Source organism: Candidatus Ichthyocystis hellenicum, assembly GCF_001460935.1.
In the GTDB taxonomy this organism is placed as follows: Bacteria; Pseudomonadota; Gammaproteobacteria; order Burkholderiales; family 2013Ark19i; genus Ichthyocystis; species Ichthyocystis hellenicum.
Window position 1 is genome coordinate 1255825 of the sequence record NZ_LN906597.1, and the last position, 115343, is coordinate 1371167.

A 115343-nucleotide genomic window follows, 5' to 3' on the forward strand; every position below is an offset into this window, starting at 1 on the left:
TTTACTCGTTTCAATTGATGGTATGCTATCAATTTCACTTGATTCACTTTGACAATCAAGTAATTCTTCTAATTTGGTATTATCATTAGTGATACTGTCTATAAAGTTAGACAATGATTCATACGAATCATTAGAATTATCCATCAGAACATTTTCTATTATGTTATCTACGTCATCGTTATAGTTTAAAAGTTGACAATTGTGTGGCAACTGACTATCAGTATCGGTATCAACATGGCTTAATTTATCAATGTTGCTTGTAGTATGACAGTTATTTATTGTGTATGAATGCATATACTTGTTGCCTGTATAATTTTACATGAATGGTATGTGCCTGGTATTACAGCGGTATTATTTTACACTAGAATTGTATTAGTAGATGTTCAATTTTGTTGGTAAATCTTGTATGCTTATTTTATTAAATGATGATGATGAAATTTTTTCTTTATGCTACTAGTTTTAACTAGATTGAAATTTTATTTAAACTATATTAGTCAATCACTAAAACACATATTGTTATGATATATGGAGTAGTGATTTTTATAAAGTTAATTGTTTATGATTAGGTTATGTCTATTATTTAACAACATTCATTAACGTCCTATATTCTTGATCGTACGTATGATATCATCATCAATAAATATTTTGTCAGATAAATTTATATTATGATTTTCAGTTATTACATTTATTTTAGTTGGGAGCGCCCATGGTGTGTTCTATAATGTGTTTCAGTCATGTCTGATATTAGGTGGTCAATAATTGATTTTATCGTATGTTCATTCGGTAATAGTGCTTTCTCTCCAACAAGTATAGGTGAGTTTTTTGTTATATGCGCTAATTTATTTTCTCTTTCTCTAAGTAATATAATGTCAAAACTTGAACGTTCGTTTGTTGCTGTTTCTTTAGTGATATCATTGTAAATATCTAAAGCGTTTCTCATAAATGATCTGGTAACAGCTATATCATGGAATGGAGTGAATGCCCATTCAGAGATATCAGCCAATTTAAACTCACCAATTGTCGATATAATTTTATGAGGCAAATCAAGTATAGTATCTATTATTAAGCCTTTTAATTTTCGTAAGATTTTTTCTTCACCCGCACTATCTATTTCTATGCCTATATCTAAAGTATTATTTGGTTTTAACACATTAACAAAACTCATATGTGATTCTTTACTTATATCATCTACAATTTTTTTGCTATATTCATGCAGCTTGCGAAAGAAAACGTAATTATTAATACATCTGCACTTAATATTTGAAATAGACAGACCAGGAATTACTAATGTGTCAGAGGTGCGCATAATATCATCAATGCATTGATAAGTTTTATCAATAACATATTCTTTTACTTTTGAATAGACAGAGGAAAGATCAACACAAGATTGATTGCAGTTACTGTGTTCAGGGATTTCAGTCCTGAATTTTTTTGATACGTAGTTAATAAATTCATCATCATCGTCAATAGTTATTTTTTCAATAGCATGTATGTATATACTTTTTCTTATTATCTGGCATTCTGTGAAATCTTGATATGTACAATCAGCGCTACTTTGAGAATTAGTTGGACCATATGTATTTTTTTCTGTAACTGATTTCGGATGTCTATTAGTACATAGAAGGTTTATATCTGATGCTAAATAATTAGCCATTAAAATTTTTGTGTTTTTATTTGGAAGAATCATTTTCCCTTCATGCGCTACTACCAGAGATTCTTCTATAGCTGATTTTAACCTTTTTTGCACAGTGATGTCATCTTTTTCTAGCGGTTTACTCTCAGACATTATTTTGAAATCCACGCTCATTTCTTCAATGTTCATCATAAACGATCTGGTGACATATGCGCCATGTAGGGGCGAAAAAATATGTTCAGCCATATCTTTTTCTTCAATTTTTTCCACTGCAGATTTTATGCTCTCTGGTAATTTGATTATATTATGTATTACTAATTCTGCAACTAATTCGGAAAATGCTTCTCTTCTTCTGGGAGTTGTTTTGGGATACAAAAGTCTTCCCTCAAAATTTATTGATTGTTGAACGATAGGTAAGAAAAATTTATGTTCAATTTTACCAACATTTCTTGCTATTACATTGCATAATTTTTGCATCCTATCAAAGAAATTATTATTTGATATATATGCATTATGCACACATGAAATTGTCATCCCTTTTTCTATTGATACATCTTCTATGCTTGAAATATACCTTATATGTGGGGAAAGTTTATTTGATATGTATCTAATAACGTTTGAGTAAGTCTTAGAAAGACCAATATGTGATCCAGGAAAATAACCTGAAGTAATATCGAACTCTCGTAATACTTTTATCTCAAATGAATTTTTATTGCAAATATTTATTTTTTCAATAGCATATTCATATATGCTCAAGGTCGATTTTCCAAAATCTATAGAATTTAATGGACGGTATCTTTTTTCTAGTATGGATGCATGTTCTTTCATTACGTGATCTGCATAGATTTCTGAGCCATAGTTTTCATAACAACTAGATAGCTGGATATTTTCTGACACTTCGCTTGTGATTACATTTGTGTCTTCAATAAGTGGTTTGTGTTTCGAACTATGAATATTAGGATTGATATCAAGTAATAAACTCTCAGTCATTGATGTTACTGTAGAGTAATTAGGTAAAAATGCTTCATTTTCATGTAGCATAACAGATTCTCTAACTGCCTCTTCTATTTTTGCTTTTATTGAAGGATCATTATTTTCATTTATTGGGTTATCTGAGCAAATTTTTACTACTTTTCTTATAAGCAATTTATCAAAGTATACTCCGTGAAGTAATGTAAACGCCCCCTCTAAAACATCATTTTGGGTGAAATTTTCCAGTATAGATTTAATGATAACTGGCAACTCTCCAATATTTCTTCTCATTAAGAGTCTTAAAAACTTTGAAAGATTTAATCTTGTATCATCGTCAGTATTTTGTTCTAAGTTAATACTTAGACTATACTCTGCAGAAAAAGTAAAACTTTTTTGAACTAAATTTAAAATATCCCTATCCAGTGTTAGATTAATACTTTCTTTGATCTCTTCGCAGCTATTACATAGTTCATTAACAAATAAAATTTGATCAGATATACACTTGTTTTTTATATCCCATAAAGTCATTCCTGGAGTTATAATTATATGATCTATATGCTCCATTTGTTTTTTTGTATTAATGCATTTATTAATTTTATCAACAATGTATTGGATTATATTTGAATAAGTTACATCAAGTTTAATCTCTGACTTTGGAATTCCCATAACTATGTTGTTTTTCTTAAGCAGGTTGTATATTTTATCTTTAAGTCTACCAAATTCTTCACTACCAATGTAAATTTTTCCAATGGCGTATCTGTATATGCTCGGTATTACATTTGCAGAAAATATATCAAATTTATCGTATGATTTTGACACCACATTTAATTCTTTTGGCAGTATATGTGCTTCAATATCTGATGTGATAGGACGTAGTATATTGCTTGGATCTGTATCCATATATTCTATGAAATTAACAGGTATTGGTTGATTAGGAATTGACGGTATATATTCCCCTTTTGTTACATCCTCATGTAATGTCCGTAATCTACGTGTTTGATTAAACTGACTGCTAGTAACCTTCATATCTGATATTAAGTTACCAACCATTTTATTTATTTCATCATTATTTGTTGGTGAAGTAATATCTTCTCTGACTAATATTACAGAATTTCTAAATAATTCTTCTAGTTTTTTTCTTAGCTCTTTATCTACTTTCTGGTATCTTTCTATTGTAGTTTCTGTGAGTTCCGAAGTATCAGTTGATGTCATATCAGTGCAGGTACGTATTACACTTCTTATAAATGATCTACTAACTTCTGTGCAATGAATTCTAACAAAGATACCTCTATGGATATCAGCTGTGGTAAATTCTGTGTTTATCATTTTTCTTATATTGTTTGGTAACTCAGTAACAGTTGTTTTTATTAATTTTTTTAATGAGTCGTGAATATTATTTCTGCTGTCATCGCTCATTTTATCTGTGTCAACGTCTAGGGTTCTTCCGCTACCAATGCCGATTCTACTTTTAATTAATTTTAACAGTGTTTCAGGTGGATCATTATCTATATCTAGGATAACTTTATTGCAGCATTCTTCTAATTTTTCAAAAGCTACTGTGTTCGATACATATTTTTCTCTAATTATAGATATTGGCATTTGGGCATTTATAATTACATCTTTATCTCTGATGTCATCCACATATGGATGCAGTTTATCCATAATATAGTTCTTTATTGTTGAGTAAGTGCCGATGAGTAGATTTGCACGTTTTTTACTTATTCTAACATTATGATGAATCTCAAGTGCTGATAATAGGTCATTCCTAAACGAATGATTTTTATCTACTACAATTTTTTTGATAGCATATTCGTACATGGTATAATTGTACTCATTGCAGTACAGGTTTCTGCGATTGTGTGATACTGAAAGTTGCATTAGTCTCCGTGTTTTTATGTAATCACCTGTTTCATGACTACTTGTTGTTAACTCAGTAACATTATTTTGTTCGTTTATGGGCAAGGGATCCGACTTAAAGAGTTTATTTTGGCAAATTTGTTCATTATCTTTTTCATCATTATGATGAAGTCTTTTCATAGTCATAGAACTAGACTTACTTCGTTTTTTGTTATGATTTTCAGCGCAAGAAACATTATTTATATCTGATAACAAATGATTGAGCATTGACGTTACTATGTGTTCATTTGGTAAGAATATATTCGTATCACTAAGTATAACCGATTTTTGCAGTATTTCTCTTAATTCTTTTTCTATAAGTGATGGTTCATCAGCATTTATAGACCATTCTTGCATTACTGAATTGCTATTCTTGCAAGTTCTAACTAAATTTTTTACAAATGATTTATCAATGTATAATCCGTGAATTTTAACAAAAGCACCCATAAGAATATCAATTGAATCAAATCTCTCTATTGCAAGTTTAATTTTATCAGGCAAGTGATTAATAGTGTCTATTATTAATTTTTTTAATGATACGCAGATTCTATTCTTTTTATCTGGAGTAATTCCCTGTGATTCCTCCTTTAAATAATTTAATGAAATAAACTCAATGCTGTTTTTTACCATATAGATTAATTCTTCGGGATCAATTTTTATTACATCTTCCAAAATTTGTTTGCAAAATTTATCTAATTCACAAAAGAAAAAATTATTTGATGTGTATTTATTTTTGATGTCTGATGCAGACATTCCAGGGAATATAACTACTTCTTTTGTACGTAAATGTTTTTCAATAAATGGACTAAAAACTCGCTCAATATATTGGCGTACACTTGAATAATTATTAGAGATAGCTATACACAATTGTTTAGTATTACTGCTTTTAATTTCATTATTAAATTCTTTTAACATTGACTGCGAAAAATGTTTTTCCTCATCAATTTCAATTTCTCTAATAGCTATTTCATATAAACTTGTAGTTAACTTAGTAGAATATATATCTACGTAGCTATATGTGTTTGTTACTATTTTCAATCCTTCTGGTATTACATGTTTATCTTCGATACCTTCAAAAGTAGTTTCTCTATTGCTGCTGGATGGTTGAATTAGATTTTCTTCTAGCACTTTCCTTGTGTAATGTTCATGTTCAGGTACAGATGCCAATTCACAAAATTCTTTATCGTTTCTTTGTTGTTCAGTGTTTTTTTGATCTTCGATATAAGCACATGTCTGATATTTTTCAGTTGACCTGATGTCTTCCATCAGATAATTGTTAATACTTTGTAGACTACATGACTGAATGCTAACAGACGTAGGTTGTTGTTCAGGTAAACATATATTTTTACCGTTTCCAGTTTCAGTATTTATAACTGATTGCAGCTCACTTTTCTCCTCATCATTATCATTATCGAGAATGAAATTATGAAAACTTTCTTCTGATATTGATATATCAACATCTCCAAGTTCCAGTTCTTCAAGTTCCAGTTCTTCAAGTTCCAGTTCTCCAAGTCCCAGTTCTCCAAGTCCCAGTTCTCCAAGTCCCAGTTCTCCAAGTTCCAGTTCTCCAAGTTCCAGTTCTCCAAGTACTAGTTCTCCAAGTTCACTAAGCGCTATATCACCTATTAAACTACTTGTTTGACTCTCAGTTTCACTACTAACTGACTCAACATTGTCTATACTAGTATTTGGTAGATTAGGGTACATGCTGGCTGATTTTTGATGATTGTTAACTGATTAAAAAAAGAAATATTACTGCTACACTGGTTAAATCATACACATTAACTGTATGAATGAAAATTAAATTTTTTGTAGTAAGGATATTATTTTTTATCAAATTAATTGCATTGATTGAATTAATATAATGGTATTAATATAAATTCTTTATACTAATTCTTCATTGTAGATAGTGCATTTTTCAATGTAATTACAATGTGACCTTGTGTGAATATTAATAGCTATTTTTTCTAGTATCATGGTTAAAAAAAGGAGGCTTTAATAGATATACGCAAACATGAGATTGTAACTTTTTCAAAAATAATATACAACGCGCGGTGCGTGACTTTAAGTAATGGCTAATGGAGCTTGTTTAGTACTGATTATACCGGTACATGTTATTATACTCCCAAGTAAGTGGCAGGATTTCTTTGGTGTTGTTTTCATTCGCTTGTCAATGCCCCCAAGGTACTTGTAATGAGTAAGAAGTTATTATTAAGTGAAGTATCGCATAATTTATGCGCTGATTACTTTTCCATCCCTTCTTGAGAATATTTATTGTACATTTCAGTCATATCTAACACCATGCCATTAAGAATTAATTCTATGGTATACCCGTCGGGTAATAGTGCCGTTTCTTTAACTAGAACTGGCGAATTTCTTATTATACATCCTAATCTATCATTTTGTTCCCTAATTATGTCGTCAAATTTTAGATGTTGGTTAGTTCTAATTTCTCTAACGATTTCTTCATAGATCTCAATTACATTTCTGATAAATGATTTAGTTACTTTTATGCCATGGTATTGAGTGAATACCGCTTCAGAGATATCAGATGGCCCGAGTCTGTCAATTGTGGCTATAATTTTATGAGGAAGATCAAGCATAATGTCTATTATAAAACATTTTAGTTTTTGTAAAATTTTTATTTCTCCCTCACTATCAACGTTGATACCAATCTCTATCTTATTATTTGGTTTTAATATATTAATAAAATTTTCACATGGTGCTTTGCTTATATCGCTTGCAATTTCTTTGCAGTATTCATGTAGATTGCAAAAGAAAATGTAATTATTGATACATTTTCGCTTAATATCTGAAATTGACATACTGGGGGTTATTGATATATCACAGACACGCATAATGCTATCAATATGTTGGCTGGTTTTTTCATAAATAAGATCTATTATTTTTGAATAGACTGTCGAGAGATTGATGCGTGATTGACTACAGTCATCTTGTTCGACGACTTCATTTTTAAACTCTGTTGTTATATAGCTAAGAAGTGATGTATCTTCTTCAATGTTAATTTTTTCTGTGGCCCATTCATAGATACTTCTTGTCATCATTGGAGATTTTAAATCTTGATATACATGATTACTATTTTGTGCGCTAGTTGAGCTATTTGTAGCTTCTTCGATCCAGGGTCCATGACAGGTACTATCATTAATTAAACTTTTACGTATATCTAGTATTAAATGATTAGCCATTAACATTTTAGTATTCTTATTTGGGAAAAATATTATTTCTTTATGCACTACTGTCAAAGATTTATCTACTGCTGATTTTAATTTTTTTTCTATAAGGTCTAGTTTTAGTTGGTTTCTTTCTGACATTAATTTGCAAGCGATGCTTATTTTTTCAATTTTTCTTGCAAATAATTTAGGGATATATGCTCCATGTAATTGTGCAAAAACATTACTGATGATATGAGCACCTGTAAGATTTGTTATTTCGTCTTTCATGATTTGTGGTAAATTCTTTATATTATATGACATAAAATCTATAAGAATACTGGCAAATTTGTTTTTTCTTTTCTCACTTCCGGTAGTTATTTTTGTATACAATCTTCTGCCGTTGAAATTTATTGAACTTGGAATTATGGGAAAAATGAGCTCATGGTTGGTTTTTCTCAATTCTTTTTCAACTATACTGCATGATTTTTGTATCTTCTCGAAGAAAGCATCATTTGATATATATGCATTATGTATTTCTGATACAGACATTCCTGGTTTTATTGACACGTCTTCTATGCTTGATATATACATTATATATGGATAAACTTTGTCTGCAATATAATCAATTACTTTTGAATAAGTAGTGGAAAGCCTCATATTTGTATTATCAGGAATTTCATTGATGCCGAATTCCTGTAACATTGATTCCTCAAACGCTCTTTTATTACGAAGTTCCATTTTTTTAACAGCGTATCCATATATGCTCAATGTTAACCCACCCATATTCATAAGATTTGATATACGATATGAGTCTTCCATTACATGATCCTTGCAAACTTCTGCTTCAATCTCATTACTACATGAAGCCGTATTTTCTGGTACTTCCTCTGTGGTTTCATCTTCATTGATCGGGATACGTTTCGTGTCAATATTATCAGTAGTAATATCTGATAATAAATTATCGGTCAGTGATGCTACAGTAGACTCATTTGGTAAAAACGTTCTACCTTCGTGCAGTATAGTAGATTCTCTAACTGCTTCTTCTATTTTTATTTTTATATCACAATAATTTTTTGTATCTCTTCCTATTGGACCGTTTGAGCAAATTTTTGCTACTTTTCTTATAAGTGATTTTTCAACGGTTACATCATGAAGTGTCGTGAACATTCCTTCAGAAATATCATGTTGATTGAAATTGTTTTCTAGCAGAGACTTAATATTAATGCATAAGGTGTCAGTATTATTTTTTATTAATGACCTCACCCATTTTGAAATTTTACCTCTTGTGCAGTTATCAGCTTCTTCTAAATTTATTTCTATATCTCCTGTAGCAATATCAAGCTGTTTTTGAATTAGACTCAAAACCTTTTTATCCACTGTTTGATCAATATCTCTTTTAATTTTTTTGCAGTACTCATGTAATTCATTAAGTAAAAATTTATTCAATAGACATTTATTTACTATGTCTGTGAGATTCATTCCTGGACTTATAATGGATAGTTCTATTTCTTTAATTTTAATAGCTTCTGAACAAATTTTATGGACAATATATTGTTTTATATTTAAAATTGTTGTGTCGATTTTAATGTCTGAGGCTGTAATTCCTCTAATTACTTTTCTTCTAAGTAAGCTGCATATTCTATTTCTAAGTCTATCTGAGTCTATGCTATCCATACTGACTTTTTTAATGAGATATCCGTATACGCTCATGCTCATATTTTCAGAAAATATGTCTATCCTATTATATGATTTTGATACTAAATTTAATTCTTCAGGCATTTCAGGATGATGCTGATCAATTTGAAGTGGTGCAGGGCTAATAGCAGATCCCAGATTGGGAGATGCTTCACTATAATTGCTTTTCTCTACATCCATATCTTCTATATAACTTTCACTCATATCACTAAATGTTGATTCCTGTCTTGTAGTTGTATGTGATCTATTTGTTTCAATAATATTACTAATAGTTGACATATCTGATATTAAATTATTAACTAAGCGATTAACCTTATTAGGTTCTGGTGGAACAATTTTTTCTTTAATTAATACCACAGAATTTTTGAATAATTTTACTAAATTTTCTTTTAGTTTTTCTGATTCTATTTTTAGATGACGATCATCTGTAATTTTTTTATTATCAATTTGATGTTTTTCGTAAGTATGTATTACATTTCTTATAAACGATCTAGTAACATGTGAATTATGGATTTTAACAAAGATAGCTTTATGGATATCGTTTTGTGTGAGTTCTGTTTCTATCATATCTTTTACTTTATTTGGTAAATTACTAACTACTGTTTTTATCAAAGTTTTTAATAAGTCGGTAATTATACCCCTACCTTTTTCATCTAGTATTGCTGATTTAGTATTTATAAATGTTCCCGTACCAACGCGGATGTGGTCTTGAATTAAGCCTAATAATGTTTCAGATTGATCTTCATTTACCGTTTGTTCAATTTTTTTACAGTATTCCCTTAATTTTTCAAAAATGGCTGAGTTTGATACATGAAGTTTGCGTATCTCAGATACTGATTTACCGGCAGTTACAGCTATATCTTCAGCTCTAATGTTTTTTATATATGGAGAAAATTTATTAAAAATATATTCATTTATCGTAGAGTAAGTTCTACTTAATCTACTACATGATCTTTTATCTACTCTAACATTATTAGCTTTTCCGAGTTCTGACAGCAGGGTATTCCTGAAATAGTTGTTTTTATCTAATGGTATTTTTTTTATAGCGTACTCATATAGGGTATAGTTGTATTCATCGCAGTATAGATTTCTACGATTAGTTATCAAGGATGTACTAACATTTGGTTCGTGGGTTACGGGTAAATAAACCATTTTTCTTTTGTGAATTATTTCATCATTTTCTTCATCTTTTTGATGTTGTCTTTTTGTAGGACGACAAGAATATTGTTTCTTAGTTTCATTTCCAATTTTACTGCTAGTGGTACTAGCACGAAAAATGCTACTTATATCTGATAATAAGTTATTAATCATCGTTACTATTATAGATTCATCTGGTGAAAATATGTTTGTATCACGAAGTATAACTGATGTTTTTAATTCTTCTCTTAATTTATTTTTTATAAGTTTTATTTTATCATTTTCTAAAATTTTATCTTCTATCATTAATTCGTCATATTTGCAAATTTTTACTAAATTTCTTACAAATGATTTATTAATATATACGCCATGGATTTTAACGAAAGCATCTTTAAGGATATCAATTAAATCAGATTGCTCTATTGCGAATTTAATTTTGGGGGGCAAATTAAGAATAGTTTCTGTTATTAATTTTTTCAATAATAGAGCGATTTTATTTTCTTTATCTGAAGTAATTCCATGTGCGCCTTCCTTTAAACAATTTGATGAAATAAAATCAATATCATTTTTTGCTAGATACATTAATTTTTCATGGTCAGTACTTTGTATATTTTCCTCAATTTTTTTGCACAATTTTTCTAATTCACCAAAGAAAAAATAATTTGATACATATTCATCTTTGATATTTAACACGGACATTTCTGGTGTTATAACTACATCTTTGGCATGCAAAATGTTATTAATGTGTGTGTGTAAATTTGATGAAATGTACTTACGTATTTCTGAGTAAATGTTAGAGATAGCTATACATGCTTGTTCTATATAATTGCTTTTAATTTCGTTGTTAAATTCTTCTAATATTTGACGCATAAATAATTTTTCTTCATCAACTTCAATTTCTTCAATAACTTTTTCATATAAACTTGGTGTTAATTTACTAGAATATATGCTTACGTTATTACATCTATTTGTTGTTATGTTTGATTCTTCTGTTATTGCCTGCTCTTCTACGGTGCTTTCAAAAGTACTTACTTTATTTGTAGGTGAGATTATATTTTTTCCTAATGGTTTTATGTAGTCATTTTGCTGATCGTATTCAGGTACAGATATTGACGGTAAAAGTTCTAAAAATTCTTTTTCTTTGCTTTGTTTATCAGTATTTTTTTGACCGTCGATAAAAACGAATTCTGAATTATTTGATTCCTGGTTTTTTTCAGTTGATGTAGATGCTTGTTCGGATAAACAACTATTAATAAAATGTCTATAATCACTCGATGATTGACCCGGTTCATTTGATACTTCATCCTCTTCAGTTATATCAGTTATAGTTGAGGGGTTGGGCGTATATTCCTGTTGATTATTGTTGTAATAGGGATGATTAACTGAATAATGAGTTGTCAATGTTACTTCTGGATTGATATGTGTAATACTTTTCGTCAGATCTTTACTGATATCTTGACTGAGATTTTGTAGTCCATATAATTGAGTACCAGCAGACGTGGGTTGTTGTTCAGATAAAGGGGTACTTTTACCGATTTCAATTTCAGTATTTGTAACTGATATATCATCTACATCTACATCTACATCTACATCTACATCTACTTGCTCTCCTATATCTAGGTTGTCCCCTATATCATCTCCTGGTTCTTCTATATCCAGTTCTTCTGGATCTTGTTCTAGATCTCCTAGATTTCCCAGATCTCTTAGTTCTTGTTCTAGATTTCCTAATTTTTGTTCCAGATCTCCTAGTTTTTGTTCCAGATCTAGATTTCCCAGATCTCCTAGTTCTAGATCTCCTAGTTCTAGATCTCCTAGTTCTAGATCTCCTAGTTCTAGATCTCCTAGTTCTAGATCTCCTAGTTCTAGATCTCCTAGTTCCGCATTTACCGATGAACTACTTGTTTGCTCAGTTTCGTTATTAGTTGATTCAGCGGCATTGTCTGCAATGATGATGCTATTATTTAGGTGTGGATACATGTCGATTTGTTTTTGATTAATCGATGAGCAATTAGAAAGTTTTAGCCTCGTTTGCTGCGATCATATACAGAAAATATATGAACTAATATCAATTTTTTGGGGCTAAGAATATTATTTTTTATCAAACTAATTGTATTTCATTGAATAAATGTAATGGTATCAATATCTTATGGTAATTATTCGTTATAATCAGTGTATTTTTGAGAGAAGTGCAATTTTACAATATTGGTTTTTAAGACTAATTAACATTAGTTATTAGTTGCTAATGGTTTATTAATTATTAAAATAATTAGGAAATTTTTTTAAAAATGTAAGTTATTAATAAGGTCTATATAAACATAAAATTACGTATTTTTAAAAAATAATAAAGTAATACAATGTATATTAATTACTTTAAATAATAAAATGATTTATCATTCAATGTACAGATGCACTGTCCACACACCAACGCATCATGGTAACTGGTGTTGTTTTTTCTGTATTATATCGCAGACTATATATTTGTTATAAAACATACCGTGTCTTATCCTTTAATAATCTCCTATTAATGGGAGATATGGATATATCTATCATTATTTTCATATTTGCTAAGTTTGACAAAATTCTTTCAATAAATGACCAATGATTGATTTTATCGTAGATTCGCTCGGTGAAAATACCATTTCCCCGATTAGTATTACTGATTTTTTCATCATTTCTTCTAATCTCTTTTTTTCATGAAAATTATCAATAGATCTTGGTTTTTTTATCTTGAAGTCATAACTGCCATTACAAATATCTAGAGCATTTCTCATAAATGATTTGGTTACATATACATCATTAAATGGTATAAATATAAGTCTCGAGATATCCGTTGCTTTAAGTTTATCAATTACGAATATAATCTTCTGTGGCAAATTATAAATAGTGTCTACTATCAAGCATCTCAGCTCTTGCAAAATTTTATCTCTTTTGTTGTGGGCAACATTGCCTACATTGATTACAGGAGTATCATTTGAGCTTAATATAGGTAGAAAACTTTCATGCGGTATCTCATTTATATCTATTGCCAGATCTTTACATTGTTCATATAGTTTGTAAAAAAATAATGCATTCGATATTGATTTGCGCTTTATCTCGGTAATAGACATGCCAGGATCTATTAATATATCCGAAATGAGTATGGTGCTATTAATGAGTGAATGAACTTTATCTGAGATATATTTTCTTATATTCGAATAGATCATGGAAAGATTAATACATGATTTATCAAAATCATTACTTTCAATATCATCCTTTAGCTCTTTTAAGATGCAGTTTACAAATATTCTGTCCTCGTCAATTCTAATTTCTTCAATAGCAGATTCATATATGTGCTTTCTTAGTACTAGGGGATCTCTGTAATCTTGTGATGCCTCATTTACACTAGTTTTTTTGTAATTTGATTTCAATGTCTCATTTTCTACAAATAGTTTAGATCGTATGTCACTATGACCTTTAACTATGTCTGATAGTAAGTAATCAACCATTGATGTTACTGTGCTTTCATTAGGTGAAAGCACTACTCCTCCGTATAATATAACAGATTCTTTTACTATTTCTTCTAATTTAATTTTTATGAGTGGTTTATCTATTACGTTAAATTTGTTTTCCACCATCATTTTATCTATTATATAGATGTCCTTCACATTTCTTATTAGTGATCCTGGAACGTATGCCCCATATAGCTTTATAAACATGCATTCCGAAATATGATCTTCGTTAAACTTTTCTATTATGGACTTAATGCTATCAGATAAGTTGTTAAGGGCATCTATTATTAAAGTTTTAAATAGTGAGTTTATTTTAATCCGCGTACTTGTATCAATGTTGTCTGTAGAAGTAAACAAATTTTTTTCTGAACCAAAGTTTATTGTTCTTTGAAGCATAGGCAAGAAATTTTTACCCTTGATTTCACTCAGATTTTTTGCAATTTCTTTACAACATTTATGTAATGTATCAAAAAAATATTCATTTGATATACAATTATTTTTGATATCTGATATAGACATTCCTGGTGTTATACGTATATCTTTGATGCGTAAAATATAATCAATAAGGGGGTGAACTTTATCTGAGATGTATTTTTTCATCCTTGAATAGGTATGAGAAATATCCATAAGAGAGGCATTAAAACCTCTATTTTTAATTCTGTTTTTTAACAACTCTAATACTTTACTCCTAAGTAATTTTTCTTTATCGATATCAATTTTACCAATAATATATTCATATGTGTTTTTACTAAATTCCATGTAATGCATATTATTATAAGTATATATATTTGATACTATTTTTAATCCTTTTGGCATTACACTATTTTCAGGCATGGATTTATCCTGATTGGTTGCAGATATTTCTCCACAATGTTTATTTTTGTAATTACTTTGTTTAAATTTTTTCTTGTCTTTACCATATAATCTACTTGACTTGTAGGATGTGGGTATTTTTTTGTTTGTGAGGGTGTCTTGCGTAATGGGGAATACGCTATCCGTATTTAAATTAGGTCCGTAATTAATGTCTAATAGCAAATGATTGGATATTAGATTTACTGTAGATTTATTTGGTGATAATACTTTTCCCTCATGTAGTACGCAATATTTCTTAAATAATTTTTTTAACTTTTTTTTCACGTCTTGATCAGTAATTCCTAAGTGTTCTTTTTTCATCATTAATTCATCGTAAGCGAAAATGTCCACTACATTTCTTATGAATGATTTTGAAATGTATGCGCCATGTATCTCAATAAAAATGCTAGACAAAATGTTATGTGAGTCAAAATTTTTTATTGTTAATTTAATATTTTTAGACAAATTATTCGTATAGCCTATTATTAAGTTCTTTAATAACGCTGCTATCTTTTCTAATATGCTTATATCGACCTCTTCTGTATTAATATCTATATACTTACTGTTAGTAAAATAAATTCGTCCTTGAATGATAGGTAAAAATTCTTCATAATGAGCTTTTTCTATGTCTTTTTCAATTTCTTTGATGTGTTCTGACAGTCTGTCAAAGAAAATTTTGTTTGATATGTATCTATCTTTAATATCTGTAATAGACATTCCGGGGGTTATTAATATATCTGCAATGCGTACAACATTGTTAATGTGAGGAGAAATTTTATCTAAAATGTATTTCATTACTTTTGAGTAAATTATATTAGTGTTAACACGTGATTTATACGAATTTTTAATTTTAATTTCATATCCAAGTTCCATTAATATAGTATCTCTGAGGATTTCCTTTTCGTAGATATCAATTTTTTTAATAGCATTTTCATATATGCTTGTGGTTAATTCAGTGGAATATATATCTACGTACTTATATGAGCATGATGCTAGTTTTATTCCATCAGGAAGTACGTGTTTTGATAATATTTTCGAATGACATTTACGATTTTTAGAGGGATATTTCTTTTTGGTGTTGACTTTATTTTCAGATAAATACGGATTGGACTTCATTACAGGTTTTTTTTCAAAATAACATTTATTGCTAATGATTTCCTCAAGGTCTTTCGTATCTTTAATTTCAGCAGATCTTTGTTCAGTGATAAGAAAAGTAGGTGCCTGTAAAGAAAAAGTTGAATTATCATTTTTAACTACTGTAGTAGTTCTATCAGATGATGTTGTGCGGTGCAATGTACCTGTTATGCTTAGTTTTGGTTCATTTGATGTTGTAATTACGTCATCCAATGAACTTTTTAGTGGGATATCATTATAATTATCTGAAAAATGTGCTGTTGATGATCCTGAATTATTATGCAGCATGTCTTCCAGTAAATCATTTGATATAACTTCTTCTACTATTTCCATATGTACTTCTGGGATATCTAGCGGATATTGGTCTGTACGATTAGTTCCAATAGGAGCGTGAGCGCTATCAAGGCCATAGAAGGGTGGTTCAGGTGAACATTTGTGCATCATATCAGCTAACAAGTCATTTAATATAACTTCTTCTACCATGTCCATATCTATGTCCGATCCATATAATGATTGGACTGAACTGTTACTATTGTTATTAGACTCACCTAAATAACAGACAGGTGATGAATTTGATGGTCCCTTGTTTGGCATGCTCTCCAATAAATCACTTAATATGACTTCTTCCACCATTTCTAGATCTACAGTAGAAGCATAAAATGAATATTCTTTTGATCTATCATTATTTTCTGAAAAATAAGTTAATGACGTTCCTGAGTTATTAGAAATTGTATTTTCTAGTAAATCTTTTAGTACAACTTCCTCTACCATGTCTAAGTCTGTAGTAGAACTATCAAGAGAATATTCTTCTGATTTATAATTATTTTCTGAAAAAATGGTAGATGTGTCTGAATTGTTAATTGTAGTGTTTTCTAGTAAATCTTTTAGTACAACTTCTTCTACCATGTCTAGGTCTACATTATGACTATCAAGTGAATATTCTACTGATTTATAATTATTTTCTGAAAAACTGGTAGATGTGTCTGAACTATTAATTGTAGTGTTTCCTAGTAAATCGTTTAATATTACTTCCTCTACTATCTCCATATCTACAGCATAGTGATCGAAATAATGCTTCTCCGTTACATCATTATTACTGGAAAGGTTATAAAAAGAGTAAGGTGCCGTTATATCTGAGTTGCTAAAGGTTAAATTCTCTTCTACGCTTTTTAGATTGTTTACAATCTGACTATAATTTAGAGGTTGATTATCAGACAATACATGATTTATAGTGGCGTAAGAGTTGGTAATTTCAAAATTGCTTGATTCACCAACATTACATGTATCGTGGTAGTTGTTCGAAGGTTGTAAGTACATATGCTTTCTCGTGTGTAACGTAATTAAATCTGACAGTTATTGCTTCCGCATAATTTCACACCGGAATTATACTAGTATGTGTTAAATTTTTCTTTAAAATAATATTAATATTATTTTTTATTAAAAACACACGTAGTGGTATTTTGGAGAGTCGCAATTCTACTTTATGACTTATGCTTATAACTTATCACTGATTGATTCGTACATAGTTTATTCAGGTTTTGTTATAATTTAATCATCGAAGTTTTTGGGTATTTTGGAGTTAGATTTATAAATGTTGCTCATATCTGATAACAAATTGTCAAAAACTAACCTGGCAGTGTATTTATTTGGTAAAAGTGCTATCTCTCCAATTAATACAGTTGATTTTTTAACTATCTCTTTTAGTCTTCCTTTTTCAATTAAGTAATCAACAAATTTTATAGATTCATTTTCCATCTTTTCCTTATCAATCGCATTATAAATATCCATTATATTTCTTAAAAAGGATTTGGTTATACGCACATTATGAAATGGCTTAAATAATCCATCAGAAATATCAGTTATATCTGATCTATCAATTGCAAGTATTATTTTCTGTGGCAAACAAAGTATAGTATCTACTATTAAGTATTTTAATAATTGTGAAATTTTATTTTTTCCATCGTAATCAATAGTTTTCCCAATCATGGTAATGTCACTTGAATCAAAAATATGGAAAAAATGTTCATTTGGCATATCATTTATATCTTTTACGATATTATTGCATTGTTGGTATAGCTTGTCGAAAAAAATAAAATTAGACATGCATGTATGTTTGATATATGAAATAGACATTCCAGGTGATATTAATATGTCTGCATCCCGTATAATATTATCAAGGTATGGATGAATTTTATCTAATATATAGTTTCTAACATTTGAATAAGTTACAGAAATATTAATGCTTGATTGGTCAATGTTAAATTTCCTTAATATTTCATCCATAAATACTTTTTTCTCATCTATATTAATCTTTCTAATGGCAAGTTCATATATGTTTTCCCCTGGGGCTAGATGCTCCAGGCAATTTCTAGGCTTACTATTGTCAATTGTTGATTCATTATTTAATTTCAGCGGTCCATTTTCAGTAAATGATTTATAATATGAACTGTAGATGTCCTTGGTTATATCTAACAGCAAATAATTTGCCATCATTATGGCTGTATATTTGTTGGGTAAAAACAATTTTTCCTCATAAAGGATAAACGATTTATCAACTAACTCTTCCAATTTCGTAATTATATCTGATTTGCTTATTTTTAGAGATTTGTTTTCTACCATTAACTTATCTGCAGTACGGATATCAATTACATTTCTTATAAATGATTTAGTTACCAATATACCGTGGATGTTTACAAACATATATTTTGAAATGTCACCTTGTCCTAATTTCTCTATTACGGATTTTATGCTATTTGGCAAATTACGTATGGTGTCTATTATTAAAATTTTTAATAATTTCGTAAGTCTTTCTTTCTTACTTATAGCAAGTCTAGTCATATCAATAAATAAACTATTATGCTGATCAATATCAACCTTGCGTTGAGCTATGCATAAAAAATCTTTATGAGGAACTACCTCTAAGTCTTTTTCAATTTCTTTGCAGCATTTAAATAATTTATCAAAAAAAGCATGATTTGATATACACTCACGATGAATATCTGAAATAGACATTCCAGGGGTTAGATTTATATTTTCGGTTCGTATAATGCAATTAATGCATGGAGAAATTTTATTTGAGATATACTTACGTATGTTTGAACAGGTTCGAGTAATGTCAATGTGTGATTTATTAAGTCCTTTACGCTTAAATTTATCACCTAATTCTTCTAGCATCGCTTGCTCAAATAGTTTTTTTTCATCAACATCTATTTTTTCTATAGCATATTCATATATACTAGTTCTCAATTCTGCATAACATATGTTGCTGCATTTATATGTTATTGGCATTATTTTCAATTCTTCCGGTAATATATATCTTGTGCAGTTTTGGGGTGTGGAATTATGTTGTTTTACTGTTTTGGGATTAACTACATTCTCGGCAAGAGAATTGCTTTTTGTTGTAAAGGTGTTGGAGTTGCTGTAGATATCTAAGAGTAAATTGTTAATGATTAATGATACCGTAGATTTATTTGGTGATAGTACCATTTTGTTATTAACTAGTATGACTGAGTTTTGCAAAGATTTTTCTAGTTTTTCCTTTATGTATGGATCTTCAATATTTATAGATTTGTTTTTCATTGGTGATTTATCATTGTTATAAATTTCCACTACAGTTCTCATAAAAGATTTAGTGACATATGCTCCATGTAATTGCGTAAACAGGCCCTTCAAAACATCAATTGTGGAGAAATTTTCTATCACGCATTTAATTTTCTGTGGCAAGTTGATGATGTTGTCTACTATCATGCTTTTTATTATCGATGAAAGTTTATTTTTTCTACCGGTGTCAATTTCTTCTATGTTAGCATCCAGGTTCTGTCCCGCACTGAAATTTATATGATTTTGGATGATATGTAAAAATTCCTCTTGTTGGGTTGCACGTATTTTTCTTGAAGTTTTTTTGCAGCATTCTCGTAGTTTATCGAAAAAGGTTTTATTTGATATGCATTTAACATATATGCCTAAAATAGACATCCCTGGTGTTATGCATATATCAGCAGTGCGTATGATTTCATTGATGTATGGAGAGATTTTATCTATAATATATTTGCGTATGTTTGAATAGGTCTTAGAGATATTAATACGTGATTTAGTTAATCCACTAGTTTTGATTTCATTATTAAATTCTTTTAGTATGGTGTTCTTAAGCATGTTCTCTTCATCGACGTCAATTTTTTCAATGGCAATCTCATAAATACTAGTAACTAATTTTGTGTTGAATATATTGGCGTAATTATACAGGTCTGACACTACCGCTAGTTGTTCTGGTATTACATGCTGCTCCACACAGTCTTTAGAATTAATTTGTTGTTCGTTGGATGAGATATCAAATTTGCTAGTCAAATGGGATTGTTTTGTAACAAGTGTACTTATTTGTTCAATATATTTTTTATCTTCAGTTAGCATTATCTTCGGATTGATAAATTTTATTTGGTTCTCATTTTTACTTTCAGTAAGTAATTTCCATTTAATATGGAGAGGGACATCAATCATATCTAGTAGTAAATGTCCGGACATTAATGATACCATGGATCTATTTGGCGAAAATAAATTTCCGTTAAGGATGACAGTAGATCTCCGTAATAGTTCTTTTAGTTTTATTTTTATAAATGAATTGTCAATTTCTAAATATTTGATTTCTGGAATTAATATTTCAGAGACGTAAATGTTTGCCACATCTCTTATGAATGATTTGGTGACGTATGCTCCATGTAATTGAACAAACATACTCTTATAAATATCGTTTAAGTTAAATTTTTCTATTACGGACTTAATGTTTTTAGGCAAGCTACAAATAGTTTTTATTATCGAATATTTTATTAACAAAGAAATTTTATTTTTTGTATAGTCATCTGCCTGTTCTATATCTGTGTATAGATATTTGTCTGGGTGAAGATGGACACACTTTTGAATTAGGGTCAAAAAAAATCTGTGATGTACTTTATCTGTTTTTTTTGCAATCTCCTTGCATTTTTTACGTAGTTTTTCAAAAAAAATTTTATTTGATATGCATTTTTTGTATACGTCTGATAAAGTCATTCCGGGGATTAGAGATATATCTGCAGTGCATAGAATTTTATTGATGTTAGGGCAAATTTTATTTGCAATGTACCTGCGTATGTTTAGATAAGTGCGACTTATATTTATAAATGAGCTAGAGTAACAGTTAATTTCATTGCTGAATCTTATTAATATTGCTTTTCTAATCAATTTTTTCTCATCAACATTAATTTTTTTGAGGGCATTTTCGTATATGCTTGACAATGATTTTGTATCAAACATATTGCTGCGACCATAAAATCCTGTCACCAATTTTAATTTTTCTGGCACTGTGTATTTTTTACATCTTTGAAAATCACCTTTATTTCTGATAGCTGGATGATTGAGTTTCTTCTTAGTATTTGGATTTGTAGGTGCAGCATTAATTTTCGCGGATGTTGTTTTTAAGTATTCTTTATCGAAACTGCTTTGATTACTATTTTTTTTGCTATCATGACGCAGTTGCTTTGCCTCAAGAGATGAGTTTGTGATTTTTATTTCGTTTTCAGTAATTGTGTATCTTGTATAAATATTATCTATGTCTAGCAGCAAATGATTAACCATTAGTGATGCTGTAGGTTCATCGAGTGAAATTGTATTTCCTTCAAGGTATATAACAGAAGTAAGTAATTCTTTTTCTATTTTGCTTTTTGTAAGTGACTTATCCATTTCTGTAAATTTTGTCTCTATCATTAATTCATCAAAGCTATAAGAATTTGCTAAATTTCTCACGAATGATTTGGAAATATATGCTCCGTGAATTTTAACAAATGTACCCCTTAAGATATCAATAGGTTCAAATTTTTCTATTGCGGACTTAATTTTAAGTGGCAAATCATTTATGGTATCTATTACTAATCTTTTTAATGATACAGAAATTTTATTTTTTTTGTCTTTGTTAATTCTATATACGAAATTTTTTAAGGATTTCAACGAAACAAAATTAATATAGCTTTGAATTAGTGGCAAAAATTCCTCATGTTGAGTTTTGCGTATTTTTTCTGTAATTTCTTTGCAGTTCAAACTTAAATTATCGAAGAAAAACTCATTTGATATACACTTATCTTTGATATTTGATATAGACATCCCAGGGGTTATGGCTATATCTTTTGTGCATATAGCGTTGTTAATGTATAGAGATAATTTTTCCATAATGTATTTACGTATATTTGAATAAGTGCTAGAAATATTAATACATGATTGGTCAAAATAGTTGCTTTCAATTTTATTACTAAATTCTTCCAATATTGCATACATAAATAATTTTTTCTCATCGATGTGTATTTTTTTTATGGCTCTTTCATATATGCTTGTAGTTAATTTATTAGAGCATATGTCTTCGTATCCATACTTCTTTGTTACTGAATTTAAATTTTCTGGTGTTATGTGTTTTGCTCTATTTCCTGATTTACAATATTTTTCTGCGTCTCTATTTTGTTCAAATGTTTTAATATTTCCAGTGTTAGCATGTGGTTGTTCTACAATAGGACATGTAGATGGTTGCGTATGCGTTAACAGAGTTTCACTATTATTTTCAGTTACTGTGCTTGTTTCAACTGATGAAATTTCATGCGAAATGCCTAGTTTTATCTCACTCGGTTCTGTTTGGTCTTCAAATAAATCCTCCGCCATAATATCACTATTGATTATATTATCTGGGAAGTCACCTAGTGATATATCTAAGCTATCTAAATCAATTAAAAGAGCATTTTCTATTAAATTATCTGTAATCTGATCGTACTTCAAAAACTGACTATCAGATGATACATGATCTATGCTGCTATTACTATCACCATGATCATTGTTTGATTCGCAAGTGTTGTTTGTATCAGAATTGCTGCTTAGATGATATAAAAACATATATTTCATACCTAGCCAAATTGAATATAAATGGGTAAAACTCATTTCGTATCCCAGTCAGATATTACAACAAAAGCATATGAACCTATGGTCAATTTTTCTTGGGAGGATATAATTTTTTTTATTGAAAAATAGTTTTAAGCGACCAATCAATGATGTTAGTAACAAATTTTTATGTTAATTTGTTATGATAGATTGAGTATTACCTGGCCCATTTTTAATATCCAATTTACTGTCTGATACTTGTCATATTAGCCGTCTTGGTATATTGCCTAAACTCAAGAAATTATAATATATAATACATGCGGTTCATTAATTACATAATAATATTTATTAATAAATAATTAAATCGCGGATGTATTGATTGAATTAAATGTATGTAATATGTTATTGGGAATCCATTATTTAAAGTTCTTGTAGTTTTCTGTGAATAGGTATAGCTATCCTTTGTGGTTATCGATTTAATAAAAGTTAATTCAAACAAAGTTTGTGTATTTTGCTAAAAATTTTAATTAATCAACAACAATGTATTAAAAAATTAATTTTTTTGTAATTAGAAACTTTTGTTAGATTTTTGGTTTAAAATATGAGCTCATCTCCTAATTTATTTTTTAAGTTAGTAATAGACCTACTTGCTTTGATCCTTAATTCCAAGAGATATGCTACACATTAAAAACTCTGTCTCTGTAAAAATTATTTGTAATAACATAAAACGAGATCTCATTTAATATTTTGAATTAATATTTCTATATTATCGAGATAATTTAGTTAAACTAAGTCAATCCCGCGTTTAGTGCCATTGGTATATATCCTACAGATGTTACGATATTAGATTTTGCAACTTCCCGCCAAAGTAATACTGATTGTTATTGCTACACATTTCATTTCACAGGTAAATTTTCCTCTGTTTAATTCAGCATCAGGTATTTTGGGGGCACTAATATGTAAGTGTTTTTTAGATATGTTTCTCAAGCTTTTGATATATTTATTCGAGTGGTTAATAGTCTATTAGGAAAGTCGTAATTAAATATTTATTGCTATTATTTCTTAGTCGTGAGTCACGTAATTTCATCGTTGGAGATTAGGTCAAAATCCGGGTTTAGATATACAGTTACTAGCTATTTTATAATTATGTGCTTGAAGTATTTGGTGATTTTTAACTCAAAATAGTTTGATCTTTGAGAGTGACTTGACTCCATTTGTTTGTATAGGAGAGAATGTCGTCCGGTTTTGGCATGACGGCAAGAGTTATTATTGCAAACAACAGGTATTTTGACAGGTGTTTTTGCTCTTATTGATATTTACAGTTTCAAATATGGTAGTTTTTTTATGTATATTGAACTGGTGGTGCTGAAGATAATTGATTGATTTAGATTATTTTTTATTGTTTTTGGTCGATGTGTTTCGTCCTGGCAGCCCGAAATTTTTTCTCTTTTCGTTTTGCCATTATCTGCTGACTGCTGCTGCTCGTTTCTTAACTGTTGGGGCCGGTATTTCGAGAGAGGTGTTTATGGTGGGCTTTTGTTCTCTGGAGGGAACTGGTTTTTTTATCAGAATTTTTAGATAATCTGAGTAATTAGGCCTTATCTTGGCGGTAATTGTTTTTTTTCATATTTTTGTTTCTTTATCCTTAGTAGTATTGGTTGTGCTCCAACTAGAAAAAGGTGCTGGTGTCGTTGCTGCCTTTGGTTGTGTTTGCCGTGGGTATGGTACCATGCTAGGGGGAACTGGGTTTTATAAGCATCTTCTTGGTAGTAAGATTGGTGTTGATGTTATAATTTTTTTCCTTCTTTGAGCTTTGAATTTAGTGCAAATCGATTGTTGCCATAATAAGGAGTAACTTGATTAAATCCTTGGGGCTGTTTCTGTTAGGGTGTCAGTTTTTTCCTTTGCTAAATATTTGGGTTTGTTAACCAAAAGAAGGTCAGTGACAATTTAGTTTCCCTCTAAGGGTAAGTTATTAAGGAGTGATTTAGGTTAGCTTTTGCCGACGTGGTGAAATTGGTAGACACGCCATCTTGAGGGGGTGGTGGAGAAATCCTTATGAGTTCGACTCTCATCGTCGGCACCATTTTGTTCCTATACGGGGGAGTGTCATGTTTGGCGATTACTTTTTGCTTCTGGTTTTTATAGGCTTTGGGTTTCTTGTTGGAATTGTTCCGACCATGATATCAAGGTTTTTTATTTCCAAAAATGCTCCTTACAAAGAGAAACTGGAATCGTATGAGTGTGGATTTGATCCGCTTAGTAGCGATACCAAGGATAGGTTTGATGTTAAATTCTATTTGATTTCAGTAATTTTTATTATCTTTGACCTCGAACTTGCTTTTCTTTTTCCATGGGCGGTTGCCTTTAGCTCTTTGCCAATAAAATCTATAATTGGAGTTTTTATATTTTTAGCCGAATTTTTAGTAGTTTATGCCTATATCTGGAAGCGTGGCGCCTTGGAATGGGAATAGGATCGGAGTATTATGGAACCTGTTGAGGGGGAGTTGTCTTCGCGTGGCTTTGTTACTACCACAGTTCAGGAATTAATGAACTGGATGAGGGCTGGGTCAATTTGGCCAATGACTTTTGGTCTGGCTTGTTGTGCGGTAGAGATGATGCATGCTGGTGCTGCACGATATGATCTAGATCAATTTGGTGTAATATTTAGACCATCTCCACGTCAGTCTGATTTGATGATAGTTGCCGGAACTTTGTGTAATAAAATGGCGCCTGCTTTGCGTAGGGTTTATGACCAAATGCCTGAGCCTAGGTGGGTTATATCTATGGGATCTTGTGCAAATGGCGGTGGTTATTACCACTACTCTTACTCTGTGGTCCGTGGTTGTGATCGTGTTGTTCCTGTAGATGTCTATGTTCCTGGGTGCCCTCCTACGGCAGAGGCGCTGATTTACGGTATTTTGCAGCTTCAACGGAAGATACGTGATTTTGATTATATTATTCGTTAATATGGGTCCGGTTTTATGTTTACTATCGATTCACTGAAGGCGTTATTATCAGAATCTCTTCCAGACCAAATTCAAGGTATTGTTGCTGATCGTGGAGAATTAACACTAGTAGTTTCTTGTGATGATTATCACAGTGTTTGTGAGTGGCTACACAAAAATGAGTTTTGTTCATTTGATACCATGATTGATTTGTGTGGCGTTGATTATTCGTGTTTTTCTACCAAGATGCCAAAACGGTTTGCTGTTGTTTTGCATTTGTTGTCAGTGGCTGAGAATTGTAGGTTGCGAGTTCGTACTTTTTGTGCAGATGATAGTAGGCCGTTGCTTTCTTCTGTAACCGATGTTTGGCCTTGTGCAAATTGGTTTGAGAGAGAGGCTTTCGATTTATTTGGTGTGATTTTTACTGGACATCCTGATTTGCGAAGGATATTGACTGATTACGGCTTTGTTGGTCATCCGTTTCGCAAAGATTTTCCTGTTTCTGGTTACCTTGAGATTTCTTATGATGACAGCTCGAAGAGGTTGTCCTACCTGCCAGTAAGTATTGAGCCAAGAATAAATGTTCCTTATATAATTCGTGAGGATAATTATGGTGGGTTAGGTGGTATAGATAATGGCTGATATAAAAAATTACAGTATAAATTTTGGTCCCCAACATCCAGCCGCTCATGGTGTTCTACGTTTGGTGCTGGAATTGGATGGAGAGGTTGTACAGAGGGCTGACCCTCATATCGGTTTTTTGCACAGAGCAACTGAAAAGTTGATTGAAACCCGTACGTATCTGCAGTCGTTGCCTTACATGGATCGTTTGGACTATGTCTCTATGATGTCTAATGAGCATGCTTATTGTCTCGCTGTTGAAAAGCTTTTAGGTATTATAGTTCCTATTCGTGCTCAATATATACGTGTACTTTTTTCTGAAATTACTCGTATTCTAAATCATTTGCTGTGGTTGGGATGTCACGCTCTTGATATAGGAGCTATGACGGTATTTATTTATTGCTTTCGTGAACGAGAAGATTTATTCGATATGTACGAGGCAGTTTCTGGTGCGCGTATGCATGCAGCCTATTTTAGACCTGGGGGTGTTTATCGAGATCTTCCGGATAGTATGCCTAAGTACCAGCCGTCTCGTTTTAGATCTAAGAAAGAGATTAGGCTGATGAATGAGTCTCGCGAGGGTTCTCTGCTGGATTTTATTGATCACTTCTCTAGTCGCTTTGATGGTTGTGTGGATGATTATGAAACTCTCTTAACTGATAACAGGATTTGGAAACAGAGAACGGTTAATATTGGCGTAGTATCTGCAGAACGTGCCAAGGATCTTGGTTTTACTGGTCCAATGTTGCGAGGGTCTGGAGTAATTTGGGATCTGAGAAAAACTCAGCCTTACGAGGTGTACCACCTTTTGGATTTTGATATACCAGTTGGTCGTACTGGTGATTGTTACGATCGTTATTTGGTTCGCATAGAGGAAATGCGTCAATCTAATCGGATAATTAAACAATGCGTGTCTTGGTTGCGTGACCATAAAAATGGGATGGTTATAACTGATAATCACAAGGTTGCGCCACCTACACGTTCAAAAATGAAGATGAATATGGAGGAAATGATTCATCATTTTAAGCTTTTTACTGAAGGTATGTACGTTCCTCCTGGTGAAGTTTATGCTGCCGTAGAGCATCCTAAGGGTGAGTTTGGGATTTATTTGATTTCTGATGGGGCGAATAAGCCATATAGAATAAAGATTCGTGCTCCTGGGTTTGCTCATTTGCAGGCCTTTGACGAAATGTCTAGGGGCCACATGATTGCCGATGTAGTCGCCATTATTGGCAGTCAAGATATTGTTTTTGGTGAAATTGATCGTTAGGTTGGCTATGTTATCTGCTGAGAGTTTGAGTCAAATTGATCGAGAAGTTTCCAAGTATCCGAGTGGATGTCAACTTTCTGCCGTTATGGCTGCTCTGCGCATTGCGCAGGAAGAAAAAGGTTGGTTGAGTTCTGATTTGATAGAGTATGTAGCAAAATATCTTAAAATATCTGCAATTTCAGCCCTAGAGGTTGCTACTTTCTACAATATGTACAATTTAAAGCCTACAGGATGCAATAAGCTCACTATTTGTACTAACTTACCGTGCTCTCTTCGTGGTTCCACCAAAATTGCGACATATTTGAAGCATAAACTTGGAATTTCTTTTGGTGAAACTACACCTGATGGTAAGTTTACCTTAGTTGAAGGTGAGTGTTTTGGTGCTTGCCAAGAGGCTCCTGTTATCTTGCACAATAATCATAAAATGATGTGTCGTATGGAAAAAGAAAAATTAGATGAATGGCTGGAGGAGTTGAGCCGATGAGTGCCGGTGTATGCCTTCATGGCCTAAATTTTGATGATCCTTTTGATTGGCGTCTGCCGGCTTATGAGTTGAGGTCAGGTTATTCGGCTTGGCGTCGCATATTGACGGAAAAAATACCACCTGATGTTATTGTTGATCACATAAAAAAATCTTCTCTTCGTGGTCGAGGTGGAGCTGGTTTTCCTACTGGTTTAAAGTGGAGTTTTATTCCTCGTCAAAAATCTGGGCAAAAGTATATTTGTTGTAATTCAGATGAGGGTGAGCCTGGAACTTTTAAGGATAGGGATTTGCTTCGTTATAATCCTCATGCTGTTATAGAAGGTATGGCAATTGCTGGATATGTTTGTGGGGCTACCGTAGGGTACAATTACATACACGGCGAAATTTATGAGATTTATAAGCAGTTTGAGGAGGCTATTCAGGAAGCATATGATTATTCCTTGTTGGGGAGTAATATTTTAGGATCTGGCATCAATTTTGATTTATTTGCCCATTGTGGCTATGGAGCCTATATTTGTGGTGAGGAAACGGCTCTTCTGGAATCTATAGAGGGTAAGAAAGGACAGCCACGTTTTAAGCCTCCTTTTCCTGCAAATTTTGGGCTATATGGTTGTCCCACATTGATTAACAATACTGAGACTTTTGCTTCTGTTCCTTGGATTATTAATCATGGTCCCGATGAATTTTTGTCTCTTGGAGTACCTAATAATGGCGGTACAAAAATTTTTTCCGTCAGCGGTCATGTGAATCGTCCTGGAAACTACGAGGTTTCATTGGGTACCCCTTTCCCTGTTTTGCTTGAAATGGCTGGTGGAGTAACTGCTGGAAGAAAGTTGAAGGCGGTTATTCCTGGTGGGTCGTCGGCTCCTGTTCTGCCTCGTGATCTTGTGATGGATTGCACTATGGATTACGATTGCCTTGCTAAAGCTGGTTCAATGTTAGGTTCTGGTGCTGTTATTGTTATGGATGATTCTGCATGTATGGTAAAGGCGTTGGAGAGATTATCCTACTTTTACTATGAAGAGTCCTGTGGTCAGTGTACTCCTTGTCGTGAAGGAACGGGGTGGCTGTATCGTGTTATTCATCGTATAGAGAATGGTTTAGGCAGGAACGGTGATTTGGATTTACTGGATAGAGTTGCCTCTCAAATATCTGGCCATACTATTTGTGCTTTGGGGGATGCCGCTGCTTTTCCTGTTAGGAGCTTTATTAAGCATTTTCGATCAGAGTTCGAATATCACATAACTCATAAGGATTGTTTGGTGACCAATGATTGCTATTGAAAGATAGGTATATGGGGCTTATTTCTATGGAAGTCAACGGCCAAACGGTTGATGTTCCTGAAGGAAGTACGATAATGGATGCGGCACGTAAGTTGGGTATATTCGTGCCTCATTTTTGTTATCACAAAAAGTTGAGTATTGCAGCAAATTGCCGTATGTGTTTGGTCGACGTTGAAAAAGCACCTAAACCTCTTCCTGCTTGTGCAACTCCTGTTTCTACCGGGATGAAGGTTATGACTCATTCTGCTAGGGCTGTTGATGCACAAAAAAGTGTTATGGAATTTTTACTGATTAATCACCCCTTGGACTGTCCTATTTGTGACCAAGGAGGGGAATGTCAGTTGCAGGATTTAGCTGTTGGCTATGGATCGTCTCAGTCAGTGTATAGTGAAGAAAAACGTGTGGTTTCCAACAAAAACTTGGGATCATTGATTTCTACTGAGATGACAAGATGTATCCATTGTACTCGTTGCGTTCGTTTTGGTGAGGAAGTTGCTGGACTGAGGGAGTTAGGTGTCATTGGTCGTGGTGAGCACGCCGAAATTACAACATTTCTGTCCCGTGCGGTCTCTTCTGAAATATCAGGAAATGTTATTGATCTTTGTCCGGTAGGAGCTTTAACTTCTAAACCCTTTCGATATTCCAATCGTACCTGGGAGTTGTCTCGTCGTCGGTCTTTCAGTCCTCACGATAGTTTGGGATCAAATCTTATTGTTCAGGTTAAGTTGAAAAAAGTTTGCCGCGTCCTTCCTTTAGAGAATGAAAAGATCAATCAATGCTGGATCTCTGATCGTGATCGCTTTTCATACCTAGGTATAGGTGCAGATCGTTTGCAAATGCCAAGGATCAAGAGTGACGATGAGTGGAAGACGATATCATGGGATGAGGCTTTTGATCAACTTTCGCTGGTTTTAAGCTTGTACTGCCCTGATGATATGGCTGGGTGGGCTCATCCGTCTTCAACTTTGGAAGAGCTGTATCTTTTTCAGAAATTGCTCAGATCTCTAGGGGTTAAAAATGTTGAGTCACGTTTGAATTATGGTGACTATAGGAAGTCATTCAAGGAATCATCTGCTCCGTACTTGGGGATGACCATATCCGAGCTGCTGTCTGCTCCCAATGTTTTTATAATTGGTAGTTTCATTCGTCATGAGCAGCCTTTGCTGGCGGCGGGATTGCGTGTGAACGTAAGAAATTCTCTTACCACAGTTCATCGTTTGCATGTAACTAAAGAAGATTGGTTGATGCCGCTTGGAATAGATATTATTGTTTCTCCCGATGAGATATCACTGGCTTTGGTATCAATTCTCTCATTCATTGTTCGCGATAAAGGTTGTGATTTTCCGACTGAATTGCAAAATTTATTTGATAAGACTGACAGCAGGTATGATTCTGTGGCCAGGAAGATGTTGGATACTAGTTCATTATCAATAGTTTTAGGTTCGTATATTGACTCTCATCCCGATTCGGCTCTTATTCACTGTTTGGTTTCTCATATTGCTCGTTATTTAGGGGCTACTTTTGGACTATTTGGTGAAGGGGCAAACTATGTCGGCGCTTATGTTTCAGGTGCTATTTCTCATTCATCTCCTTTATTGAAAAATCATCGTTTGCTAATGCTGCTAAATGTGGAACCGAATGAGGATTTTACTGAGAAGAGTGGTTTTGGTAGGTACTTTGACAAAGCAGAGTACGTTGTTTGCTTTTCTCCTTTTGAGTCTGCTGGAGTATCTGCTAACCTCCATTTGCCAATTGCTTCTGCATATGAAACAGATGGTACCTACATTAATATGGAGGGTGTTTGGAACAGCTTCTATGCTGCGGCACAACCTAGTGGAGAGGTTAAACCTGCCTGGAAAATTTTGCGTCAGTTGGGATACCGTTTGTGCGGTGATGGTTTCTCTTATGCGAGTTGCACTGAAATTAGGCAGGAAGTAATGGACCTTTGGAATAGTAAGGGGGGGGAGATGTCAAATGATCTCTTACAAACCTCTTCTTTCACTGATTTTTTTAAGTTTCCTGTTGATTCGAATGGTTTGAAGTGCATTGCTTACAGACATGCTTATAGAATTGACTCAGTTGTGCGCAGATCTGATCCTTTGCAAAAATCACCTATGATGTGGACCAACGTTACTGCTCGTGTTTCACCGCAGACTGCACAGCGCTTTTCTATGACGAATTCCTCTTTATTCCGTTTTCGGCAAGGGGATTATTATTTTGAAGCAAAGATATATGTTGATTGTGGTGTTTTGGATGATACTGTTCTTATAGAAGACATTGGTTTGTCTTCTTTGTATGAGACCGTTTACGTGGAAGAAAATTTATGTTCCTAGTAGAATGGATAAAGGGTTTAGTGGTATCTAATTTGGGAGCCGATGTTTGGAGCTACTTTTCTACTTTTTTCATGATTGTAGTATTGGTTGTAGGGTTGTTGTTGTCAGTTGCTTATTTGACTTATTTTGAACGCAAAATAATCGGTGCCATGCAATGTAGGTTGGGTCCCAATAGGGTGGGGCCGTTGGGTTTGCTGCAGCCTATTGCTGATGTGGTTAAGCTTCTAGGCAAGGAAGTTTTGACACCATCAAATGTTGATTTGTTCGTTTTTAGAGTAGCTCCTGTCATTGCTATTATGGCTTCAATAGGTGCTTGGGGGGCGTTGCCGTTTGGTGAAGACCTTTATTTTACCAATTTGAATGCCGGTTTGCTGTACGTTTTGGCAATTACTTCTTTTGGAGTTTATGGAATTATACTAGCAGGATGGTCTTCAAATTCACGCTATGCTTTTTTGGGAGCTATTCGTTCTGCTGCTCAAGTTATTTCTTATGAAATAGCTTTAGGTTTTTCTTTGGTCTGTGTTCTATTGGTTTCTGGAAGTCTTAATTTTCGTCAAATTGTTTCTTCCCAGATGATGGGTTGGGGGCACGATCATGGTATGAATTTTTTAAGCTGGAACTGGATTTCACTCTTTCCTGTTTTCTTGATTAGTTTGATTTCAGGCATCGCCGAGACTAATCGCCACCCATTTGATGTTGCTGAAGGTGAGTCAGAGTTAGTTGCTGGATTTCATGTTGAGTATTCGGGTATGCCTTTTGCCGTATTTTTTCTGGCTGAGTATGCTAATATGATTTTGGTGGCTACTATCATTTCCATAATGTTTTTGGGGGGGTGGGATAGTCCCCTATCATTCCTACATTTTATTCCCGGTGTAGTTTGGATGATGTTAAAAGTAGTTCTAGTATTATTCGTTTTCATTTGGGTTAGGGCGACTCTTCCTCGTTATCGGTATGATCAAATAATGCAGCTCGGATGGAAGGTTTTTTTACCAATTACCGTGGTCTGCGTTATAATTATAGCCTGTTGGATACTGTCACCTCTCAACATTTTTCATTTTTCTGATATACAGGCCTCACATTCCAACTTTTCTTCTGGGGTTTGGTGATGATAAAAAAAGTCTTGGAATTTTTTCGCTCGCTTCTTATTTTTGAGATAGTACATGGTTTGGCGTTGACGCTGAAGTACATGTTTAGGCCTAAGGTTACACTTAGGTTTCCAGAAGAAAAAACTCCTAAAAGCCCCCGTTTTCGTGGTCTTCATGCATTGCGTAGATATCCAAACGGTGAAGAACGCTGTATAGCTTGCAAATTGTGTGAATCGGTTTGTCCTGCTTTGGCGATTACAATTGAGTCTGAACAGCGTGATGATGGTACGAGAAGAACTACGCGTTATGATATAGATTTGAGTAAATGTATATTCTGTGGATTTTGCGAAGAATCTTGCCCGGTTGATTCTATAGTTGAAACTAGTATCCATGAATATCATGCAGAATCACATACAGATCTTCTGATGACTAAACCGATGCTTTTAGCCATTGGTGATAGGTACGAGGAAATGATTGCAAAAGAACGGTCCTTAGATTCCTCTTATCGGTGATGAAATGAATACAAATCTTACTTTTCTGTTTTTTATTTTTTTTTCCTTGTCTTTAATTTTATTTTCGTCTGGGGTTGTTTTTCTTAAAAACCCAGTTCATTCTGCAATTTCCTTGATTGCTTCGTTTGTCTCTGCTGCTTGTATATGGCTCTTGTTAAGAGCCGAATTTTTAGCTTTCATGTTGATTTTGGTTTACGTTGGTGCCGTGATGGTACTCCTCCTTTTTGTAGTTATGATGATTAGCCGTGCTGAAGGTTTTGCTCTAACAGTGAAGCGTAGAGACCGTTCTTGGCTATTTGGTATGTTTGTTTCTCTTCTTCTAGCATCAGAATTATTATCTGCTCTGATAAATTCAAATTTTGCTATAAGCGTGTATGCGCAGTCGTTCCCATCTCAGATGTCGAGCGTGAAGAATTTGGGTGTTGTGTTGTTTACAAGGTACTTTTATCCTTTTGAGTTGGCGTCTATTTTGCTATTTTTGGGAGCTCTGAGTGCCGTAGTTTTGGCTCAGGGAACATCTGCTTCAAGTAATCTCAAACGTCAAATCAAGGAAGAACAACTATCTGTATCAGCAAAAGATAGAGTCGAGGTTGTTTCTGTACCTACGGTTTCTCCTACTTCAGGTAATTGTTCATAATGGCTATATCTTCTGATTACTTGTCCTTTGCTCATATATCACTTGTGGTATCTGCCTTGGTTTTTGCTATAGGCTTGGTTGGCGTGGTAATTAAACGTAACAACCTTATTTCTATGCTAATGTCTATTGAGCTAATGCTACTTTCGGTTAATACCAACTTCATTGCTTTTTCAGCAGAGCAGGACAATCCATTCGGTTGGTCTTTTGTGTTCTTTATCTTAACTGTTGCTGCCGTTGAGTCAGCAACCGGTTTGGCCATAGTAATTCTGGTGTTTCGTAAATACAAATCCGTTTTGATTGAAAAACTAACCGGTTTGAAGGATTGAGTATTATGACTTCTTCGCAGCTGTGTTTTTCTGGCATAGCTTTGTCTCCGCTTTTAGGGTCGATATTAGCTTTTTTTCCCGGCAAGCATTGCGGGCGCACCTTTGCCCATACAGTTACTATTTTGGGGGTTTTTGTTTCTCTCGTATTTGCTGTTCTTATATCACCACAAGTATTAAGTGGTAATACTTTCCATGGAATTGTTTACACTTGGTTTTTCAATGGGATTAACCATTTTTATGTTTCTTTTTTTGTTGATCAGCTCGCACTAGTAATGATTTTTGTTGTAACCGTGGTTTCTCTTATGGTTCATGTGTACTCAGTGGGGTACATGAAAGATGATCCAGGATATCAACGTTTCTTTTCTTATATCTCTTTATTTACTTTTTTTATGCTGGTTTTGGTGGTTTCTGATAACCTTCTGCAGCTATTTTTTGGGTGGGAGGGAGTAGGTTTAGTTTCATACTTGTTGATTGGGTTTTGGTATGGCAAACGTAGTTCTGTTAGAGCAAGTTTAAAAGCATTTATTGTTAATAGGGTAGGTGATGTCGGATTTGTTTTTGGCATGGTGATTTTGTTTTACCTATCTAAAACTATGGACATTTTTACTATTGTTAAAGTTATCCCTGCCAGTCTACAGCTTTTCCCTTCTTATTTGCCAATGGTTACGTTGGCTTGTTTTTCTCTGTTTGTGGGAGCGATGTCTAAATCAGCGCAGTTTCCCCTGCATATTTGGTTGCCTGACTCCATGGAGGGACCAACTCCTATTTCTGCGTTAATACATGCTGCTACTATGGTGACTGCAGGTGTATTCATGGTCGTTCGTTTGATGCCAGTGTTTAAGTTATCTGCTTCCGTGCTTTCATTTATTTTAGTGATATCCGGCATTACTTCATTTTTTCTTGGACTGGTAGCCGTAGTGCAAAACGATATTAAGAGAATAATTGCCTACTCTACTATTTCTCAGTTGGGTTACATGTGTGTTGCAATTGGCTTAAATGCTCCGTCATTTGCTATTTTCCATTTAGTTACTCATGCTTTTTTTAAAGCATTGCTTTTTTTGTCAGCAGGTTCAGTTATCGTTTCTATGCATCATGAGCAGGATATTCGTAAAATGGGTGGGTTGTTCCGGCACATGCCAATTACCTGGATAACATCGTTTATAGGATCCATGGCTCTTGTTGGTTTTCCGTTTACTTCAGGTTTTTATTCTAAGCATATGATTATTGATGCCGCTCATATTTCTTCGGGAAATGCTGCAATCTTTGCTTATTATGCAACCATGGGGGGGGTATTTGTTACTGCTTGTTATACATTTCGCCTCTTTTTTACTGTTTTTCATGGAAAGGAACGTTTCCATGATTTAGGTCATTGCAGCAGTGTTGCCCAAAATAGTCGGTGCCGCTTTCCACTTGAGTCTCCTGTATCTATTCTTGTTCCACTGGTAGTGTTGGCTGCTTTCTCGCTATTTTCTGGGTACCATTTTATATACTCCATGGCTTCAGGGGGAAGCATGAGCCATATTGCAGGGAAAATTTCTCCTATCTCTCAAATTATATTTAATGAAATAAAAGATCAGGGTGGTATATTCGCATTTACTATTCACTCATTTACTACTTCTTCATTTTTACTACTGATTCTGGGTGGAGTTGTTGGGTGGCAAGCAAGTTTCGATTCTCCTATTATGAAAATTGTGAGAAATTTAAATTATCTATCGCCAGTTTATAATATCTTAGATAGAAAATACTACCTAGATGAGCTCGCCGATGGTGTTTCTGCTTTATCTTTACGTAAGTACCGTTTTGCTTCATGGATTGATAATAATATTATAGACCGCTTGGTAAATAGTGTTTCCAGCGGAATTAAGGATTTGTCAGAATCTTGGAGGATTATGCAGACGGGTATGATTGATAATTACGCTATGTTTATGTTCTTCGGTGTAGTCGCGCTTCTATTTTTTCCTATGGCTTCATCATTTTACTCGTGATCGTTGGGATAAGGTATCCATGACTCATTCTATACCCATTTTAACCTTAGTTGTCTGGTTGCCAATAATTTGGTCAGTTGTTCTTCTGTTGCCAATGTTTTCAGAAGATTTTGTTCGGGGTTTGGGGCTGATAGGATCTGTCGTTTTTTTTATTTTAACTTGCTATGTTTACCTGAAGTTCGACACGGATTCTTCATCATATCAATTTTCAGAGCATCATTCTTGGATTCCAGCTATCGGTGCCTCTTATTCATTGGCCATTGACGGTATCTCTTTGCTGTTCTTGATTTTGAATAACTTTTTACTAATTCTTGTAGTTTTGGCGTCACATAATTCTGTAAGGAAAAATATAAAGTCCTACTTGTTTTGCTTCTTTATGATGTCAGGACTAATTAATGGTGCTTTTTCGGCAATGGATGGACTTCTGTTTTATGTTTTTTTCGAGGCCTCTTTGGTGCCCTTATACCTGGTTATAGGTATCTGGGGTGGAGATGGGCGTGTTTACGCTGCATTCAAGTTTTTCATTTACACAGTGGTTGCTTCATTATTGTTTTTAGTGGGATTATTGGTTCTATCTCACCTTGCCAACGGTAGTTTTTACATTCCTGATTGGCATCGCTTGGTTTTGCCGCTTAATGTGCAGATATTGTTGTTTGTTCTTTTCATATTTGCTTTTGCTGTTAAAATTCCCATGTTCCCGTTTCACACTTGGTTGCCCAATGCACATGTTGAAGCCCCTACCGGTGGTTCTGTAATATTAGCTGCTATGGCGCTTAAGCTGGGGGCCTATGGTTTGTTGAGGTTTTCTCTTCCTATTCTTCCAGATGCGTCGCGTCTTATGGCTCCGCTTATGTTTGTTGCTTCTTCGGTGGCTGTAATTTACATAGGATCAGTTGCGATAGCTCAAAGTGATATGAAGAAGCTCATAGCGTACTCATCAATTTCACATATGGGATTTGTAACTTTCGGTATTTTTTCAAATACACTAAACGGGTTTATGGGAGCTTTGTTCCAGATGGTTTCTCATGGTTTGGTTTCCTCTGGGTTATTCTTCTGCGTTGGTGTTTTGTACGATCGTGTACATAGTCGTAAAATGGCAGACTATGGCGGGGTTATTAACATAATTCCCTACTTTTCCGCCTTGTTTGTCGTTTTTGCCATGGCTAATTGCGGACTTCCTGGTACTTCTGGTTTTGTTGGGGAGTTGTTGGTATTTATTTCGGCAATTTCACATGGGTTATGGTGGGTTTTATTGTTGGGGCTGTCGCTGGTTCTATCTGCAGTTTACAATTTATGGATGATTAAGCGAGTTATAATGGGACCTGTCTCTAACGATGCCGTAAAATTGTTGCTACCGATTAATGCTTATGAATCATTTATTCTTGTGTTTTTAGCTTTTTTGGTGGTGTTTTTTGGGTTGTTTCCTGCACCAATTAACAACGTTTTGCTGCATTCAGTTCAGCACATGGTTAGACCCGTAGTTTGATCTAGGATATTTATTGACTATGCACATACTGGAGTCGTCTGCGTTTAGCTTCTGGGGAATTTTGCCGGAATTTTCTATTTTGGTTACTGACTTAGTTTTGTTGGTATTAGCTGTGTTTTTTCGCCGTTTTCCTAATGCACTGTCTAAATTATCTTACTACATGTGTTTGTCTGTATCTTTTTTTGCTCTTTGTTTGTTTGTTTACAGATTTCCAGATCCAAGATATTACTTCTGGGATTCTTTTTATGTCAATGATTCTATAGTTAGAACTTGCGATGCATTGGCTTGTATAATGTACTTGTTTGCTCTTCCCTATTCTAGGTCCCTTCTGGGGGAATTGCCTAACAAGAGCGATTTCTACCCGTTGTCTTTGATGATACTTTTGGGTTGCTTAGTAATGTCTTCTGCTAACCATTGGCTGTCATTGTACTTAGGACTGGAAATTACTTCGATTGCTCTATACACAGTTGTTACTTTCGACAGAGATAGACCAACAGCTAACGAAGCTGCAGTGAAATACTTTATACTCGGTGCTGTTGCATCTGCAATTTTTTTGTTCGGTACTTCTTACGCATATGGGGTTATAGGAAATTCTTACATACATAATTCACACATAGTTGTGGATTCTTTGTTCTTTAACTACTCACTGCTGTCTTCTAGCGTATTGCTTATGTTTGCATCTTCATGCTTCAAATTGGGTATTTTCCCTTTTCATGCTTGGGTGTCTGATGTTTACGCAGGGGCTACTGAAGCTTCTTTGCCTTTCCTGACTGCTCTTGCAAAAGTTGGGTCAGCTATTTTTGCTGTTAAAATTCTTTTCCATGGATTTTCTGTTTTGCATGTGGTTTGGCATCCTGTATTGCCAGCTATTGCCTTGATAACAATACTGTTTGGTAACGTGGTTGCTATTGCGCAGAAGAATATCAAAAAAATGTTGGCTTTTTCTAGTGTTTCTCAAATGGGATTTGTCTTGCTGTCATTTTTTTCTGCTTATGCAACATCTGCTTACGATCGTAATATTAATCTGAACTTTTACTCGTCTTTTTTGTTTTTTATTTTTTCTTACTCTATATCTGTTTTGGCTGCTATAGCGTTTTGTACGCTCGTTAGGAAAAATGATCATCCCATAGTGAACATTTCTGATTTATCAGGTATTTTTTATAAAAATCCTCTTTTGGCGAGTATGGCTTGCATGGTTTTTTTATCTTTGGCGGGTATTCCTCCGTTGTTGGGATTTTGGGCGAAGTTTTTTGTTATTAATAGACTTGTAGCAGCTGATCATCTACTTATAGCAGTGATGTCTGTTTTATTCTCTGCTGTGGGAATATTTTACTATCTACGTGTTATTAAAGTTATGTTCTTTGATGATGTTCAACCTGATGATAGTTGGCACATGGTTTCTTCTTCTAACTGTTTGTGGATTATTAATTGTTTGATACTGCTATTTGTTGGTGCTTTCTCACACCCATTAATGAATAGTATCACTGACGCAGTTTATTCTACTGGACTTTAGCTGCGAATGGAGCTTGCATACATCTCGATCATTTTTTTGGCAACCTTTCTTGCTAACTTGCCTTTTTTCCTAGATTCTTTTTTAATTTTTTTTAGATGCCGCGTTAAAAAATTATACCTTATATTAATTGAGCTCTTTCTCTTCTACTTGCTGGTTTTGATGTTTTCACTGCTTTGTGAGTATCGTTTTTCCTCTATATATCATAAAAATTGGGTTTTTTACGTTGTAACTTTGTGTGGTTTTGCTGTGCTATCCTATCCTGGATTTGTGTTGCGTTACTTGCTAAAAAGGAAAAAGTACCATGAGCAAGATTTATGACCCTCCAGGAAGTAATCATGATGTTTGTGAAGGTGATGAACGTTTGGTCGAGGAGGTGTGTGATTCTCGATTTCTGTTTACTATGGGCGCACTCTCTCTTAAGGAAGATACAGTAGTTCTGTCGGATAGATCTTTAGCCCATAGACGTTATTTTTCTCATCCTGGTGCCGTAGTTATAGCTGGGGTGATGAATGACCAATATTTGTTTATTCGCCAGTACAGATGTGCTTGTAGCCAGATTTTTTGGGAATTTCCCGCTGGTAAGATTGATCCATATGAAGAGCCACTGGAAGCAGCAAAAAGGGAATTTGTTGAAGAGGGGGGAGTTAAGGCAAAGAAATGGGAGTTTATGGGGTGTTTTTATCCTTGTATAGGTTATTCTAGCGAAAAGATGTATCTTTATTATGCATCCGAACTCGAAATGGTAGGGCAGGATCCAGATGATGGAGAATTTGTGAACTGCTTTTTTTTGGGTTTCGACAAAATACGGGAAATGCTTACGCATGGAAGTATTACTGATGCAAAAACTCTGGCTGCACTAACCATTCTTACAACCCATGGATTGTTCTCCTTTTCTTGAATAAATCTTTTGTTATTCTACACAAATATATGACTATAAAAAACTTCCCGATCTAAGTCGGGAATTATATGCAGGTTCAGTTTTGTTTATTATTGTAGTGTTCAGTCTTGCTTAATTACTGTAGAAGCGGTCTGCTTTCTTCATTGGAGCTCTTATTGTTGTTACCACCTCCGTCTGTGTTGTTGCTTCTGCAACCTGCAAATGAATATGCAGCTGATAACAACTGAACGACCCCTACAAATACGGCAGCACCTACACCCATGACTGTTCTTAACTCGGTTTTATCAGACGAAATTTCAAAAAATTTCGACGACGAGTTTGAGCAAAGACCTCCCAGTGAAGATTCCGGTTCAGGATTGGATAAAATACAAGTTGCCCCAAGTACACCAACTGCCGTAGTTATCATGCCGGCTACGAGAAAGTAAGCACCAGCAAGAGGCTTAAGGCATTTGTTAGTAAATGGATCGTCTGCATCTACATACTCTTCCATATATTTAGCATACTGAGCTTCCACAAGCTGATCATTATATTCAGACAAAGCTTCTCGGCTTGTAGATGGATTAGCTTCTATATCAATACCAAATTCGGCATTAGATGAAACATTAGTCTCATATTTATCACTCTTATCTTTAAATTTTTTGTCAAGTACCGATATCATTTTAGTAATGGCAGTAGATACCTCTACCATTTTCCTAAGTCCTTGCTCGTACTCCTTAAATTTTTCTTCTGCAAAAGATATTTCGTTAATGGCACCAGGATCACAGTCAGGCAGTGGGATTTTACTAGGTAAATCTTTTTGATCCAAATGATTATTTTTAGCTAAGCGTTTAGTACCAGCACCAGAATATTCCGGCGGTGCTTCAGTAGCTACAGACGACTGAAGTGATTGGCAAGAATCATTACTACCATTTCCGGATTCACCAATTAATGTCTCAGCTAAGATTGAACCTGATTTCGGACTACAAGACTGAAGGGGTGGACAAGAGTCAGTACTACTATTATGAGCAACCGATGTTTCACTTAAAACTGAACTTGATTCCGAACCATGAGAATGAAGGGAGAGACAAGAGTCGCTTTTAGACATTGCTGTGCTACTACTGCTGCTAGGGTCACAGTTGCTTTCTTCAGAACTTAACATATCAACTAAAACAGAACCTTCGCATTCAGACGTATAGGGATTACCATTATTTGCTTCAGGTGCCTGTGTAGTTATAGTGCCTTTGCTAATGTTGTCCATAACTTATATCCTCCGAGAGAAATATCTATACCTACAAACATATAATGTTAGAACGATAATTTTGTAGAGTACATGTTTATGATATTAGATTTAAATTTGATAAAAACTCTATCCAGTATCTAGTAAGTGATTTTAAAGTTTTACGCACAAGCCGCAATTCTGCATTTATATGAGTAACTTTAATAGGTACTATGTAACATTAAATCTCAATATATACAATATATATCTCATTATTTTGTTTTTTACAAATATGACATATAGTTACAGTTATGACATATAGTTACAGTTAATAAAAATATTTTATTTATGAATAAATAATGCAATACACATAAAATGTACTGTATATCGCCAATTCATATAGGGTATATTACGTCCGAAATGGGGTGTCATGTTTAACGTAAAGAACAGGCTTTACCTAAGAAGCATAAGATCCAATGACGTGATTTTTATTTATATATTTTTTTGCACTTATCCTTGTACTTTTTAAAACATAAATTTTTGTACAACTTTATCGATGATGTTATTAAATTTGACCTAAGTTTGTCTAATATTTCATACTTGATACTTTCACTCGCAACTTCAATCCTATCTTCATGCATAACCATGACAGTGCCACGCATACTCTCTTTAAGAGCAGTAGCTTCTTCCCTTACTAATTTTCTTAAATAACTGAAAGGGGATGATGAACTACCATAAACTGTGTAGTTGCTAATAATTTTATATAGCTGCTTTGATATATCAATAGCTTTTCCATCATCAGTTCTTCCATTAGCAAACTCATCGATTATTCCCGAGGAAATTTTATCTATCAACTCACTTAATAAAGGATCATTAATTACCTTATCTTTTACACAATCAAATACTGATTTTGCTTTTAGTAATGATGCATTATCAACATATATATTGTAAAACTGAGAGAAATGTTCTTCCACAATCTTGTACGGGGGAAATGATTTGATTATATCCGAAATTTTTTCCGGAATACTTGAAATGTTATTAACCAATAGCTTAGCTATATCTTCATTAAAATAAATCTTATCGTTTTTTTTGTTCATGATTATTTTTCCGTGTCTTTCTTTATCCGTTTCTAAACCTACGGAGTACTGTATAAGATTACATAATACCCCTTCACCGCATTTTTCAATGCTATCGATAACCTTATTGCAAAATTTACGCAATCTAAAAAATAATTCTTTATCTGATGTGTATTCATACACTAACTTGTCTAAGGTTATATCACGACCTAGTTCTATTTTTTTATTTGTTTTATCATAAAATTCTTTTTTCAGGAAAGGATTAAATATTTCCAAAATATAATTCTTAATGCGAATATATGTTCTAGAAAGATTAAATTTAATTCCTATTCCTTCATTAATATATTCTCCGAGCGATGGTGATTGTTTCATTTTATGTGTGAAAGATCTTTCAAATTCTTCCTTATCAATATCAATCATTTGTATTGCAAGTTCATATATATTTAAAGATGTTATGAAATTTGGATTCCAGTTTGAGGTCATTTTTACAATGAATTTAGACTTTTTGGGTAATGTTACACTTGTTGACTTATCAGATGCATTATCTTTTTTAAAACTTCTATATAAATTACAGTTAATTATCGGCGAGATGGATGTAGATTCGCTTTCAGTATATGGGTTAATTTTTTCATGTAATTTAGCAGGAATATCGTATACATCTGACAGTATGTATTTGGACAGTAGCTCCGCTATAGAAGTGCTAGGAAAAAATAGCTTCTCATCATGAAGTATAGGTGATGTTTTTACTGCATTTGATAATATCGTAATTAAATTATTAATTGAACTTAAATTATCTTTAAACTCATTACTTGGTAGCATATTGTGATTAAAAAATGAGTTTACATTTCTTATTAAGGATTTTGATACAAGTACTCCATGTATATCTGAAAACAGACCTTCTATGATCTCATTTTTGCTAAAGTTTTTAATTTCATGGATGATGCTATTTGGTAAGTTAGATATTATCTCTATAATAAATTCTTTGATTTTTGAGCAAAGTGTTTTTTTTACGCTCCTTACGTCTAAATTCCCATCCGCTCCGAAATTAATGCGGCTATTAAACATTTTTAGAAAAGTATTATCTTTTGCTGCATAAATTTTTTTAGCAATTTCTTTGCAATTTTCTCTTAGCTTTTCAAAGAAAGAACTATTAGATAAGCAACTATATCTCATATCTAAAATAGACATATCATAAGTTATTAATACATCTGTAGTAGTTATAATATTGTTAATACATGGATGAATTATACCCAGAATGTACTTATGAATATTTGAATATGTCAATGAAAGATCAATTGATGATTTCTTAAACCCCTTACGCGTAATATGAGAGTCTATCTCTCTTAATACAGTGTTTATAAATAACCCATTAGTATCGATATTAATTTTCTTGATGGCATTGATGTATATACTTGAAGTAAAATCGGTGGAACGCAAATTAATCTTACAGTATTCCTTTAATTGCAATTTTTCCAATATAGTCCATTTTTTTATTTCCTCAGAAGCAGTACGTTTAGAACCAATAGATTGGTATAGGATTGAGTTATTTGATACATAATCACGACTAACTTCACCTTCTTTAACTTCTTTACCTATCCTAAGAGTCGATGTGTTTTTAGAAAAAAGTTTAAGCTTTTTGCGAAGTTTGGCAGGCAAAGCATATATATCTGATAATAAGTATTTAGATAACTGCTCTACTATAGGATCATCTGGTAGAGTGGTCTCCCCATCATGAAAGATATATGATGTCCTTACTATATTTCCTAATTTCTCTAGTAGGTTATTAAATAAACATACATTGCCTTCATCTGGAGCAATTCCATACCTGTTGCAATCGAAGAAGCAAATTATATTGTTTATTAACGATCTTGATATAAGTGCTCCATGAACATTAGAAAATGCGCCATCTAAAATATCACTTTTATCAAATTTCTCAATCTTACTAACAATACTACTTGGTAATCCTGATACTGTATCTAAAATTAACTTTTTTACCATTGAGGTAAATCTATTTTTTTTGGGGGTAAGCCTGCGCCTCTTATTAGTTATACCTAAACACTCGGTATAATAAAAGTCGACATAACTTTGAAATATATACGATAAAGAATTATTTGGTATTGAGAGAACTTCCTTTTCTATTTTTTTGCAAATCTCACCTAATTTCTCAAAAAATACGGGATTTGATATGTAACTATGCCGTAAGTCAGAAATAGACATCCCTGAAGTCATTTGTATATCTGTAACTATAGCAATATCATTAAGATACGGAGAAAATTTACCTAAAACATATTTACGTACGTTTGAGTAAGTTGCACAAAGATCAATGCAAGCAGTATACGGTTTAATAAATCCTCTGATTCTAAGATCTTCATCCAGTTCTTCTAGGACACTGTTACTAAACAATCCGCTACCATCGATATCGATTTTTTTAATGGCATTTCTATATATGCTTGAATTATATTCTGTGCAATAAAAATTATCTCTGCGGTATACTCTTAGTACTAACTTTTTTTTATTTGCACATTCTTCTTGTTTCTTACTCTCATTAATTGAGTAATATCGTACCGATTGCTCTGTGCTTTTTGTAGCTGATTCTTTTGCATTTTGTTCAGTAAAAGTTGAGTCTTGAATTATGCTTTCTGAACTGGGGGCTGCTGTGGGTTGATCCGTGGGTTGATTATATCTAATGAATTGATTTTTTAGAGCACTGGATGAAGATGGTCGTTCGACATCATACAATTTATGATAGTATTCTGCAGTTGTTCCTTCATTATTAACAATTTGATTCATGCTTTCTGAATTAAGCTCTGCTGTGGGTTGATTATATCTAATGAATTGATTTTTTAGAGCACTGGATGAAGACGGTCGTTCGACATCATACAATTTATGATAGTATTCTACAGTTGTTCCTTCATTATTAACAATTTGATTTATGCTTTCTGAGCTAGGAGCTGCTGTAGTTTTATTATATCCAATGAATTGATTTTTTAGAGCACTCGATGTAGATGGCTGTTCAATATTATACAATGCAGAAGAGTATTCTGCTCTTCTTTCTTCATTACCAATAATTTGGTTCATGCTATCTGAATTAAGTGCTGCTGTAGTTTGATTATATCCAATTGTATGTGGTAGCTCAGAGTAGTTAGAACTATTAGCAATTGAAGTTACTAAATTGGATTCATCTAAATTGCTAGATTCAAATGCTTCGGAATATAACAATTCTTCTCTGTAACTATAACCTTGTCGTCTTTCGTTACAAACAGGCAGTTTCAAAAAATTATTGAAGGAATTATCTTTTAGTAAAATATCCACATAATAACCTAAATTGTGATTTGGGTTACTTGTATGTAGATCTTGAGAAGTTTCTTGTTCGGAATTACCAATGTCCGTGTTGTTACTTGTGACATCATTTACAGCACAATCGCTACCCGAATTATATAGATACATATATAAAAACCTAAACCAATGTAATTATGCTTACTAGAAGTGTAATTATACACCTATATGACATATATGAAATATCTAGTATTAAATTTTAATTGATAATTATATTCTAGTTCATTAGTTGAAGGATCGTCTAAGTTTTAATTTGTACTTTTTAGAAATAAAATTGGAGACGCACTAATTAATTTAGTGTTCCTGTGTAAATTATATTTTGAAGTGCTACCTTATGCATAACCTAAAATACATCTTCATTCCGTATTTTATAAATCTTCAAGTTAGGAATCAGAATTTTAATTATAATCAGAGTTACTACTTGTAAATTAATTTTTATTCAAGTTATAAAAGTAATTTATATTTATTATAAAATATCTACGCATAGAACAATCTACGAATGGACAATAATAGAGCATATAACAATATAAAATATGAATTTTTTATAGTATTTTGTATGTGCTCTTACTGAATTTACGTTATTTGCTTCGATGATAATGGGGTGCTTCAAGATGTTATGCTAAGTTTTCTATAAATCTTAGAAGGAATGTCATAGATATCAAATAGTAAGTATCTGGATATCATTATTGTTGCACACTCATCCGGAAAGAATAACTGTCCTTCATGTAATATAAATGATGTTTTTACCGTGCTGACTAAATCGCTAAATAATCTACGGAGTAACTTTAGATTAATTTTAAAGTGATTATCTGAAGGTTTTTGGGAAATTAGTTTTCTTATGAACGATTTAGTCATAAATACACCATGCACTTCTGAAAACAAACCCCTTGCAATTCTGCTTTGTTTAAAATTACCAATTTCTTTAGTAATGCTATTAGGTAGATTAGATATGGTGTTTATAATCAGTAACTTTACTTCAGAGCAAAAAATGTTTCTCTTATGTACTATGTTTAGTTTTCCTTCTGAGCCAAATCTAATATAACTTTGAACCATACTTAAAAAATTATCCTCGGAAATTGTGCGTATAGACTTTACAACTTCCTCACACTTTTCATGCAGTTTATAAAAAAAAATGGTATTTGATGTGCATTTATGACCCATATCCGAAACAGACATTCCCGGAGTTATTAATATATCCGCTGTGGGGATTATATCATTAATATAGGGAGATATTTTTTCCAAAACATATTTGCGGACATTTGAATAAGTTAACGAAAGGTTGATTGATGATTTCTTAAAACACCTGCTTGAAATATGCGCATCCAATTTTTCTAATACCACCTTTTTAAAGAATCCATTACTATCAATATCAATTTTTCTAATGGCATCTTCATATATGCTTGAAGTAAGTTCTTTAGAACTCAAATTACTTTTATGATAAGACTTTATATTCAATTCTTTCAACGTTATAAATTGGTTTAACTTATAATCATTTTTTGTTGACGATGTTATTGTATCTTGTTCATTATTAAAATTATCTATAGTTTCTACTTCTGTATCCATCATATCAGACTTAGGCCTGCTTATTTTGTTTGCTAAATCTAACTTTGTTAATTCCACCCCTTTTTCAAGAAAAGTGTTAGTTATAAAGTCCCTCATCGTGGTGTTATCATAATATATATTTTCAATCGGTTCTTTATGTATTATTCTGCTCTCAGAATGTGGATTGAGTTTTTTGTGCAGCTTAACAGGAATACAATATATATCCGATAATAGGTATTTAGATAATTGTTCCACAGTAGACTCAGCAGGTAAAAATACCCCATTGTCGAATATACAGTGTGTTTTTACTATATTCCCCAACCTTTCAAGTAAGCCATTGAGCAAATTTAAATTATCTTCTAACTCATTATCTGCAATTTTACTTCTGCTATAATTGAAGAGGTGATATAGATCTTTTATCAACGATTTAGATAACATTACACCATGAACGTCTAAGAATAAACTATCTACAATTTCATTTTTACTAAATTTATTAATTGCACAAATAATACTGTTTGGCAAATTAGATATCGTGTCTATAATCAATAATTTTAGTATGGGGAGAAATCTATCTTTTTTGGGACAAAATTTAACCTTCTTATGAAACGAATTCGAATGAAAGTTAATGCAGCTCTGAAACAAGTCTGACAATGAATTACATGGGATTAGATTTATATCTTCCAATATTTTCTTGCAGTTTTCATGCAATTTTTCAAAGAAATGATTATTTGATATGCAATTAAATCTTAAATCTGAAATTGACATTCCTGGGGTTATTGATATGTCTCCAGTAGAAGTAATGTTATCTATGAACGGAGAAACCTTACCTAAGACGTACCTGCGTACGTTAGAATGAGTTTTAGAAAAGTTGGCAGATGATCTTACAATGTTCCCATTTTTAAAATAATTGCCTGCTTTTTCTAGTACAGCATTCTTAAATAACCCATTACTATCAATATCAATTTTATTGATGGCATCTTTATATATACTTAAATTGAACTCTGTAGAGCATAAACTACTTGAGCGGTATACCTTTAGTTTTGTTTTTTTTGTCATCATAGATGTTTTTGATTCCTCAGGAGAGGATACATCACAATAATCTCCTGTACTACCAACGCTTTCAAGGTCAATCAATTCTTGACTGGAGGTTGTTGACTCTAGGTCATCTTCAGTTAATGGACGTTTTATAGCACGATATCTATGCCGTTGATCCGTATTAGGTTTTATACTAGTTGTTTCTAGATTAGATCCATCGAGCTCAGATAAATTAAATGAGTCAAGAACTAATAACTCTTTTTCTTTGTAATTATCGCTTTGGTATGAGTTATTAACATCATCGATGTTTGACTGATCAAATGGCAATTTATCTTTTTGTAAGATATTTTCATGAAAATCTAAATCTTGAGAATTGATCTCACAGCTATCCAGATAATTTTCTAACTCAGAAGCATTGTCTATATTTTCTTTTTCACTGACTTTGCTTACAGCAAAATCACCTAAATGACATGTGTACATGTATTAAAACCTAAGTAACAAAAATGAATAACCCTGCTCACTGTGGCAACAATTGTACACCTATCTCAACTATAGTAAAAATAAATTTTCTTTTTCTTTAATTATTAAATTATTCTGATGATAATAAAGTAAAGATCTATTTATCATGTTGATGATAAATAATAATTTTTTATATTTAAATGTGTATAGTGTTTTGTGCCCCATATTTAGTTCCTATTTTTAATTTGTACTTCCACAGCATGATTATGGGCACATAATCATGCTGTGACTTCTTTCTTTAGTCATTTATTTCTTTGCTGATTTTTTATATAAATATATATACATATTTGAAGAAGTAACATTAATAATCTTATTTATTAATGTAATTATAATTATTTATTAAACACCATAGACCATAGGATTTTAATTATTTTGGTATAACTCGTCATGAGTAGGAATAATTATGAAGTAAAATTTTCTTGTAATAATCGAAATCACGACAATTATCTATGCATTGGTATTTATAATACAAACTATCAGTAATTCTGTAACTAATTTTGTTTTTGGTGCTTTTGTTTTCATAAATATTAATCACAGTAAAAATGAATTTCTTTAAATTATGCTATCACAAGGGATGTGCTTAGTTCTTATTTTTGATTTATATGCTTTCGTACATATTTCCCTGTATGTTTTTATAGACATTACAATTAAATCTGATTCTAGTTTTTCTAATATTCTACATCTTGTTTTTTCATCTGCAATCTCAATTTTATTATTATACATAACCATAATATAGTTACCAATATTATTTCTAATATTAGTGAATTCATCTCTTACTATTTTTCTTATATAATTGCATGCGGATAGCCCTTCACAAATTGTATGACTATTAATAATCTTATTCGTATTTTTTCCATAATCAAATTTGTCAATCATATCTACTGATATTTCATCTATTAATCTACTTAACATAGGATCATTAATTATTTTCTCATGTGTAAAATCAAATATCGGTTTTATTTTTGTCAATGATTCGTTATCAACATACATGTCGTGAAAATGAGATAAATATTCTCCTACAAGTTTATGGGGCGGTAATAATTTGATCGCATTCACAATTGTATCTGGAATTGCTGAGATATTTATAGTTAACAGTTTTTCTACATCCTCATGAAATTTTACTTTCCTATTCCTTTTTATTGCTATTCTCTGGGGTACTTCTGTTTCCAAATTTATATAACATTGTACCATATCAGTTATTGATCCATCAGTACAATTCTTAATGCTGTCTATTAATTTGATGCAAAATTTGCGCAATTTAGTAAAGAATACTTCATTCGATATATAGGCGTACTCTAATTTATCCAAAGTCATACCTGGTTGTAATTTTTCTTCTACTTTTGTTTCTTTTTTAATTTTTTTTAAAAATGGATAAAATAGGTCTAAAATATAATTTTTGATATGACCATATGTTGCAGAAATATCAATATTAACAATTACTTTTTCATTAATGCATTTTTTTATTGAAGGAATATTTTTAATTTTATTTGTCAAAGAATTCTCAAAATCTCCTTTATCAATATTAATCATTGAAATGGCCAATTCATATATATTTAAGGATGTTATGAAAGATGGATTCCATCTTGAATTTTTTGAGGGGATTAGTGTTGGTTTTTCTATAGTTTTTGATTCTATATTTTCATAATCATCGTTTGCTTTTTCTTTTATTAATTTTATTTCTAAACTAATATCTTCATTTAATGTCAGAGGGTTTAATATATTTTTTTCGGATAATTTCAGTTTTCTATGAAATTTAGCAGAAATACCATATACGTCTGCTAACAAGTATCTAGATAGAGATTCTGCTGTGGTTGCATTTGGAAATAATAATTCTCCTTCAGATAATATTAATGATTTTTTTACTAGATATACTAATTTTGTAAGTAAATTATTAAGCAAGTATAAATTATCGTCAAAATTGTAATCTGGGAGTTTATTATTGTTGGGAAGTTTATTTTTATTGAAATTAAAAAGATAATTTATGTTTCTTATTAATGATTTAGACACAAACACACCGTGAGTTTCTGAAAATAAACCCCTTATAATTTCACCTTTTTCAAAATTTTTAATTTCATCAATAATATTATTAGGTAAATTAAGTAATGTTTCCATTATTAATGTTTTTACTTTTGAGCAAAATTTATTTTTTTTGCTAACAATATTTAAGCTACCGTATGAACCAAAGTTAACACTGCTTTGAATAATATTTGAGAAAACATCATCAGGTGTCATAAGTACATCTTTTACAACTTTTTTGCAATTTTCTTGTAGTTTTTCAAAGAAAATGTTATTTGACATACAATTATGTTTCATATCTGACACAGACATTCCTAAAGTTATTAATACATCTGATGTGTATATAATGTTATTAATGTGTGGAGAAATCATATCTAAAACATATTTACGAACATTTAAATAAGTTGGCGAAAGGTTGATATATGATTTTGTAAAACCCTTGTTTGCGATATAAGGACCTATCTCCTCTAATATACTATTTTTAAATGATTCATTACTATCAATATCAATCTTTTTAATAGCATATTCGTATATGCTTAACGTAAATTCCGTAGAACGTAGATTCTTCCTATGGTACGGTTTTAGACCAAATTTTTCTATTTTTATGTCTATTGTTTCGGAAGAGGTTCTTCTTGGTTTACTTGTCAGATAAGATTTTGGTGATGGCAATTCTTCTTTCACATAAATATCGGTTAAGACCTTTTTATAATTCGTACTCAATTTAGCATGGTTAATCAATTGATGTGGTTTTGATATATTTTTATAAGATAATTTTAGTTTTTTATGAAATTTGGATGATACACCATAAATGTCTGATAATATGTATTTAGATAATTTTTCTACCGTATGTTTGTTTGGCAAGAACACTCCGTCTTGAAATATACAAGATGATCTTACTAAATTTCCTATTTTTCCAAGTAACCTATTGAATAAATTTAAGTTATCATCAGATCCCCCATTAACGAATTTATTTTTGTTAGAATTGAAAAGCAAGTTAATGTCTCTTATTAGTGATTTTGATACAAATACACCATGCATGTCTAAAAATAAACCTTGAACAATTTGAACTTTATTAAATTTTTTAATTTCATGAACGATGCTATCTGGTAAATCAGATATTGTGTTTATTATCAACTCTTTTAATTTTATAATTAATCTGTCCTTCTTTACGAAAAACTTGGACTTCTTGTAAATAGAATTTAAATTATCGTTGTGATAAAAGCTAATATAACTTTGAATCAGGTATGACAAAGATTTGTCAGGAGTAGCTTGTATGTTTTCTACAATTTCCCTGCATTTTTCCCTAAGTTTTTCAAAAAAAATATTATTTGATGTGCAGCTAAATATTAAATCTGAAATAGACATTCCTGGTCTTATTAATACATCTGAAGTAGCAGTGATATCATTTAGGCATGTAAACATTTTCTCTAAAACATATTTACGTACCTTAGCATAAGTCGTATAAAGGCTAACTGATGATTTTATAAAATTGCTACTTCTAGTAACATATATTTCTTCCAATACTCTATTCTTAAATAATCCGGTACCGTCAATTCCAATTTTTTTTATGGCATCTCTGTACACACTTATAGTAGGTTCTGTATGGTATAGATTATTCCTATGATAAGGCCTGAGACTTACTTTTTTTTTCATTACATTTGGTGCTGGTCTCTCAGGGGGAGAGGGTTGTTCACTAATTGGTAAATTTTGTACTGACGGTTCAATATCTTTCATAGTTTTCTTTGTTTTTATTATTTGTTCTGTAAAATTCAAAGATGGTGCAGTACATAATTCTTCATTATCAATGCTTTGTTTGAGATATATTCTTTTTGGTTCCGGTGATGATAATAGAGGTTCATTTTCAATTAATAGTCGTTTTACAGTACAAGATGTTGTAGTCTTATTAATATAAGGGTAAGGAGAAAAATTAACTGTAGTATCCAAGTTAGGTTCATCTAGTTTAGTCAATTTAAATATGTCAGGAAGTAATAATTTTTCTTCATAGTTGTTCTCCTGATACAACTCTTCATGAGTATGGAAGTTTAAAAAATTTGTCGGTGATTCATCTTTTGGTGCAATATCTGAAAAAGAAGCTAACCCACGATCGTTATTTACATATGATTTTTTACAGTAGGAATGATCAGTAACACTTTCAGTGTTATCTTTTTTAATATTTTTCTCTTCACCTAGGTTATTTGCAGTAAAATTATTTTTTGAACAGTATGGAAGCATATATTAAATCCTATATGACAATCGCTTGTTTGATGAATGATTGTACACCTATCTTAATTATCATCATATATTTTTATTTTCCAGTTTTGATTTATATGCCTTAATGCATGATTTGGTATATGTACTTACAGTTGCCCTAACTAAGTCAGATTCAATCCTATTTAATATCTCGTTTTTTATCTCTTGATTTGCCGTTTCAATTTTATGATTATGCATAATCATAATAGGATATTTTAAATTTTCTTTAATGGTAGAGAATTCCTTTTTTGCCAATTTTCTTACATAACTGTACGTGGAAAGTTTTCCATGAACTTTATGTTTATTAACAATAGGGTATGGGTGTTTTATCATATTTTTTCTATCTATGTCTCCAAATTTAACAATCATATCTGAGGAAATACTGTCTTTTAATTTTCTTAATAAATTATCATTAACTACCTTTTTTTTTGCAATATCAAACATAGATTTTGCTTCTAGTAAAAATGAGTTTTCAATATATATATCATAAAAATAATAAAAGTAGCTCTCTACAAATTTGGATTTAGGCATCAATTTAATTATGTTTACAATCGTTTTAGGGAGATTTGATATGTTGCTAATTAATAATTTTGCTATGTTATCATGGAAACTCATCCTTCTTTTTTTTCTCATAACAATTGTTTTCGGTATTTCAGTTTCTAAATGTACAAAACATTGCATAATATCAGTAAATGTACCAATACTACATTTTTCTATATTTCTGATTACTTTAGTGCAAAACTTATTAAGTCTATTAAAAAATTTTTCATTTGATATATATGCATATTCCAATTCATCGATGCTCATTCCATGATAGAGGCTTATTTTTATCTTTGTTTCTTTTTCAATTTCCTTCAAAAATTGGTAAAAGATTTCCAAAATATAATTTTTGACTCGGGTATAAGTTATTGAAAGATCAATGTCCTTTTTCCTTTTTTTAGTAAAATAATCTTTCATTGATGGAAAGTGTTTAACTTCTTCGATGAAGCAATTTTCAAAATCTTTTTTGTCAATATCAATCATTGATATAGCTATTTCGTAGATATTTATAGGGTTTATAATGCAAGAGTTCCACTTATAATTTGTTTTTGGAATGAGTATATTTTTTTTTATTAATTGCGATTCTATGTTTGTATGATTGTCAGGTAGGTAATCTTTTGTATAATTTTTCCTCAGCGTGGATCTATTAATCAATTTACTAGGGTCAATTTTTTTCCAAATTACAATCGGAACACCATACATATCTGACAATAAGTATTTAGAAATCAGTTCAGTCGTAGGTTCATCTGGGGAAAATGATTTTTCCTCATGTAATATAGATGCATTTTTTGCTTGGATTATCAATTTTTGAAGTAAGTTTTTAAGAAAAGACAAATTATTATGCACTTTGCCGTTTGGGATTTTATTAAAATAAAAATTTGAATTTATATTCCTTATCAATGTTTTAGATAATAATATGCCGTGTATACATGAGAATAATCCTCTCACAATTTCAATTTTTTTGAATTTTTTAATTTCATGAATAATATTATTGGGTAAATTGGATATTGTTTCCATGATTAATGATTTTATTCCTGAGCAAAATTTATTTTTTCTGTTAGTAATTCTTAAGCGTTCAGCTGTTCCAAACCAAACGTAGTTTTGAATTAAATTTAAGAAATAATCATCAGAAATTATCTGTATATTTTTTACAATTTTTCCACATTCTTCACGTAATTTTTCAAAGAAGATGTTATTTGATACGCAATTATGACTCATTTCAGAGATGGACATGCCTGGAGTTATTAGTACATCTGCTGCAGTAATAATATCGCTAATATAGGGTGAAACTTTATCTAAAATATACTTTTTAACATTTGAATAAGTTAGGGAAAGGTTAATCGAAGATTTTGTAAGACCTCTGCTCATAATATAATCGCTCAAGCTCTCTGATACAATGTTCATAAATTGACCATCGTTGTCAATATCTATTTTTCTGATGGCATCTTCATATATGTTTGATATAAACTCTGCAGAGCACAAGCTAACCCTACGATAACGGCCTAGATTGAATTTTTTCACCATTTTTGTTTTTGTACCTATTGCATCCGATGGGATAGTGTTTGTTTTTTCTGCCAGATCTAATTTTGGCATTTGCATTTCTTCTTCCATAGAAGTATTAACTACATCTTTTTCATAATTGTTATGCGGACTAATATCATTACTTGATCCTTGAGTTTTTAATATATTTGTGGTGTGTAGTTCGAGTTTTTTACGAAACTTGGAGGATATATCATACATATCTGACAGCAGATATTTAGATAAGTGTTCTACTGTGGAGTCATCGGGCAAAAAAACCCCTTTATTAAATATACAAGATGGCCTAACTAAATTTACTATTTTTTCAAGAAAATCATTAAATAAACTTAAATAATCGCTACCCTTATTATTTATAATTTTTTTTTTATTGGAATTAAAAAATAAGCTTAGATTTCTTATTAATGATTTGGGTAGAAGTACACCATGCATGTCTGAAAATAAGCCGTTTACAATATCGTCTTGATTAAATTTGTTAATTTCACAAATAATTCTATTTGGTAAATTAGATATAGTGTCTATGATTAATTCCCTCAATTTTGAGATAAGTTTGTTTTTGTTCGGAAAAAATCTAAATTTAATCTTCTTATTAGTCGAATTTAAAGAATCATTAGAATAGAAATTAATATTCCACTGAAATATACGTAATAAAGAATCATCCGTAGCTTTTTTTATATTTTCTACAATTTTTTCGCAACTCTCTTGTAGATTTTTAAAGAAATGGTGATTTGCTATGCAGGCTGATTTTAAATCAGAAATAGACATTCCAGGAGTTATTGATATATTTGTGGCAGTTATATCCTTATTAAGTAACGGAGAAATTTTTTCTAAAGTGTATCTACGAACATTTAAATAAGTTGAAGAAAGGTCAATATATGCCTCTTCTATGGATGTTTTGTTTTTGATATAACTCCCCATTTCTTCTAATACACTATTCTTAAATGATCCATCATCATCTATGTCAATTTTCTTAATGGCATTTCTGTATATGCTTGAATTGAATTCTTTGCAACACAAACTGCTGCGACGATATGATCTTAGTGATAGTTTTTTTTTAATTACTGATGGTTCTGGTGTTTTGTGGGTATTTGAATGTTTTTGTTCTGTTTGTTTAATATTTTTAGACTTATAAATATCAGTATTTACTAATTGTTCTGTCGAAGTTATCGACGGTACATTACAATCTTTTTCGTTATTAATACGTTGCTTAATATTACAACGATATAATTTTACATGTAATTCTTTTTTATTTTTCTGTTGTCTTAACAGATCACAATTATTTTCTTGATGTTGAATTGTTTGTTCAATATCTTCCGATATTGAAAGATCTACAGTTTGTTCTGTAAGGGTTAGAGATGCTGCATTTTTGTTTTTTTCGCTATCTATTATTTGTTTAGGATTGCAGCGTGATAATTTTATGCATATTTCTTTTTCAATCACAGATCCTTCCAGTGTGCCGTAATTTCCAGAAGTTGAATTATTTGCTGTTTTTTTCGCATGAGTTAGAGACGATGCATTGTGAGTTTTTTCATCATCCGTGATTTGTTTAAGGGCTATTTTTTGGGGATTTTCTACTATTGATGATAATTCATATTCAATAAATGGACTCTTCACATCAGGAGATGTAGGTTGTTTATTAGTATCAAAACTATCAATTGTATTTGATGCTTTATACTCGTCTGATTTAGTTAATTTAAATATATCTGGGATTAGTAGTTTTTCTTCACAATTTCCCTCTTGATACAACTTGCTGTTAGTATGAATATTTAAAAAACCACTCGATGATTTATATTTTGGCATAACTTCTACGCAGGGATCATAATTATTGGTCGCATTTTTGCCTATATAAGATATCTTCTCAGCTGTATTGTCATCAATATCAATTTTAGTATTTTCATTTTTGTAAGTTGTGCCCTCAGTAATATTATAGCTAGAACAATATTGATACATATAGTAAGATTCCAAAAAATATTCCATAGAAATAGGGGCTGTGTGCTGATGCAAACTATATCTTGTTATACATCTACGCAAATCAAGGCAAATTTTACACCTATGTGAGTTATAGTAATGTGAGTTATAGTATATAGTAGAAGTGAATTTTTTTAAATTGCGTCACTGATGACAAAGTCACTGATGACAAAAAATGACATTGCAATAATTACTGGACATAATCGCAATGATTTTTAATTGTGTATGATTTTATGGGTGTTGCAATTAACATTGATTAGTATTTTCGTAGTGCTTAATTAACTATTTTTTCAGTCCTAGTTTTATCATTACTTTAATTGGTACAGTTTATCTAAACATGAGGTTAAATTAAGAGGGAAGGTTATACATATCTGATAATAAGTATCTAGATAGTAATTCCGCTGTAAATTTACCCGGAAAAAACAAATTTTCTTCATGTAACATAGGGGATGCCTTTACATTACTTAGTAATATTGGGAACAAATTATTTATTAAATTTAAATTATATTCAAAATTGTTATTTGAGATTATATTAGAGTTGGCAAATAATATTGCCTTCCTTATCAAGGATTTGGTTACATACACACCATGTATATTAGAAAATAAACCGCTTATGATCTCATTTTGTTTAAACTTTTTAAGTTTATGAATAATGATGTTTGGTAAATTGGATACCGTATCCATAATTAATAATTTAATTTTATAGCAAAGTTTGCATCTCTTTTTAAGACTTATTTTTAAACGTTCAGTTGAGCTAAAAAAAATGTAGCTTTGAATAATATTTAAGAAATAACCATCTGGAATTACACGTATATTTTCTACAATTTCTTCGCATTTTTCAGTTAATTTTTCAAAAAAAGCGTTATTTAATATGCAATTAGATATCAAATTTGGAATGGGCACCACAGAAGTTATTGGTATATCTGTAGAGGTGATAATATTGGCAATATATGGAGATATTTTATCTAAAACATATTTCCTAATATTTGAATAAGTTTGGTGAAGGTCAAGACATGACTTCGTAAGTCCCCTGGTCATAATACACGTAATTAATTCTTCAAATACACTACTTCTGAACAATCCATTTTTATCAATATCAATTTTTTTGATGGCCTCCTCATATATGTTTGATGTAAACTTTTGTGAATGTAGTTTAGTTCTAAAGTATGGTTTCAAATTAAATTCTCTTATTAACACACATTGTTCTAATTTTTGAGGTTTTGATCTATCTTGAGTAAAAGGTTTAAGCTTTTTATGAAATTTTGACGATATACCATACATATCTGATAATATATATTTAGATAACTTATCTGTCGTGTATTCACCTGGGTAAAAAATAACTTCTTTATGAAATATACATGATACTCTTACTAGATTTGCTATTTTTCCAAGTAAGTCATTTAATAAATTTAAATTTTTACCAAGTTCTTCGTTTATAAATTTGTTTTCATTGGAATTAAGAAATAAGTTTATCTTCTTTATAAATGAATTGGATATTAGTATCCCATGCACGTTAGAAAAAAAAGCATTCACAATAACGTCTTGATCAATATTTTTGATTACATAAGTAATACTGTCTGGTAAGTTATATATCGTATCTGCAATTAACTCTTTTAATTTAGGTAAAAATTTGTCTTTTTTGGGAAAAAGTGTAATCTTGTGATTTGTTGAATTAAAAGGTGTATCAAGACTGAAAACAATGCGATATTGAAATACATGCGGTATGTTGCTGTCTGGGCTTGCTTGTATATTTTTTGCAATTTTTTCGCAATTCTCTCGCAGTTTTTTAAAAAAATGTTGATTTGATATGCAACTTAATCTTAAATCTGAAATAGACATTCCCGGAGTTGTTAATATATCTGTGTTAATTATGTCATCATTAAGTATTGGGGCAAGATTAACTAAAGCATATTTGCGCACATTACAATAAGTTTGAGATAGATCTGGAGAGTATTTTGCGAAGTCTATTATTTCGAGAGCTTTACCTATTTCTTCTAATACGAAGTTTTTAAATAATTTTTTATCATCAATATCAATTTTTTTAATGGCATCTATGTATATATTTGAATTGATTTTTACGCGATGTAGATTATTGGGACGGTATATTTTTAATCTTAGTTCCTTTTTTGCTACTGGCGGCATCGGTATTTTAGGAGTAGTTGAATGTGAATGATTTCGTGTTGTTTGTTCGATGCGTTTCAGATTTGGGGTTGTTATTATTTTTTCTGTAAAACAAGTAGATGGCGACATGAAATTATTTTCAGTATCATTTATTTTTTTAGGGGCTATTATTTTGTGGTTTGGTAGTGCTGAGAGTGAGTCATCTGGTTTAGTTAATTTAAATATATCAGGAAGTAGTAATTTTTCTTCATAGTTATCGATTTGACATAATTCACCATGATCACGAAAATTTAAGAAATTGCAGAATGATTCACATTTTGGTGGAACGCTTATGCGATGATCAAGACATGGATTCTCATTTGCGCATAGGACTCCTTGATCTTGACAAGACCCGCACTCAGCAGCACTGTGATCATCAACGTTATCTACAGTAAAATTACTGTTCGAATTATATGGATGCATATAATGCCTAAAGGAGAACAAGTTTCTCATAACAAAACATTGTACACTGATATTAATTTTAGTAAAAATAAATTTTTTGAAATCATATAGCCAACTACAGAATTTGACATGCTAATATTTTAGTTCTTAAATATTTCAGCTGTACTATATTGTAAATGTTTCTTTTATTTTTCTAATTAACAAGTTTTGCTCTGTTGCTATTAAGTTTAATCTCTCCATTATTTTTATCCGCATCACCCTTGTTTTTTTAAACGCATGTGATACTACATCATATTAAATATATATTGCCACCGTAATTTTAATTGTGAATGGAATGATGACTTTAGTTCAAAATTTGATCTGCTAAATAATCATTGATTGGATATACAAAGGCATATCAATTCATGTATAATTGTGCTGTAAGTAAGTTTTATTTTTGCTTCTTTTTCAACAAATGGCAGGATGTAACGTCTGTACCACGAGATGGTTAATGCAGGCCTTTATTTTTTACTGAAAATTACTTTCACTTTACTGTAGTAAAGTGAATTTTGATCTCTTGTATAATTAATATTAAAAACTGTCAATTGTGCTTGATGGGTTAGATTACTCTAATTCATTAGATTTAAATACATAGTAATAATCTTGATTATTACTTGCTTGTAGATATTCATAAAATACCTATTAGCTGCATTAATATGGTTTCCGCTAATCTTAGTGTGCTATGGAGTTTTATTTAAATATAAAAAAAATTCTAATTCTTATTTCCCATTTTTGACTTATATGATTTAAAACATAAATTGTTGTATGATTTTATAGTTATTTCAATTAGGTTTGACCCAAGTTTATTCAGTAAATCATTCCTTGCTTTTTTATCAGCGGTTTCGATTTTATCATTACGCATAATCATAATTGGATCAGCTAGTTTATCTTTAAGGGCAAGTAATTCTACTCTTACTAATTTTCTTATATACTTGTAGGTAGATAATTTTTCACAAACTATGTAGCTATTAATGATTCCACGCATACTATTTGCTCCTACACTATTTTTTTTGCCAATTTCATTAATCATATCTAGGGAAATTTTATTTACTAATTCTATTAATAAATGGTCATTAGCTATTTTTTTAGGGACGTAATCAAATAGTGATTTAGCTTTCAGTAATGATTCATTATCAACATAAATATCATAAAAATGGGAGAAACATCCTTCTACAAGCTTAGATCCTGGTATTAATTTAATCGCATTTACAATTAGTTCCGGTGCATTTGAAATGTTTATAATTAATAAATTTTTTATTTCATTAATAAATACAATTCGTCTTTTTTTTCTCATTTCCATTACTTTGGGTATGTCTGTTTCTAAATGAATATAGTACTGCATAAGTTCAATCAATGTATCGTCACTGCCGTTTTTAATACGATTTGTAACTTCAGTGCAAAATTTACGCAGTTTATAGAAAAATTTTTCGTTTGATATATAAGCTAATCTTAATTCATCTACAGTCATACCATGAGTAGGTTTTACTTTTTCTTTTATTTCTTCTTCAGTTTCTTTCAGGAAAAGGTGAAACGTTCCCAAAATATAGTTTTTAATACGATCATATGTTACAGAAAGGTCTATATTAATTTTTCCTTTTTTGCTAATATGTTCTTTTACTAAATTATAATTCTTGATTTTATCTATGAAATAACTTTCAAAATTTCCTTTATCAATATTAATCATTGACAAGGCCAATTCATATATATTTAAAGATGTTATAAGGGCAGGGCTCCACTTAGATTTCTTTTGTGGAATAAGCATTGTTTTTCTTAATAATGATGATTTCATGCCATTGTAAGCGTTGGTTACACTACCTTTTTCATAATCACTAACTAGTATGTCATCCTTAATGTTTTTCTGTGGTTTGAGTTTTGTATTAAATTTAAATGGGATCTCATACATATCTAGTAATAAGTATTTAGATAGTAGTTTTGCTGTATATTCGCCTGGATAAAATATTTGTCCCTTATGTAACATAGGTGATGTTTTTACTTGATTTAATAATTTTGTAAGTAAATTATTTAGTAAATCTATATTAGCAATTGGATCATTATTAGGAAGTTTGTTAGAATTAAAAAACAAGTTTAGGTTCTTTATGAACGATTTGAGTACATATATGCCGTGTATTTTTAAAAATAAGCCATTTATGAGTTCACTTTGTTTGAACTTTTTAAGTTCATTAATAATTTTGTTTGGCAAATTATATATTGTGTCCATAATTAATAATTTTACTTCTGAGCAAAATTTTTTTCTTTTGTTTCTTTTACGAGCAACTGCTAAGCGTTCATTTGCACTAAAATAAATATTGCTTTGGATTATATTTAAGAAATAATCATCCGGAATTACATTTATACTTTCTATAATTTTTTTACATCTCTTACTTAGCCTTTCAAAAAAAATATTATTTGATAAGCAGTTATTTTTTATGTCTGATAAATGTAATCCAGGAGTTATACATATACATGTAGTAGTCATGATGTCACTAATATAAGGAGAAACTTTATTCAAAAGATATTTGCTAATGTTAGAATAAGTTTGAGAGAGGTTAAGAGATGATTTTGTAAGCCCCCTTATTGTAATGTACCTACCTATTTTCTCCAATACACTATTCTTAAATATTTCATTACTATCAATATCTATTTTTTTAATTGCATCTTCATATATGCTTGATCTAAACTCTGTAGAGCATAAGTTTATTCTACGATACGGTTTTATATTAAATTCTTTTGTTATTGAGTATTGCTCTGGCTTACTAGCATTTTTTATGTCTGATGTTGTTGCAGTTTGTTCGTTATTATAACTGTTGCTAATTTCTGTTTTTTCATTTTTTATATCAATTATTTCTGATGGTGTAGTACATGTTTCACTTATTGGGTGTGACTCGGGTATTTGTGGTTCTTTTTTCATCGGCGTATCAGCTATTGGACATTTTGTATAATTGTGATCTAATCTAATGCTATCCATTAATTCTTGATATTTTGACATATCTTTAGCAGGCAGTTTAAGTTTTTTATGAAATTTGGAAGATATACCATACATGTCTGACAATAGGTATTTAGATAACTGCTCTGTCGTGGATTCGTTTGGTGAAAAAACTCCTTCATGAAATATACAAGATTCTCTCACTATATTTCCTATTTTTTCAAGTAAGTCGTTTAATGAATTTAAATTATCATAAAATCTTTCGTTTACAAATTTATTTTTATTATAATTAAAGAATATGCTTAAATTTTTTATCGATGATTTTGCTACCAGTACACCATGAATGTTTGAAAACAAAGCATTCACAATATTGTTTTGGTCAAATTTTTCAATTTCACAAATAATACTGTTTGGCAATTTAGATATAGTATCTATAATTAATTCCTTCAATTTTGAGAGATTTTTATATTTTGGGGCATGTAACTTAATCTTAGTTGAATTTGAAGAATTGTTAAGATGGAAAATAATATGCCATTGAAACACATGGGATAAATAATTATCCGGAGTTAACTGTAAGTCTTTTACGATTTTTTCACAATTCTCTCGTAGTTTTTTAAAAAAACTATTATTTGATATACAATTAGATCTTAAATCTGAAAGAGACATTCCAGGAGTTATAGTTATATCTAAATCAATTGTATCTTCATTGAGTAATGAAGAAATCTTCTCTAATGCATATTTACGTATGTTTGAATAAGTTGGGGAAAGGTCAATAGACGATTTTAATAAACGTCTTCTTTTAATAATTTTTACCATTTTTTCTAATACACTGTCCTTAAATAGTCCGTTACTATCAATATCTATTTTTTTAATAGCATCTCTATATATTATTCTTGAGTTTATTTTTGTATGCCACAAACTGCTGCGAGTATATGAGTTTAGGTTTATATTTTTTTTAATTTCATTTTTATTATCTATGCTTTGTTTAAGGTTTACTCTTTTTGTGGTCGATTCTATTGAGGGTGGATCATCTTCAACCAATGCGCGTTTTATTGCGCGATATGTAGATGGTTTCGTGGTTTCAAAAGTGTCTATTGGATTGGATAAATTAGATTTATCTAATCTAGTCAATTTAAATATATCAGGAGGAAGTAATTTTTCTTGATAAGTGTCATCTTGACATAATTCACCTTTGTTTATATAACCGAAGCCTTGATCATTAGTTGTGTTTTGGATTTTACAAGAAACCTTTTCTTCGGTAATGGTTTTATCGTCCTCATCTTTTATGCTTTTTCTTGCAGGAGTGTTACTTACAGTAAAATCGTTTCTTAAATGACGTGAGCACATACATTATAACCTAAAATTTAATTTATTTTATATGAATAAAAATTGTACACCGATATCAATTTTAGTAGGAATAATTTTTTGAATTATGTTGCTTTGAATGTATTAAATTATGTTAATAATAATTTTTTAGATCCTACTTTTGATTTATATTTTTTAATGCATAACCTATTGTATGATATTATTGCTGCTTCAATTAGGTCTGATCCAAGTTTATTAAATATCTCATTCCTTGTTTTTTGATCTGCGGTTTCAATTTTGTTGTTTCGTATAATTAAAATAGGGTCACTTATCCTGTTTTTAAGAGTAGGAAATTCTTTTTCTACCAATTTCTTTATATAGTTGTATATAGGTAATTTTTTACAAATTGAATTCATATTTATAATCTTTCTTATTTTTATTAGATTTTGTTTTCTAATTTTATCAATCCTATTTAAGGAAATTTTATCTACTGATTTACTTAACAAGGGGTCGTTAATCACCTTTAGGGGTATAGCATCAAACATTAGTTTAGTTTTTAGTAGCGATTCATTGTCAACATACATATCATGAAAATTAGAGAAACATCCATTTATGATATTAGCATGAGGTACTAATTTGATTGATTCTGCAATTATTTTTGGCATATTTGAAATGTTTGTAATTAATAGGTTTTCTAGTTCATTAAGAAATAAATTTTTTCTTTCTTTATTCATCCGTATTTTTTTTGATATTTCTGTTCCTAAACTTACACAATACTGTATCAGATCTGTTAATGTGGTATTACTGCGATTTTTAATGCTAATGATGACTTTAGTGCAAAATTTATGCAGTTTATCTAAAAAATCTTCATTTGATACGTAGGATAATATTAATTCATCTATGGTCATGCCGTCAGTTGGTTTTATTTTTGCTCTTGTTTCTTCTTCAATCTCTTTTAGGAAAGGGGAAAATGTTTCCAAAATATAATTTTTAACATTGTTATACGTTATAGAAAGATCAATGTTAATTTTTCCTTTTTTGTTAAGGTGTCTTATTACTAACGGATAGTTATTTGCTTTATCTATGAAGGAACATTCAAAATCACCTTTGTCAATATTGATTCTCGATAAAGCTAACTTGTATAGAGAGATGGTCGATATAAGATCATGGCTCCACTTCAATTTTTTTTGTGTTTTTGTAATAAGTATTGATTTTTTTAATAATGATATTTTCATATTATCATGAATATTGGTTTCAGAACTTTTTTCATAATTACTTTCTGATATGCCATCTTTAGTATGTTTATTAAGAGTAAGTTCTTTATAAATTTTGGCAGGGCACATATCTGATAAAATGTATTTAGATAATAATTTTGCTGTAAGTTCTCCTGGAAGGAATATCTTTCCCTCATGTAATACCGGGTGAGATTCTACTTCTATAAATATCTTTGTAAGTAAATTTTTGATTAAGTTTAAATTAGATATAAATTTATCATTTGGTAGCTTGTTAGAATTAAAAATTAGTTCGAGTTTTCTTATTAATGATTTTTGTAAATATACATTATGTATATTTACAAATAATCCATCAGCGATCTCATTTGGATTAAATTTTTTGAGCTCATGAGTAATATTATTCGGTAAATTAGATATTGTTTCTGTAATTAGCCGTTTTATCGCTGAGCATAATTTATTTTTCTTGTGAGTAATTAGTAAACGTTCAGGTGAGTCCAAATAAATATGACTTTGAATAATTCTTGAAAAACAATTATTAGGAACTAAATTTATATTTTTTACAGCTTCTTCACAGCTTTTACTTAATTTTTCAAAGAAAATGCTATTTGATATGAAACTTGATCGTAAATCTGAAATAGACATCCCAGGAGTTATCAATATATCCAAATCAACTGAATTATCTTCAAATAATGAAGATAATTTATCTAATATATACTTGCGTATGTTTGAATAAGTTGGAGAAAGGTTAATATACGATTTTAATAAATTTATTCTTTCATTAATTTTAATCATTTTACTAATTTTTTTTAATACGCTGCTCTTAAATAATCCATTGTTATCTATACCTATTTTTTTAATGGCATCTATGTATACTATTCTTGAGTTGGTTTTTGTCTGCCATAAATTGATGTGATGCTGACGATAAGATTTTAGGATTATATTTCTTTTAATCGTGTTTTTGTTGATAGATATTTTCTTAGGTTCTACTATTACTGGTTCTGGTGTTATTGATAGCCGCTTATTGTCAGTGAACGTACTTTTTGCAGTAATATGTTCTGTGGAAGTTAAAGATGATGAGTTGAAAGTTTTTTCTGCACACATGATTTCTCTGATATCGCAAAGACATAATTTTATACGTATTTCTTTTTTAATTATCGGCCACCCTGGTACTTTAGAGGTATCTAAATGTTTTTTTGTTTGTTCAATATTTTTCAAATTTGAAGCTGTTGTCATTTTTTCTGTAAAATCCAGTGATGCTGTGTAATTTTTTTCGTTACTCACAATTTGTTTAAGGCATATTACTTTGGGTCTTGGTTCTGTTGATAGGGATTCATCTTCAATGAATTGGTATTTTAAGGCGCGAGATGTAGATGGTTGATCAGTATCAGAACTGTAAAGTTTAGATGATAAATTGGATTCACCTAGTTGAGTCAATTTAAATATATCAGGAGGCAATAAATCTTCTTCATGATTATTCTCTTGGTATGATGTGTCATGAGTACAAAAAATTAAAAGGCGAGGGGGGATCTCATCTTTTGGTATAGTACCTACACAATGATTAAATCCATAATTGCTACTTGTGTGCAGGTTTTCATAACATATATGTTCAGTAGTACTATCATGAGTATCATTTTTAATATTTTTATTATCATTAATGTTACTACTCGTAAAATTATTGCTCGAATTATATGGACGCATATGATAACAACTAAACTAAAATTTGCTTTAAGTTAATAATTATTGTACATTGGTTATCTTCTAATTATGTAATCATAATTTTTATTTCCCACTTTTGATTTGTTTTTTTTAACGAATAGCCTATTGTATGATGTACGATATTACAGTTGTATCAATTAGGTCTGATCCAAGTTTATCAAATATCTCATCCCTTGTTTTTTGATCTGCGGTTTCAATTTTATTGTTTCGTATAGTTAAAATAGGATCACTTAGCTTATTTTTAAGGGTAGGGAATTCTTTTTCTACCAATTTCTTTATATAGCTGTATATAGATAATTTGCCACAAATTAAATTTCTATTTATGATCCTTCTACTTCTTATTTTTATTAAATTTTGTTTTCTAATTTTATCAGTTTTATCTAAGGAGATTTTATCTACTGATTCACTCAACAAGGGATCGTTAATTACTTTTAGGATGATAGTATCAAATATTAGTTTGGCCTTTAGTAGCGATTCGTTGTCAACATACATATCATAAAAATTAGAGAAACATCCATTGATAATATCGGTATTAGGTACTAATTTGATCGATTCTACAATTGTTTTTGGTACATTTGAAATGTTTGTAATTAATAGGTTTTTCATTTCATTAAGAAATGAATTTTTTCTTTCTTTATTCATAATTATAATTATTTTTTTTGATGTTTCTGTTCCCAAAGGTATACGTAACTGTATTAGATCTATTAATGTACTATTGCTACAGTTTTTAATGCTAATGATAACTTTATTACAAAATTCACGCAATTTATCTAAAAACTCTTCATTTGATGCATAGGATAACCTTAATTCATCTATGGTCATGCCATTAGTTAGTTTTATTTTTGATCTTGTTTCTTCTTCAATCTCTTTCAGAAAAGGGGAAAATGTTTCCAAAATATAGTTTTTAACATGGTTACACGTTATAGAAATATCAATATCAATTTTTTCTTTTTCACTACTAAGATGTTTTGTTACAGACCGATAGTGCTTTGCTTTATCTATTAAGGAACACTCAAGATCACTTTTGTCAATATCAATTCCTGATAAAGCTAATTTGTATATATAGAGAGGGGATACAGGATCATTGTCCCACTTCAATTTTTTTTGTGGAATAAGTAGTGGTTTTTTTAATAATGATATTTTCATATTATCATTATTATTAGTTGCAGAACTTTTTTCATAGTTACTTTCTGATATGAAATCTTTAGTATGTTTATGAAGGGTAAGTTTTTTATGAATTTTGGCAGATACGCTGTACATATCTGATAAAAGGTATTTAGATAGTAATTTTGCTGTGTGTTTTCCTGGAAAGAATGTCTTTTCCTCGTGTAATACCGAGTGAGATTCTACTTCTATAAATATCTTTGTAAGTAAATTATTGAGAAAATTTAAATTAGATATAAATTTATCATTTGGTAGCTTATTGGAATTAAAAATTAGTTCTAGTTTTCTTATTAATGATTTTTGTAAATGTACATTGTGTATATTTACAAATAATCCGGTGATGATCTCATTGGGATTAAGTTTTTTTAGTTCATGAATAATATTATCAGGTAAATTAGATATTGTTTCTGTAATTAGCAGTTTTATCGCTGAGCATAATTTGTTTTTCTGCTTGTGACTAATGAATAAAAGTTCAGGTGGGTTGAAATAAATAGGGCTCTGAATAATGCTTAAGAAATAATTACTGGGAACTAACTTTATATTTTTTACAATTTCTTCACAGTTTCTACTTAATTTTTCAAAGAAAAGTCTATTTGATACGCAATTATATGCTAAATCTGATAAAAACATCCCGGGATTTATCAATACATTCGTAGTGGTTATGGCATCACTAATGTATGGGGAAATTTTATCCAAAACATATTTGCGCACATTTGAATAAGTTGTGGAGAGGTTAATGGATGACTTTGTGAGTCCCCTATTTGTAATACGATCTCCTAATTCTTCTAATACGCTATTCTTAAACTGGCAATTATTATCTATACTAATTTTTTTAATGGCATATTCATATATATTTGATGTATTTTCTGAAGAAGGTAAGTTAGTTTTACGATACGGTTTTTTTAGACTAAATTCTTTTGTCATTGTTTTTTTTTTTGACGGATCAGTGTTTCTTGTACCGGATGTTGTAACATCTTTTGTACAATTGCTCTTCAATTTAATATTGTCAATTGACCTTCGAGGTTTTGGTATATTTTGACCGAATAACTTAAGTTTTTTATGAAACTTGGAAGATACACCATACATGTCTGCAAATATGTACCTAGATAGTTGTTCTACTGTTGGTTCATCTGGTAAAAAAACTCCGTCATGAAATATACAAGATTTTTTTACTATATTTGCTATTTTTTCTAGTAAATTATTGAACAAATTTAAATTATCATCAAATCTTTTATTTGCAAATTCAAATTCATGTCTATTGGACGCGAATAATAAGCTCATATTTTTTATCAATGATTTCGATGCTAATACACCATGTACATCTGAAAATAAAGAATTAACAATATTTTTTTGATCGATCTTATCAATTTCACAAGCGATGCTGTTGGGTAAATTGGATACCGTATCTATAATTAACTCTTTTAGATCTGGGATAAATTTATCCTTTTTAGTTTTAGAATAAAACCCAATCTTTATGTTAGTAGAATTTTTAGGATCATTTATATTAAAAATGGCAGTACTTTGAAATATACTTGACAAATTATTATTCGGTGTTACTCGTATATCTTTTTTAATTTTTTTACAATACTCTCGTAATTTTTTAAAAAACATACTATTTGATATGCAAATTGCTCGTAGATCTGAAATAGACATTCCAGGACTTATCAATATACCAGAATCAACCGTATCATCTTCAAATAATGAAGACATATTATTTAAGATATACTTGCGTATGTTTGAATAAGTTTGAGAAAGGTTAATGGACGATTTTAATAAATTTCTTCTTTCAATAATTTTACCCATTTTTTTTAATACTATTCTCCTAAATGATCCGTTGTTATCTATACCTATTTTTTTAATGGCATCTATGTATACTATTCTTGAGTTGGATTTTATATGCCACAAATTAGTGTTATGATAAGACCTTAGCCTTATATTCTTTTTAATCGCATTTTTATTGATTGATATTTTTTCAGGTTCTACTCTTCTTGGGTTTTGTGTTATTGATAGTGGCTCATTGTAGGTGAATGTGTTTTTTGCAGTAATATGTTCTGTGGAAGTTAAAGGTAAGGCGTTGCAAGTTTTTTCTGCACACATGATTTCTCTGTTATCACAACGATATAACTTTACACGTATCTCTTTTTTAATTATTTGCCACTCTGGTATTTTATATTTAGGTAAATATTTTTTTGCTTGTCCTATATTTTTCAAATTTGAAGCTGTTATTATCTCTTCTGTATTTTTTTTTAAGTCTATTCTTTTTGGGTTTGGTTCTACTAATATGGATTCATCTTCAATGTATTGACGTTTTAACGCCCTGGATGTATATGGTTGTTTAGATGATAAATTAGGTTCAGCTAATTGAGTCAATTTAAATATATCAGGAGGCAACAAATCTCCTTCATGATTATTCTCTTGGTATGATGTGTCATGAGCACAAAAATTTAAAATGTGAGGGTTATCATCTTTTGGTATAACTCCTATACAACGATTAAACCTATAATTATTACTTTTGTGCAAGTTTTCATAACACACATGTTCGATAGTGTTGTGGTAAGTATCATTTTTAATATCATCAATGTTACTACTGGTAAAATTATTGCTCAAATTATATAAGTACATATGATAAAACCTAGATGATAATTCACTTTAAGTTAGCCTCCAATTGTATACTGGTATTCGTTTTAGCGGAAATAAATTCTATGGAGTTGATTGCGGATAATTATGTAATCATAATTTTTTATTTCCCACTTTTGATTTGTGTTTTTTAACGAATAGCCTATTGTATGATATTACAGTCGTTTCAATTAGGTCTGATCCAAGTTTATCAAATATATCATCCCTTGTTTCTTGATCTGCGGTTTCAATTTTATTGCTTCGTATAGTTAAAATAGGATCACTTAGCTTATCTTTAAGGGTAGGAAACTCTTTTTCTACCAATTTCTTTACATAGCTGTATGTAGATAACTTACCACAAATTAAATTGCTATTTACAATCTTTTTCCTGCTTATTATATTTTGTTTTCTAATTTTATCTAAGGAGATTTTATCTACTGATTCACTCAACAAGGGATCATTAATTACTTTTAGGATGATAGTATCAAATATTAGTTTGGCCTTTAGCAGCGATTCGTTGTCAACATACATATCATAAAAATTAGAGAAACATCCATTGATAATATCGGTATTAGGTACTAATTTGATCGATTCTGCAATTGTTTTTGGTACATTTGAAATGTTTGTAATTAATAGGTTTTTTATTTCCTTAAGAAATGAATTTTTTCTTTCTTTATTCATCATTATTTTTTTTGATATTTCTATTCCAAAAGGTACACGTAACTGTATTATATCTATTAATGTATTATTGCTGCCGTTTTTAATGCTAATGATAACTTTATTACAAAATTCACGCAATTTATCTAAAAACTCTTCATTTGATGCGTAGGATAACCTTAATTCATCTATGGTCATGCCATTAGTTAGTTTTATTTTTGATCTTGTTTTTTCTTCAATCTCTTTCAAAAAAGGGGAAAATGTTTCCAAAATATAATTTTTAACATTGTTATACGTTATAGAAAGATCAATATCTATTTTTTCTTTTCTACTAAGATGTTTTATTACAAACGGATAGTGCTTTGTTTTATCTATGAAGGAAGATTTAAAATTACTTTTGTCAATATCAATTCCTGATAAAGCTAATTTGTATATATATAGAGGTGATACAGGATTAAGGTCCCACTTCAATTTTTTTTGTGGAATAAGTAGTGGTTTTTTTAATAATGATAGTTTCACATTGTCATGAATATTAGTTTCAGAACTTTTTTTATAATTACTTTCTGACATATTATCTTTAATGTTTTTATTAATGGTAAGTTCTTTGTGAATTTTGGTAGGTATGTTGTACATATCTGATAAAAGGTATTTAGATAGTAATTTTGCTGTATGTTCTCCTGGAAATAATGTCTTTCCAGAATGCAATACCGATTGAGATTCTACTTCTATAAATATCTTTGTAAGTAAATTATTGATGAAATTTAAATTAGATATAAATTTATTATCTGGTAGTTTGTTAGAATTAAAAATTAGTTCTAGTTTTCTTATTAATGATTTTTGTAAATGTATATTGTGTATATTTACAAATAATCCATCATAGATCTCATTTGGATTAAATTTTTTGAGCTCATGGATAATATTATTCGGCAAATTAGATATTGTTTCTATAATTAGCAATTTTATTGCTGAGCATAATTTATTTTTCTTGCTAATAATTATTAAACGTTCAGTTGAGGTCAAATAAATACAACTTTGAATAATGCTTGAGAAATAATTACTAGGAACTAACTTTATATTTTTTACAGCTTCTTCACAATTTTTACTTAATTTTTCAAAGAAAATATTATTAGATGCGCAATTATATGCTAGGTCTGATAAAGACATTCCTGGAGTTATCAATACATCAGTAGTGGTTATGGCATCACTAATGTATAGGGAAATTTTATCCAAAACATATTTGCGCACATTCGAATATGTTTTGGAAAGGTTAATGGATGAACTTGTGAATCCCCTAATTGTAATATAATCTCCTAATTCTTCTAATACACTATCCTTAAACCGGGAATTATTATCTATACTAATTTTTTTAATGGCATACTCATATATATTTGATGTATTATCTGCAGAAAGTAAGTTAGCTTTACGATACGGTTTTATACAAAATTCTTTTGTCATTGTTTTTGGTTCTGATGGATAAGTGTTTCTTGTAATTGATTTTCGAGGTTTTTGTGTATTTTGAGCGGGCAATTTAAGTTTTTTATGAAACTTGGAAGATACGCCATACATGTCTGACAACAGGTACTTAGATAGTTGTTCTGCCGTAGATTTATCTGGTAAAAAAACCCCATCATGAAATATACAAAATTTTCTCACTATATTTGCTATTTTTTCTAGTAACTTATTGAATGAATTTAAATTATCATCAAATCTTTTATTTGCAAATTCAAATTCATGTCTATTGGACGCAAATAATAAGTTCATATTTTTTATTAATGATTTCGATACTAATACACCATGTACATCTGAAAATAAAGAATTAACAATTATTTTTGGATCGATCTTTTCAATTTCGGAAATGATACTATTGGGTAAATTAGATATCGTATCTATGATTAACCTTTTTGTATCTGGCATAAATAGATCCTTTTTATAATAAACTCTAACTTTGATATTAGTAGGATTTATATAATCATTTAGATTGAAAGTGGCACTACTTTGAAATATACGTGGCAAATTATTATTCGATGTTAGTTGTATATCCTGTTTAATTTTTTTACAATGCTCTCGTAATTTTTTAAAAAACATATTATTTGATAGGCAGCTTGATCGTAAATCTGAAATAGACATTCCTGGAGTTATCAATATACCTGAATCAATTGTATCATCTTCAAATAATGAAGATATTTTATCTAAGACATACTTTCGTATATTTGAATAAGTCTGAGAAAGGTCAATAGATGATTTTAATAAATTTCTTCTTTCAATAATTTCACTCATTTTTTCTAATACACAATTCTTAAATGATCCGTTGTTATCTATACCTATTTTTTTAATGGCATCTATGTATACTATTCTTGAGTTAGATTTCGCATGCCACAAATTGATGTGATGATGCTGATAATATTTTAGGATTATATTTTTTTTAACCGCATTTATGTTGATTGATATTTTTTCAGGTCCTACTCTTATCAGGTTTTGTGTTATTGACTGTGGTTCATTGTCGATTAATGTGTTTTTTGCAGCGATATGTTCTGTGGGACTTAAAGGCAAGGCGTTGAAAGTTTTTTCTGCACACATGATTTCTCTGGCATCACAACGATATAACTCTATACGTATCTCTTTTTTAATTATCTGCCACTCTGGTATTTTAGATTTAGATAAATATTTTTTTGTTTGTCCTATATTTTTCAAATTTGAAGCTGTTATTATCTCTTTTGTATTTTTTTTAAGATCTATTCTTTTGGGGTTTGGTTCTATTAATATTGATTCATCTTTGATGCATTGGCGTTTTAAAGCACTAGATGTACGGGTTTGATCATTATCAAACCTGTAAATTTTAGACGATAAATTAGGTTTACCTAATTGAGTTAATTTAAATATATCAGGAGGCAATAAATATTCTTCATGATTATTCTCTTGGTATGATGTGTCATGAGTATAAAAACTTAAAGGGTGGGTGTGTTCATCTTTTGGTATAATACCTACACTATGATTAAATCCGTAACCGTAATTGTTACTTTTGTGCGTGTTTTCATAACATACATGTTCAGTAGTATTATCACAGGTATCGTTTTTAATATTTTTATTATCATCAATGCTACTACCCGTAAAATCATTGCTCAAATTATATAAGTACATATGATAAAACCTAAACGAGGATTTACTTTAATTTAGCAATCATTGTACACTCGTCCTAGTTTTAGTGAAAATAAATTATAGGTGGGCATTCCTGATAATGATACTTGATATAGCAATGTATCCATTACTAATCGATTTTATCAAATATCTCATTCCTTGTTTTTTGATCTGCGGTTTCAATTTTGTTGTTTCGTATAATTAAAATGGTGCCACTTAGTTTATCTTTAAAGGTAGGAAATTCTTTTTTTACCAATTTGCTTATATAGCTGTATGTAGACAATTTGCCACAAATTGAATTTCTATTTATTATGATCCTTCTTATCCTATTTTGTTTTCTAATTTTATCTATCCTATCTAAAAAACTTTATCTACTGATTTACTCAACACGGGGTCATTAATCACTTTTTGGGGTAGGGTATCAAATATTAGTTTAGTTTTTAGTAGCGATGCATTGTCAATATATATATCATGAAAATTAGAGAAACATCCATTGATAATACTATTATGAGGTGCTAATTTAATTGATTCTGCAATTGTTTCTGGCATATTTGAAATGTTTCTAATTAATAGGTTTTATATTTCATTAAGAAATCAATTTTTTCTTTCTTTATTCATACGTATTTTTTGATGTTTCTCTTCCTAAAGGTATACGTAACCGTATCAGATCTTCTAATGTAGTACTGACTTGTATATGTTTGAATAAGTTTGAGAGAGGTTAATAGACGGTTTTAATAAATTTCTTCTTTCGATAATTTTACCCATTTTTTTTAATACTATTCTCTTAAATAATCCGTTGTTATCTATAACTGTTTTTTTGATGACATCTATGTATACTATTCTTGAGTTATAGATTTCGTATGCCACAATGATGTGATGATGCTGATAATATTTTAGGATTATATTTTTTTAAGATCTATTCTTTTGGGGTTTGGCTCTATTAATATGGATTCATCTTCAATGTATTGGTGTTTTAAAGCACTATATAGAGGGTTGATCAGTATCAAAGCTGTACATTTTAGATAATAAATTATATTTACCTAGTTGAGTCAATTTAAATATGTCAGGAGGCAATAATTATTACTTTTGTGAAGATATTAATAACATATATGTTCAGTAGTATTATGATAAGTATCATTTTTAATATCATCAATGTTAGCACTTGTAAAATTATTTCTTAAATGAATTTTGTCTAAACTAAATTCTATGGGGTTGCTTGCTGATGATAAAAATTGACAATAATAAATATTGATTACGAATAATTATTTAATTTTTGATTTGTGTTTTTTAACGAATAACCTATTGTATGATATTACAATTGTTTCAACTAGGTCTGATCCAAGTTTATCAAATATCTCATCCCTTGTTTTTTGATCTGCGGTTTCAATTTTATTGTTTCGTATAGTTAAAATATGATCACTTAGACTATCTTTAAGAGTAGGTAATTCTTGTTTTACTAATTTTTTTACATAGTTGTATGTAGATAATTTACCACAAATTAAATTGCTATTTATAATACTTCTCCTTCTTATTCTTATTATATTTTGTTTTCTAATTTTATCAATTATATCTAAGGATATTTTATCTACTGATTCACTCAACAAAGGGTCATTAATCACTTTTAGGGGTATAGTATCAAATATTAGTTTAGCCTTTAGTAGCGATTCATTGTCAACATACATATCATAAAAATTAGAGAAAAATCCATTGATAATATCGGCATGAGGTAGTAATTTAATCGATTCTGAAAGTACTTCTGGAATATTTGAAATGTTTGTAATTAACAGTTTTTTTATTTCATTAAGAAATGAATTTTTTCTTCCTTTCTTCATCCGTATTTTTTTTGATATTTCTGTTCCTAAAGGTACATTTGACTGTATCAGATCTGTTAATATAGTATTTCTAGGGTTCTTGATGCTAATGATAACTTTATTACAAAATTCACGCAATTTATCTAAAAACTCTTCATTTGATGCGTAGGATAACCTTAACTCATCTATGGTCATGCCATTAGTTAGTTTTATTTTTGATCTTGTTTCTTCTTCAATTTCTTTCAGAAAAGGGGAAAATGTTTCCAAAATATAATTTTTAACATTGGTATACGTTATAGAAAGATCAATATCGATTTTTTCTTTTTCACTAAGATGTTTTATCACAGACCAATAGTGCTTTGATTTATCTATGAAGGAGGATTTAAAATTACTTTTGTCAATATCAATTCCTGATAAAGCTAATTTGTATATATAGAGAGGTGATACGGGATTATGGTTCCACTTCAATTTTTTTTGTGGAATAAGTAGTGAGTGGTTTTTTAATAATGATATTTTCATATTATCATGAATATTAATCTCAGAACTTTTTTCATAATTACTTTCTGATGTGCCATCTTTGGTATGTTCATGAAGGCTAAGTTTTTTATGAATTTTGGTAGATATGTTGTACATATCTGATAAAATGTATTTAGATAGTAATTTTGCTGTATGTTCTCCTGGAAATAATGTCTTTCCAGAATGCAATACCGGGTGAGATTCTACTTCTATAAATATCTTTGTAAGTAAATTATTGAGAAAATTTAAATTAGATATAAATTTATCATCTGGTAGCTTGTTAGAATTAAAAATTAGTTCTATTTTTCTTATTAATGATTTTTGTAAATACACATTATGTATATTTACAAATAATCCATCTGTGATCTCATGGGGATTAAATTTTTTGATCTCATGGATAATATTATTCGGCAAATTAGATATTGTTTCTGTAATTAGCAATTTTGTTGATGAGCATAATTTATTTTTTTTGTTAGTAATTACTAATCGTTCAGGTGAGTCAAAATAAATACAACTTTGAATAATGCTTGAGAAATAATTGCTAGGAATTAACTTTATATTTTTTACAGTTTCTTCGCAATTTTTACTTAGTTTTTCAAAGAAAAGGCTATTTGATACGCAACTGTATACTAAGTCCGATAAAGACATACCGGGAACTATCAATACATCAGTAGTGGTTATGGCATCACTAATATACGGGGAAATTTTATCCAAAACATATTTGCGTACATTTGAATAGGTTTTGGAGAGGTTAATGGATGATTTTGTGAATCCCCTAATTGTAATATAAGCTACTAATTCTTCTAATACACTATCCTTAAACTGGAAATTATTATCTATACTAATTTTTTTAATGGCACATTCGTATATATTTGATGTATTGCCTGCAGAAAGTATGTTAGTTTTACGATACGGTTTTATACCAAATTCTTTTATCATTTTTTTTTGTTCTGATGGATCAGTGTTTCTTGTAAGGGATGTTGTTACATCTTTTGTGCTATTGCTCTTAAAGTTAATATTATCAATTGACCCTATAGGTTTTTGTATATTTTGAGCGGGCAATTTAAGTTTTTTATGAAACTTGGAAGATACGCCATACATGTCTGACAACAGGTACTTAGATAGTTGTTCTACCGTAGATTCATCTGGCAAAAAAACCCCGTCATGAAATATGCAAAATTTTCTTACTATATTTGCTATTTTTCCTAGTAACTTATTGAACGAATTTAAATTATCATCAAATCTTTTATTTGCAAATTCAAATGCGTGTCTATTAGACGCAAATAATAGTTTCATATTTTTTATCAATGATTTTGATACTAATACACCATGTACGCCTGAAAATAAAGAATTAACAATGTTTTTTGGGTCAATTTTTTCAATTTCGTAAATGATGCTGTTGGGTAAATTAGATACCGTATCTATGATTAATTCTTCTAGATCAGGGATAAATCTATGCTTTGGGGGCTTAAATTTAATCTTTGGTTTAGTTGAATTTAAGTAACAACTATTGTTTAGAATAATATAACTTTGAAATATACGTGACAAATTATTATTAGGGGTTACTCGTATATCCTTTTTAACTTTTTTGCAATGCTCTCGTAATTTTTTAAAAAACATATTATTTGATACGCAACTTGATCGTAGATCTGAAATAGACATTCCTGGAGTTATCAATATACCTGTATCAATTGTATCATCTTCAAATAATGAAGATGTCTTATATAAAACATATTTGCGTATGTTTGAATAAGTTTGAGAAAGGTCAATATGGTATTTTAATAAATTTCTTCTTTCAATAATTTTACCCATTTTTTTTAATACGCTTCTCTTAAATAATCCGTCATTATCTATACCTATTTTTTTAATGGCATCTATGTATAATATTCTTGAGTTAGATTTTGTATGCCACAAATTAGTGTTATGATACGATGTTATTATTGTATTATTTTCAATCGCATTTTTGTTGATTGATACTTTTTCAGGTTCTACTCCTCTTAGGTTTTGTGCTATTGACTGCGGTTCATTGTCGGTTAATGTGTTTTTTGCAGTAGTATGTTCTGTGGAAGTTGAAGGCAAGGCGTTGCAAGTTTTTTCTGCACACATGATTTCTCTAACATTACAACGATATAACTTTGTACGTATCTCTTTTTTAATTATCGGCCACTCTAGTGTTTTAGATTTAGGTAAATATTTTTTTGTTTGTCCTATATTTTTCAAATTTGAAGCTGTTATTATCTCTCCTGTATTTTTTTTAAGGTCTGGTCTTTTTGGATTTTGGTCTATTAATATGGATTCACATTCAATGTATTGACGTTTTAAGGTATTAAATTCTTCATATGGTTGTTTAGATGATAGATTAGGTTCATCTAATTGAGTCAATTTAAATATATCAGGAGGCAATAAATCTTCTTCATGATTATTCCCTTGGTATGATGTGTCATGAGTACAAAAACTTAAAGGGTAGGTGTGATCATCTTTTGGTACAACACCTACACTATGACTAAGTTCATAATTGTTACTTTTGTTAAGATCTTCGTAACATACATGTTCAGTAGTGTTATCATACGTATCGTTTTTAATATTTTTATTGTCATCGATGTTACTACTCGTAAAATCATTGCTCAAATTATATAGATACATATGATAAAACCTAAACGAGGATTTACTTTGATTTAGCAGTCATTGTACACTCCTCCTAGTCTTAGTGAAAATAAATTAGAGGGGCATACCTGATAATGATACTTGATATAGCAATTATCCATTACTAATGGTTATGTAATCTAAGGCATTTATTTAAATATATAAAGTTACGCTAATCATGATTTTTTAGTTCTCACTTTTGATTTGTATTTTTTAACGAATAACCTATTGTATGATATTACAGCTGTTTCAATTAGGTCTGATTCAAGTTTATCAAATATCTCGTCCCTTATTTTTTGATCTGCAGTTTCAATTTTATTGTTTCGTATGATAAAAATATGATCACTCAGCTTATCTTTAAGGATAGGAAATTCTTTTTCTACCAATTTATTTAGATATCTGTGCATAGGTAATTCACCACAAATTAAATTGCTATTTATAATCCTTATCCTTCTCTTTTTTATCATTATTCTATTTCGTTTCATAGTTTTATCAATCTTATCTAATGATTCACTCAACAAAGGGTCATTAATCACTTTTAGGGTTATAGTATCAAATATTATTTTAGCCTTTAGTAGCGATTTATTGTCAACATACATATCATAAAAATTAGAGAAATATCCATTGATAATATCAGCATGAGGTACTAATTTGATCGATTCTGCAATTGTTTTTGGTACATTTGAAATGTTTGTAATTAATAGTTTTTCCATTTCATTAAGAAATGAATTTTTTCTTTCTTTGTTCATCATTATTTTTTTTGATATTTCTATTCCCAAAGGTATACGTAACTGTATTAGATCTATTAATGCATTATTGCTACCGTCTTTAATGCCAATGATAACCTTATTGCAAAATTCACGCAATTTATCTAAAAACTCTTGATTTGATGCATAGGATAATACTAACTCATCTATGGTCATGCCATTAGTTAGTTTTATTTTTGTTCTTGTTTCTTCTTCAATCTCTTTCAGAAAAGGGGAAAATTTTTTCAAAATATAATTTTTAACATTGGTATACGTTATAGAAAGATCAATATCTATTTTTTCTTTTCTACTAAGATATTTTGCTATAGACCGATAGTGCTTTGATTTATCTATGAAGGAACATTCAAAATCACTTTTATCAATATCAATTCTTGATAAAGCTAATTTGTATATAGAGATGGGCGATATAGGATCATGGTCCCACTTCAATTTTTTTTGTTGAGGAATAAGTAGTGGGTTATTTAACGATGATATTTTCATATTGTAACAAACATTAGTTTCAGAACTTTTTTCATAATTACTTTCTGACATATTATCTTTAATGTGTTTGTTCAGGGTAAGTTTTTTGTGAATTTTGGTAGGTATGCTGTACATATCTGATAAAAGGTATTTAGATAGTAGTTTTGCTGTATGTTCTCCTGGAAAGAATATCTTTCCCTCATGTAATACCGGGTGAGATTCTACTTCTATAAATATCTTTGTAAGTAAATTGTTGAGTAAGTTTAAATTAGATATAAATTTATTATCTGATAATTTGTTAGAATTAAAAATTAGTTCGAGTTTTCTTATTAATGATTTTTGTAAATGTACATTATGTATATTTACAAATAATCCATCTGTGATCTCATTGTGATTAAATTTTTTGATTTCATGGATAATATTATTCGGCAAATTAGATATTGTTTCTGTAATTAGCAGTTTTATCGCTGAGCATAATTTATTTTTCTTTCTAGTACTTATTAAACGTTCAGGTGAGTTAAAATAAATATGACTCTGAATAATGCCTGAGAAATAATTACTAGGAACTAACTTTATATTTTTTACAGCTTCTTCACAGCTTTTACTTAATTTTTCAAAGAAAATACTATTTGATGCGAAATTATATGCTAAATCTGATAAAGATATTCCCGGAGTTATCAATACATCAGTAGTGGTTATGGCATCACTAATGTATGGGGAAATTTTATCCAAAACATATTTGCGCACATTTGAATAAGTTGTGGATAGGTTAATGGATGACTTTGTGAGCCCCCTAGTTGTAATATAAGCTCCTAATTCTTCTAATACATTATCCTTAAACCGGAAATTATTATCTATACTAATTTTTTTAATGGCACATTCGTATATATTTGATGTATTACCTGCAGAAAGTAAGTTAGTTTTACGATACGGTTTTTTTAGACCGAATTCTTTTGTCATCGTTTCTTGTTTTGATTGGTCAGTGTCTCTTGTAATGGGTGTTGTCATGTCTTTTGTATAATTGCTCTTCAAGTTAACATTGTCAATTGATCCTTGAGGTTTTTGTATGTTTTGATTTAGTAAATTAAGTTTTTTATGAAACTTGGAAGATACACCATACATGTCTGACAACAGGTACTTAGATAGTTGTTCTACTGTAGATTCATCTGGTAAAAAAAAACCGTCATGAAATATACAAAATTTTCTTACTATATTTGCTATTTTTCCTAGTAGCTTATTGAACGAATTTAAATTATCATAAGATCTTTTATTTGCAAATTCAAATTCGTGTCTATTGGACGTAAATAATAGTTTAATATTTTTTATCAATGATTTTGATACTAACACACCATGTACACCTGAAAATAAAGAATTAACAATGTTTTTTGGGTCAATTTTTTCAATTTCGTAAATGATGCTGTTGGGTAAATTAGATACCGTATCTATGATTAATTCTTTCAGATCGGGGATAAATCTATCCTTTTTTGGCTGAAATCTAATCTTGGGTTCAGTTGAATTTAAGTAACCACTATTATTTAAAATAATATTACTTTGAAATATACGTGACAAATTATTATTAGGGGTTACTCGTATATCCTTTTTAATTTTTCCGCAATGCTCTCGTAGTTTTTTTAAAAAAATACTATTTGATATGAAACTTGATCGTAGATCTGAAATAGACATTCCTGGAGTTATCAATATGCCTGTATCAATTGTATCATCTTCAAATAATGAAGATATCTTATATAAGACATATTTGCGTATGTTTGAATAAGTTTGAGAAAGGTCAATATGCGATTTTAATAAATTTCTTTCTTCAATAATTTTACCCATTTTTTTTAATACGCTTCTCTTAAATAATCCGTCATTATCTATGCCTATTTTTTTAATGGCATCTATGTATACTATTCTTGAGTTAGATTTTGTATGCCACAAATTATTGATACGATAAGATGTTAGTCTTATATTTTTTTTAACCTCATTTTTGTTGATTGATATTTTTTTAAGGTCTATTCTTTTTGGATTTGGTTTTATTAATATAGATTCCTCTTCAATGTATTGACGTTTTAAAGCACTAGATGTAGATGGTTGATTAGTATCGAAACTGTAAATTTTAGATGATAAATTAAGCTCACCTAATTGAGTCAATTTAAATATATCAGGAGGCAATAAATCTTCTTCATGATTATTATCTTGGTATGATGTGTCATGAGTACAAAAACTTAAAGGGTAGGCGTGATCATCTTTTGGTACAACACCTACACTATGACTAAATTCATAATTGTTACTTTTGTGCAGATCTTCGTAACATACATGTTCAGTAGTGTTATCATAAGTATCATTTTTAATATTTTTATTGTCATCGATGTTACTATTCGTAAAATCATTGCTCAAATTATATAGATGCATATAATAAAACCTAAACGAGGATCTACTTTGATTTAGCAATCATTGTACACTCCTCCTAGTCTTAGTGAAAATAAATTATATGGTGGCATACCTGATAATGATACTTGATATAGAAATGTATCCATTACTAATGATTATGTGATCTGAGATTTTATTTAAAAATATAAAGTTATGATAATCATAATTTTATATTTGCCGATTTTGATTTGTATTTTTTAATGAACAACTTATTGTATGATATTATGGCAGTTTCAATTAGGTCTGATCCGAGTTTGTAAAATATCTCATTCCTTGTTTTTCGATCTGCGGGTTCAATTTTATTGTTTCGTATAATTAAAATAGTGCCACTTAGTTTATCTTTAAGGGTAGGAAGTTCTTTTTCTTCCAATTTTGTTATATAGCTGTATGTAGACAATTTTCCACAAATTGAATTTCTATTTATTATGATCCTTCTTATTCTATTTTGTTTTCTAATTTTATCTGCTGATTTATTCAACACGTGGTCGTTAATCACTTTTAGGATTATAGTATCAAATATTAGTTTAGTTTTTAGTAGCGATGCATTGTCAATATACATATCATGAAAATTAGAGAAACATCCATTGATAATACTAGTATGAGGTGATAATTTGATCGATTCTGCAATTGCTTCTGGCATATTTGAAATGTTTGTAATTAATAGATTTTCTACTTCATTAAGGCTTGGTTCTATTAATATGGATTCATCTTCAATGTATTGGCGTTTTAAATCATTAGATGTAGATGGTTGATCAGTACAAAACTGTATATATTATATAATAAATTAAATTTACCTAGTTGAGTCAATTTAAATATGTCAGAAGGCAATAATTATTACTTTTGTGCAGGTCTTCATAACATACATGTTCAGTAGTGTTATTATAAGTACCATTTTTAATATTTTTATTGTTATCGATGTCATTACTTGTAAAATCATTTCTTAAATTATATAGATAAATATGATAAAACCTAAACGAGGATTTACTTTGATTTAGCAATCATTGTGCACTCTTCCTAGTCTTAGTGAAAATAAATTATAGGGGGCATACCTGATAATGATACTTGATATATCAATTATCCATTACTAATGGTTATGTGATCTGATGTTTTATTTAAAAATATAAAGTTATGATAATCATAATTTTTTATTTGCCACTTTTGATTTGTATTTTTTAATGAACAACTTATTGTATGATATTATGGTGGTTTCAATTAGGTCTGATCCGAGTTTATCAAGTATCTCATTCCTTGTTTTTTGATCTGCGGTTTCAATTTTGTTGTTTCGTATAATTAAAATAGTGCCACTTAGTTTATCTTTAATGGTAGGAAATTCTTTTTCTACCAATTTGGTTATATAGCTGTATGTAGACAATTTTCCACAAATTGAATTTCTATTTATCATGATCCTTCTTATTCTATTTTGTTTTCTAATTTTATCAATCATATCTAAGGAAATTTTATCTACTGATTTACTCAACACGGGGTCGTTAATCACTTTTTGGGGTATAGTATCAAATATTAGTTTAGTTTTTAGTAGCGATGAATTGTCAATATACATATCATGAAAATTAGAGAAACATCCATTGATAATACTAGTATGAGGTGCTAATTTGATCGATTCTGCAATTGCTTTTGGCATATTTGAAATGTTTGTAATTAATAGGTTTTCTATTTCATTAAGAAATGAATTTTTTCTCTCTTTGTTCATACGTATTTTTTTTGATGTTTCTATTCCTAAAGGTACACGTAACTGTATCAGATCTTCTAATGTAGTACTGCTATGATTATTGATACTATTTATCACCTTAGTACAAAATTCACGCAATTTATCTAAAAACTCTTCATTTGATGCGTAAGCTAACCTTAATTCATCTATAGTCATGCCATTAGTTGGTTTTATTTTTTCTCTTGTTTCTTCTTCAATCTCTTTCAGAAAAGGGGAAAATTTTTCCAAAATATAGTTTTTAACATTGTTATACGTTATAGAAAGATCAATATTAATTTTTTCTCTTTTGCTAAGGTATTTTATTACTAACGGATAGTTCTTAGATTTATCTATGAAGGAACATTCAAAATTATTTTTATCAATGTCAATTCTTGATAAAGCTAATTTGTATACATATAAAGGTGATATAGAATCGGGGTTCCAGTTCAATTTTTTTGGTGGAATAACTATTGATTTTTTTAATAATGATGACCCCATATTATCACGAATATTGATAGATATGCCATAAAGGTCTGATAAAAGGTATTTAGACAATAGTTTTGCTGTAGATTCTCCTGGGAAAAAGGTTTTTCCTGCATGTAATAAGGGGTGTGTTTTTACCTCTCCCAACAGTTTTTTAAGTAATTTATTGACTAAATTTAAATTAGGCTTAAATTTATTACCTGCTCGTTTGTTAGAATTAAAAATTAGTTCTAGTTTTCTTATTAATGATTTTTGTAAATATACGTTATGTATGTTTACAAATAATCCATCAGCGATCTCATTTGGATTAAATTTTTTGAGCTCATGGATAATATTATTCGGCAAATTAGATATTGTTTCTGTAATTAGCAGTTTTATCGCTGAGCATAATTTATTTTTCTTGTGAGTAATTAGTAAACGTTCATGTGAGTCCAAATAAATGTGACTTTGAATTATTCTTAAGAAATAATTATCAGGAACTAAATTTATATTTTTTACAGCTTCTTCACAATTTTTACTTAATTTTTCAAAGAAAAGATTATTTAATACGCAATTATATGCTAAGTCTGATAAAGACATCCCGGGAGTTATCAATATATCTGTAGTGGTTATGGCATCACTAATGTATGGGGAAATTTTATTTAAAATATATTTGCGCACATTTGAATAAGTTGTGGAGATATTAATGGATGACTTTGTGAATCCCCTGCTTGTAATATAAGCGCTTAATTCCTCTAATACGATATTCTTAAATAGGTAATTATTATCTATACTAATTTTTTTAATGGCATCTTCATATATATTTGATGTATTCTCTGCAGAAATTAAGTTAGTTTTACGATACGGTTTTAGACCTAATTCTTTTATCATTGTTTTTTGTTCTGATGGATCAATATTTATTGTAACGGATGTTGTCATATTTTTTGTATAATTACTCTTCAAGTTAACATTGTCAATTGAGTCTAGAGGTTTTGGTATGTTTTGGGCTGGTAATTTAAGTTTTTTATGAAACTTGGAAGATATGCCATACATGTCTGACAATAGGTACTTAGATAGTTTTTCTACCGTAGATTCATCTGGCAAAAAAACTCCATCATGAAATATACAAAATTTTCTTACTATATTTGCTATTTTTTCTAGTAACTTATTGAATGAATTTAAATTATCATCAAATCTTTTATTTGCAAATACAAATTCATGTCTGTTGGATGTAAATAATAAGTTCATATTTTTTATTAACGATTTCGATGCTAATACACCATGCACATCCGAAAATAAAGAATTAATAATGCTTTTGGGATCGATCTTTTCAATTTCGGAAATGATGTTGTTGGGTAAATTAGATGTTGTATCTATGATTAACTCTTTTAGATCTGGGATAAATCTATCTTTTTTAGAATAAAATTTAACTTTGATATTAGTCGGATTTGTGGTGCTATTTAGATTGAAAATGGCACCACTTTGAAATATACGTGACAAATTATTATTAGGGGTTAGTCGTATATCCTTTTTAATTTTTTCACAATACTTCCGTAATTTTTTAAAAAACATATCATTTGATATGCAACTTGATCTTAGATCTGAAATAGACATTCCAGGAGTTATCAATATACCAGAATCAACTGTACCATCTTCAAGTAATGAAGATATCTTATCTAAGACATATTTGCGTATGTTTGAATAAGTTGGAGAAAGGTTAATAGATGATTTTAATAAATTTCTTCTTTCAACAGTTTTACCTATTTTTTCTAATACGCGTCTCTTAAATAATTCATTGTTATCTATGACTATTTTTTTAATGGCATCTATGTATACTATTCTTGAGTTGGTTTTTGTATACCACAAATTGATGTGATGATGCTGATAAGGCTTTAGGATTATATTTTTTTTGATTGATATTTTTTTAGGTTCTACTATTCCTAGTTCTGGTGTTATTGATAGCGTTTTATTGTCAGTGAGTGTACTTTTTTCGGCTACATATTCTGTAGATAAAGATGATGTGTTGCAAGTTCTTTCTACACACATGATTTCTCTGGTATTGCAACTATTTGATTCTGTAGGTATTTCTTTTTTAATTATAGGCTGCTTGGGTATTTTAGATTTATCTAAATGTTTTTTTGTTTGTTCAATATGTTTCAAATTTGAAGCTGTTGTTATTTTTTCTGTAAAAGCTAGTGATGCTATGTAATTTTTTTCACTGCCCATGATTTGTTTAAGGCATATTACTTTGGATATTGGTTCTATTAATATGGATTCATCTCCAATGTATTGACGTTTTAAAGCACTAGATGTGGATGGTTGATCAGTATTAGATTCATTTAATTGAGGCAATTTAAATATATCAGGAGGAGATAAATCTTCTTCATTAGTATTATCTTGGTATGGTGTGTCATGAGTACAAAAATTTAAAATGTGTGTGTGGGGATCATCTTTTGCTATAACACCTACACAATGGTTAAATCCATACTCTCTACTTGTGCGCAGGTCTTCAACATACACATGATCAGTCGTGTTATCATGTGTATCGTTTCTAACATTTTTGTTATCACCAATGTTACTTTCTGTAAGATTATTGCTTGAATGATATGGATACATTAATAAAACCTAAATGACGATTTACTTTAAGTTAGCATCTATTTTACCTTGGTCATGATTTTAAGTGGAAATAAATTCTGCGTAGTTGATTCCTTATGATAAAACTTGACAATAACATATAGTTATTGCAATTAATTCTAATTTAATCAATCCTATCTAAGTAAATTTTATCTATTTATTTACTCAACAAGTGGTCGTTAATCACTTTTAGTGGGATAGTATCTAATATTAGTTTAGCACTTTAGTAGTGCTGTATTGTTCTTAAATAATTAGTTGTTATCTATGACTATTATTAGGTTTTATGTTATTGATAGTGGTTCATTGTCTGTGAATGCCATTTTTGCAGTAATATGAATGGATTAGCGTTTTAACACACTAGATGCACAAGGTATTTTAGATGATAGATTATGCTCATATAATTGAGGCAATCTAAATATATCATGAGTACAAAAAATTAAAAATAGGGTAGATAGCTCATCTTTTGGTATAACTCCTACACAATGGTTGAGGCTATAATTGTTACTTGTGTTCTAGTTTTAATTATATGCATAATCAGTAGTGTTATCATGAGTATCATCATGTTACTCCTCGTATGATATAGGCACTTTTGCTTAAACACATAAAGTTATGATAATCATAATTTTTTAGTACAAACTTTTGATTTGTATTTCTTAACGAATAATTTGTTGTATGATATTACAGCTGTTTCAATTAGGTCTGATTCAAGTTTATAAAATATCTCATCCCTTGTTTTTTGATCTGCGATTTCAATTTTATTGTTTCGCATAGTTAAAATGGGACCACTTATATTATCTTTAAGGGTAGGAAATTCTTTTTCTACCAATTTCTTTATATAGTTGTATATAGGTAACTTGCCACAAATTAAATTGCTATTTATAATCCTCCTCCTTCTCTTTCTTATTCTTATCATATTTTGTTTTCTAATTCTATCAATCATATCTAAGGAGATTTTATCTACTGATTCACTTAACAAGGGGTCGTTAATCACTTTTAGGGATACGGTATCAAATATTAGTTTAGCCTTTAGTAGCGATTTATTGTCGACATAGATATCATAAAAATTAGAGAAACATCCATTTATAATATCGGCATGAGGTACTAATTTGATCGATTCTGCAATTGTTGTTTTGGGTATATTTGAAATGTTTGTAATTAACAGTTTTTTCATTTCATTAAGAAACAAGTTTTTTCTTTCTCTAGTCATTCGTATTAGTTTTGATATTTCTGCTCCTAAAGGTACACAGTACTGTATTAGATCTACTAATGTACTATTGCTGCAATTTTCAATGCTAATGATAACTTTATTACAAAATTTACGCAATTTATCTAAAAACTCTTCATTTGATGCGTAGGATAACCTTAATTCATCTATGGTCATGCCATTAGTTAGTTTTATTTTTGATCTTGTTTCTTCTTCAATCTCTTTCAGAAAAGGGGAAAATGTTTCCAAAATATAATTTTTATATTATCACACAATTTTATCGATACCATTATTGGTACTTTTTGTGTTCTACTTATTTTATTTTTCATATGTAGAAATAGATCAATTATCAGATTCATAAAATTGTTGTGTGCTAGAATTGCGCGGTTGTTACGATTATTAGATGCTGATCGAGGTGTTGATTTATAAAACAATTCATGTTTTATATCTACGGCTAATTGTCTGAAAGGGAGCGTTAATGCGTGGCGTTGTGTCTCATTGTCATTCGAGTTTACATCTAGAAGATGAGTTAGAGATTGTAGATGAATCTGATCTTTCTGATTCAATGAATGTTGTTCCAAGTTCTAATAGAGAAAGGTCATCTGTATTACCATCTCCAGTAAGTTTTTTTAATTTCAGTCTTTATTATAGGAAATTTGTTTCAACTTTGATGTTTTTTTATTTCTATCTAATCTCACTTACTAATGGAAGCATTGATAGCTACATAGAGGATAATAAAGTTAGTATGTGTGCTCTTGATGCTGCTGACAGAGTGCTTTCCGAGGATTACAGGGGTATAGGGTATGGGTATAATAGATATCATTCTTTAGGGATATTATCATCTATTGTTATTAGAGATAGTATGGAGGTAGATGCTAATAGATTAAAGACGTTTTTGGATTATTGGATGGGTGAATTAAATCGCACATCCATAAGTGACTTTTATAAAGTTAAATCAATGCTGGAAAACGGTACTACTAATATTGATCTTTGTCCATACCTTAGTGAATATTTAGAGCATTTGAATGATTCCATTTATAAAAAAGAAACAAAAGATGGTAGTCCTGTTGTGGATGGTTTTGAAATTCCCGTGCATGGTTCCGTGCATGGATATGACGATTATTCGTTAATAGTAACATCTGTAGTTGGTATATTTATTGTGGTTATCGTAGCTTTTTTTTGTCTGAGTATGAATGAGAGAATTGTAGGTTTAAGATCGTTATTTTTTTCTAAAGTTGAAAGATTATTTACAGGAGGCCATTTGTCCCGGAGTCATTATAATCGTGATTGCGTAAAGTTTATAGAGATTATAGATAATGGAGAATTTGAAGGTGAACTAGAAGAAAGTAATCTTTCTGTGTTAGTTGATGAAAATATTGAATCCACTGAGAGAAATGGTGGATTTGTGAGGGCGATATATAATGAAGGATTTAAAGATGATGAATTAGATGAAGGTGGTGTTGCTGTACTCGTTGATGAAGATGCGAAAGAAGTGATTAGACCCACTGAGGGCAATGTGGGGATAATTGTAAAAGCCCAAGTGCATGCTGCTTATTAATAAAAAATTTATAATACGCTGGTGCAGAAACACATACTATGGATGGTGATAAAATTTGACACAGCAATATGTTAATTGCACGTGATTAATCATTATTTTTAATTCACACTTTTGATTTGTGTGATCTGTATGCTTTCAGGCACAGTTTATTATATGATCTTATAGTCGTTTCAATCAAGTCTAGTTCAATTAGATTAAATATTTCGTCCTTTGTCTTGGTTGCTGCAGTCTCAATTTTATCATTACGTATAATCATAATTGGATCACTAAGTTTATCTTTAAGGGTATGTGTTTCTTCTTTTACTAATTTTTTTATATAATTATGTATAGATAGTTTTTCAGAAATAATGTGTCTATTAATTAACATGCGCAATGTCTTTATTTTTCCAATTTTACCCATAATATCAATGGATATTTGATCTACTAGACCTATTAATAGATGGTCATTTTTAAGCTTTTTTTGCACAGTATCAAATACTGATTTAACCTTCAATAGTGATGTATTATCAACATAGACATCGTGGAAAGGAGAGAAAAACCCCTCTATAAGTTTGGGGTGAGGTATTAATTTAATCCAGGTTAAAATTTCTTCTGAGATATTTGAAATGTTTCTAATTAATAAATTTGATATTTCATCATGAAATTCGGCCCTTCTTTTTTTATTTATACGTAATATTTTTGTTTCTAAAGGTGTACTGGATTGCATTATGTAAATTTTTAAAGGCACACGGGATTGAATTAGATCAACTAATGTATTGTTATTACAGTTTTTAATTCCACTAACTACTTTAGTACAAAATTTGCGCAATTTATCAAAAAATTCTTCGTTTGATATATATGCTAATCTTAATTCATCTATAGTCATGCCATGAATAAGTTTTATTCTTATTTTTGTTTCTTCTTCAATTTCTTTCAAGAAAGGGACAAATGTTTCCAAAATATAATTTTTGATACGATCATGTGTTACAGAAAGATCAATATAGATTTTATTTTTTTTACTAAGGCATTCTTTTATTATCGGGTAATGCTTGATTTTTTCTGCCACGCAATTTTCAAAGTTTGATCTGTTGATATTAGCCATTGAGATAGCTAATTTATACATATTCGTAGACGTTACAATATTAGGGTTCCATGGTGATATTCTTTGAGGAATAAGTATTGATTTTTCTGATGACCGTATTTTAATATTATCAGGAGTATTAGCTCTAGCATTTTTTGTATAACTATTATCTAAAGCAGCATTTCCAAGATGTTTTTGGATGGTAAGATTTTTGTAGATTTTAATCGGTACCCCATACATATCTGATAACAAATATTTGGAAAGTAGTTTTGATGTATGTTCTCCTGGAAAGAATATCTTTCCCTCATGTAATACCGGGTGAGATTCTACTTCTATAAATATCTTTGTAAGTAAATTGTTGAGTAAGTTTAAATTAGATATAAATTTATCATCTGGTAATTTGTTAGAATTAAAAATTAGTTCTATTTTTCTTATTAATGATTTTTGTAAATATACATCATGTATATTTACAAATAATCCATTGATGACATCATTTGTCTTAAATTTTTTGAGCTCATGGATGATATTATTAGGTAAATTAGATATTGTCTCCATAATTAGGAGTTTTAGCTCCGAGCACAATTTGTTTTTCTTAGTATAAGGTATTTGAATATGTTTAGGTGACCCCAAATAAATACAAGTTTGAATAATACTTAAGAAATAATGATCTGGAATGAAGTATATATTTTTTGCAATTTCTTCACAATTTTTGTTTAATTTTTCAAAAAAAACTTTGTTTGATACACAATTATGTAATAGGTCTGATAAAGATATTCCCGGAGTTATCAATACATCTGTGGTGGTTATATCATCACTAATGCAAGGGGAAATTTTATCCCAAATATATTTGCGAACATTTAAATAAGTTGCGTCAATGTTAATCGACGATTTTGTGAATCCCCTACTTGTAACACAAGCGCTTAATTCTTCTAGTACACAGTTTTTAAATCTACAATTATTATCTATACCAATATTTTTAGTGATATCTTTATATATACTTGATGTATTATCTGCAGATAGTAAGTTAGATCTACAATACGATTTTAGACTAAATTCTTTTGTCATCGTTTGTTGTTCCAGTGGATTTTCCGTAATTGACGTTGTCGCAATCGGGTCACTATTACCTATTTCTATCTTTTTCGTTTTTATGTCTGCCAATATTGATAGTGTAGTATCAGTTCTACTTAGTGGATCTAATTTTTTTATTTGTAATTCTTCTTTTACCAAGGTATTAGTTTTAACGCCTTTTTTGTAACGGTGCTCCAGGTTAACATTATTAGTTGATTCTCGAGGTTTTGATATATTTCGAGCAGGAAATTTAAGTTTTTTATGGAATTTTGGATGCACATCATAAATATCTGACAATATGTATTTTGATAATTGCTTTACCGTAGATTCACTTGGCAAGAAAACTCCTTCATGAAATATACAAAATTTCCTTACCAGATTTCCTATTTTTTCAAGTAACTTATTGAGAAAACTTAAATTATCATCGAATCTTTCATTTGCAAATTTGAATTTATTTTTATTGGATTTAAATCGTAGGTTAAGACTTTTTATCAATGATTTTGATACTAATACACCATGTACATCTGAAAACAAAGCATTCACAATAGTTTCTTGATCGATCCTTTCAAGTTCATAAATAATTCTGTTTGGTAAATTAGATATTGTATCTGCAATTAACTCTTTTAGTTTGGGGAGAAATTTATTTTTTTTATGAGGAAGTTTAATCCTGATACTGTTTGTATTTGAAGGATCTTTACTATTGAAACTAGCATAACTTTGAAATATATGTGACAAATAATTATCCGGAGTTGCTAGTATATCTTTTGCAATCTTTTCACAATGCTCTCGTAATTTTTCAAAAAAAACTTTATTTGATATGCAACTTAATCTTAGATCTGAAATAGACATCTCAGGGGTTATCAATATATCTGAATTAACTATATCATCATTGAGTAATGATGATATTTTCTCTAAGGCATATTTGCGTATGTTTGAATAAGTTGGAGAAAGGTCAATAGACAATTTTAATAATCCCTTTCTTTCAATAATTTCATCTATTTTCTCTAATACACTGTTCTTGAATAACCCGTTATTATCAATATCTATTTTTTTAATAGCATCCATGTATACAATTCTTGAGTTATTTTTTGTATGCAACAATCTGCTACGAGCATATGTTTTTAAGCTTATATTCTTTTTAATTATGTTTTTGTCACTCATGCCTATTTTAAGATTTGTTCTTTTAGGTTTTAGTTCTTTTGCTACGGAGAGTTGGTTATTTTTAACGGATGTATTTACTGCAGTAATCTGTTGTGTGGGATCTAAAGATGAGGTATTGAAAATTTTTTCTGTACACATGCTTTGTCTAGTATCACAGCGATATAACTTTATGCGTAGATCTTTTTTAATTATCGGCCATGCTGTAGTTTTATATTCACCTGAATGATCTTTTATTTTTCTTCCAATATTTTTCAAATTCGGAGATGTTGTTATTTTTTCTGTAAAAGCTAGCGATGCTATGTAATTTTTTTCGTTGCTCGTGATTTGTTTTAGGCATATTACTTTGGGTCTTGGTTCTATTGAAGGGGAGGAATCTTCAATGAATCGACGTTTTAAAGTGCTATATGTATGTTGTTGATAGGTATTGAAATTGTAATTTTCAGATGAAAAATTAGATTCATCTGATTTTGTCAATTTAAATATATCAGGAAGTAATAATTTTTCTTCATAGCTATTATCTTGGCATAGTGTATCACGAGTACAAAAAACCAAATCGTGAGCCTCATTTTTGACATTATCATTCTCATTAATTTTACCGGCAGTAAAATCATTAATCAAAGTATATGGGCGCATTTAGTAAGATCTATATGAGGATTCATTTTAAGTTGGTTGCCATTGTACACCTATCTTAATTTTAGTGGAAATAAATTTCCTTTGAATTGTGTCATTGGTAATAAAATTTTACATAATATATTATACGTATAACTATATGATCTTAATAAATAAAGTTAAAGTTATACCAATCATAATTTTTTAGTTATTTTTTTACGCTTAATTTGTTGTACGATCTTATGTTTGTTTCAATAAATTGTGATCAAAGTTTATCAAATATCTCGTTTATTGTTTTCTGATCTGTGGTTTAAATTTTACTGTTGCTCATAATTAAAATAGGATTACTTGGCACATATTTAAGAGTAGGTAGTTATTTTTTAATAATTTTCTTATATAATTGTAGGCGGGTGATTTTCCATAAACTATGTTTATATTGATTATTTTGATAATTATATTTTGTTTTCTGTTTAATCGATGCTTGGACGTTTTGTCTGCTAATCATAGTCAATGAGTGGAAGCTAATTAATTTTTGCTGCATTACAAAGTACTATTTTATCTTTTAGTAATGGTTAATTTTTAATGATAGATATCTTAAAAATTAGATATGTGTCAATTAATAATATTAGTATTGAGGTGCTAATGTTATTGGTTTTACAATTAGTTTTGGCATATTTGAAATCTGCTGCGCATGCATTTTCAATGCAGCTCGTTGGTTTGGTATGCAGCAGTCTACACAATCGAAAAATTATTTGATATAGGTTAATCTTAATTGGCCTATAGTCGTGCTATTAATGGGTTTTATTTTTCCCTTGTCTATTCTTTAACTACTTTGTGGAATATACAATTCTTACTACCATGGTTATTGTTTTTAGGGTAGATAATTGAAAAATGTTAAATCGTCATCTAATATTTAATTCACAAGTTTATTTTTGTTACATACTGTTATAAATATTAATCACGGCATTTTTTATATAATTATCCTCGCATGAGTAAAAAAATTAAAAAACTTAGAAATTACTTACCTTTTGGCATAATATTTGATCAATAATCAACGTGCTTTTTTATAATAGAAGTGCCATTAGTGCTGGCATAACTATTATCATCAATAACTTAATTAATGAAAAGCAAAGATGTCTCATAAATGATAATGATGCATATATTATTAAAATAGAATTAATCCTGACTCGTTGTGCATAGTCATTCGCATTAATTTTGCCTTTAAGGGGCCTTAATATATTATAAATTTTATTGTTTAGGAACATAGCTTGGCATTATAATTATGTAATATGAGTTTTTATTTAAGTGTGTAGAGCTGTACTAATAATAATTTTCCCAACTTTTTTATTAGTGTAATATGTGTTTTTTAACGAACAACTAGATATTTTACGGTTGCTTCAATTATTACTGACTTACTTATTCTATGTTATTTTCTAATTTTATAAACAATATTGTTTTGCACAACTACAATATTATATAATTTAATTGCCATGGTTTTGTGCTTGCGTAGGTAATGAAGGTGTGCTTTACAGTGAAGATAGACGAACGAATTAATGACCAATATTATTTTATGTTTGAGGCTGGCATAGATGGTTAATAAAGAAATGACATTTTATCAACAATAAGTGAGACAGTTCTTAATATTATATCCGCATATTTGTATTTTGGGGCCTAATTCATAAGCAAATAGTAATTTTATTTAATAAGTTGCTTTTCATATTATGCAAAATTTATATATGCAGATTAATTTTGTGCTTTTATTTAAAATGCCTTAAATCTATAATCATGCGTTTTAGGGGGTAATTTTCTAAGATTTATTCAATTTGTATGCTATTTGCAAGATTGCTGGTTTGTTTTTTTGGGGAATAACTATTAAAAAGGAATTTTAATGCGTAATGTTGGTTTTCATACTTGCTCAGATTTATATCTAGAGAATGGATTAGATATTTATTGTGATGAACTAGATAGTTATGATGAGTTAGAGATTGTTGGCGAACCGGAAGTTAGTGCAAAGTTTACTACTAAAGAAGTAATGGGATTGTCATTTTTGATGGATTTTGTTGATGTGCGTAAATATACCGGAAGTATTTTATCGGTTTTAGTGTTTTTGAATCTAATAGCTCCTGCTTATAGTGATAGCTATATAACAGATGATCAAACCAATTCAGTAATTTGTGCTCTTCTTGCTATTGAACAAAAATTTGCTAATTCTACAGCTAATAATCCTAGTATTTTTAATGCTTTGAATTTAACTCCTGCAGACCTTTTGATAAGGGAGAGAATAGTTGATATTGTTTCAACTGTTGACCAATCAAATTGGCGCAAAGAGTTAACTAATTTGTCGGAGTATTGGCTCTCTAAGTTAGGTTATATATCCGTGTTGTACCATAATGATATTTCTTCGATGTTAGAAAATGGTAGTGTGGATACTGCTTATTGTCCTAGTTTATATGATTATTTGAAGTATATAACTGATGTTGTTATGATTAAATCAACAACTTCTAAACCTGGTTTGTCTCCTACTACTACAATAACGACTATCAATCCGTACTTATCGTCTACGATAACTGCAAGTACTCATTTGTCATCTGCGATAACTACAAGTACTAATTTGTCGTCAGCAATAACTACACATTCTACTGTTACCACTGTTGACGATAGTCGTTTTCTTGGTGCTAGTAATACACTTTTTTTACTAACATATATTTTTTTGGCATTTTTTCTGGGGCTACTGTTTTTATTCTTTTTTAAAAGTAATAATGAAAAAATTGTCAATTTCAGAAAATTATTAGGTGGTAAAATTGGGACGGCATTGGGTTTTAGAGGTTTAGCTGATGATTCATGCACGAGATATTATCGCAATGATGTTGACAAGTTTGTAGAGTCAGGTGTTGAGGGGGAAGTTGGAGATGAATGTTCAGAAATAGATAGTAATATTTCAGGATTACTGTTTAATGAATATAATCAGGAAGGTGGTGAATTATCACTAAAAGGAAGTAGGGATATACTAGTACAAGCACAAGTACATGTTGTTGAAGAAGAAGGACTATTGTTAGGTGCTAGCAATGGTATCGATGTTTCCAAAGAAGAGGATCCTGAATGTTATTCTTCACACCCAGTTTATGGTAGCCACCAAGAATATGCTAAAAGCGGATATGTTATACCGAGAATGTATCTGGTAGATGAAAAAATTGTTGAAGAATTGACTACATATGGAATTGATACCCGTGTTGAGTATAGTACTATCATTGATTATATTGAGCTGACTTGCAGAGAAAGGGACGGGTGATACATTATCCATCTATCACAATGAAACAATCCAAAATGTATAATGATCTGACATTATGCTTCCTAGATCATAAAAAGATGATATATTTTTTGTCATTGTTGCTGCGTTTTTTGTGATCATTGTGATTGATGAAACAGTAATTAAAGAGATATAAACTGTATGTTTTTCCGTTGGTTGCGGGTTAACTTGACTCAATGAGTTTAAATTATTTTTCTTTAGTATAAAATATTTATATGGGTAGCTTATTATTTGTACTGTGTTTTAAGAAAAATTTAAACATACAAATTAATTTTTATGTTTAGATAACTTAAATTTAAATGATATTATTACTCGTACGAAGTGAGGTATAAATACAGAATGAAATGTTGTTAAAAAGATGTTGTTGTTACTTTCACCGATATTTAAATTATTATCATACATACCTATAAATTACTGACGTTAATATCTCTGATTATGATAGGGCACATAATGTAGTTTTTGGTTATTATGATAATAACGATATTTTTAGAGGTATTTGAGGGGAGGTGTGTGGATGATAATCATTTGCTATAGAATCAGTTGGGGATAACCAGTTGGGGGTGAGATTTATCTGAACTCTTACTATTGATCGTCACACTTTTATAGGTGGCTATATGTTACGGATGCTTTATCCTGGATGATTATAATCGAAGAAACTTCAATATGTTCCAGGTTATACATGTATGTACTTTGTATGCCAGTGTGGTGTTGCGAAGCTTTAATGGTGATTTGATACCACCATGGCGGCGGATTGTACTATTAAAACGACAACCTAAGTATTAAATAAATCATGGAACCGTTCATCGGTGATCATAGGTAAGTACATATTCACAGAGTAAATATTAATTTTTATTTGTATGCAGTCCCATGTAATCATATATCCCTTTTATTAGTTCGTTCCTGTTAAAAGGATTATGCTTCTATTCGGAGACTATACTTCGCAACATAATCTGTCTATACCATTGTTGCAATATTTTAATATGCTCGCCAATTTACCAGAGAATATGCTTCCAGCTATCATTGTAAATCCAGAAGACATGGTTACTGCTGGTATAATTAGGTTTGAGCCAAACAATTCTAAGACTGAATTATTGCAAGTACTGCTTATTGCCAATCTGGAGTCTTGTGAAATTCCTATTTCCGTTTCTTTTTCACAAAAAACTCCCAATCCTCCTAATGTGACTAAACAAACACCGGCGGTGCAAAAAGTGGCTCTAATAGCTATTCTTGATACAACGGAGGGGTAATCTATATCCTGGGCTAGTAATAAAGTACTTTGTAACAATGGCGGGCTTTCATCATCAATTACTCCTTGGTCATAAAATAAATTATCATCATAATTATAAGAGGAATTAACCATATTTATCCTTTGTATTATAAAAAAACAATTATTACTCTATTTATAAAATGTTTAGGTAAGATAATGAGAATTTATGTTAAACAACAAACGTATGAATTGTTTTTACAACTATTATTGTACTTTTAAAATATATTAATAATGAATATATTAATATATTTTATATAAATACAATCGAGTTTAGGAGTGCTTATCTAAATTTTAATAGGAATTATTTACCACTTTCTGTAAATGACATTGACTTTATCAGTAATAAAGTTGCTTTACAATGTCTACCGATATAACTTAGCGTGAACATTAATATTCTAGATGTATAACACGCATATAAGGTACGTTAGTGTGGTCAATAAATTTTACTTACAACAAAGAGAGGTGTTTTTTCTATTAGGATATGCTACTCACGTTTTTAGTGCTATCATCTGCCCTTATCGGGTTTTGATTCCTAATACTGTATCTATACCTTCAAATTCTTTGTCTTCAGATTTTTGGGCTATGGTTACTGATATACGAGATAGACATCTTGATATTTGTAATAGAATTATAAGAAAAGATCCATCGTTGCTTTACGATGATGGTCGTTTTTCTGACAATCTTTGGAAGAGGTACGATTATTTCCACTATATTCATCAATTATATCTTCTATTTTGCGATTTTATAGAACGCTATCTAGGTGTGCTGTTTTTTAGTTACCATTTTACAGATATTCAAAATTATTTGTTAAAAGAATGGATAGTAGCAATTAACCCTGCTAATTATTTTTTTACTAATCCTGTTGCTTTGACGGAATCAATTAGAAGTTCAGGAGAGACAGTTCGACGTGGATTAAATTTACTTTCTCGTGACATTCGTAACATAGATATAGGTCGGGTTCCGGATGGACATTTTAAGGTTGGGGATAATCTTGCAACGACACCTGGTGTAGTGGTGTTTAAGACTGATCTCTATGAAATTATTTCATATAATCATCCTTCACCAGTTCATCCCCCTATAGTTTTTTTCCCTGCCTGTGTAAACAAATTTTATATTCTAGATCTCCAAAAAGAAAATTCATTAGTGAGATTTTGTTTGTCACATGGGCATCAAGTATTTATGTTGTCTTGGTATAACAGAAAGTATTTTACGTTGAAGAATTATGTATATGCTCTTATAGATTCTATGGATATTATTCGTAAAATAACAGGGTATGATCAGTTACATGTTCTCGGATATTGCATTGGTGGTTTCCTGCTATATATGGCATTAATGATATTGTCATCTCAAAATCGCGATTGGGTTTGTAGTGCAACCTTATTGACTTCTATGATTAATTCATCTTATTCAGGAATACTAGGTTCATTTATACAAAAGGAAACTATTGATCTTATTAAAATTAGATCTAATATTGATCCCGTAATATATGGTCACGAATTATCATGGATGTTTGCATTTATACGTTCAGATAGTCTAGTTTGGTCTTATGTTAGAGAAAGATATTTGATGGGAAGAGAAGCAGAACCGTTTGATATTTTGGCTTGGAATGCAGACCATATTGATGTATCAGCTATAATGCTAGCTGAATATCTAGAGTTGCTTTATTTAAAAAATGTGCTAATGCAAGATTATTTTTTTTGGGATGGATATTCTATTAGTAGTAAAATGATTACCTGCCCAATGTATCTTATTTCTTGCTTGCGTGACAGTATTGTTCCATGGAAATCTGTTTATTCAGGAATATCATCATTTCCAAACGCTTCCATTCGTTTTGCTTTGTCTTGTGCAGGGCATACTGCAGGTGTAGTTTCTCCACCGCATAATACTAAAAGATCATATTTTGCTGAGGATTATAGTTTTTTAGCTAAAGGAAAAGACATACTTTCTTGCTCACCTAACCAAGGAAGTTGGTGGTTAGATTGGTGTAAATGGCTACGTCAATCTCATGCTTTTAAGAATAATGATCATGAATATCCCTATACTCCACTATATAAAGCTCCTGGAATGTACGTTTTTAAAGGAAAAGCTAATGCGTAGCGCTTTGGTAACCGGTGGTATGGGTGGAATAGGGCATGCTATTTGCAATAAATTTCTTGATTGTGGTTATTTAGTTATAGTTGGATATAACCGTTCCCACGATGCAGCAAAGGAATGGTTATCTCAGTTCTTTGAGAATGATGATAGAATTTTGGGAGTCTTTGTTAATGTTTCAGATTATAAATCATGCCAAGAGTGCATTGATACCATTAAAGAAAAAGGAATTACTGTTGATATTTTAGTCAATAATGCTGGAATAACTAGGGATTCTACATTTTGTAAAATGACCTATGAAGTTTGGAGTGATGTTATTCGAACTAACCTTGACTCTGTCTTTAATATGACCAAACAGGTAGTTAATGGAATGGTAGAAAGGCAATGGGGGAGAATAGTCAACATATCATCTATAACTGGACAGAAAGGTGCTTTTGGTCAGGTTAACTATGCGGCAGCTAAAGCTGGGGTTCATGGATTTACAAAATCATTGGCGCTTGAGGTCGCAAAAAAGGGGGTAACGGTCAATACTGTTTCACCTGGGTACATTGCTACTCCTATGGTAAAAAAAATACCAGAAAATATAATGGAATCTAAAATCATACCGCATATTCCAGTGGGAAGGTTAGGTGATCCAACTGAGGTTGCTTCTTTAGTTGCCTATCTTGTTTCTGATGATGCTAAATTTATTACTGGTGCGAATATAGCAATAAATGGTGGACAGCATATGTTTTAACTTATCTCTATGCAGTATAGGTAATTTTTTTGCTACCAACGTTTCGTATAATTATGAGCTTATATGAGGTTGTAATTACTTATTTTGTATAATATTATCCTTGATTGGAACTTTTATCGGATGTAGCAGATGTCTAAAGTTGGAAATATTTTGGGAAGTAGTGGTGAATATTCAGATTTTGAAATTAGAGTTACTAATGAAGATGATAGTTCGAAGGTTTCTCCTTCTTCGAATAACCGAGGTGGTTTATCTGCCCTGTCATGTGCTAGTGACTACGGTGCTATTATGACGCAGTGCGATTCTAATCCCTGTGAAGGATATTATGTTACTGGATGTGGGTCTTCTCCGGCATTATCTGCTGCTGTATCAGCAAGTGCTTATGTAATTTCTAGTAAAGACGAAGAGTGTGGTGGGTTGCCGGCTAGTGAAATTACTGCTCCGCTTGTTCCTCTGAAAAACTATCCCCCTAAGTATGGGATCTGTAGTTTGTCATACGATTATGGTGGTAATAATGCAATGCTAGATCTTAATCAGGATCTTGGCGATGTTTTCCATTCTTATAGCGATGATATTGCTAGCGATTGTAAGAGAAAATCGCTTGTTATTTTTTCAGGATCAATTTTGGTTTGCACCGTGCTAGGTACTCTAATGATGGCACCTATTTGTCTAGGGTTATTAAATTCAGATAGCGAACTACTACAGGGTTTATGCCAATCAGCTGCATTTTAAGTGCTACATTGGACCATGAATGCTAATTTTTATTTCTTTTAAATAATTAACTCTCGTGTTAGTGTAGCTCAGTTGTTTATTTTGTTCATTTATGAATGATTTTTATGAGCCGTTTAATTAAAAAGTACCCTAATCGCCGTTTGTATGATACAGAGACAAGCGCTTATATTACACTCAACGACATAAAGAATTTGGTCGTTTCCTCAGAAGAGTTTGTAGTTATAGATGTGAAGAAAGGTGATGACATAACACGCAGCGTGTTAATGCAGGTTCTACTAGAGGAAGAAAACAGCAATACCCCGGTATTTTCCGCAGAGTTTCTAAAGATTATGATAAGGTGCTACGGTCATCCCATGCAAGGTGTTTTCTATAGTTACCTTGAAAAAAGCATAAAGGAATTTTTTTCTTCGTGTTCTGAGAGTGAAGGCGGTAAACCATCTGATGGTCATAATATGCCTAGTATGTCGTCTGATATGAGTGCGAATGAGCCTAACAATATGTGGCCTAACTTTTGGGGTATGCCAGCTTTTCAGGATATTATTAATGCCTATCTGAGTCAGACCAACGTGATATTCGACCAAGTGAAGGATCAAGTCGGAAAGATGTGGGGCGTTCCTAGTGGGACTACCGAAGATAAGGCCGATGAGTCCTAGTTGGTGTTTTTGACCAATTGGTAGTTGTTTCTGTGTAGGTTTTTTTGGGTCCAGATGTAGCAAATATGCAAAAAGGCGTTGCATATTGCTAGGCTTAGCGTGCATGACATCCAGAATATTTGCACTCCAAGATAATTGGTTTCGAAAGTTTTCTGCCACGACATCAGTGTTGCTATGTATCCGCCACCAATTCCGATTCCCCACATGCACACCATGTATATGATCATGGGCCAAAAAGTTTGCTCCATCCCCTTTAGTACGGCATATTGTATTATGCTCATCCAGTCGAAAATTTGGAAAAGGGATATTATAGGGATAAGCGGCAGTACTATACTTCCCACGTTTGGATTGTTATTGAAAAAATTGGAAATTTTGTGAGCATATCCAACCATTAGTAGTGCTAAAAAAATACTACAAAATAAAGCTATACGCATGGAAGAGCGAAGAGTTTGTCTTATTCCATCATATTTTTCTGCGCCTCTTTGTCTTGCTACCAAGATGGTGGTAGCGGTTCCAAGACTTACGGGGCCTACATAAATAATAGAAACTAGGTTACTTGCTATGTGATTTGCACCTATTTGGTGCACTCCCAGGGGTACCATTATCATGCTTATAATGTAGAAGGATGTAGACTGTATACAGTGTATTATCCCGTTAGACCATCCTAATCTTAGGACTTTTTTTATTGTTTTTTTGCAGCAAATAGTTGATGGCCAAGTTGGTAAGTAAGGTGTTAGTTTTCTATTGCTTGCCATAAAAATAAATAAAATAGAAACTATGCTCCAGTTCGTTATGGTAGATGATAATGCGCAGTTTGTAATTGCCTCCATATGGGAATGGCTCATATTCAAGAGAAGAGTTAGTGTTATTGATACTTTAAAAAATAAGTAAAAAAGAGCTATAACTAGTGCATTCCATGGTTGATTTAGGGTGTTAAGATAAGTTGTTCCAAATCTTATCAACAAAGCAGCCGGTAGTGCAGCTGCCATTCCCCTTAAGTAGGGAACAATCAGTTCTTGCAGACTTGAGTTGTCGGCCGTTGCATACATCCACAGTGGGCTGTAGTTTAGTATTGCTATTCCAATTACAGATAGTATGGCTATCAAAAGGTAGGCTTGTCCGTGAAGATGACGGAAGGTTGGGGTTTCTTTTGCGCCATGAGCATGAGATAGTAGGGCATTGAAGATTTGTATGATCCCTATCAAGATGACGTACAGAGTTACGTATATGCTTGCTCCTAATCCTAGAGCGGCTAGTAACAATGCTGAATATTGCCCAGCGTATATTGTGTCTGTTATTGGTGCTAACACTAATAACATCTGTGTTAAAAGTATGGGTATAGTTAGCTTGATCAACTGTGTTTTCATTTTGATGTGCCAACCTCTGGTGTTTGTAATACATTAAGCGTGGTTATTCCATACGCTTATGCTAATACAATATTACTGTTTCGGCTGAGCATATTTTTCGCTTTTTTTTTACGGTATTTTAGGATGCATAATACGAAATATTTCCAATAATATTTCGTCATAATTTAAAAAGTATGCAAAAAAATGTCCGCTAGTTATAAATCTACAGTATTAGTAATTTATTTATTTAGCTATTTAATTTTTAAATTGTTCATATCATATTGATTTGACATATTTTAATTTTTATCTATAACCTTACGCAATATTTTTTACGGAGGGATTAGTTACTAACGTTACTATGCTAATGTTATAATATATTTCTGTCCAGGATAACAATCTGCTTTTAGTTGTTAACGATTCATGTGCCTATTTATGTGTTTTAGGATAGTTAGAGGAAATTATTTTTTCAGTATCCAATGCCAGTTGTTTCATTCCCATTTTATTATAGCAATAGGCCACTTTTTCCAGAGCATTTTTTCTAAGGGGAGAGTTTGGGTGGTTAACAATAACACTCTGGAAGCGAGACAAGGCAGCAGAATAAGCTGAGTGCTCAAGATAAAAAATAGCTACGTCTAGATCGTGCTTGGCAAGTAAAAAGTCAATGTCCAACATGTACTTTTCAGCATCCCGTTTAAGGACACTATTTGGATATTTAGTAACAAGTTCCTTAAAAGCTAGGAAGGACTCCTGAAGGCTTCTAGGATCACGATCAGCAGGACTCTGTTTAGCTATTGCATACAGCAAGTAGTGGTCGCGTTCGTACAGTATCAGGGCTTTTAAGTAGAGTGCGTAATCAGCATGTTTGTCGGTAGGATAGATCCTCAGAAATCTCTCACATACTGCCAAGGCCTGATCTGGGTCATCACTTTTATAGTATGCATAAGCAAGCTCAATCTCACCATTACGAGTCAATGTACTATTAGGAAAGCGATTACTTAAGGCCTCGTAATAACGAACAGCAGATGCATAATCTCCGGAGTCCAAGTCATCTTGGGCCATTCTATACAAGCTAGAAGGTGGGAGGTCCGGTCCAACATCAACTGACTCAAGGTAAGCACAACCAGACAGAGCCAGAACAGAAGCTACAGCTAAAAAGAACCGGCGCATCCAAAGATCTTTCCACGTCAAAGCGCAACCACCAAACAAGTCCTAAAACAACCAAGAGGCGGGAGTCGGAATCGAACCGGCGTCCACGGCTTTGCAGGCCGCTGCATAACCACTCTGCCACCCCGCCGATATATTTTATCACCCAAAAATCAACGATACCTTTATTTACTGGAGCGGGAAACGAGTCTCGAACTCGCGACCTCAACCTTGGCAAGGTTGCGCTCTACCAACTGAGCTATTCCCGCCTATTGTAACATTATTGTCGCCTTGTAGGTGTGCGATGTCAATAACAAAACATATTTGGTGCCCAGGGCCGGACTTGAACCGGCAAGGGATTTTAAAGTCCCGGCGGATTTTAAGTCCGCTGTGTCTACCAATTTCACCACCCGGGCAATCCAGTGACAGTTTATATCACATGAATAGAAATCATGCAGAAATTTTTGCAATTTTTTTTTATGTAATACAAAATCTGGTAATTTTGTGACAATTATACAAATTTAATGATTTTTATTTACAGGAGGTTAGCAATGTCTTTTAATGATCTTACTTCTGGAGTATTAGCTCCACGTGAATTTAATGTAGTTATTGAAATACCAGCCAATTCTGACCCAGTTAAGTATGAAGTTGATAAAGAATCAGGTACATTGAGAGTTGATAGATTTATAAATGTTTCCATGCGTTATCCTATGGACTACGGTTATATCCCCGGTACTTTTTCCGATGATGGTGATCCTCTAGATGTACTTGTTATGTGCCCGGCGAAATTGGTTCATGGCTGCGTTTTGCTATGTCGGGCTGTTGGGGCATTAAATATGACGGATGAGAGCGGTGAAGATACTAAAATAATAGCGCTTCCCTGCATCAAGTGCGCTCCGATGTACTCACACATAAAGCGTATTTCAGATATTACTGAGAGTTCCAAGCGCGAATTAGTGCATTTTTTTGAACACTACAAGGACTTGGAGGAGGGCAAGTGGGTCAAAATTTCCGGATTTGTAGATAAAGAAGAGGCTGAGAAAATAATTTCAGACTCTATTTTGTGATTTTTTCTATATTTTAGATAAAAATTTCTGTACGCGCTCAGAACCAGTTTCATCGAAGAATTTTTCTACAGGGCAATCTTCTATTATTTCTCCAGATTCGATAAAAACTATTCTGTGCGCTACTTGTTTGGCAAATGACATTTCATGTGTTACCACTATCATCGTCATTCCTTCTTTTGCAAGTTCCGTCATTACTCCTAGTACTTCTTTAGTCATCTCTGGATCCAGGGCCGATGTTGGTTCGTCAAAAAGCATAGCGATTGGGGTCATGGCTAAAGATCTAGCAATGGCAACACGTTGTTTTTGGCCGCCAGAAAGTTGTCCTGGATACTTGTGTGCATGTGCCCCCATTCCAACTCGATCTAGCAATTCAAAAGCTTTTTTGCGAGCTTCATCCTTACTAAAACCTAATACTTTGATAGGAGCCAAGGTTATGTTGTCAATAACCTTAAGATGAGGAAATAGTTCATAACTTTGAAATACCATTCCTATGCAAGACCTTAGCTTCGGCAGATCAGTTTTGGGATTGCTCAGGTCTATCCCATCAACTACTATTTTCCCCTTTTGAAAATCCTCCAATCCATTTATGCACTTTATTAGCGTCGATTTTCCTGATCCAGAAGGGCCACATATAACTACTACCTCTCCCTTTTCTATATTCAAAGAACAATTTTTAAGTATCTGAACACTTCCATAGTGCTTGCATACTGATTGTATAGATATCATGCTCATGAAGTTACCTTCTTAAGTGTTGATTATGAATGTTAAGTCGATTTCCAATGTGCCTGGAAAAATAAGAAAATCCGTAGCAAATAAAAAAATACGATACGGCACAGAATATATACATTTCTGTTGGCATAAATTCACGTTGCGCAATATTATCGGCTGCACCAAAAAAATCTATTGCTCCTATTGCGTATACTAGTGATATATCCTGAAAAATAATAAAAATTTGTGTCATAAGCACAGGAAAAACATTCCTATATGCCTGAGGTAAAATTATGTAACGCATGGTTCTAATGTACCCGAAACCTATGGAGTAGGATGCCAGTATTTGCCCGCGTGAAATGGATTGTATTCCAGACCTTATTATTTCGCTAAAATAGGCAGACTCGAAAAAAGCAAAAGAGTAGTATGCAGAACTTTCAGCACTGATGCGAAAAAAATCACCAGTAAATATTTTAACCAGGAAGGGCAATATCACGTATAGAGACATCATCACCTGCACGAGCGGGATACTGCGGAAGAAGTTTATGTATACTTTGGCAAATATTCTAAGGTAACGTGACTTAGATATTGACATTAGAGAAAGGATCGTTCCAAAAAATAGTCCAAATACAACGGCAACGCAAGACACCTTAATGCTATACATCAAACCATTTAACAAGAAATCAGCATTTTCAACTATGGTAGATAAAAAAATCATAATTGGTCCTCGTTACTATGACTGATAAGTCCAGGTATGGTTAGTTTCTTCTCAATGGATTGTAAAACCAGAAATGTAACAAAGTTAAGGAGGAAGTACAATCCAGTAACAATGCAAGTTATTTCAACTATTTGAGAAGTTTTTTCTATAAGCTGTTTGTATTGGAAGTATATTTCCGTAACACCTATAGCATAAGTTACCGATGAATTTTTTATATTATTCATGGCTTCTGAAGTTATGGATGGAATTATCATCCGCAGTGCTGCTGGTAACAAAATATATTTATATATTTGGAACCTTTTCATTCCTAGAGCTCTTCCTGCATTACGCATTCCCTCCGGAAGGCTGTCTATGCCTGCTTTGATTTGTACAGCAAGGCGACTTGATGTAAAAAATGATAGACCGATAATTCCAAAGAATATCGGAGAAACATTCTGTTTCAACCAGTCTCCCGTATCAGGTGATAGGAACTCTGGAACAACAAAAAACCATAAAAAAAGCTGTACCAGGAGAGGTATATTGCGAAAAATATTAATGTAAAAAATAGCAATTAAAGAAACAAATTTATTTCTGATCGTTGCCATTACTCCTACGGCAGTTCCTAACACAAACGCTAAAGCAAATGACGATGTAGCTACAGCTATTGTGTATCCCAAACCGACAAGAATCAGGTTTCCGTAAATGTGGCCATCATACCCCTCCTTTAGAAAGAACAACCAATCCCAATTGTATTGCATGAAGGTCTCCTTTTAGTAAGTCTATCGAGCTAGCCATCAGCAGAAAAATCGTTAGGATGATTAAATAACTCCTGGGTATCATTAGATAAAGGTATTGATACGTTTAGTCCGTTAGGAGGTATTGGAGACATAAACCACTTTTTGTAAATCAATATGATATTTCCAGATGTCATGATTTTATTTAATGTATCATCGACAATTTTCTTAAATTTAGGATCATTTTTACGTAACATTAAAGCATACGGTTCTGATTTTAGTGATTCAGGAAGAATAACAAATCTATTTGCTCTGCCACGTATACGAGCTCTGAGTCCGTAGAGTATGCTGTCGTCATTAACAAACGCAGATGCTCTTCCTGTCATCAGCAATAGGAAAGAGTTAGCGTGGTCTTTACCGTATATTATGTTAAAACTCAGCTTATTTTTTCTGGCAAATTTAGCCAGTGTGTTGTCAGATGATGTTCCTGATGAAATTACAACTACCTTTTTTCCGATGGTTTTGAAGTCCTTGATGCTACTGCCAGATTTTACCATCATTTTTGTATGTGCTAGAAATATACTGTTGCTAAAATCTGCTTGTTTGCGACGAGACTTCAGGTTGCTTGTGGACCCGCAATCTATGTCTATGGTTCCACTTTGAAGCAAAACTATCCGGTTCTGGGACGTTATTGGTATAAACTTAAGTTTTATATCGCTTAGGCCAAGGTTATCTTTTATAGCTTCAGCAATCTCTCGACATAAATCTATGCTGTAGCCAACTGCTTTTTGCTTATCATCTAGGTATGAGAAAGGAATCGAGGAAGTTCTGTACCCAATTATCAAAGTGTGAGTGTTCAGTATGCTATCCAAAGTACCTCTATCAGCCCAACTATTTATTGGATAAATAATAAAAATCAATAAGATATACAAAACTTTCTTGATAATATTTAGTTTTTTAAAAACAAACACCATGTGATAATCCCATTCAGTTGAGGATGCCAAGCGTCACAGGATAATAGATAACTGGATATAGATAAAGAGATGTTGTTGTTTATTTTCTAGTTTCTAGTTTCTGTGACCTTAATTGAGTAATTGAGTAATATTATGTGGCAGATTTTGACTTTACTTTAAGTAATTTTTCGACTAAAATGCCGGGCTTTGTGTGCACGTTGTCCTCTCTTGGATATTGGGTTGCTTGATTTGTTTTTTGCGTCGCTCTGTGATCTGGCTCGGGGCTGGATGAAGTATAGTTGGAGTGGTCATATATTAATTGCTTTGATGGTGCTGGTGTGAGTTGTTTCCTTGTTTCGCGACGCTGTTTTATTTTTCACTTTGGTTGGTGTGTTTCTGGTTTGTTGGCAGAGTGTTCCGATTGAGGGTTACTTGCCTGATTAGCGTTTTCCACAGCGGCATTTTGATTGTTGGTTTCTGCCTTGGTTTCCGTAGGCTTGCTTCTGAATGAAGAGTGTAGTAAAAATGCAGACATTGATAGCATAGAAAACAAGGAGCCGATTAAGGTCATACCGATCGATATATTGGGATCAAGCAAATTAAGGTTTAGTTCACTAAGTGTCGATTCTAATTTTCTGCAAGAATTATCTCTTTCCATTAAGTTGGTACAGAAGCTGCCCTCTGGATCTAGTCTATCAGAAGAAGAGTTGTTCTCACACAATCTAGAGTAAAGGCCGTTAAAATTTTGGCATTCCACGCACGACATTCCGACAATTGTAGATACTAACGAAAGGCTAAAAATTAGACATGTGATTGTGGAAATTGCTTTTTCACACCTGCTACTCTTAGGAGATTTTGTTTCTGCATCCAATAAATTTTCTGTTGAACTTCCAGCTTCAATGGAAACTAGTGTATGTAATGTCTCGCTTTCAGAATGCATTTCCGCTATTCCCAATGAAGAACATGAGTTATCGTGGTCAGCAAAAGCCTGACGTTGGTAGCAAGAACCACCATTACCCAGCTCAAGAATAGCTGTTCTAACTTTTTCCTCATCAGACAGTGCAGATAGCAACTCGTCGCAACTAATTTCAGTATTGTTTTGGGCACATGATTGGCAATTGGTGGCATCAGAAATGCTTCCATATGTAGTTTTGTTCATAATTTATTCCTAATAATAAAAATATTGTTGGTGAAACTGCGAAACATTAACGAAATATTTATTCAAACGTCATGCTAGCAATACTTAAACAATTTAGTTGTGAATTATGTCAGCAATATTACAGATACTATATTAATATTATTTCACCTACTGGTGAAATATGTGCTTTGATTTTCAATCTTGTGTTTTTGATAATCATAGTGGGTTTAATCAAACAAATATGTTAACTTGTAACAAGAGGCCTCATGACAGAGGCCTAAGGTGTCTTTAATCACATATGATATTTTTTCGAAAACTATCAGTTTTTAGCAGTTAATCATTATTAATTAAATCTGTTTTCATTTGTAGTTTATACACTATTTTCTCTGTTGATACTGGAAGGTTGTGACGTTTTTCCAAATTCAATCATACTAATGCTGTCAGATTCTTCTATTTTTTCATTCTTGCTGAAACTAGATACGGCAGAGTAAACAGTTAAAAATAAACATAGTAAGCATGATAGTAACAGATATGGGTAAGCATTTCCTAAACCAGTGTCTCCAATAGTTTCCAAAAGAGATTCACAATTAGCTTTTTCTGATAATTTATTATGGCAATAGAACTCTCCTACATCACCAATTGATGACGATTTTGTATTGAAGCAATTAGATGATTCTGATTTTGCTTTTTCTTTTGCACTTTCTAAAAAAGATTCGCAAGTACGTTCTAACATTCCTACAACTCCTAGAACTAATAATGCAGATGTTATGCTCATTCCAGTTAAAAAAAGAATTTCTTCTTTTCCTGGAGGACATGCCAATAATTTGGATTTATCAATATCTTCTGTAGTGAATTCGTCTTTAGGTATTGAAGAACCTATATTGGATTCTCCTGTACAGTTTTCTAATGATGAGGTATTGTTAGGTGATTCTGGATCACTTTCAGATCCAATATGACTGCCCTTAAGGCACATATTGCTAGCATTATGTTGTTTATCTTGAGTTGATGATGATAATGATGATTCTTGCTGATCAACTGACGAATATGAATGTACTTCTATTACAGAAATAGTATCTAATTTAAAATCGGACATTTTTTTCCTCGTTACTTGTATGGTATTTTATAAGAACAGTTTTAATTAAGTTTTTCATGTAGCTATATTTATTCATCTCATTTATTTATTATTTGTAAGAGGAATGTTTTAACGTATCAAATGTGATTTAAGTAATATAAATAATGTTACAAATAAAAAATTCTATTTTAATCAGTTGGTTAATTAAGCAAGTGGCATTAATGTAATAAGATGATATAAGCATAAAAAATATCAACTATTAAAAAATAATCTTGTTTAAGATTATTAATTGCTAAAATACAATGTATGTTTTTGTTTTATTGATGATCCCATAAGTGTATCAATATTTTGATAGATGGTATTGTCATGATAGTTCATGTACAATTACACACTTTAGTACTATTTGGTTATAAGTCTTTCAAAATTATAATAAACAGTAAGTTGTAAATGATAGAGTTGCGCACAATGAAGTGACTACAGATAATGGATTTATTTACCTTAATTTACTACTAATAAATCTTTATCATACTGGTACTGTTAATCCAGTAAAATTGTTGCAAAATGTAAATAGAGTTTGTGCTGTATTGCTACTTTTTCTTTGTTAACATTAATTATTATTGAATTTATATTCATTAATCTAGTTATGTATTGCGTATTTAGCACAATGATAATATGAAGTTTTAGTGGGAAATGCCATAATTAATATTAGTTATGTGCGTAACTGCAGGTATATTCATTTGTGAGTTTGTAGATTCATACCTAAAGTGTAGGCATTAATACTTACTGATATGAGTGTTTCCACTATCTTTATTTAATTTGAGTGCCAGTGTGATATTTACATTGACCAGGAAAAGTTATTTATCCTTAATGGGACATACAGGATCTATTTATAAACTTTCACGGTCATGAGGAAATGAAAAACTAAAGGTAAGAACTTATTTGCCTTACCTCTATTTAAGTTGTAGTTACTTTTTCTGTGTATGGGACGATTTTTTTTTCGATCTTGGATACTGATGAGATGGATGAGTTAGTGAATAACTTGATAATGCATCGTCTATTTCTTCTTCTGAAATGTCGTTGCTTTCCAAAACGAGACTTTTTATGGTTCGATTTGTTTCTAAAGCGCATTTGGCCAAGTTAGCCGCTTCCTCGTATCCTATTATCGGAGAAAGTGCAGTGGCAAGAGATACTGATCTGGAGACCCGATCTGCTAATTTTTCCCTATCCGCTGTTATTCCTCTTACGCAAGATCTATCCAAGGTTTGGCATCCTGTAGTTAGGTAATGACAACTCTCGAAAAGGCACTTTGCCATGATAGGCTCGAAGGCATTGAGCTGAAGCTGACCGGCTTCAGCTGCAAGAGAGATGGTGAGGTCATTTCCTATTACTTGGAAGCATATCTGATTAACTACTTCGGGAATTACCGGATTAACTTTACCTGGCATAACGCTGGATCCTGCAGCTCTTGGTGGTAGCCTGATATCACCGAATCCAGCTTGAGGTCCAGAAGACATGAGACGCAGGTCGCTACAAATCTTAGAAAGAGTGATGGCAAATTGCTTGAGAGTATTCGAAAATCCAACAAATACGGCAGTATCTTGTGTTGCAGCTACGTAATTGGAGGCTTGGAAAAGATCAAGCTCAGTTATATCTGATAATCTTTTGCAGGACATTTCTGCGTACATAGGTTCGGTATTTATTCCCGTACCTATAGCAGTGCCGCCAAGATGTATTTCAGCTAATGTTCTTTTGCAAAATTCAAATCCAGACAACAATCTTTTAAGCATTGCTGATTGTGCAGAAAAGACTTGTTTTAAAGTTACGGGGACAGCATCCTGTAACTGAGTACGAGCAATAATCAGAACATCTGATAATTCCTCTGCCTTTGCTTCAATAGAGTCGCACAATTCTTTGACTGATAGACAAAATTCATCAATCATGCGTATACATGTTATCTTTATACTAGTGGGGTAAACATCATTAGTACTCTGGGATCTGTTGACGTCGTCTACAGGGTGGATAACATCATATCTGCCTTTATCATATCCCATTATTTCAAGAGCTATGTTAGCTATAATCTCGTTGGCATTCATGTTTGTGGAAGTGCCAGCTCCACCCTGGATAGGGTCAATGATAAATTGGCTATCATACTGGTTAGATTCTACTCTGATGCACGCTTCTACTATAGCTTGACCAACTTCTTTCTTTATGAGACCAAGCTCTATGTTAACTTCTGCTGCAGCCCTTTTAACCTCTGCTATTGCTCTTACAAACTTAGGTTCTTCACCTATGTAGCGACGAGTAATGGGGAAGTTATCAATTGCACGAGCAGTATGAATACCCCAATAAACTTCGTGAGGTATTAGCCACTGTCCTAAACTGTCGTGCTCAACACGGGTTTCGGTTTCGTCCATGGTTTGTGCCTTTCTTTTCCCCTGTAATCTCTTTCAAGTTTTTCACCGTCTATGGTGATCTATTTTGCAGCCATTTTTGAGGTGGTACGTATATGTTATTTATCATTTGCTAAAATTCAACGGAGTAATATCACTAATGACTACCAGTAATAGTTTTTACATCAGCAATTATTGAGTCTAGTCGGGCGTTTTAGCAAATGAGAGTTGTAATTTGCAAAATTAATTTTTGTTGTAAAAAGATGAAAAATTGATACGTGATTTTTGGCAATTATCATCTATTGCTACTTTGGAGATTGCAATATTCTTCAATACAGCTAGAATAGCAACTATCCTTGCCCTTCTGACTATTCATAGTTAGAGCAGAGAGGGCTTATTCCATAAGGAGCTTGTTATGAGGTACTACGAAGTGGTTCTTATTGTGCACCCTGATCAAAGTGAGCAGGTTCAGGCTATGGTTGGGCGTTACACCAATATGGTAGTTAGTGGTGGTGGATCCATCTCTCGTTTAGAAGATTGGGGTCGCAGGCAGCTTTCTTACCCCGTTGAGAAGATTCACAAAGCCCATTATGTTTTGATGAACATTGAGTGTTCCCACG

Annotated in this window: 58 protein-coding genes and 4 tRNA genes (1 of these 62 running past the window's edge); 27 read left to right on the forward strand and 35 right to left on the reverse strand. The window is 31.1% G+C overall.

The features are described from left to right. The 5 genes from Arg41_RS08190 to Arg41_RS04970 form a co-directional block, all read right to left on the reverse strand. Positions 1-294, reverse strand: a 294-nt coding sequence (locus tag Arg41_RS08190) for a hypothetical protein (RefSeq protein WP_242641405.1), incomplete at its 3' end; no start/stop codon positions are given. Between the two features lie 391 nt (positions 295-685). Continuing rightward, complete coding sequence (locus tag Arg41_RS04955) at positions 686-6208, reverse strand: hypothetical protein (RefSeq protein WP_092490536.1); 5523 nt, start codon at positions 6206-6208, stop codon at positions 686-688. Between the two features lie 536 nt (positions 6209-6744). Then, positions 6745-12483 carry a hypothetical protein gene (locus Arg41_RS04960; RefSeq protein ID WP_092490537.1) on the reverse strand — a complete coding sequence of 1913 codons (5739 nt, stop codon included), beginning with the start codon at positions 12481-12483 and terminating at the stop codon, positions 6745-6747. Between the two features lie 587 nt (positions 12484-13070). Further along, the gene (locus tag Arg41_RS04965; RefSeq protein WP_092490538.1) at positions 13071-17297 is read right to left on the reverse strand and encodes a hypothetical protein; all 4227 of its coding nucleotides are present in this window, start codon (positions 17295-17297) and stop codon (positions 13071-13073) included. Between the two features lie 231 nt (positions 17298-17528). Continuing rightward, a complete protein-coding gene (locus Arg41_RS04970; protein ID WP_092343587.1) occupies positions 17529-22880 on the reverse strand; it encodes a hypothetical protein in 5352 nt (1783 codons plus the stop codon). A gap of 1360 nt (positions 22881-24240) precedes the next feature. Here Arg41_RS04970 and Arg41_RS04975 point away from each other — a divergent pair. The 19 genes from Arg41_RS04975 to Arg41_RS05065 all read left to right on the forward strand — a co-directional run bounded on the left by Arg41_RS04975 (position 24241) and on the right by Arg41_RS05065 (position 40246). Then, entirely contained in the window at positions 24241-24447 is a 207-nt protein-coding gene (locus tag Arg41_RS04975) for a hypothetical protein (RefSeq protein ID WP_092343588.1), read from the forward strand. Positions 24448-24468: 21 nt separating this feature from the next. Further along, the gene (locus Arg41_RS04980) at positions 24469-24675 is read left to right on the forward strand and encodes a hypothetical protein (RefSeq protein ID WP_092343589.1); all 207 of its coding nucleotides are present in this window, start codon (positions 24469-24471) and stop codon (positions 24673-24675) included. Positions 24676-24866: 191 nt separating this feature from the next. Beyond that, positions 24867-24951, forward strand: a tRNA-Leu gene (locus Arg41_RS04985). Positions 24952-24976: 25 nt separating this feature from the next. Next, on the forward strand, positions 24977-25339 hold the full coding sequence (locus Arg41_RS04990) for an NADH-quinone oxidoreductase subunit A (protein WP_092343590.1): 363 nt from the start codon (positions 24977-24979) through the stop codon (positions 25337-25339). A 12-nt stretch (positions 25340-25351) separates the two neighbouring features. Beyond that, positions 25352-25834, forward strand: a complete 483-nt coding sequence (locus Arg41_RS04995; RefSeq protein ID WP_092343591.1) for a NuoB/complex I 20 kDa subunit family protein — start codon at positions 25352-25354, stop codon at positions 25832-25834. A 15-nt stretch (positions 25835-25849) separates the two neighbouring features. Continuing rightward, the gene (locus Arg41_RS05000; RefSeq protein ID WP_092343592.1) at positions 25850-26455 is read left to right on the forward strand and encodes an NADH-quinone oxidoreductase subunit C; all 606 of its coding nucleotides are present in this window, start codon (positions 25850-25852) and stop codon (positions 26453-26455) included. Beyond that, positions 26448-27704, forward strand: a complete 1257-nt coding sequence (locus Arg41_RS05005; RefSeq protein WP_092343593.1) for an NADH-quinone oxidoreductase subunit D — start codon at positions 26448-26450, stop codon at positions 27702-27704. Before Arg41_RS05000 ends, Arg41_RS05005 begins: the two co-directional genes overlap by 8 nt. A 7-nt stretch (positions 27705-27711) precedes the next feature. Continuing rightward, entirely contained in the window at positions 27712-28188 is a 477-nt protein-coding gene (nuoE, locus tag Arg41_RS05010) for an NADH-quinone oxidoreductase subunit NuoE (protein WP_092343611.1), read from the forward strand. Then, positions 28164-29471, forward strand: a complete 1308-nt coding sequence (gene nuoF, locus Arg41_RS05015) for an NADH-quinone oxidoreductase subunit NuoF (protein WP_420885858.1) — start codon at positions 28164-28166, stop codon at positions 29469-29471. Before nuoE ends, nuoF begins: the two co-directional genes overlap by 25 nt. Before the next feature lie 26 nt (positions 29472-29497). Then, a complete protein-coding gene (gene nuoG, locus Arg41_RS05020) occupies positions 29498-31804 on the forward strand; it encodes an NADH-quinone oxidoreductase subunit NuoG (RefSeq protein WP_157722285.1) in 2307 nt (768 codons plus the stop codon). Beyond that, positions 31795-32910, forward strand: a complete 1116-nt coding sequence (nuoH, locus tag Arg41_RS05025; RefSeq protein WP_092343596.1) for an NADH-quinone oxidoreductase subunit NuoH — start codon at positions 31795-31797, stop codon at positions 32908-32910. The genes nuoG and nuoH overlap by 10 nt, the downstream gene beginning before the upstream one ends. 2 nt (positions 32911-32912) lie before the next feature. Continuing rightward, entirely contained in the window at positions 32913-33401 is a 489-nt protein-coding gene (gene nuoI / locus Arg41_RS05030) for an NADH-quinone oxidoreductase subunit NuoI (RefSeq protein ID WP_092343612.1), read from the forward strand. Positions 33402-33405: 4 nt separating this feature from the next. Further along, positions 33406-34038 (forward strand): NADH-quinone oxidoreductase subunit J, encoded by a 633-nt coding sequence (locus tag Arg41_RS05035; RefSeq protein ID WP_092343597.1) that lies wholly within the window; start codon positions 33406-33408, stop codon positions 34036-34038. After that, positions 34038-34364: an NADH-quinone oxidoreductase subunit NuoK gene (nuoK, locus tag Arg41_RS05040; protein ID WP_092343598.1), complete on the forward strand. Its 327-nt coding sequence runs from the start codon at positions 34038-34040 to the stop codon at positions 34362-34364. Before Arg41_RS05035 ends, nuoK begins: the two co-directional genes overlap by 1 nt. Before the next feature lie 5 nt (positions 34365-34369). Further along, on the forward strand, positions 34370-36349 hold the full coding sequence (nuoL, locus tag Arg41_RS05045; protein ID WP_092490539.1) for an NADH-quinone oxidoreductase subunit L: 1980 nt from the start codon (positions 34370-34372) through the stop codon (positions 36347-36349). Between the two features lie 19 nt (positions 36350-36368). Beyond that, on the forward strand, positions 36369-37835 hold the full coding sequence (locus Arg41_RS05050) for a complex I subunit 4 family protein (protein WP_092490540.1): 1467 nt from the start codon (positions 36369-36371) through the stop codon (positions 37833-37835). Between the two features lie 19 nt (positions 37836-37854). Beyond that, positions 37855-39348, forward strand: a complete 1494-nt coding sequence (locus Arg41_RS05055; protein ID WP_092343601.1) for an NADH-quinone oxidoreductase subunit N — start codon at positions 37855-37857, stop codon at positions 39346-39348. Positions 39349-39354: 6 nt separating this feature from the next. Beyond that, positions 39355-39666: a DUF2818 family protein gene (locus Arg41_RS05060; protein ID WP_092343602.1), complete on the forward strand. Its 312-nt coding sequence runs from the start codon at positions 39355-39357 to the stop codon at positions 39664-39666. Further along, the gene (locus Arg41_RS05065; RefSeq protein ID WP_092343603.1) at positions 39650-40246 is read left to right on the forward strand and encodes an NUDIX domain-containing protein; all 597 of its coding nucleotides are present in this window, start codon (positions 39650-39652) and stop codon (positions 40244-40246) included. Before Arg41_RS05060 ends, Arg41_RS05065 begins: the two co-directional genes overlap by 17 nt. Positions 40247-40361: 115 nt before the next feature. Here Arg41_RS05065 and Arg41_RS05070 read toward each other — a convergent pair whose 3' ends face one another. The 16 genes from Arg41_RS05070 to Arg41_RS05145 form a co-directional block, all read right to left on the reverse strand. After that, positions 40362-41483 carry a hypothetical protein gene (locus Arg41_RS05070; RefSeq protein WP_092343604.1) on the reverse strand — a complete coding sequence of 374 codons (1122 nt, stop codon included), beginning with the start codon at positions 41481-41483 and terminating at the stop codon, positions 40362-40364. A 446-nt stretch (positions 41484-41929) separates the two neighbouring features. Further along, entirely contained in the window at positions 41930-45964 is a 4035-nt protein-coding gene (locus tag Arg41_RS05075; RefSeq protein WP_092343605.1) for a hypothetical protein, read from the reverse strand. Between the two features lie 495 nt (positions 45965-46459). Beyond that, positions 46460-48910 carry a hypothetical protein gene (locus Arg41_RS05080; RefSeq protein ID WP_092343606.1) on the reverse strand — a complete coding sequence of 817 codons (2451 nt, stop codon included), beginning with the start codon at positions 48908-48910 and terminating at the stop codon, positions 46460-46462. Between the two features lie 591 nt (positions 48911-49501). Continuing rightward, a complete protein-coding gene (locus Arg41_RS05085) occupies positions 49502-53197 on the reverse strand; it encodes a hypothetical protein (RefSeq protein ID WP_092343607.1) in 3696 nt (1231 codons plus the stop codon). A gap of 63 nt (positions 53198-53260) precedes the next feature. Next, positions 53261-57241, reverse strand: a complete 3981-nt coding sequence (locus Arg41_RS05090; RefSeq protein ID WP_092343608.1) for a hypothetical protein — start codon at positions 57239-57241, stop codon at positions 53261-53263. 366 nt (positions 57242-57607) lie between these two features. Beyond that, positions 57608-59842, reverse strand: a complete 2235-nt coding sequence (locus Arg41_RS05095) for a hypothetical protein (RefSeq protein WP_092490541.1) — start codon at positions 59840-59842, stop codon at positions 57608-57610. A gap of 730 nt (positions 59843-60572) precedes the next feature. Then, entirely contained in the window at positions 60573-64130 is a 3558-nt protein-coding gene (locus Arg41_RS05100; protein ID WP_092490542.1) for a hypothetical protein, read from the reverse strand. Between the two features lie 107 nt (positions 64131-64237). Further along, a complete protein-coding gene (locus tag Arg41_RS05105; RefSeq protein WP_092490543.1) occupies positions 64238-67018 on the reverse strand; it encodes a hypothetical protein in 2781 nt (926 codons plus the stop codon). A 120-nt stretch (positions 67019-67138) separates the two neighbouring features. Next, complete coding sequence (locus Arg41_RS05110) at positions 67139-70822, reverse strand: hypothetical protein (protein WP_092490544.1); 3684 nt, start codon at positions 70820-70822, stop codon at positions 67139-67141. A 108-nt stretch (positions 70823-70930) separates the two neighbouring features. Beyond that, a complete protein-coding gene (locus Arg41_RS05115; RefSeq protein WP_092490545.1) occupies positions 70931-74611 on the reverse strand; it encodes a hypothetical protein in 3681 nt (1226 codons plus the stop codon). A gap of 354 nt (positions 74612-74965) precedes the next feature. Next, entirely contained in the window at positions 74966-75157 is a 192-nt protein-coding gene (locus tag Arg41_RS05120; RefSeq protein WP_092490546.1) for a hypothetical protein, read from the reverse strand. A 713-nt stretch (positions 75158-75870) separates the two neighbouring features. Then, a complete protein-coding gene (locus Arg41_RS05125) occupies positions 75871-79578 on the reverse strand; it encodes a hypothetical protein (protein ID WP_092490547.1) in 3708 nt (1235 codons plus the stop codon). A 176-nt stretch (positions 79579-79754) separates the two neighbouring features. Continuing rightward, on the reverse strand, positions 79755-83213 hold the full coding sequence (locus Arg41_RS05130; protein ID WP_092490548.1) for a hypothetical protein: 3459 nt from the start codon (positions 83211-83213) through the stop codon (positions 79755-79757). A gap of 178 nt (positions 83214-83391) precedes the next feature. Next, positions 83392-83871, reverse strand: a complete 480-nt coding sequence (locus Arg41_RS05135) for a hypothetical protein (protein ID WP_141663243.1) — start codon at positions 83869-83871, stop codon at positions 83392-83394. A 495-nt stretch (positions 83872-84366) separates the two neighbouring features. Further along, positions 84367-88014 carry a hypothetical protein gene (locus Arg41_RS05140; protein WP_092490549.1) on the reverse strand — a complete coding sequence of 1216 codons (3648 nt, stop codon included), beginning with the start codon at positions 88012-88014 and terminating at the stop codon, positions 84367-84369. A gap of 634 nt (positions 88015-88648) precedes the next feature. Beyond that, positions 88649-89485: a hypothetical protein gene (locus Arg41_RS05145; RefSeq protein WP_092490550.1), complete on the reverse strand. Its 837-nt coding sequence runs from the start codon at positions 89483-89485 to the stop codon at positions 88649-88651. A gap of 229 nt (positions 89486-89714) precedes the next feature. Between Arg41_RS05145 and Arg41_RS05150 the strand changes: the two genes are divergently transcribed. Next, the gene (locus Arg41_RS05150; protein ID WP_092490551.1) at positions 89715-90794 is read left to right on the forward strand and encodes a hypothetical protein; all 1080 of its coding nucleotides are present in this window, start codon (positions 89715-89717) and stop codon (positions 90792-90794) included. A gap of 103 nt (positions 90795-90897) precedes the next feature. Here the strand turns inward: Arg41_RS05150 and Arg41_RS05155 are convergent, their stop codons facing one another. Beyond that, on the reverse strand, positions 90898-94716 hold the full coding sequence (locus Arg41_RS05155; protein ID WP_092490552.1) for a hypothetical protein: 3819 nt from the start codon (positions 94714-94716) through the stop codon (positions 90898-90900). A 1864-nt stretch (positions 94717-96580) separates the two neighbouring features. Between Arg41_RS05155 and Arg41_RS05160 the strand changes: the two genes are divergently transcribed. Then, positions 96581-97981 (forward strand): hypothetical protein, encoded by a 1401-nt coding sequence (locus Arg41_RS05160; protein WP_092343875.1) that lies wholly within the window; start codon positions 96581-96583, stop codon positions 97979-97981. A 949-nt stretch (positions 97982-98930) separates the two neighbouring features. Here Arg41_RS05160 and Arg41_RS05165 read toward each other — a convergent pair. Continuing rightward, a complete protein-coding gene (locus tag Arg41_RS05165; protein ID WP_092343874.1) occupies positions 98931-99359 on the reverse strand; it encodes a hypothetical protein in 429 nt (142 codons plus the stop codon). Positions 99360-99695: 336 nt separating this feature from the next. Here Arg41_RS05165 and Arg41_RS05170 point away from each other — a divergent pair, with 336 nt between their 5' ends. From Arg41_RS05170 to phaR, 4 genes are all read left to right on the forward strand, one after another. Further along, positions 99696-101363, forward strand: a complete 1668-nt coding sequence (locus tag Arg41_RS05170) for a PHA/PHB synthase family protein (RefSeq protein WP_157722286.1) — start codon at positions 99696-99698, stop codon at positions 101361-101363. Further along, positions 101356-102093 (forward strand): acetoacetyl-CoA reductase, encoded by a 738-nt coding sequence (phbB, locus tag Arg41_RS05175; protein ID WP_242641406.1) that lies wholly within the window; start codon positions 101356-101358, stop codon positions 102091-102093. The genes Arg41_RS05170 and phbB overlap by 8 nt, the downstream gene beginning before the upstream one ends. Positions 102094-102222: 129 nt before the next feature. After that, a complete protein-coding gene (locus Arg41_RS05180; protein ID WP_092343871.1) occupies positions 102223-102822 on the forward strand; it encodes a hypothetical protein in 600 nt (199 codons plus the stop codon). A gap of 104 nt (positions 102823-102926) precedes the next feature. Beyond that, positions 102927-103475 carry a polyhydroxyalkanoate synthesis repressor PhaR gene (gene phaR / locus Arg41_RS05185; RefSeq protein WP_242641407.1) on the forward strand — a complete coding sequence of 183 codons (549 nt, stop codon included), beginning with the start codon at positions 102927-102929 and terminating at the stop codon, positions 103473-103475. On the opposite strand, the gene Arg41_RS05190 is transcribed toward phaR, so the two are convergent. From Arg41_RS05190 to Arg41_RS05210, 5 genes are all read right to left on the reverse strand, one after another. Further along, entirely contained in the window at positions 103472-104842 is a 1371-nt protein-coding gene (locus Arg41_RS05190) for an MATE family efflux transporter (protein WP_092343869.1), read from the reverse strand. The two genes, phaR and Arg41_RS05190, sit on opposite strands and share 4 nt — an antisense overlap. Positions 104843-105247: 405 nt before the next feature. Next, a complete protein-coding gene (locus Arg41_RS05195; protein WP_141663274.1) occupies positions 105248-106009 on the reverse strand; it encodes an outer membrane protein assembly factor BamD in 762 nt (253 codons plus the stop codon). Positions 106010-106044: 35 nt separating this feature from the next. Next, a tRNA-Cys gene (locus tag Arg41_RS05200) sits at positions 106045-106115 on the reverse strand. 42 nt (positions 106116-106157) lie between these two features. After that, positions 106158-106233: transfer RNA gene (locus Arg41_RS05205), tRNA-Gly, on the reverse strand. Positions 106234-106289: 56 nt separating this feature from the next. Next, positions 106290-106380: transfer RNA gene (locus Arg41_RS05210), tRNA-Leu, on the reverse strand. A 135-nt stretch (positions 106381-106515) separates the two neighbouring features. Between Arg41_RS05210 and ppa the strand changes: the two genes are divergently transcribed. Continuing rightward, complete coding sequence (gene ppa, locus Arg41_RS05215) at positions 106516-107031, forward strand: inorganic diphosphatase (protein WP_092343867.1); 516 nt, start codon at positions 106516-106518, stop codon at positions 107029-107031. 6 nt (positions 107032-107037) lie between these two features. Here the strand turns inward: ppa and Arg41_RS05220 are convergent, their stop codons facing one another. The 7 genes from Arg41_RS05220 to Arg41_RS05250 form a co-directional block, all read right to left on the reverse strand. Further along, positions 107038-107757: an amino acid ABC transporter ATP-binding protein gene (locus Arg41_RS05220; protein WP_092343883.1), complete on the reverse strand. Its 720-nt coding sequence runs from the start codon at positions 107755-107757 to the stop codon at positions 107038-107040. A gap of 10 nt (positions 107758-107767) precedes the next feature. Beyond that, the gene (locus Arg41_RS05225; protein ID WP_092343866.1) at positions 107768-108457 is read right to left on the reverse strand and encodes an amino acid ABC transporter permease; all 690 of its coding nucleotides are present in this window, start codon (positions 108455-108457) and stop codon (positions 107768-107770) included. Beyond that, entirely contained in the window at positions 108454-109194 is a 741-nt protein-coding gene (locus tag Arg41_RS05230) for an amino acid ABC transporter permease (protein ID WP_092343865.1), read from the reverse strand. Before Arg41_RS05230 ends, Arg41_RS05225 begins: the two co-directional genes overlap by 4 nt. Before the next feature lie 29 nt (positions 109195-109223). Then, on the reverse strand, positions 109224-110144 hold the full coding sequence (locus Arg41_RS05235) for a transporter substrate-binding domain-containing protein (RefSeq protein ID WP_092343864.1): 921 nt from the start codon (positions 110142-110144) through the stop codon (positions 109224-109226). Positions 110145-110499: 355 nt separating this feature from the next. Beyond that, entirely contained in the window at positions 110500-111282 is a 783-nt protein-coding gene (locus Arg41_RS05240) for a hypothetical protein (protein ID WP_092343863.1), read from the reverse strand. A gap of 349 nt (positions 111283-111631) precedes the next feature. After that, positions 111632-112354 (reverse strand): hypothetical protein, encoded by a 723-nt coding sequence (locus Arg41_RS05245; protein WP_092343862.1) that lies wholly within the window; start codon positions 112352-112354, stop codon positions 111632-111634. Positions 112355-113298: 944 nt separating this feature from the next. Further along, entirely contained in the window at positions 113299-114747 is a 1449-nt protein-coding gene (locus Arg41_RS05250; RefSeq protein WP_092343861.1) for an aspartate ammonia-lyase, read from the reverse strand. 391 nt (positions 114748-115138) lie between these two features. On the opposite strand from Arg41_RS05250, the gene rpsF reads away from it, so the two are divergent. After that, positions 115139-115343: the 5' end (the start) of a 30S ribosomal protein S6 gene (gene rpsF, locus Arg41_RS05255; RefSeq protein WP_092343860.1), read on the forward strand. It continues 236 nt past the right edge of the window; the window shows 205 of its 441 coding nt (coding positions 1-205); it begins with the start codon at positions 115139-115141; its stop codon lies off the right edge, out of view.

Bases quoted from the DNA above. Each gene is read 5' to 3' on its own strand.
- Arg41_RS04990 (WP_092343590.1), top strand. From the start codon at position 24,977: ATGTTTGGCGATTACTTTTTGCTTCTGGTTTTTATAGGCTTTGGGTTT.
- Arg41_RS05115 (WP_092490545.1), bottom strand. From the start codon at position 74,611: ATGTACTTATATAATTTGAGCAATGATTTTACGGGTAGTAGCATTGAT.
- Arg41_RS05240 (WP_092343863.1), bottom strand. From the start codon at position 111,282: ATGAACAAAACTACATATGGAAGCATTTCTGATGCCACCAATTGCCAA.
- Arg41_RS05005 (WP_092343593.1), top strand. From the start codon at position 26,448: ATGGCTGATATAAAAAATTACAGTATAAATTTTGGTCCCCAACATCCA.
- Arg41_RS05050 (WP_092490540.1), top strand. From the start codon at position 36,369: ATGACTCATTCTATACCCATTTTAACCTTAGTTGTCTGGTTGCCAATA.
- nuoG (WP_157722285.1), top strand. From the start codon at position 29,498: ATGGAAGTCAACGGCCAAACGGTTGATGTTCCTGAAGGAAGTACGATA.
- Arg41_RS05080 (WP_092343606.1), bottom strand. From the start codon at position 48,910: ATGTACACATGTCATTTAGGTGATTTTGCTGTAAGCAAAGTCAGTGAA.
- phbB (WP_242641406.1), top strand. From the start codon at position 101,356: ATGCGTAGCGCTTTGGTAACCGGTGGTATGGGTGGAATAGGGCATGCT.
- Arg41_RS05140 (WP_092490549.1), bottom strand. From the start codon at position 88,014: ATGTATCCATATCATTCAAGCAATAATCTTACAGAAAGTAACATTGGT.
- Arg41_RS05085 (WP_092343607.1), bottom strand. From the start codon at position 53,197: ATGCTTCCATACTGTTCAAAAAATAATTTTACTGCAAATAACCTAGGT.
- Arg41_RS05110 (WP_092490544.1), bottom strand. From the start codon at position 70,822: ATGTACTTATATAATTTGAGCAATAATTTTACCAGTAGTAACATTGAT.
- nuoE (WP_092343611.1), top strand. From the start codon at position 27,712: ATGTTATCTGCTGAGAGTTTGAGTCAAATTGATCGAGAAGTTTCCAAG.
- Arg41_RS05125 (WP_092490547.1), bottom strand. From the start codon at position 79,578: ATGTATCTATATAATTTGAGCAATGATTTTACGAGTAGTAACATCGAT.
- Arg41_RS05090 (WP_092343608.1), bottom strand. From the start codon at position 57,241: ATGTATCAATATTGTTCTAGCTATAATATTACTGAGGGCACAACTTAC.
- Arg41_RS05160 (WP_092343875.1), top strand. From the start codon at position 96,581: ATGCGTAATGTTGGTTTTCATACTTGCTCAGATTTATATCTAGAGAAT.
- Arg41_RS05035 (WP_092343597.1), top strand. From the start codon at position 33,406: ATGAATACAAATCTTACTTTTCTGTTTTTTATTTTTTTTTCCTTGTCT.
- Arg41_RS05235 (WP_092343864.1), bottom strand. From the start codon at position 110,144: ATGGTGTTTGTTTTTAAAAAACTAAATATTATCAAGAAAGTTTTGTAT.
- Arg41_RS05120 (WP_092490546.1), bottom strand. From the start codon at position 75,157: ATGCCAGAAACAATTGCAGAATCAATTAAATTAGCACCTCATAATAGT.
- Arg41_RS04960 (WP_092490537.1), bottom strand. From the start codon at position 12,483: ATGTATCCACACCTAAATAATAGCATCATCATTGCAGACAATGCCGCT.
- nuoL (WP_092490539.1), top strand. From the start codon at position 34,370: ATGACTTCTTCGCAGCTGTGTTTTTCTGGCATAGCTTTGTCTCCGCTT.
- Arg41_RS05165 (WP_092343874.1), bottom strand. From the start codon at position 99,359: ATGGTTAATTCCTCTTATAATTATGATGATAATTTATTTTATGACCAA.
- Arg41_RS05070 (WP_092343604.1), bottom strand. From the start codon at position 41,483: ATGGACAACATTAGCAAAGGCACTATAACTACACAGGCACCTGAAGCA.
- Arg41_RS05135 (WP_141663243.1), bottom strand. From the start codon at position 83,871: ATGCCAGAAGCAATTGCAGAATCGATCAAATTATCACCTCATACTAGT.
- Arg41_RS05105 (WP_092490543.1), bottom strand. From the start codon at position 67,018: ATGCGTCCATATAATTCGAGCAATAATTTTACGAGTAGTAACATTAAT.
- Arg41_RS05150 (WP_092490551.1), top strand. From the start codon at position 89,715: ATGCGTGGCGTTGTGTCTCATTGTCATTCGAGTTTACATCTAGAAGAT.
- Arg41_RS04965 (WP_092490538.1), bottom strand. From the start codon at position 17,297: ATGTACTTACAACCTTCGAACAACTACCACGATACATGTAATGTTGGT.
- Arg41_RS04955 (WP_092490536.1), bottom strand. From the start codon at position 6,208: ATGTACCCTAATCTACCAAATACTAGTATAGACAATGTTGAGTCAGTT.
- Arg41_RS05225 (WP_092343866.1), bottom strand. From the start codon at position 108,457: ATGATTTTTTTATCTACCATAGTTGAAAATGCTGATTTCTTGTTAAAT.
- Arg41_RS05245 (WP_092343862.1), bottom strand. From the start codon at position 112,354: ATGTCCGATTTTAAATTAGATACTATTTCTGTAATAGAAGTACATTCA.
- nuoF (WP_420885858.1), top strand. From the start codon at position 28,164: ATGGCTGGAGGAGTTGAGCCGATGAGTGCCGGTGTATGCCTTCATGGC.
- phaR (WP_242641407.1), top strand. From the start codon at position 102,927: ATGAGCCGTTTAATTAAAAAGTACCCTAATCGCCGTTTGTATGATACA.
- Arg41_RS05190 (WP_092343869.1), bottom strand. From the start codon at position 104,842: ATGAAAACACAGTTGATCAAGCTAACTATACCCATACTTTTAACACAG.
- Arg41_RS05220 (WP_092343883.1), bottom strand. From the start codon at position 107,757: ATGATATCTATACAATCAGTATGCAAGCACTATGGAAGTGTTCAGATA.
- Arg41_RS05060 (WP_092343602.1), top strand. From the start codon at position 39,355: ATGGAGCTTGCATACATCTCGATCATTTTTTTGGCAACCTTTCTTGCT.
- Arg41_RS04970 (WP_092343587.1), bottom strand. From the start codon at position 22,880: ATGTTTTTATATCATCTAAGCAGCAATTCTGATACAAACAACACTTGC.
- Arg41_RS04995 (WP_092343591.1), top strand. From the start codon at position 25,352: ATGGAACCTGTTGAGGGGGAGTTGTCTTCGCGTGGCTTTGTTACTACC.
- Arg41_RS05000 (WP_092343592.1), top strand. From the start codon at position 25,850: ATGTTTACTATCGATTCACTGAAGGCGTTATTATCAGAATCTCTTCCA.
- Arg41_RS05250 (WP_092343861.1), bottom strand. From the start codon at position 114,747: ATGGACGAAACCGAAACCCGTGTTGAGCACGACAGTTTAGGACAGTGG.
- Arg41_RS05100 (WP_092490542.1), bottom strand. From the start codon at position 64,130: ATGTGCTCACGTCATTTAAGAAACGATTTTACTGTAAGTAACACTCCT.
- Arg41_RS05180 (WP_092343871.1), top strand. From the start codon at position 102,223: ATGTCTAAAGTTGGAAATATTTTGGGAAGTAGTGGTGAATATTCAGAT.
- Arg41_RS05065 (WP_092343603.1), top strand. From the start codon at position 39,650: ATGAGCAAGATTTATGACCCTCCAGGAAGTAATCATGATGTTTGTGAA.
- Arg41_RS05055 (WP_092343601.1), top strand. From the start codon at position 37,855: ATGCACATACTGGAGTCGTCTGCGTTTAGCTTCTGGGGAATTTTGCCG.
- Arg41_RS05095 (WP_092490541.1), bottom strand. From the start codon at position 59,842: ATGCATCCATATAATTCGAACAGTAATTTTACTGTAGATAACGTTGAT.
- nuoH (WP_092343596.1), top strand. From the start codon at position 31,795: ATGTTCCTAGTAGAATGGATAAAGGGTTTAGTGGTATCTAATTTGGGA.
- Arg41_RS05230 (WP_092343865.1), bottom strand. From the start codon at position 109,194: ATGCAATACAATTGGGATTGGTTGTTCTTTCTAAAGGAGGGGTATGAT.
- Arg41_RS05130 (WP_092490548.1), bottom strand. From the start codon at position 83,213: ATGCATCTATATAATTTGAGCAATGATTTTACGAATAGTAACATCGAT.
- ppa (WP_092343867.1), top strand. From the start codon at position 106,516: ATGTCTTTTAATGATCTTACTTCTGGAGTATTAGCTCCACGTGAATTT.
- nuoK (WP_092343598.1), top strand. From the start codon at position 34,038: ATGGCTATATCTTCTGATTACTTGTCCTTTGCTCATATATCACTTGTG.
- Arg41_RS05155 (WP_092490552.1), bottom strand. From the start codon at position 94,716: ATGCGCCCATATACTTTGATTAATGATTTTACTGCCGGTAAAATTAAT.
- Arg41_RS05075 (WP_092343605.1), bottom strand. From the start codon at position 45,964: ATGTATCTATATAATTCGGGTAGCGATTGTGCTGTAAATGATGTCACA.